Raw genomic sequence first — 111,943 nt, 5'->3', positions numbered from 1 at the left:
TGTGCAGCGTGATGGGCACCGACCAGTACCCGGCCCTCGCCGAGAAATACCAGGTGCCGATCGTCGTCACCGGGTTCGAGCCGCTGGACATCCTGGAGGGCATCCGGCAGACCGTCGTGCTGCTGGAGGCGGGGCGGGCCGAGGTGGGCAACGCCTACCCGCGGGCGGTCCCTGACTCCGGAAACCTGCCGGCGCGGGCGATGCTGGAGGACGTCTTCGAGGTCGCCGACCGCACGTGGCGCGGGATCGGGACGATCCCGGCCAGCGGATGGCGGCTGTCGTCGCGTTACCGGGAGTTCGACGCCGAGGAGCGGTTCGCCGTCGGTGATCTCCGCACCGACGAGTCGCCGCTGTGTCGGGCCGGTGAGGTGCTGCAGGGGCACATCAAGCCGCACGAGTGCGCGGCGTTCGGCAAGGAGTGCACGCCGCGCAACCCGCTCGGCGCGACGATGGTCTCGTCCGAGGGCGCGTGTGCCGCCTACTACGCGTACCGGCGGCTGGAGCTGGTGTCCCTATGACCACTGTGGACTTCGCGGCGTGGTCGTGCCCGGTGCCGCTGCGGGACACGCCGGCCGTGGTGATGGGGCACGGCGGCGGCGGTGCCATGTCGGCCGAGCTCGTCGAGCAGCTGTTCCTGCCGGCCTTCGGCGCCTCGCCCGACGACCTGGGCGACTCCGCCGTGGTCACCGCGGGCGGTGCGCGGCTGGCGTTCTCGACCGACTCGTACGTAGTCAAGCCGATGTTCTTCCCCGGTGGCTCGATCGGTGACCTGGCGGTCAACGGCACCGTCAACGACCTGGCCATGTCGGGCGCGACGCCGCTGTTCCTGTCGACGGCGTTCATCCTCCAGGAGGGCACCGACCTCGCGGTGGTGGGCCGGATCGCGCAGGCGATGGGCCTGGCCGCCGCGGCCGCCGGGGTGCGGCTCGTCACCGGTGACACGAAGGTGGTCGACAGCGCGAGCGGCGACGGGGTGTTCGTCACCACGGCGGGCATCGGGCTCGTGGGGCCGGGCGTCGAGATCGGCCCCCGCCGCGCCCGCCCGGGCGACGTCGTGCTCGTCAGCGGCGACATCGGGGTGCACGGCGTCGCGGTGCTGAGCTGCCGGGAGGGCCTGTCGTTCGGCACCTCGGTGCTCAGCGACACCGCGCCGCTCGCCGGGCTGGTCGCGGCGATGCTGGGCAGCGGCGGTGACGTGCGGGTGCTGCGGGATCCGACCCGGGGCGGGGTGGCCGCGTCGCTCAACGAGATCGCGCGGGCATCCGGGGTCGGTGTCTCGCTGTCGGAGCGGGACCTGCCGGTGCCGGCCGCGGTGCGGGACGCGTGCAGCCTGCTCGGGCTCGACCCGCTGCAGGTGGCCAACGAGGGCAAGCTGGTGGCGATCGTGGCACCGGGCGCGGCCGAGCAGGTGCTGGCCGCGATGCGGGCACATCCGCTGGGCGCCGGTGCGCGGGCGATCGGGACGTGCGTGGCCGAGCACCCCGGGATGGTGGTCGCCCGCACCGCGCTCGGCGGCACGCGGGTGATCAGCCTGCCGATCGGCGAGCAGCTACCACGGATCTGCTGAGGTGTCGGCCGAGGGCGCGCTGATGTTCGCGCGGTACGCGTACCCGCCGAACGCCCTGGGCTACTGCGGCCCGGCGGGCGCGGAGGCGATGCTGCGCGGCGACGCCACGGCGGACATCGCGCGGCGGGCCCGCCGGTTCGAGGGCGCGTGGTCCTATCTGGAGTTCCTCGCGTCCTCGGCCGGGATCGCCGACCCCCTCGACGAACGGGTGGTGGAGGCCTACTGGGTCGGCGGCGACCTGCTGGCCGGCGTGTCGTCCGCGGCGCTGGTGTCGTTCCTGACGACGCGCTTCGTCGGCCAGTCCGGGGGAAGCTGGCGGACCGCGGCCGACCGGGCGCTGCCGCACCACACGTTCCAGGTGTTCGAGGTCTACCCGTGGGCGGAGCTGTTGGCCCGCACCGGCCACCCACAGGCGCTCTCGGTGCTCGACCAGTGCCGCATCCGCACGGGCGTGGTGACCGCGGTGTCGGGGGAGACCGCGACCGTGGAGTCCCGGCCGCTGACGATGGGACCGGACGGCGGCCTGGTGCCGGGCGAGACCAGGCGGGAGTCGGTGCGGTGGTCGGTGGAGGGCTGGTCACTGCTGCCGGGGCTGGCGGCCGGCGACCGGGTGGCGCTGCACTGGAACTGGGTCTGCGACACGCTCACCACCGACCAGGCCGCGCGGATCGAGGTCATGGAGGCCCGCTACAGGACCTAAGGTGATCCTTATGGACCCGGAGGTGTACGCGCGCGAGCTGGCCAGCAGGTCCATTGCCGAGGGCGACCCGACGGGCTGGTTCGAGCGGCTCTACGCGGCGGCCGCGAACGGTGCGGCTGCCGTGCCATGGGATCGCGGCGCTCCGCACAGCCTGCTCGCCGAGTGGGCCGCCCGGTCCGGGGTGACCGGCGGTGGTCGGCGGGCCCTGGTGGTCGGGGCCGGGCTCGGCCGCGACGCCGAGTTCCTGGCCTCCTTGGGCTTCGACGTGGTCGCGTTCGACATCTCGGCCACGGCGATCGCCTCCGCCAAGGAGCGGCACCCGGACTCGCCCGTGCACTACGTCGTGGCCGACCTGTTCGACCCGCCGGGGGAGTGGCGCGGGGCGTTCGACCTGGTCGTGGAAAGCATGACCGTGCAGTCGCTGCCCGAGCCGCCCCGGCGTGCGGCGATCGGGCAGGTCGGTCCGCTCGTGGCGCCCGGCGGATTGCTGCTGGTGATCGCGGCCGGCCGCGACCCGGAGACGGACTTCGCCGGGCCGCCGTGGCCGCTGACCCGCGACGAGATCGACGCGTTCGCGGTCGACGGGCTGAGGGTCGACCGGGTGGACGAGCTCCGCGAGCCCGACGACCCCATCTTCCGGTGGCGGGTCGAGCTGCACCGCTGAGGACCCGGACACTCGGACACGAACCTCCGCGCGGCGTGCGGGAACCTGCCACCATTTGTGGTGTGGGGGTCATGGACAGGTGGCGCGGCTGGTTCCACCGGCACAGCACCCGGTTCTACGGGCCGAGCAAGCGCAACTCCTGGCTGAGCTGGATCGGCGACGAGCGCATCGCGGTCGGCAGCGTGCCCACCGGCAAGACGCTGCCGCTGCTGCGCGAAGAGGGCATCACCCACGTGATCAACTGCCGGTCGACCACGCAGACCTGGCTCTCGCAGGACCTGGCCGCCGAGCGCGCGCTGTTCGGGCCGACCCGCGTGGTGCACGCGCCGATGTGGGACTTCGGGCAGCCGCAGCATCCGCGGCTGTGGTCGGCGGCGGCGCAGTACGTGTCGCTGGTGCTCGCCGACGAGCCCGACGCCCGCGTGCTCATCCACTGCCAGCAGGGGCGCCGGCGCTCGATCCTGCTGACGTACGCGGTGCTGCGGCTGCGGGGGCACGACGCGGACGAGGCGGCGGAGCTGATCGCCACCCACCGCACGGAAGCGGTGCTGGTGAAGGCCTACGCCCACAGCGTCGAACGCTGGCTCGCCGCCGGCGCGGTCCCGATCGGGCGGCTGCGGGTGCACTGACACGGCAGGGGCCGGGGTGCGACCCCGGCCCCGTGCTGCCGTGCCGAATCAGCGGGTTGCCAGGCGGCCTCCGCCGCGGCTCATGCCGCCGCGGTTCATCATGGTCATCCTGGAACCGCCCCTGCTGGGCCGGCGCACCATCTGGGCGGCCGCGCCGAGCAGGCCGAAGGCGATGATGAAGCCTCCGACGATGATGTCGCTCCAGCCGGGCCGGCCGAAGGTGCCGAAGTGCGGGTAACCGAACGCCCACGGCGACGCCATCATCCAGCCGCCGGCGACCACCGTGACCGCGTTGATCATCGGGTTCGAGCGGTACGCGGACATCCGCACCAGCGCCAGGATCGCCACCGCGATGCCGATGACGACGCCGTTGAGCACGCCGCCGGCGGTCGCGCCGGCCAGCGGGTAGTCGAACACGAAGCGCGAAATGATCAGCCAGACGCCGGCGATCAGGAGCAGCGCGTTCGGCAGGGAGATCGCGGTCTGCTGGACGCGGTCCGCCATCGCCATCGCCTCGGGTGGTGCGGCCGCGTAGCCGCCGTCGGCCATGCGCGGGCTCGACCCACCGTCGTCGTAGGCCCCGCCGCGGGACTCCATCCGGGTCTGGCCGCCCTGGGTCGCCATCGGCTCCGCGGTATGCCGGCCGGTCATCCCGTTGCCGCCGGACATGCTGTTGCCGGACATCCCGTTACCGGACATGCCGTTGCCGGAGGTGCCGTTGCGGTCCGTGACCCCGTCACGGACCGGGTCGTCCGGCCGTGCTCTGCGTGGGTAGGACATTGTTCCTCCAGGTGCGCGTAGTTACTTCTCGCAACTGGCTGGCTACCCCTAGCAACTGCCCGCAAACCCCGTAAGCCAGGCAGAAAACGGACTAAGTGCGGTATATCACTGTGAGGGCTGGTCGGCCCACCGCATGACCGCCCCGATGCCGTGCTCCAGGGGCACCTCGTCAGGCCCCACCAGCACCAATGCGGCGTCCGTGCCCGTGATCGCCCGCAGCAGCGCCTGGTCCGCGCGTACCCGCAGCGGGTCCTCGACCCCCACGGCCCGCAGCGTGTCCGCGTCGACGGCGACCAGCGACGGGTCGTCCAGCCCGATGAACAGCGTGTCGGTCGAGGACATGTCATTGACCAGCAGCACGGTCTCGACCTGGCGGCGCTGCAGCGCGGACACCACGTCGGGCAGCCCGCTCGCGGCCACGTGCTCGCCGTTCTGAGTGCCGAAGCGGTCGATCGCGCCCTGGGTGTGCCGGTCGGCCACGTCGGCGATCGCCTGGATGGTCACGTCGTCCAGGGCTTCCTCGTCAGCGCCCTTCGCCCGCGATCCGGCGTCGGTGCGCACGACCCGTTCCTGCCAGCGCTTGGGCAGCTTGTTGACGAACATCGGCACGGTACGCACGTCGCCGCCGACCACCACGACCTCGGCACCGACGGCCTCGGCGAGCTCGGCCGTCGCCGCGGCGACGTCACCGGCGTTGCGCTTCCAGATCTCGTCGACGGTGAACCGGTCGCCTTCCCGGGACTCGCCGCCGGAGTGCGCCTTGTGCAGCGGGTACTGCTCGCGGCCCCGCACCTCGCGGTCCACCTCGCGCAGGCGCGGCGTGGTCGCCACCGCCATGCCCTCCAGGTCCGCGCCCGCCCGGTCGGCGACGACCCGGACATACGGGATGTCCTCCCCACGGTAGGCGACGAGGGGCATCGCGTGCGGAAGCTCCGTGTACGTGGCCTCCTCGACCGGCGGCGGGGCGTTCATCGGCTCGACCAGCGCGACCCGGCCGGCCCGGGCGAACGCGGCCAGCCCGTACCGGCCCTGCTGGGTGGGGTAATTGGTCAGCGTGTCACCGATGACGTCGATCGTCGGCTGGTCGGCACCCTGGGCGGCCAACCGGTCCGCGAGCGCCTGCCAGCGCAGCGCCACCTCGTGCTCGGCGTTCTCGTCACTGCGCGAGGCATCGAGGTAGACCGACGCCCAGGGCCCGGGTTGCGCGTAGATCGGCCGCAGGTAGGAGAGATCCATGCTTCGCGTCTACCCGCGATGCTCGGATTCTCACTGCCCGAGAGCGTGTTGGGGACGATGGCTATATGTGGGCTTGGCGGTGCAGGCCGACCGCGCCGGCGGTGACGAGGGTGGCGGTTCCGATCAGCAGTGTCCAGAGCCAGGTGGGCTGGTCCAAGCCGTTGAGTGACAGTGCGAGCAGGATCAGCAGCGCCGCGAACGCCAGCAACCACGTCGCCGGCTCCTCGGCCGCCATGTCCCGGGTCAGCTCGAACGGCGGGAAGACCACGTCGTGGGTGGCGCTGTCGTAGCTGATGGCGAACCGCAGCACGGCCAGGGTGAAGGTGAGTGCGCCGAGGGCTGCCAGCAGACCCCACACATATCGTCCGGCGGCGACCGCGACCACAGCGCAGCCAACGATCACGGTAACCAGCGGCTGGACGAGCTCGTACGGGTAGCGCAGAGCTCCGTCGGCGATGATGCGAGGGATGATATGGCCGCTGTCGACCAGGGGGCCGGCCGTCGCGTAGGCCAGCATGAGGAGCGCCGCGAGTCGCAGCGCTCCGCGCAGGCCCCGGTCCGCTGCCGGTGCGTCGTGCGTCCCGGCGCGGGTCTGCAGTCCACGGACGGCGAGGGTTGCCGCCTCGCGCACCGTCGGCCGTCGCTGGTCGGTGTGGGCGGTGTCCAGCAACGTGCCGACGATCTCCGCGCGGCGGTCGCGCCGGTATTGCTTCGGATATGCCCACAGCAGCTGCCGATACCGCGCCTCGAGCGCCTTCTCGCGGTTCATGCCGGCTTCACCGCCCGCACCCGCGGGGCACGCCGCTCGGTCACCACGCGCGCCGCCTGGAGCATCTGATCGGCTTCCGCGCGCAGCGCCGCCACCCCCTCGTCGGTGAGGTCGTAGTAGCGCCGGGCCCGACCGTTGACCACCTTCCCTTCGACCCGGAGGAGCTGTTCGGCGTTCAGCCGATCGAGGGCCGCGTAGAGGGTGCCGGCGGCCATGCGCACCCGCCCGCCGGACAACTCCTCGGCCCGTTTGATGATGGCGTAGCCGTGGAGTGGCCGAGGGCGGGCCCTGGACAAGAGCCCGCCCTCGGGTCGGCGCGGTGGTCAGTCGTCCACAGTGGTCGGTTCCGGGACCGCGGGTGGCTTGGTGCCACCCGAGCCGATCGCGGCGTACACCTCGGGTTGGCTGGACTTCAGGCGCAGGCCGTAGGCGGCGCCGGCCAGGCCGATCACCACGAACGCCAGCGGGATCGCCCAGGCCAGGGCGCTGTCCGGGGCCACGCCGAGCAGTGCGTCGAAGTTGGCCACCGCGAGCACCACCACGACGGCCAGGGCCACCAGGGCGACGCCCGGCGCGATCAGGCGGGACCACGCCGACTCGCCGTGGGCGTCGCGGCGGAAGAACAGCAGCACCGCGAGCGCGGTCAGGGTGATCAGGAACAGCACGCCCAGGCCGCCGGACGTGCCGGCCCAGAAGAACAGGTGGACGGTCGGCTCCCAGCCGCCGATCGCGTACACGACGATGACGACCAGGCCGATCACCGACTGCACGATCGACGCGTTGCGCGGCGCCTGGGTGCTCGGGCTGGTGCGGCCGAGCGCGGCCGGCAGCACCCGCTCGCGGCCCAGGGCGAACATGTAGCGCGCGATGGTGTTGTGGAACGAGATCATCGCGGCGGCGACCGACGTGGCGAACAGCACCTCGCCGATGGTCACCCAGGCGTCGCCGAGGTTGGCGCCGGCCAGGCCGAAGATGAGGCCGACGCTCTCCTGCTGCGACCGCTCGACGATGGTGTCCGGCCCGGTCGCGACCGTCATCGCCCACGACGCGAACGTGTAGAGCACCGCGGTGGCGGCGACCGCGACGTACGTGGCCGTGCGTACCGTCCGCTTGGGGTCCTTGGCCTCCTCGGAGAACACCACCGAGGCCTCGAAGCCGACGAAGCCGAGCAGCGCCAGCACCAGGATCGCGCCGACCCCGTCGCCGAACAGGTTGCCCGGGTCGAGGGTGGCGGTGCTGATCGCGCCGCCGGCCGGGCTGCCCAGGTCCGCGAACGAGTAGACCAGGATGATCAGCACCTCGGCGCACAGCAGCACGGCGAGCACGATGCCGTTGACGTCGATGCGCAGCACGCCGAGCACGGCGACGAGCGCCCAGCAGACCAGCGCGATCACCCACCAGTCGGGGTTGACGCCGAACCACTCGTCGAGCAGCGGGCCCGCCGCCGATCCGATCGCGCCGTAGAGGCCGACCTGGAGCGCGTTGTAGGCGACCAGGGCGACCCACGAGGCACCGACGCCGGCCGGGCGGCCCACGCCGCGGGCCACGAAGGTGTAGAAGGCGCCGGCGTTGGCGATGTTCCGCGCCATCGCGACGTAGCCGACCGAGAACACCGCCAGCACGAGTCCGATGACCACGAACGCGACCGGGATGCCGGTCAGGCCGGTCGTGGCGAAGCCGGTGGTCACCACGCCGGCGACCACGGTCAGCGGGGTCGCCGCCGACATCACGAAGAAGAGCACCGCGGGTACGCCGAGCCGGCCGGAGGCCAGCGTTCCGGTCGATTGAGGGGGAGCGGACATGGCAACGGCCTTCCAGAGTGGACAGCGATCGAGTGGATATTGATCGCCTTCTCCGACGGCGTCAAGGACAATGATGGGCGTGCTGTCCACCGAGGTCACGGCCATGGTCACGGCCCGTTACGGCCTCGGCGAGGTGCTCGGGCCACCGGTGTACGCGGCGCGGGGCGAGCTGGGCCGGATCTGGCGGCTCGACACGACGCGTGGCGCCTGGGCGGTCAAGGAAGCGCTGGTCCCGGTGGCCGAGGCCGACGCGGCAGCCGACGTCGCCTTCCAGCTCGCCGCCGCCGCGGCCGGTGTGCCCCTCCCATCACCCGTGCACACCACCGACGGCCGCGTGACGGTGCGTGGTCCCGGCGCGGTGTTGCGGGTTTACGAATGGGTCGACCTCGAAGCCGGCGCGCCCACCGCACAGGAGCTCGGCGCGCTGCTGGCCCGCCTGCACCGGGTCGCACACCCGGCGCGCGGCCCGGTCGCGCCGTGGTTCGCCGACCCGCTGGGTGTGTCGGCCTGGCACGAGCTGGCCGCGTCCGCCGTCGGCGCGCCCTGGGGAGCCGCCCTGGCCACGCACCTCCCCGAGCTGATCACCCTCGACGCGCTGGTGCGCCCGCCCGACCCGGCCCGCGTGACCACCTGCCACCGCGACTTCCACGGCGAGAACGTGCGGCGCACCGCGAGCGGCCCGCTCGTCGTGCTCGACTGGGAGAACAGCGGCCCGGCCCAGCCCGAGCGGGAGCTGGCGGGGCTGCTCTGGGACCTGGGAGCGGGCGCGGCGGAGGCGGCAGCGGCCTATGGGGACATCACGCTGCGGCCCGAGGACTTCTCGATGGCGATCGTGGTGCAGGCGCACCTGCTCCAGTTCTACGGCCGGCGGGCGCTCGACGAAGCCGAGTCCGAAGAGAACCGGTCGCGTGCGGAGGCACGTCTGGCCACCATGCTCGCGCGGCCGTTGACCCCGGCCGCCGTGGACGCCCTCCTGGAATGAGCCGCGGCCGCCCGGGACCCCGATGTCCCGAGCGGCCGCGACTGGCTTTCCGGCGGATCAGCCGCCGATCGACAGCCGCAGGTCGACGTCCGCCCGGTCGACGAACGCCACCCGCTGCCCGAACTGGATCTCGACGTACGTCTTGTCGCCCTGGATCACCGTCCAGTCACCGGGTGAGGTGGCCGCGAACGTCGTCGCCCGGTAGTACTGGCCCGGCAGCACCGCTCCGACCGCATAGCGCTGCCCGGCCGAGAACGTGTACTGCAGCGGCGAGATCGCCTGCACCGGCACGCCGGCCGGGTACGCCTCCGGTTCCGGGTAGGCCCGCCCGTACACCGGGATCGTGGCCTTGCCCTTCTTCGGCACCGCGACCAGGCCGAGCTGCCAGTTGGCGGTCGGGGCCGAGCGCGGGTTCAGGAACCAGCCTTTCTGCCCGAGATACCAGACCGCCGTCCAGTCACCCTCCCGGCCGGCCAGCGCGAAGGTCTGGCCCGCCGAGGCCCGCGCACCGTGGTCGGAGATGTGCATCGTGGACGGTGACCCGTCCGGGTGCAGGCCGAGGTCGGTGAGCAGCGGGGCGTCGGCGCTCGGCGCGGTCCGCAGCACGACCGCGGACGAACCGTGCGGAGTGCACGGCACGCCGGCCGTGACGCAGCCGGTAAACGGCGGCTGGTTGCTGGCGTAGTCCGGGTCGATCTGGACGAGGCCGGTCAGCGACGTGCCGGTCGACCACAACGGCGCGCCGAGCAGGTCGAAGTAGTGCGACCAGTCCCAGTACGGGCCCGGGTCCCAGTGCATGCCGCGGACCGTGGCCGCCGTGGTGCCGGGCACCGTGTCGTGGCCGAGGATGTGCTGCCGGTTCAGCGGCACGTCGAAGCGCCTGGCCAGGTAGCGGACCAGCTTGGCGGAGGAGCGGTAGAGCGCCTCGGTGTACCAGCTTCCGTCGGCCGCGAAGCCCTCGTGCTCGAGGCCGACCGAGCGGGCGTTGACGTCCCAGTTGCCGGCGTGCCAGGCGACGTCCTTGGTCTTGACGTGCTGGGCGATCTGGCCGTCGACCGAGCGCAGCGTGTAGTGCCAGCTCACGTACGTCGGGTCCTGCACCAGGTTGAGCGTCGTCGCGTACGAGGCCTCGGTGTCGTGGATGACGATGTACTCGATCTTCTGCCGCGTCGGCCGCTCGGACAGGTCGTGGTTGCCGTAGGCGCCGGGTGTCGAGCCGTACTGCTCGTAGGGTGCCGGGATCCACTCGCAGGCCACGGTCACCGGACACTCCAGCCCGTCCGGCCGCGGCGTTCCGCGCAGGCCGAGCCGGTCGGCCTGGTCCCGCTGGGGCGCCACCGACCGCCCCGCGAGCTTCACCGCCTGGCCGTCGTCCGTGGTGCGCGCGGCACCGTCCCGGATGGTCGCGTAGACCTCGTCGGCGAACGCCGTCGCCGCCTCCGTCGTCTCGGCGCCCGAGTAGCGGGCCACGGCGCCGTACCAGGCGGCCGGGTCGCTGTCGGCACCGGCCGGCGCGCCGAGCGCCCGCTGGTAGTCGGCCAGCAGCGCGGCGCCGCCCCGGATGTTGGCCGCCGGGTCTGTCCGCAGGGTCTCCTTGTCGGCACCGGTCAGCGCGGCCGCCGCGTCGAGGGTCTGGAGCGCCGCGGCCGCCGGTGCCGGGTCGTCGTCCGTGGCGGTGGTCTCCGGCAGCGGCCGGCTGTCGTCGCCGCGCGGGTCACCGGAGGCACCCTCGTGCTCGTGGGGCAACGCCCTGACGGCGGCCGCGTCCGTGAGGTGCATCGGGCCGAAGCCGCCGCTGGTGCTGGGCCGCCCGGCGTTGTCGTTCCAGAGTGACTCCAGATAGGACACCCCGAGCACGACGCTCTCGGGTACGCCGAACTCGTCCGCCGCGGCGGCGTACACCTGCTGGCGGTCGGCCGGTGCGGCGCTGGCCGGCGCCGGACCGGTGAGGGTGAGTCCCGCGACCGTGAGGGTCGCCGCGGACAGATAACTGAGGGTTCGTCGCATCCTGCGCCTCCCGGGATTGCCTCGAGCCACCTTCCTCCATCGACGAAGACCACGTCAATAGCTGCCAGGCCGTACGCGCGTTTCGTAAGTAAGTTTCATCGGTAGGCTGCGTCGGTGCACCCATTGCCCCCGGAGCCCCTGGTCGTCGCCGCCGGCCAGGCCCCCTGCGTGTCCCTCGACGTAGCTGCCAACGTGGCTACGGCCGCCGCGCTCGTCCGGCAGGCCGCCGGCGCCGCGGTGCTGGTCCTCCCGGAGCTCTTCCTGACCGGGTACGAGCTGGCCGCGCTGCGCTCGCACGCGGTGGAGCCCGACGACGACCGCCTCTCACCACTGGCCAAAGCCTGTTCCGAGACCGGCACCGCGGTCGTGGTGGGTGCGCCGGTGGTGGCCGGCGGCCGCGCGTACATCTCGGGCCTGGTGTTCGACCGGTCGGGCAGTGTGGTGGGCCGCTACGACAAGCAGCGGCCGACCGCCACCGAGCGGGTCGCGGGCGCGACCGCCGGCGCGCACGGCTGCACCCTGGAGGTCGACGGCTGGCGCCTCGGCCTGGGCATCTGCGCCGACACGGGTTTCCCGGAGCACGCCCGGGCCGCCGCCCTCGACGGCTGCCACGCGTACCTGGTCGGCGCGATGTTCAGCCCGGGTCGCAGCGCGCACCGCCGCGCCACCCAGTTGCCGGCGCGGGCGCAGGACAACACGGTCTACACCGTGCTGGCCAACCACAGCGGCCGCAGCGGCCCGCTGGTCGGCTGCGGCGGCAGCGCGATCTGGAACCCCGACGGCACCCCGCTCACCGACGCGGGAGCGGCCGAGCCGGCGCTGGCGATCGGCCGCCTCGACCCGGAGGTGCTGGCCCTGGCCCGGGCGGACCATCCGGTGCTGACGGAGCACGGCATCGGGCTTCCGGAACGCGAACGGCGCACCCTGCTCGTCAGCTAGGGAGCCGGTTGACGAGCGTGAGCACCGCTTCGATGACGCGTTCGGGGTTGTAGCAGGTGCCGGCGTGGAGGGTGTCCCCGTCCCGGCGGGCGAAGGCCCCGCTGCCGTAGCGGCTGCCGACGAACAGGACGGTGCGCTCAGTCAGCAGGGGGTCGTCGTCGGTCAGGGCGATCCCGCGGATCCGGTTGCCGAGGTTCCGCGCCGTGCCCGTCCCGAGCACGAAGACGTCGATGCCCCGGCTGGTCAGGTACGTGTGCCGGATGCGGGACTCGTCGTCGTAGTCACCGTCGCCGACGTTGACCACGAGGATCGCCGGGCTCGTGGTCTGGGTGGCCTGGTTCTCGATGTGCCCGACCATCGACGCGAACATCTCCTCCGAGGTCGGGTAGATGTCGGCGGTCGGGGCGAGCAGGTCGAACGGGGTCTGGTGGGCGACGTTCCGCGACGTGACGCGCGCCAACTCCCGCTCCGAGCGCTGGACCTGGTCCGGCAGCGGCCCGGGGCGGCCGAACAGATACCCCTGGCCCAGCGTCGCCCCCATCGACCGCGCGACGGCCAGGTGCTCCGGGCGCTCGATCCCTTCGGCGAGGATCTGCGCGTCGCGGCGGTGCGCCTCGTCCAGGACCGCGTTGACGACCTGGGAGACGGCCCACGAGTTCGTCCGGGCCTGGATGATCGACCGGTCGAGCTTGATGATGTCCGGGTTGACCAACGGCATCGCGGCCAGGCTCCCGGGCTCGACGCCGATGTCGTCCAGCGCGATCCGGGCCTTGCGCCGCCGGGCGTCGAGGACGGCCTCCATCAACCGGGCCGGCTCACGCATCACCGACTGCTCGGTGATCTCGAGTACGACGTCCCGCTCCTGCGTGAGCTCGTCGTACGCCTCGACGAGCTCGGCCGGTGGGTCCGAGGCCAGGGTGTCCGGGTTGAGGTTCACGAACAACGCCATCTCCGGCAGGTCGGCCTCCCGGTACGCCTGGCCGGCCGCCGACGCGCACAACCAGTCCAGTTCGGCGGACAGGCCGGCCCGGGCGGCGGCCGCGAACAGCGCCGGTGCCTGGTGGAAGGGGCCCTCCGGACCCCGCGCGAGCGCCTCGAAGCCGACGGGCCGCTCGTCGGCCAGCGACACGACCGGCTGGAAGACCGGCTTGACCAGCCGGCGCGCGAGGATCCCCTCGATACCGACGTCAGCGGCAAACCGCAGGTCATCGCCCATGATCAGCCCGTATTTCCATTCCGCGCGCGTGCAAACCGCCTGGGGCGTTCGAGACGGCTGTGGCGTGAGCCGGGTTACAAACCAGCAAAAAACCGAACCTTCACGGCGCGCGCCGCATCCTGTGGTCATGATTGCTGACCAGACCCTGGACGCCGCCGCGAACGCCTTCCGCGCGGGCGCCGAGTTGATCGCCGACGCGGCGGCCCCGAACGGGCGTTTCGAGAGCGCACCGCACGGAACGGCCCTCCTGTTCACCGGCACACCGATCCCGCTGCTGAACGCCGTGCTCGGGCTGAGCCGTTCACCCGACGCGGGGGAGATAGCCGCCCTCGCGGAGCGGACCGCCGCGTACGCCGCCCAGCAGGTGCCCTGGACCATCCGGCTGCGAGGCTCGGCCGATTCCGAGGTCATCGCGGTCGCCGCCGGCCACGGCCTGACCGTGCGGACCGGGTCGGTGATGATGCTGCGGTCGCTGTCCGAGGACCCGGGGCCGGCGCCGGAGCGGGTGCGCAAGCTGCCCGGTGCGGAGTACGAGACCTTCGCCAACGTGCTCGGTGCCGCCTTCGGCGCCCCGCCGCAGATCATCTCGGGCCTCTACAACGCCGCGACGCTGGACCGGCCGGAGCTCGATGCGTACGTCCTGGAGGAGGGCGGCGCGCCCCGGACCGTCGGGTTGGCGGTGCGCACCGGCGACCACCTCTACCTGGCCAACATCGCGACCCACCCGGACCACCGACGGCGCGGCCACGCGCTGGCGCTGACCACCGCGATGCTCCGCGACGGTCAGGCGGCCGGCGCGCGCACGGCGTTCCTGCACTCCGCGAACGACACGGTGCCACTGTTCGAGCGCGCCGGCTTCGAGACGGGCGAAACCTGGACCACCTTCGCTGCGGGCTGACGGTCAGTCGTCGACGGTGTAAACGCCGTTGTCTTCGATGTTCACCACGTCCGGGTCGGCGCGCAGGGCGTACACCTGGGCGTCGGTCATCGCGGCACCGAAGGTGTTGATGAAGCCGAAGACGTGGCGGGGTGACACGCCGGCCCGGGTGGCAACGGTGAGTGGATCACCGCTTGGCCGAACGCCGACCAGGTACTCACCCTCGACCCGATGCTCCGGCGGCACCCGGAAATGCGGCGCGAGCCGGTCGTCGTCGCGCTCCACCGTCTCGACGTCGGGATCCTTGGGCAGTGGTCGCACCTGCTGCCCGGTCAACGTGGCCGCGAACCCCCAGGAGCCGATGCGGTAGACCTCGTCCGGGCCGATGCGTTGCCGGCTCAGGATCTGGTACGGATCCGCGCTTCCGGGCTTGCGGAACACGAGGTAGTCGTGGGAGGTGGCACGTTCGTCGAAACGGGCCGCCAACGAGCCCGGCTCGTCGTCCGCGGTGTTCGCCACGCCGGTGAGGTCGTAGCCGAACTCGGGCGCCTTGGCGACCAGGTGTGCCGGCGGGCGACCCAACTTCCGCACGATGGCGGCGAGCGACTGGCTCGAGTCGTGCACGTCGCGAAGATCGGTGACCAGGAACGGATGCCACGGCTCGTACGCGTGCGGATAGTCGGCGCGCAGCAGGTCGTAGTCGTGCGGCAGATCCCGCACCGTGATCCGGATCGAGCGCACCTCGCGGGTCGGATGGTGCTCGAACCGGCCGGCCGGATCACGGACGAAGACGAAATCAGGTGTCAACGTCACGAAGTGCGCGGGGTGCGTCCGCTCCTCGCCGTCGGCAAGCTCGATCACCGCCAGGTACGGCACGTACACGGTGGAATCCGACCAATCCATCGCCCATCGCCTCCCCGTGCGCCGACCCCGTGCCTCATCGTGACATCGCCTGGCCAGGCCCCTACAGTCTTGCCATGATCGATAGCCTGGGCTGGCTGCCGTACGTCGTCGTGGGCTTCGTCGTGGGTGTTCCCGGCCTGGCCGGTGCCGGGCTGATCGTCGCGGCCGCGTGGCGGTGGCTGAAACTGCGGTCACTCGGCGCTTCGGGCGAGCGGGCGACCGCGCAGGTCGTCGACAACCAGATGGAGTCGCGGTCGCGCGGCAGGATCACGTTCCGGCCGGTGGTGACGTTCCAGGCGGGCTCGGGTCCGGAGGTCACGGCCGTGCTCGCCGACCTGACCGGGTTCCGATCCCACGTGGCCGGCACCACGATCGACGTGCTGTACGACCCACGAAAGCCGACCGAAGCGAAGGCGGTGCGTGCCGGCGGCAAGCTACTGGCCATCCCGCTCGCCTTCGGCCTGCTCTTCCTGCTCTTCGCGTTCGGCGCGTACGAGATCGGCCAGCACGTCATCGCCGTCTTCAACGAGGTCGGCGCCGCCGAGCCCGGCGGTTTCCAGGACCCGGGCTTCGGTCAGGGCCCGCTGACCGGGCCCTGACCGACGCGTCTGGATCAGTTGCCGATGGCCTGGGCGGCCAGGTCGGTGACGTCGACGACCTTCGCGCCCTTCGGCGGTGCGAACGCCGCCGGGTCGACCTTGTCCGAATAGGACACCAGCTCGATGCGCGTCCGGTCGCCGCTGTGGGTCTCGCCGCTGAACGACGACAGCAGGCCCGTCTCGGTCACGCACACCGAGAACGACTTCATGTCGCCCGGCTGGGCGCCGGCCTCCGGGTCCTCGATGCCGTCGACGTCCGCGCACAGCGAGTCCTGGCCGGCGATCTCGCGCTCGCTCGTGCTGACGTCGGTGCCGGGCACGATCGCGGCCGCCGCGACGAGGCCGAGGGCGAGCTCCGGGGTCAGGAAGCCGGCACCGCCGACCGCCGAGACGAGGTTGGCGTCCGCGGGCCCGGCCACGGCCGCGGTGTTCGGCGCCTGCTGGCACTCGGACCGGTCACACATGATCATCGCGGTCGGGGTGGAGATCAGCCGGCTGTTCGCGCTCAGGACCGCCGAGTTCGGCGGCTGCTGTACGAAGGTGACCGTCGCGTCGTCGGTCTGGTACGTGGCGGTGTAGGTCAGTTCGGCCGACCTGCCGAGCCGGTCCGAGAACTCGCCGAGGGTGTTGGCGGTGTCGACGGCGTTCTGCACGAGACCGCAGCCGAGGGTGAAGCCACCGAGCACGACGGCGGCGGTGACAGTGGCGACCCGAACGGTGGTGCGGTGGGGGTTCGTCATGCGAACGAGAGTGGGGCCGGCGCGGCCGGAACGCCCGTGCGGCAAGCACCCACGGCACGAAGCCGGGACCCAACGGTCAGAGTCTGGTCATCTTCTGCATCGCGTCGTCGTAGCGGGCACCGGCGACACCCAACCGGGTCGCGGCGTCGTCGAGGGCGGCCGCATCGGCGGGTGACAGCTCCACTGAGGTCGCGCCGATGTTCTCGTCGAGGCGGGCCAGCCGCCGCGTGCCCGGTATCGGCACCAGCGACGGTCGGCGGCCGAGCAGCCAGGCGAGGGCGACCTGCGCCGGCGTCGCGCCAAGCGTCCCGGCCACCCGCCTGACCAGCTCGACCAGCGCCTCGTTGGCGGCCCGGTTCTCGGCGGTGAAGCGCGGGATCGTCGTCCGGATGTCGTCCGCCGCGAACTCCGTCGTCGTGCCGACCGCGCCCGTGAGGAAACCGCGGCCCAACGGGCTGAACGGCACCAGGCCGATGCCGAGCTCGTCGAGCGTCGGCAGGATCTCGGACTCGATGCCGCGGGTCCACAGCGAGTACTCGCTCTGCAACGCCGCGACCGGATGGACGGCGTGGGCGCGCCGGATCGTGCCGGCGCCCGCCTCGGACAGCCCGAAGTGGACGACCTTCCCCTCCGCCACGAGCGCCGCGACGGTGCCGGCGACGTCCTCGATGGGCACGGCGGGATCGACCCGGTGCTGGTAGAACAGGTCGATCCGGTCGGTACGCAGCCGCCCCAGCGCGGCCTCGGCGACCCGGCGGATCTGCTCGGGCCGGCTGTCGACCCCGACGGCCTGCCCGCCCTGGATGTCCCACCCGAACTTGGTGGCGATGACGACCTGGTCGCGCACGGGTTCGAGCGCCTCGCCCAGCAGCTCCTCGTTGACGTACGGCCCATAGACTTCGGCGGTGTCGAACAGGGTGACCCCGCGCTCGACCGCGCCGCGCAGCACGCCGATCATGTCGGCCCGGTCGCCAGGGTTCGGGCCGTAGCCCTCGCTCATGCCCATGCAACCGAGCCCCAGCGCGGAAACCTCCAGACCCTGCCCGAGCGTACGAGTGTGCATTGCTGGCCTCCCTCGGGCGGAACCAATCATCGCTACAGGCAGTGTTTCCGCCGCCGAGGACGTAGTCCAGGAGGTTTTCATCGCCCTCCTCGTGCGCGCCGACGTGCGTGAGCCGGGCCCCTGGCTGCACCGGGCACACGCCGCACTGAGGGAGCACCTCGATGATCGATGAGCACGCACGGGTACGCCGGGGGATGCGCGAGCTGGCCGACGCGGTGCCGGTGCCGGAGGTCGGGTCGGCCGCGCTGCGGGCGGCGGCGGGGCCTCGTCCGCGGAACCGCTGGCTGCCCGTGCTCGCCGCGGCCGCCACCGCGTTCGCGGTCGTCGCGGTCGGCCAGGTTCCGGGACTGTCGCGGGGCACCGAGGCCGCGCCGGCCACGAAACCGGACGTGGCCGTGCTGCCCGAGAAGCTCCTGGGCCACTCGATGATGACCGGCCACGTGTCCGCCGACCCACCGGGCCCGGTGGTCGCGCTGTACAGCAGCGGCTCCGAGCACCCGCCCCAGGTGGTCGGGGTCGACGGCCGCAGCTACCGCGACCTGGACGCGGTGCTGGACCTGGCCAGTGGCGCGCGAACCGCGATCCCCGGGCAGCTGGGCACGGTCGACGCCGCCTTCGCACCGGACGGCGCGCGGCTGGCGCTCCAGCGGGACGGGGAGCTGCGGATCGTCCGGCTGGACTTGCGGGGCCTCGGATTTCCGGACGGTCTGGCCATTGTGGACCTGGTCGGCGGCGACACGGTGACGGTCGACGCGCCCGCGGGGCTCCGCGGCCTGCTGGGTTGGCGGGGGAATGGGCTGTTGGTCGACAACTGGGACACGATCGTGCGGGTGCCGGTCGCCGGCGGGCCGTCCGAGGTGGTGTCCAGCCTGCGGATCGGCAACGACGACTTCGTGAACCTCCAACTCGCCACCGCCCTGCTGCCCTCCCTCCAGGTGCGCGCGATGGACGCGGACCGGGGTCGCTGGCCGCTCTCGATCCAGCTCCTGGCGGTCGTCGGTGCGCTGCTCGCCGGCTGGCTCGGGACGCTTCTGGTGCGAGGACTGCGCCGCTAGGGTTCCCGGGTGACCGCAGAGGTGCCCTTCCGCCCGCTCGCCCTCGACCAGACCGACGTCCGCTACGCCCACGGACCGGACTCCCACCGGCAGCCAGGCGTGCCAACCGGCGAGACGATCGAGTTCAGCTGGGACGACAGCGCCGTCTACCCGGGCACCACACGGAAGTTCTGGGTCCACGTGCCGGCCCAATACCAGCCATCGCAGCCCGCGTCCCTGGTCGTGTTCCTGGACGGGCAGTGGTACCTCGACCCCACGGGCGAGGTCCGGGGCGCGATCGTGCTCGACAATCTGGTCCACCGCGGCGACATCCCCGTCACCGTCGGTGTCTTCGTCGACCCGGGCGTCTTCGCGGACCGCGAGCAGCCGAAGAACCGCAACGTCGAGTACGACGCCTTCGACGACCGCCTGGTCACGTTCCTCCTGACGGAGATCGTTCCGCAGGTCACGCGGCGCTGGTCGATCACCGAGGACCCCGAGCGGTGGGCCGTCTGCGGTGGGAGCAGCGGCGGGAACGGCGTCTTCACCGCGGCCTGGCTGCGTCCCGACAGGTTCCGTCGGGTGATCTGCTTCCTGTCCAGCTTCGTCCAGATGCCGGACGGCAACCCGTACCCCGACCTGATCCCCGCCGTGCCCCGCAAGCCGTTGCGGGTCTTCATGCAGGCCGGTCACCGCGACCTGGGCTGGAACGGGCCCGAACACAACTGGCTCGCCAGCAACCTGCGCGTCGCGGCGGCCCTGGCCGAGGCCGGCTACGACTTCCGGCTCGTGCTCGGCGACGGAGGTCACAGCCCCAACCACGGTGGCGTCCTCCTGCCCGACGCACTGCGCTGGTCGTTCGCCCCGCCTACCGGCTGAGGTAACGTTAGCGGTCCGAGACGAGAGGCGCTGCAACGGGGCCCGCACCACGCCCCGCCACGCTCGTCCGGGGAACGCCCCAAGGTCGCCTCCGTTCATTCGGAGGTGGTGGGTATGGAGACGTTGCGGCGGCTGCTGAGCGAGCGGGTCCTGGTGCTCGACGGTGCCTGGGGCACGATGATCCAGGAGGCCGAGCTCGCGCCCGGCGACTACCGGGCCGGCGGCTTCGTGCCGGAAGACCACCCGCGGGACGTCACCGGTGATCCGGATCTGCTCAACCTGACCCGCCCCGACCTGATCCTCGACATCCACCGGCAGTATCTCGCGGCCGGCGCGGACATCACCACCACCAACACGTTCACCGCGACCAGCATCGGCCAGGCCGACTACGGCCTGGAGTCGCTGGTCCGCGAGATGAACGTCCAGGGCGCGCGGCTGGCCCGACAGGCCGCCGACGAGGCGGGCGGCAAGTTCGTCGCCGGCTCGGTCGGCCCGCTCAACGTCACCCTCTCGCTCTCGCCCAAGGTCGACGACCCGGCCTTCCGGGCGGTCACCTTCGACCAGGTCAAGGCGTCGTACGCGGAGCAGATCGCGGCCCTGGTCGAGGGCGGCGTCGACCTGCTGCTGATCGAGACGATCTTCGACACGCTGAACGCGAAGGCGGCCCTCGCCGCCGCGCGCGAGGTGGCGCCCGACGTGCCGCTCTGGATCTCGCTGTTCGTGGACATCTCCGGCCGCACCCTCTCCGGCCAGACCGTGGAGGCGTTCTGGCGGTCGATCGAGCAGGCCAAGCCGCTGGTCGTCGGCGCCAACTGCTCGCTCGGTGCGGCGGAGCTCCGGCCGCACGTGGCCGAGCTCGCCCGCCTCGCCGACACCTTCGTCGCCACCCACCCCAACGCGGGCCTGCCCAACGCGTTCGGCGGCTACGACCAGGTCCCGGACGAGACCGGCGAGCTGATCGGCGAGTTCGCCGCGGCCGGGCTGGTCAACATCGTGGGCGGCTGCTGCGGTACGACCCCCGCGCACATCGCGCGCATCGCGGAGGCCGTGCGGGACGCCCGGCCGCGGGCGATCGCCCCGCCGCGGCAGACCACCCGGTTCAGCGGCCTGGAGCCCTTCGCGATCGGCCCCGACACGGGCTTCGTGATGATCGGCGAGCGCACCAACGTCACCGGCTCGGCCCGGTTCCGGCGGCTGATCGAGGCCGACGACCACCAGGGCGCCGTCGACGTGGCCCTCGACCAGGTGCGCGGCGGCGCCAACCTGCTCGACGTCAACATGGACGCGGACCTGCTCGACAGCGAGCGCGCGATGACCACGTTCCTCAACCTGATCGCCACCGAGCCCGAGGTCGCCCGCATCCCGGTGATGGTCGACAGCTCCAAGTGGAGCGTGCTCGAGGCCGGCCTCAAGTGCGTGCAGGGCAAGGGCGTGGTCAACTCGATCAGCTTGAAGGAGGGCGAGGAGGCCTTCTTACGGCAGGCGAAAAAGATCCTCGGCTTCGGCGCCGGCGTGGTCGTGATGGCGTTCGACGAGCAGGGCCAGGCCGACACCCGCGACCGCAAGGTCGAGATCTGCGGCCGGGCGTACGACCTGCTGGTCCACGAGGCGGGCTTCGCTCCCGACGACATCATCTTCGACCCGAACGTGCTGGCCGTGGCCACCGGCATCGCCGAGCACAACGGGTACGCCAAGGCGTTCATCGAGGCCCTTCCGCTGATCAAGGAGCGGTGCCCGGGCGCGCGTACCAGTGGCGGGATCTCGAACCTGTCCTTCTCGTTCCGCGGCAACGACGTCGTCCGCGAGGCGATGCACTCGGCGTTCCTGTTCCACGCCGTCAAGGCCGGGCTCGACATGGGCATCGTCAACGCCGGCCAGCTCGCGGTCTACCAGGACATCCCGGCCGACCTGCTGGAGCTCGTCGAGGACGTGCTGTTCGACCGGCGGCCGGACGCGACCGACCGGCTCGTCGAGTTCGCCGCCACCGTCAAGGGCGAGGGCACGCGGCGCACGGTCGACCTGTCGTGGCGCGCGGCGCCGGTGGCAGAAAGGCTGTCGCACGCGTTGGTGCACGGCATCGTCGACTTCATCGAGGACGACACCGAGGAGGCCCGGCAACTGCTGCCCCGGCCGCTCGACGTCATCGAGGGGCCGCTGATGGACGGCATGAAGGTCGTCGGCGACCTGTTCGGCGCCGGCAAGATGTTCCTGCCCCAGGTGGTCAAGAGCGCGCGGGTGATGAAGCGGTCGGTGGCCTACCTCGAGCCGTTCATGGAGGAGGAGAAGGAGCAGGCCCGGCTGGCGGGCCGCACCGAGGAAGTCCGCGGCCAGGGCAAGGTCGTGCTGGCCACGGTCAAGGGCGACGTGCACGACATCGGCAAGAACATCGTCGGCGTGGTGCTCGGCTGCAACAACTACGAGGTGATCGACCTCGGCGTGATGGTGCCCGCCGCCACGATCCTGGAGACCGCGATCGCCGAGAAGGCCGACGTGATCGGCCTGTCCGGCCTGATCACCCCCTCGCTGGACGAGATGGTCACGGTCGGCGCCGAGATGCAGCGCCGCGGGTTCACGGTGCCGCTGCTGATCGGCGGCGCGACCACGTCGAGGCAGCACACCGCGGTGCGGATCGCTCCCGCGTACGACGGTTCGACGGTGCACGTACTCGATGCCTCCCGGGTCGTGGGTGTGGTGTCGGACCTGCTCGACGCCGACCGGGCCGTCAAGCTCGACGAGGCCAACCGGGAAGAGCAGGAGCGGCTGCGCGAACAGCACGCCAACCGGCACGCCCAGCCGCTGCTGACCCTCGAAGCCGCGCGGGCCAACCGCGAGGAGGTCGACCTCGGCGACCTGCCCACGCCAGCTTTCACGGGTGTACGCGAGGTGCGGCCCTCGATCGCCGAACTGCGCGAGCTGGTCGACTGGCAGTTCCTGTTCCTGGCGTGGGAGCTGAAGGGCAAGTTCCCGGCGATCCTCGAGCAGCCGGTCGCCCGCGAGCTCTACGACGACGCCAACGCGCTGCTCGACACGATCATCGCGGACGGCTCGTTCGAGGCCCGCGGCCTCTACGGCTTCTGGGGCGCCCACAGCGTGGGCGACGACATCGTGCTCGACAACGGCGTGCGCTTCCCGATGCTGCGCCAGCAGACCCGCAAGCCGGCCGGCCGGGCCAACCGCTGCCTCGCCGACTACGTCGCGCCGGCCGGCGACCACCTGGGCGGCTTCGCCGTCGGCATCCACGGCGCCGACGTGCTGGCCCGGCGCTACGAGGCCGAGCACGACGACTACCGGGCGATCATGGTGAAGGCGCTGGCCGACCGGCTGGCCGAGGCGTTCGCCGAGCACGTGCACCTGCGGGCCCGCCGCGACTGGTTCGAGCCTGACGCAGCGCCCGCGCTGGAGGACCTGCACGCCGAGCGGTTCCGCGGCATCCGGCCCGCCCTCGGTTATCCGGCCAGCCCCGACCACAGCGAGAAGAAGGACCTGTTCGCGCTGCTCGGCACCGAGGCGATCGGGGTCGGGCTCACCGACTCGTACGCGATGACGCCCGCGGCCGCGGTCAGCGGCCTGATCTTCCAGCACCCCGATTCGCGCTATTTCACCGTCGGCCGGCTGGGTCGCGACCAGGTCACCGACTACGCGGCCCGGCGCGGGATGACGGTCGACGAGGTCGAGCGCTGGCTGCGCCCCAACCTGGCCTACGACGCCTGACGCCTGCTGTACAGACGCCGCACTTGGGGCAAAACCGCCCGGGATTGTTCGTATTGCCCCGATCTGCGGAGGGCGAGTCCTACCCTCGACACACGTGGGCCTGGGTGCCCCTGCCGATCTGCCGCACGAGCGCGGGACGTTCCAGGTGTCCGCGACGGGAGGTCGGCGCCTACCCGCCGATCTCGAAGGAGATCCATCGGCAGGTGGGGAGAGTCCTGTGGCTGTCAAGACCCAAGCGCGATCGCAGACCGCGGAAATCAGGCCGTTCGAGATCGGGTTCGCCGACGCGGACCTCGAGGATCTGCGCGCCCGCATCGGGGCCATGCGCTGGCCCGAGAAGGAGACCGTCGACGACGACTCGCAGGGCGTGCCGCTCGCGCTGATGCGGGACCTCGCCCGTTACTGGGAGGCCGACTACGACTGGCGGCAGTGCGAGGAGCGGCTGAACGCCCTGCCCAACTTCGTCACGGAGATCGACGGGCTGGACATCCACTTCATCCACGTCCGCTCGAAGCACGAGAACGCCCTCCCGATCGTCGTCTGCCACGGCTGGCCGGGATCGGTCATCGAACAGCTGAAGCTCATCGGCCCGCTGACGGACCCGACGGCGTACGGCGGTGACGCGTCGGACGCCTTCCACGTCGTGATCCCGTCGATGCCCGGGTACGGGTTCTCCGGCAAGCCGACCGAGGCCGGCTGGGACCCGGTGCGCATCGGCAAGGCGTACGTCGAGCTGATGGGTCGGCTCGGCTACACGCAGTTCGCCGCGCAGGGTGGCGACTGGGGCGCGATCGTGGTCGACGCGCTGGCGGGCGGCCGCGCCGACCCGATGGTCGCCGAACCGCCGCCGCAGGGACTGGTCGGCATCCACACCAACATGCCCGGCGCGGTGCCGCCAAAGCTGTTCGCCTCGTCCTTCGCCGGCTCGCCCGCGCCGGACGGTCTCTCGCCCGAGGAGCAGGACACGTACGACCAGCTGCTCGGCTTCTTCGGCACGCACGTGGCGTACGGGCTGATCGCGGGGACGCGTCCGCAGACGATGTACGGCCTCGCGGACTCGCCGCTGGACCTCGCCGCGTTCATGCTCGACCACGGCGACGGGACCGGCCAGCCCGGCCTGGTGCAGCAGGTCCTGGAGGACCGGCTGGAGCGGCCCAGCGACCTCACCCGCCAGGACATCGTGGACAACATCACGCTCTTCTGGCTGACCAACACCGGGGTCTCCTCGTTGCGGCTGTACTGGGAGAGCAAGCTCCCGTTCTTCGCCACCAAGGGCGTGCGGGTGCCGGTCGGGGTGAGCATCTTCCCCGACGAGATCTACCGTGTTCCGCGCAGCTGGGCGGAGCAGGCGTACCCGAACCTCGTCACCTACGTGCGACACGACCGGGGCGGCCACTTCGCCGCGTGGGAGCAGCCGCAACTGCTCTCCGAAGACGTCCGCGCGACCTTCCACTCGCTGCGCTAGCTCCGGGAGCCCGTGGCGCTACCCTCGACATGAGACGGTGGCGCGTTTGAGTGGGTGATGAGTGCGCGAGTTCGAGAGGCACCGCGAGGTTCGGTCGGCTTCGCCCGCGCCTTCGCGGGAGGTGCCGAAGGCTGAGCCGGCGCGGTCGGTCGACGACCTGCTGCGGTTCCTGGGTCGGAGGCGCCCCGCGGCGCCGGCGTCCGAGGGGGCGCCGCGGCCGCGGACCCCCGTGTCCGAGCTGCTGCGGGCCGAGGTCGCCGCGCTCAAGGAGGCGGGGGCTTCGGCCGAGCAGCGCGCCGTCCGCGCCCAGGAGCGCGCCGACGTCGCGACGCGGGCGCTGGAAGAGGCGCTGCGCCGGGCGGACCGGGCCGAGGCCGATCGGGGCGTCACCGACGGGGCGTTGCGGTCCTTCGAGTCGTTGATCGATGCCCAGCTGAGCCAGACCGCGAAGCTGGAAGCCGCGATCAAGGCCGCCGCCGAGTGGGACGCGCAGCTGGCGGTGCGCGAGCGGGCCGCGCTGATGAAGATCCAGGAGGCGGCCGACGACCTGGTGCGCGCGGCCGCCCGACTCCCGGAGTTCGTCGCGTCGGCCGACCTGCGCGACGAGCTGGCGGCGCTGCGCGGCGAGGATCCGCGCGAGGTCCTGCGGGCGCTCGACGTGCTCCTGAGCGAAGCCCTCGGCTCCGCGCCGCACGTCCGGGATCTGCGGGAGGCGACGCCCGCGCAGCTGCGGGAGGCGCTCGCGCACCTGGAAGGCGTGGTGGAGCGGCACCGGGCCGCGGTGGCGGTCGCGCCGGCGGCCGACGGCACGGTCGATGGCCGGTTCGGCAAGCGCCCGGTCGAGTCCGTCACCGTGCGGGACTCCGTCGGCGTGGTGCGGGGCGACGACAGCACGGTCACGGTGATCCACCAGTGCGAGGTCGCCGAGCCCGTCGTCGAGATGGCGGAGCTGTTGAAGATGGAGCCGGAGGGTCCGCTCTTCGGCTGGTCGGGCACCGCGCTGCGGCCCGGCACGGTGACCGGCACCAGCACGTCCGTCTCGTCCAACGCCCTGGCCATCGACTTCTGGACCAACATCTGGAGCAGCAGCGGCGTAGCGGTCGGCGACAACATCACGATGGAAGTCGCCCGCCGGCACACGATCGAGGGCTGCCGCGTCAACCTGGCGGCCCTGCTCGCCGACGCGGCGCTGCGCGACGACCTGGCGCTCAGCCGCGGCGACACGGCCGAGGCGCAGGCCGCGCGGGAGCGGCTGCCGCACACGGTCGAGCGGGTGCTGCGCGACCTCGACGTGGGCGACCTCGTCTCCACGGCCGACGTGGCGCGCCAGGCCTCGGTGGGCAACCGCCCCCAGGTGCGCCAGTCGGGAGCCCGCCTGACCGTCGTACACGGCGCCGGTGTCGGCATCGGCCGCAACCCGACCGCCTCCGCCCGCACCCGCATCCGCATCGCGGATCCGCGCGTGAGCTAAGCCTTCTTGGGGTGGTCGCCGATGTGCAGCGTCATGGTGCCGTGGTCGCCGATCATGACGCCGGTCGAATCGTTGATCTCGATCGATCCGATGCGCATGCGCGCGCCCTCGGCGGATGCGAGCACCTGCCGGGCCGCCTCGATGATCTCCGGATCGTCGGCGGCGCCGCTGCGCTCCAGCTCGTGCGCGAGCTCCGTGTCCACCGCGTCCAGGTCCGCTTCGGGCGCTTTGCGCCCCAGGAGCCGGCGCAGCGCCGTGTACGCGTCCCGGACCGCCGCGCCCGCGACGTCGCTGGCACCCGCCGTGGCTCCGGCGGCCAGGGCCGCGATGATCAGTTCCAGACCCTCCACAATGCCTCCTTCGCCACCTGATTGAACCGTGCCGGCGCAGCCACGTCGATGTCCGACGCCCGACGGATGAGTCGCTGGTCACCCGTGACGGCGGACACCGCACGCGCGGGCGGGCCGCGCTGGCAGGATGACCTACCGTGCCCGACGTTCGCCATGATCAGGTCGCCCTCGTCGAGGAGGAGCGACCCGGCGCCGACCGTGCCCGGTCGTGGTGGGCACGGTCACTGCGCGTGTTCGTCGTGGTCGCCGTGGTGGCTGGCCTGGCCGTGCTGGGCCTGCACGGACGCCTACCGACCTGGGCCGACACCAGTCACGCCCTCGCCACCGTCCACCCGGTCTGGATCGTCGTCGCCGCGGCGCTGCAGGCCGCCTCGCTCGGCGCGTTCTCGCTGCAACAGCACGGACTGCTGACCGCCCTGGGCGCGCGGCTGAGCCGCCGCCACACCGTCGCGATCGTGCTGGCCAGCACCGCGATGTCGATCAGCCTCCCCGCGGGGTCGGCGGTCTCGGCGGCGTTCTCGGTCCGCCGCTACCAGCGGGCCGGAGCGGCCCCCGAGGTGGCCGCCGCCGTGATGGTCATCTCCGGGCTGGCGTCGATCGGCGGGATCGTCGCCGTGTACGCCGGTGTGGCCGGCTGGGGCGGCGCCGGCTCGTCGTTCAGCTGGCGGCCGTTGATCGTCGTCGCGGCCCTGGTCGCGGTCCTGGCGGCGGCGATCGGAGTCGGACGCCGCCGCTGGGGCACCGCACCGGAGGAGGCGGTCGCACCGGACGGCGTCCGCCGCTATCTGGTCATCGTGCTGAACTGGCTCCGCTCGGCCTGGCGCGCGGCCGCCACGGTGACCGCGACCAACTGGGCGGTCGCGCTCGCGTGGTCCGCCGCGAAGTGGGTCACCGACCTGCTGTGCTTCCTCGCCGTCGCGCAGGCGTTCGCGCTGCCGGGCGGCCCGGCGACGCTGACGGCCGTCTACCTCAGCGTCCAGGTCGTACGCCAGGTGCCGTTGACCCCCGGCGGCATCGGGGTCGTCGAGCTCGCCCTGGCCGCGGGCCTGACCGCCGCCGGCGCCGGCGCGGGCAGCGCCGCCGCCGCGGTGCTGATCTACCGCGTGCTCTCGTGCTGGCTCATCGTCCCGGTCGGAGGCCTCGCCGGCTGGCTCCTCCTGCGCGCACCGCGCCGCACGTAGTCAGTGCGTCACCTCAGGTGATCCGGCGCCGAGCCGGCGCAGCAGACAGCGGGCCGCGGCGACCACGAGGCGGCGGTCGTGGGTCACGCCGAACTCGAACTCGTCGGTGCTGCCCGGCACGGCCCGCGCCAGCAGCGCCGACGCCGTGCCGGGGCTGAGGGTCAGCGTCGCCCAGTGGCCGTCGAGCGCGTGGTCGTGGTCGCGGGCCCCGCGTACGCCGGTCGCGGGCGGATCCGGCAGGCCCGGCCCGAGCACGCCGGTGACGACGCCTCGCTGGGCCAGCAGCGCCAGTTGGATGCGGTCCTCGCGGGTCAGCAGGCGCGGGTCCGGCAGCAACAGCAGCGAGAGCGACGGGGCGACCAGCTCCGCCGCCCGGTCGGTGAAGTGGTGGCTGAGCGCGGTCAGGTACGTCAGGTCGGCGCGGCTCGTGGTCCGGCCCTCGAGCGCGTCGAACGGCGTGGCGAGGTTGGCGATCTGCTCCGAGTTGACACTCAGGGGCACCGACGCCGCCCGAAAGGCGGTGGGCAGCGGCGCCGGCGGCCCCAGGTAGAGACCCTGCGCGAGGGTGGCGCCGGCGGACTCGGCGAACGCGGCGTGCGCCGGGGTCTCCACGCCCTCGGCGAGGATGGTCGCGCCCGTGCGCTCCGCTTCCTCGTACGCGATGTCCATGATCTGCATGACCGTCGACGTCGGTCCGGACTGGGTGACGGACTGGTCGAGCTTGATGACGTCAGCGGCCAGGACCGGCAGCATCGACAGCGTCGCGCCGTTGCCGCCGAGGTCGTCGATGGCGATGCCGGCGACGTTCGGTCGTTGGCGGTCGATCCCCTCCAGCAGGGATCGGGGGTCGCGGTCCAGCGACCGCTCCGTCACCTCGAGCACGACCTGGAACCGCTCGAACGCCGCCCTGATGTCGGGCCACAGGTCGGGCGGGCAGTCGGTGCCGAGCGCCAACGGCTCGATGTTGAGGAACAGGAGCTGGTCGCGGGTGAGCCGCGCGGCCATCGCCCCCCGGCACGCCGCGGCGCGGGCCGCCCAGTCGAACTCGACCACGAGACCGGTGCGGTACGCGTGGCGCAGCAACGTGTGGGCGTCGACGAGGGACGAGCCGGCCGGGCCGCGGACCAGGGCCTCGTAGCCGATGGTGGTTCGGCTGGCCAGATGCACGATCGGCTGGAACACGCTCTCGAGCCGCCGATCCCGAATGATCCGGACAAACTCGTCGTCACGCCGCTCATCGCCACCTGGTGACACATTTGCCACATCTCAACGATAGTTGCTGTCGCCCGGCGGTGCTGGCTGCCCGCACCTCAACCGCGAAGGTCCTCGGGGCGTTTGGCGGCGTGCTCGCCGTGCAGGAGCCCGGTGGACTGGCCGACCTCGATGAGATACCCGTCCGGATCACGCAGATAGCAGCGGAGCTCGGCGCCCCGGTCGATCGGCGGCGTCAGGAACTCGGCGCCCTTGGCCGACCAATCCTCGTAACAGGCCTGGATGTCCGCGACCCGCAGGTTCAGGAAGATCGAGGTGGTGTCGCCGGGCTCGTAGTTGGCCACGGTGATGCCCGGCTTGTCCGGCGTCGGCGGACCACCGGGATTCATGAGCAGCCACGTGTTCGACAGCTTGACGATGCACGGGTTCTCCTCTACGACAACGGTGCCACCGAGCACGCGCGAGTAGAAGTCACGGGACCGCGCCACGCTGCGAACGGTGATGAACAAGGTGGCCAGAATGCCTTCGGTCGGCGCCGGGAAGTCGGCGGACTCTGTCATGCACGCCGGGTATCCGATTCGGCCGCGCACAAACAGGGCCCCGCGCGCGACGGGTGGGACGGGAGACTTGCCCGATGACCGAGGTACGGAACATCGTCGACGGACTGCCGCGCCTGGAGCGGGTGACGGAGGTCTGGGAAATGTCGGAGCGCCGCCTGGCGGACGGCGACGCCGAGTTCCTCGCGGACCTGGGCATCGCGTTGACGCAGCGGTACGGCCAGGATCGGAAGACGGTGTGGCAGTACCGCGCTGTCTTCGACCACCTCGTCCGCCTGCTGACCACCACGCCGGGACCGGCCAATGTGGAGCAGGTGCTGCGCCTGGTCGACGGCGTGCGCGCGCCGTATCTGGCGTCGCTGCTGGCCGCGGGCCAGTCCCCGCGGGACCTGGCGGCCGCCCTCGCCAACGGCGGCCCGGGGGAGGAGCTTCGCGTGTGCCTCGTACACGAGTTGGTGCTTCGCGGTGTCCCCGAGTCTGAGTTCGCGGCCTGGGCCGTGCCGTCGGACCACCCGCTCGGCTGGCTGCCACTGTCGTTGACCGCGCTGGAGGGGCGGCCGTCGCTGCCGAACTACAACGTTCATGGATCCAGCGCAACGCTGCCGTACGGTCCGTTCGACGGACCGACGACGCGGCCGGACATCCGTCCGTGGCCATCGGCGACGGAGACGACGACCGGGGCCACCGCGTCAGCCATGGCCACGGCCGTCGCCGGTTGGGCCGACGAATCCAACGGCCGCATCGAGGCCAGGGTCTTCGAGGCCTCGTCCGCGATCGACGACGTCGCCAGCACATTGCCCGGTCTGGGTCTGGCCAGCCTGGGTGAAGACGACCACTTCACGTTCGCTCCCTGTACGCCCGGCGAGGCGTGGCGGGTGCTGTTCGCGGCGGCCTCGACCGGCGGCGCGTACAACGCGGGAGCGCATGGGGCGTACGGGCGGTTGGCCGCCTGGCGTTCCGTGGCCGCGCTGGCCGGCGCGCCCGTCGACGCGTCGGTCGCCGAGGTCGACCAGGTGGCGCACGCGGCCGCGTGGTACCAGTTCGGGGCGCGGAACGACTGGTTCGAACAGGTGGCCTGGGACGTGGGCCTGGTCGCCGTCACCGCGGACCGCCGACGGATCGCCGTGCTCGCGGCCACGGACACCGACTGACCGCGACGCGTCCGGAACCTCCCCGGAACTTTTGGCGCCGGCGCGGCCGAGGGCCGAGGTGACGCACGGGCGTGACCACCACGACCCTGGGAGGCGGGCGCGACAGGTTTCCGGAACGTTTCCGAAACTTATTGACAGTCATGGGTTTGGAATCCTAGCGTCGCCATCGACGGGGCTCAATGACCGTCGGATCGCCCTCCGGTCGTCGCATGGCCGACGACGGCCCGCCGGGTCGCGCCCGCTGCTGGTCTCCCGCCAGCGTCACGAGGAGGAAGCCAAAGACATGATGGACACCAAGCCCAGAAGACGCGGCCGGCTGCTGCTCGGCGCCGTGTGTGCCGCAGCGCTGGCCGTCGGCCTCGGCGTCGCGGTCGCGGCACCGAGTGCGTACGCCGAAGCCGACCGCACCGTCAGCTCGAACGCCACCGGCACGCACAACGGGTTCTTCTTCTCGTTCTGGAAGGACAGCGGCAACGCCAGCATGACGTTGCGCGCCGACGGCCGGTACTCCAGCAGCTGGGGCAGCGGCACCAACAACTGGGTCGGCGGCAAGGGCTGGGCGACCGGCAGCCGGCGGACGGTCACCTACTCGGGCAGCTACAGCCCGAACGGCAACAGCTATCTCGCCTTGTACGGATGGACGCGCAACCCGCTGATCGAGTACTACGTCGTCGAGAACTTCGGCACCTACAACCCGAGCAGCGGCGCCACCCGGATGGGGTCGGTCACCACCGACGGCGGCACGTACGACATCTACCGCAGCCAGCGGGTCAACCAGCCGTCGATCGACGGGACGGCCACGTTCTACCAGTTCTGGAGCGTCCGCCAGGGGAAGCGCACCGGCGGCACCATCACCACGGCGAACCACTTCGACGCCTGGGCCCGCTCCGGCCTGAACCTCGGCAGCAACCACAGCTACCAGATCATGGCGACCGAGGGCTACCAGAGCAGCGGAAGCTCCGACATCACGGTCCGCGAAGGCAGCGGCGGCGGTGGCGGCGGCAACCCGACCACGCCACCGCCCGGCGGCGGCGGAGGCAACTGCACCGCGACCCTGTCGGCCGGGCAGCAGTTCGGCGACCGGTTCAACCTGAACGTCGCGGTCAGCGGCACCAGCAACTGGGTCGTCAGCCTCGGGCTGGGCGGCGGCCAGAGCCTGCAGAACAGCTGGAACGCCTCGGTCAGCGGCACGAGCGGCACGATCACCGCGCGACCGAACGGCAACGGCAACACCTTCGGCGTGACCATCATGGCCAACGGCAACTGGACCTGGCCCACGGTCACCTGTCGCACTGGCTGACCCCGCACCCGGGCGCGGCGGCCCCAAGCCGCCGCGCCCCCGGGTTGCGCGCGTCGCCTAAGCTCCGCGACCATGATCGATGGCGTACGGGTGTTCCGCAGCCGGGTGCTGTTCGCTGCCGGCTGCGTGATGTGCGCCGTACTGGTGACGATGTGGACCCTGTCCCTGATCTACGGCGACGGCAGCTTCGGCGCGATGATGTGCCCCTTGGGCACGTCGTGGTTGCCGATCTTCGCCTGGTTCGGGACGTTCCGACCCAGGCTGATCGCGACCCCCACGGGCGTCACCGTCGTGGAGCCGTTGCGCACGACAACCGTGCCCTGGGACCAGATCCGGCGGTTCGACTCGCTCGACGTCCTCCACGTACACCGCAAGGACGGTCCTTCGTTGCGGGTGACGTCGCTGTCGACCAACAACATCAACCGCGCCGCGCGCCGGGAGGGGCACGCCGACCGGGTCGCCAGGGACCTCAACGTGCTGCTCGCGCGACACCGCGGCGGCCGCGCGCCCCGCATCACAACGGACACCGAGGCCGGCCGAACGCGCCTGCGCCTGAACGTGTGGCACGCCGCCTATCCCGTCGGGGCCTTACTGTTCTCTGCCGGCAGCACGTGGGGACAACTATGGCTCGCCTTGCTCGGGCCGTTGGTCATCATCGTCGCCACCGTCGTATTGCGCCGGCGGGCCTCCGCGCGTGGTTGACCGCAGGCGGCCGCGAGCTGGATCTCCGTACGCGGCCATGAACATGTCCAGGAGGCCGTCGACCGCCTCCTCGCCGACCGGCCTGGTCGAGAGCAGGTGTCGGTAGTAGAGGGTGCCGCACAGCACCTCGGCCGCGAACGCCAGATCGACGCCCGGGGTCAGCTCGCCGGCGTCCTGTGCCGCCGTGATCCGGCGGAGGGTGCTCTGCTCGACGGTGACCAGGAACCGCTCGTGGATTGCCGCCCGCAGCGCCGGATCGCCCTGCGCCTCGGCGATGAGCGCGCGGTAGGCCGGGCCGATCGGCGGGCTGGACAGGACGTGACTCGAGCGCAGGAACTGTTCGCGCAGGTCCGCGTGGACGTCTCCCGTGTCGTCGTAGTCCAGGTCGCTGGTCCACACGCTGCTGAGCGCGCCGCGGCGCCTCGGCGTGGCAGGCACGGTCAAGGGGAGACGATGACCACCAAGCACCAGGGGTTCGCGGCCGACGAGCTGGCCGCGATGAAGGACCACGCCAACGACCTCAAGCGGGCGGCCCGAGCCGGATCAGCGGCGGACAAGGCGGCGGAGGCGGTGCGGGACGTGCTCGCGAAGATCGCCGAGATGGGGGAGCCGGACCGGGTCATGGCCGAACGCGTGCACGCGGTCATCACCGCGACCGTCCCGGCGATCGCGCCGAAGCTCTGGTACGGAATGCCCGCCTACGCGCTGAACGGCAAGCTGGTCTGCCACTTCCAACCGGCCGAGAAGTTCAAGGCGCGGTACGCGACGCTGGGCTTCAGCGACCACGCGAACCTCGACGAGGGTCCGATGTGGGCGGCCGGGTTCGCCCTGTCCGAGGTGACCCCCGAGGTCGAAGAGCGGATCAGCGCGCTCGTGAGTCAGGCCGTCCGCTAGGTGCGGCGCAGGACCACGACACTCCACTTCGGAACGTTGACGTAGACCCGGCCGTCCGGCTGCGTCCACGGTTCGTGGAAGGCGTTGCCGGCGCCGTCCCAGCCGCCGAAGTCCGCGTCCTGGCTGCACAGCAGCTGGGTCCAGCGCCCGCCACGGCCGCCGGTGCCGACGCCGTACCCGTGGTCGCCGAAGGTCCGGTCGCCGAGGTTCACGACCACGAGGACGGCGTTGTCGCCCGACTCGCGTACGAAGCCGAGCACCTCGTTGTCGTGGTCCTCGTGGGTGACGTCGAGGGAGTCCGCGCGCAACGCGGGGTTCGCGAGCCGGACCCGGTTGGCGGCGCCCACGAGGCGGCGCATCTCCGTGCCGAGCGGGTCGCCGGCGATGGCCCAGTCGAAGCGGTGGTCGCCGCGGCCGTCGACCCCGTCGTGCCAGTAGCCCCAGGCCACCTCCGGCGCGGCCTGCAGGCACTCCGAGCCCATGAACAGCATGGGGGTGCCGGGCATGGCGACGTTCAACGCCCACGCCAGTCGGCATTTGGCCCGGGCGGTCCAGTCGGCGCGGCCGCCAAGCTGGTCGACCAGGTAGCGGTGCCGGCGGTCCCAGTCGGTCAGGCCGTCCTCGGCGTCGCCCTCCTGCTGGTCGCCGATGTCGTCGTGGGAACCGAGCAGGTACTTGACCAGGTTCCACGCATGGTCGTACCCGTCCCAGCCCAGAATGCCCTTGATCTTCGGCACGCTCTCCTGACGGGCCAGCGCCCGCTGGGCCTCGTGGTGGGCGTCGGCGCACCAGGTCGCGGCGAAGCGGCCTTCGCGGATGATCCACGGGTCGTCGGGCAGGTGCTCGGCGATGAGATAGCGGTCGGGGAACTCGGATCGCAGGCGCTCGACGACGCGGCGCAGGTGCTGGCCGTTGATCTGGGTGGTCGCGTCGAACCGCAGCCCGTCGGCCCGGTACTCCTCCAGGTACATCCGGGCGTTCTGGTAGAAGAAGTCCTGGACCTCTTCTTTCCACCAGGCCGGCCCCGGACCCCACGGCGTCTGCTGGCCGCCCTCGACGTAGATGCCGCCGTGGTCGCGGTAGCCGTCGTAATCCCACAGGACGTTGTCGCTGTGCCCGAAATGGTGGTAGACGACGTCGAAGACCACGGCGAGCCCGGCCCGGTGCGCCGCGTCGACGAATCGTCGCAGGTCGGCCGGGGAGCCGTAGGACGACTCGGGCGCGAAGAAGCTGGCGGGGTTGTAGCCCCACGAGCGGTCCATCGCGTACTCCTGGACCGGGAGCGGCTGCACGCAGGTGAACCCGAGGTCGCGCAGGTAGCCGAACGTGCGCGCCACGTCGGCGAAGGTCGCCCACCGGTCGTCTCCACGCCCGACGAACGTGCCGACGTGCAGCTGGTAGATCACGAAGTCCTCGAACCGGGGGTGGCTCGAAGCGTGCCCAGTCGAAGTCGTGCCCGGTCGAGACGATCGACGCGTTGTGGCTGTCCGGGTCGTCGCGGGTGAGCTCCGAGCTGAGCACGTCGCGGGCCGCCGGGTCGAGGCGGTCGAGCACCTCGCCGGCCGCCGTCGTGATGCGGAACCGATAGAGGTGGCCGGGCCGCACCCCGGGGACGGTCACACTCCAATAGTCACCGGTACGCGTCAGCGCGGCGGTCGTGCCCGGCTGGCCGCTGTGCCATCGGTCGCCGGTCTGCACCGTGACGGCCACGTGCGCGGCGTGCGGCGCCCAGACGCGGAAGAACGCGCCCGCCGGGACTAGCCAGCAGCCGATGCGCTCGGTGACGTCCATCCCCGACACGGTAGCCCCGATGGAACCCGCCGACCCCATCGCTACGTGTCTAACGTGACCGAGGTGGGAAGGAGCGGCCGATCAGATGGCGTTCGCGTGGCGAAGTGGCCGACCTGACATCGACGACGAGTTCGTCGCGTACTACACCGCGCGGGCCGGCAGCCTGCGCAACACCGCGTACCTGCTGTGCGGTGACTGGCACCTGGCGGAGGACCTGACCCAGACGGCGTTCACCAACCTCTACCGGGCCTGGCACCGCATCCAACGGCACGACGTGCTCGACCAGTACGCCCGCCGCGTGCTGCCTGCTCGACAACGCGCTGTCGCGGCTGTCACCCCGGCACCGCGCGGTGCTGGTGCTGCGGTTCTGGGACGACCTGTCGGTGGAGCAGGTGGCCGACATCCTGCGCTGCTCGACCGGCACGGTGAAGAGCCAGACGGCGCGAGGGTTGGCGGCCCTGCGGGCCGTCCTCGGCGCCGAACTACACGACCTTGAGCGACCCAGGCCTGGAGGGCGATCGTGAACGACGTACGGGAAATCTGCGAGCGCATGCTGGTCACGCCGCCGCCGCTGCGGGACAGCGCGGAGGTGCTCGCCGCGGCCCGCCGCTCGGTGGTTCGGCGCCGCCGGGCCGGGGTCGCCTCGGTGGGCGCGCTGACCGCCGCCGCGACCGGGGTGGTCCTCACGCTGCAGTTGACGCCCGCGGGCGGAACGGCCCTGCCGGCGCCTTTGGTGGTCGCGCCTTTGGCCACCTCGTCGGCCGCCCCCGCTCCCGCGCGCACGCCTCCTGCCAAGGCCGCCTTCACCCACTCGGCGCAGATGCGGCACCTGCTGCTGGGGCTCGCGCCCGCCGGTTATTCGGTGCGGGACTTCCCGGTCAGCTACGACAAGGACTTCGACCCGACGGCGGTCCTGCCGAACCGGGGCCTCCCCGCGCCCAGGAACGGACTGATGAGTGTTGCGTTCGCCGGGCTCCTGCTGGGCCGCGGTGGGGGAGAGGGGCTGCTGAGCGCCAACATCTGGTCCACCGGTGATCCGAAGCAGCTCGACGTGGACTGCTCGGCGCCCGCTCGGCCGGCGAAGGCCGTGTGCAAGATGGTGACCGTCGACGGCGTCGCCATCCAGGTGACGACGTGGAACGACGAGCGGGGCCGGCACGTCAGCGCGAGCCGAGCCCTCGCCGGCGGCGCCCTCATCCTCTCGGCCGACCAGGGACTGGGCACGGACGAGTCCCAGACCCCGCTGGACGGCCGGCGACCGGGCAACCGCGTCAAGCCGCGACTGGCCACGCTGCCGGTGACCGCCGACCAGCTCGCGAAGCTGGCGGCGAACCCGGACATGCTCCAGTTCCCCTGACCGACGCTCATCGGCCGGGCGCGTAGTGCGGGCGCCCGGCCGGGCGGAAGACCTGGGTCGTCACGCCCTTCGAGTCGACCCGCGACTCGACCAGGTCGAGGGCGAGATCCGGGCCGGCGTCCGGGAACAGCCGGGTGCCCTGGCCGAGCACCACCGGCACGACGGTCAGGATCAGCTCGTCGACCAGGTCACGCTCGAGCAGCCAGCGGATCAGCGTGCCGCTGCCGTGCACTTGCAGCTCACCGCCGGGCTTGGCCTTCAGGTCCGCGATCGCGGTCGCGAGGTCCGCGGGCAGCACGGTGGTGCCCGACCACGCCGGATTGGTGAGGGTGGTCGACGCGACGTACTTGGGACGGGCGTTCAACGCCCGCAGGACGGTCTCCCAGCCCGGGACGTCCCGCTCGGTCAGGGACCCCCAGGAGCTGGCGAACAGCTCGTAGGTCCGCCGCCCGAACAGGAACGCGTCGGCGCGGTCGTACACCTGGTTGATGAACGCGGTGGTCTCGTGGTCGCCCTTACCCAGGGCCCAACCGCCGCGCTCGAACCCGTTGCGGCGGTCCTCCTCCGACGCGCCGCCGTTCCCCTGCACTACGCCGTCGATGGTGATCTGGGTGATGGTCGTCAGCTTCACGGTGGTGGTTCCTCAGCCTCGGCGCCACCCCTCGTGGGTGGCCTCACCCGTACTACGAACGCGACGACCCCGATCGGACACCGGCAGCCGAAACACGCTCGACGGAGGATCCGCGAGACGACAGGGTGGCTGGGTGCGCAACTATCGGTTCAAACGCCAGACCAACGGGTTCGGCATGTTCGCGGGTGTCACCGCGGAAGCGGTCCGGGCGGCCACTCCGCCGTCCGGCGCCGATCGGATCAGCGACCGCGTCTGGTTGGACACGTCCGAGGTCGTCGACGGGTTCCGGGGCACGCCGCTGACGGTGAGCCCGGACGAGGTCGAGTGGTTGCGGGTTGGGCGGCCGAGGAGCTCGGGTTCGCGCCCTATCGAGCCGACATCACGCGCGCGGTCCAGGCCGGCGGATACGTCGTCAGCTGGTCGAGATCGGACGGTTGACCGCCGTAACTCTGACTATATAGAGTTAGCGTATGTCGTGGTCCCGGCGCAGGTTGCAGGTCCTCACCGCCGCGGTCGTGGTGTTCGGGTGGGCGGTGGTCTACCTCGGCATCATCACCTTCAGCCCGCCGGCGTACGACCCGGTCGGCGAGACCGCCACGGAAGTCAACCTGGCTTTCGGGGTGCTGCTCGCCGTCCCGACGACGGTCTACGTGCTCGCCGCGCTGCTGTTGCTGCACTTCCGACTGACCGGGTCGCCCGCCCGGCCCAAGGGGTCCGACGCGCCGGGGCACGTCCTGGCGGTCGTGGTCGCGACGCTCCCGGAGCATCGGCGCGAGTGGGGTGCCGCGATGACGGCCGAGCTCGCCGAGGTGCGCGGCCGGCCGGCGCGGTGGCGGTTCGCGCTCAGCTGTGCCGGCGCGGCCCTGCGCCTGCCGCCGCTCGGTGGCGCACCGACACTGGTGCTCGTCGCCGCGCTGGCGGTCGCGGCACCGATCGTCGCGGCGCGCGTGGCCGCGCCCGGCCTGGGGGTGTTCGCCGTGACCCTCGGCGCGCTGCTCGGCGCCCTGGCGGTGCTGGCGGTCGGGCGCGCCCGCCGGGTGCGGCTCGCGGTTCCGGTTCCGACGGTCCTCGTCGCCGGCGGAGTGGTCGCGGCGGTTACCGCGACCGTGGTCCTGCTCGTCCGCGAGCCGTCCGTGGCAGACCAGCTGTCGCCGACGCGGGCGGTGGCCCTCGCCGTGCTCCTGGCCGCCTGCCTGTGGGCCGCCGTGGCGACTACGGGCCCGAACCGGCTCGCACCCCACCTCGGCGCCGTCACCGCACTGGGCTACGTCGTCGCCACGCTGCTCGCCGTCCGCGTCGCCACCGATCCGATCGTCGGCGAGAGCGGGCAGGAGGCGGTCACGGCCCTGATCGCGATGTCCATCTTCCTCGGGCCGGCCGCGCTCTTCTTCCTGCCCGCCGTCCTGGCCGCGGCGGCCGACGGATCGTTCCGCACGGGCCTGCGGGCCGGCCTCTGGACCGCGATCGCCTACCTCCCACTGGCGTACGCCGTGTCGGTCACCGAGGGGCTGCGGATCTACGCCAACGGCGGTGGCGTGGGCTTCGACCACCTGGCCGGCCCGGTCGGCGTCATCCTCGACGACGCCGTGTTCTGGCAGCTGACCTACGGCCCGGTGGTCGGCGTCCCGTGCGCGGTCTTCGGGGCCGCGTTGGGCGCGACGCTGCGCCGCCGCTAGGTCGCCGCGTCGAGGAGGATCCGGGCCAGCTCGCGCGGCTGCGAGAACATCGGCCAGTGGCCGGTGTCCATCGTGACCAGTCGCCAGGTGTCGCCGAGCCGCGCGCCCGCGACGAGAACGAAGGCGGCCATCACCGACCGGCCAGGGCGTGATAGCGCGCATACCAGTCGCGGTTGAGCTCGTCGGCCTGCCGCCGGTGACGCGGGACGAAGGCGTGACCGGCCGCCGGCGAAAGCTCGAGGAAGTCGAGGATGCCGCGGGTGACACCGGCGATGTCGGTGGTGAGGTCCTCGTAGCGCACGGAGTGGGCCTGGACGCCGAACTTCGCGAACCAGGCGCGCCAGGCCGCGTTGTGCGCGCCGATCGTCCGCACGAGGTCGTCGATCAGCGCGAAGTCGAAGCGGGGCGAGCGGTCGGGCAGCGGGACGTCGTCGTGCTGCCAGAACTGCGTCTGCTCGGCGCGCGCCCACGACACGGCCTGGGCGACGGTGTCCTCGCGCCAGCAATGGACAAAGCGCAACTGGCCGAACGCCGCGGTCAGCAGGTCGAGGTCGGACCCCGAAGAGCCGAGCTTGGCCACCAGCTCGTCCAGCGTGCCCCACATCACCCGGGCGGCGAAGACCCCGTTGGGGGTGCTGCCCTCCGCGACCGCCGCCCGCACGTAGTCACGGTAGTCAAAAGAACCGAGCGGCAACCCCCAGCGCTCCGCCCAGAGCTCCTCGCCCGGCACCCGGAAATAGGACTCCGGCCGACCGGCGACCCCGGTGTCGCGCAGCAGCGAACACAACAGCGTGCTGCCGGTGCGCGGCGTGCCGCAGAGCAGATACCCGTCCACGGCACACACTCAACCAGCCAGGCGAGCGAAACCGCACCGCGTTTTCACATGCCCAGCACCCGCTCGCGTACGTCCGCGCTCGATCGCAGCTCGGACGTCGTGCCCGACGCCACGATCCGGCCCTCGATGAGCAGATAGCCGCGACTGGCGGCCGACAGCGCGCGTTCCACGTCCTGTTCGACCAGCAGCACGCTCACCCCGGTCGCGTTGACGGCGGCGATCGCGTCGAACACCTCGTCGACGATCACCGGGGCCAGGCCCAGCGACGGCTCGTCGAGCAGCAGCAGGCGAGGCAGGGCCATCAGCGCGCGCCCGAGGGCCAGCATCTGCTGCTCGCCACCGGACAGGCTGCCGGCCTGCTGGCCAGAACGTTCCTTGAGCCGCGGGAACAGCTCGTAGACCCGGGCCTCCGTCTCGCGGTGCACGGCCCGGGCCGGCCGGCGGTACGCGCCGAGAAGCAGGTTGTCGCGCACGCTCATGTGGCCGAACACCCGCCGCCCCTCGGGGACCGTCGCGACGCCGTGGTCGCAGACCCGGTGCCCCGGCAGCGTGGCGACGTCGACGCCCGCGACGGTGATGGTGCCGGCGGCGGCCCGGTGCAGGCCCGCGATGGTCTGCACCAGCGTGGTCTTGCCGGCGCCGTTCGGGCCGACGATGCAGACGGTCTCGGCCGCGCCGACGTCCAGGGCGACGTCCCACAGGGCCTGCGCGTCGCCGTAGCGGGCGTCGACTCCACGGACCTCAAGCACGCTGCCTCCCCAGGTAGGCCCGGACGACCGCGGGGTCGTTGAGCACGGTGGCCGGCTCGCCGTCGGCGATGAGCACACCCCGGTCGAGGACGACGATGCGGGTGGCGAGCTGGTTGAGCACGCGCAGCAGGTGCTCGACGATGATGATCGAGATGCCGCCTTCGTGGATGCGCCGGATCACCGCCACCGCGTCGTCGATCTCGGCCGGGTTCAGGCCGGCGAGCGCCTCGTCGAGCAGCAGCACGACCGGTTCCGCGGCGATCGCCCGGGCCATCTCCAGGAGCTGGCGCTGGTGCAGGTTGAGGGCCGCCGGCAGCTGGCCGGCCAGGTGCTCCAGCCGGACGGTGGCGAGGTGGTCCGCCGCCGCCCGCCGGGCCGCCGGGAGCGAGGCGCCGGTGCGGCCGAACATGACGGCCATGGCCACGTTGTCCAGCACGGTCATCGAGGCGAAGGGCTTGGGGATCTGGTACGTGCGGGCGACGCCGGTGTGCGCCACCTTGTGCGGCGCCAGCCCGACCGTGGCGCGCCCGTCGATCGCGATCGTGCCCGCACTCGGTGGCAGCGCACCGGAGAGCAGGTTGACCAACGTGGTCTTGCCGGACCCGTTGGGCCCGACCAGGCCCACGATCTCACCCTGCCCCACCGACAACGAGACGTCGTCGAGGGCGCGCACGCCGCCGAAGTCACGGATTAGACCGGCGACCGCGACCAGGTCGCGACCGGAATCCGGCTGGGGAGCCGACAACGGCGGCGGCGCGGTCCGGACGGCCGGCGGGGTGCCGGCCGCAGTGGTGCGGGACGGAACGGGGTGGGACGCGGCGACCGGCCGCAAGCGGTCGACCACCACGGCAACGACGATAGCGGCCACCATGGCATAAAGCAGCGCGTCCAGCTCGGTGTACTGCCCACTGAGGACCAGTCCGGCCAAAACTGGCACGAATACGCCGACCGTCAGCCACGGCCGGGCCCGCAGGCGACCGAACAACCCGTCCGGCGCGGCGACCACGAAGACCACCAGCACGCCGCCGAGGATGATGTTGCCCCACTGGTCGAGCTTCTGCGCGGCCAGCTCGTCCTGGAGCACGGTGACGAACGCCGCCCCGACCACCGGGCCCGCCCAGTGCCGGCGGCCGCCGAGCACCGCCATCACGATGACGAACAGCGGCACGGTCAGGGTGAACACGAGCTCGGGCTGCACGGCGCCGTTGCGTACGGCGAGCAGCGCGCCGCCGAGCCCGCCGAGCGCGCCGCTGAGCACGATGGCGATCATCTTGTAGCGGAACGTCGGCACGCCGAGCACCTCGGCGGCGTCCTCGTTGTCGTGGATCGCGCTCAGGCCGCGGCCGAGCCGGGAGCGCTGCACCGCGAGCGCCGTGCCGACGGCCAGCGTCGCCGCCGCGAGCATCAGCAGGAAGATCAGGTGCTGGAAGTCGCCGATCCAGTCCGGGAACGCCGGCAGCGGCAGCGTCGTGCCGAGCCCGCCGTCGATGTCGCGGTTGATCCGCACGAACGCGGCCAGGATGAACGGCACCGCCAGGGTCAGCAGTGCGAAGATCTCGCCGCGCAGCGAGCCGAGCCGGAACGCGATCGCCCCGGTGATCAGCGCGAGCAGCGCCCCGAGCAGGCCGCCGACGACGATCGACACCGGGTAGCTCACCCCGTGCCGGCCCGTCAGCACCGCCACCGCGTACGCGCCGATACCGACGTACGCGGCCTGCCCGAAGCTGAAGTAGCCGGCGTACCCGGACAGGATGTTCCAGCTCGTCGCCTGGATCACCCAGAACAGCACGGAGGTCGCGAGCACCAGCAGATAAGGTGCGACGCCGAGCGAGGTGTTGAAGTGGGCGAGGACCGCCAGCAGCAGGCTGACCCCGACCAGCGAGGTCAGTCCTTTCCGGACACTCATGCCGCCGCCCTCCGGGTGAACAGCCCCTGCGGCCGCAGGACCAGCGCGAGGATGATGGCCAGGAACAGCACGAAGGGCTCGTAGCTCGGGTCCCAGAGCACCGCCACGACGGCCGAGAACGCCCCGACGCCGAGGCCGGCGAACAGCGAGCCCAGCAGGTTGCCGATGCCGCCGAGGATGACCACGGCGAAGACCGTGCCGAACCACTCGTACGCGTGGGCCGGCGCGATGGTGTTGCCGAGCGCGAACACCATGCCCGCGACGGCGGCGCTGACCCCGGCGAGCCCGCCCACGACGAGGCCGAGGCGGCGGTGGTCGATGCCGAACGACGCGGCGACCGTGCGGTCCTGCGCGAAGGCGCGCAGCCCGCGGCCGGCGAACGTGCGCTCCAGCACCAGGTGGCCGCCGCCCATCAGCAGCAACGCGAAGCCGAGGGCGACCAGCCGCGACACCGGCAGCGCGATGGGGCCGAGGTGCAGGGCGCTGGTCCCGTACGGGTTGGCGCCGGCGTCGATGTGCCGGAAGTCGGCGGTCCATACCTGGGTCGACACCTCGATGATGATCATCAGGAGGCCGAAGCTGACCAGCAGCGAGTTGAACTCGACGATGTTGAACCGGTCGTAGGCCCACTGGAGCCCGGCGCCGACCACGAACAGGGCCGGCGCCGAGACCAGCAGGGTGAGCATGGGGTCGATGCCCCAGGCGGAGGTCAGTTGGTACGAGAGGTAGGCGCCGACCAGGATCAGCCCGAAATGCGCCAGGTTGATGACTCGCAGGGTGCCCCAGGTGACCGACAGGCCGGCCGCCATCAAGGCGTACAGCCCGCCGATCAGGGCCCCGCTGAGCGCCGCCTGGACGGCGGTCATGTACGTCTCCTTTGGTTAGTTACTTGATCGGTGCGGCGGCCCGGTCCTGCGGCCAGACCATTACCCATTCACCATTCTGGATCTGCTTGATGCCCAGCGTCGTCGGCCAGAAGTTGTTGTCCTTCTGCTCGAACGTCAGGTGCCCGCTGAACGCGGTGTCGGCGCCCTTGCTGTGCAGCGCGTCGCAGATCGCCTTGTTGTCCGTGGAGCCGGCGGCCTTGACGCCGGACGCGAGGATGTCCCACGCGTTCCAGCTCGCCGCGGCCTGAGTCTCGAAGACCGGGAACGCGACCTTCGCCGCCGTGGCCTTCGTCTTGAACTCGTCGACGATCGCCTGCGCGTCGCCGCCGGCCTTTTCGATCAGCGGGTCGTTCGGCTCGAAGATGGACACCGAGAGCGCACCGTCGCTGGCCGCGCCGAGACCCAGCAGCGGCCCGGGCGCGGGGAAGAGGCTGAACACCTTCGGCGGCGTGTAGCCGAGCTGCTTCATCGCGTTGAGCGCGTTGACGGTGTCGACGCCGAGGCTGTTGCTGATCAACAGGTCCGGCTTCGCGTCGCGTACCTCGGCGGCCATGCCCGCCCAGTCGGACGTGGTCGGCGGGTAGTGCCGGTCGAGGACCACGTCCAGCCCGCGCTCCTTGGCGATCGACAGCACACCGGTCTTGTCCTCGCCGAGGCCGTCGGTGACGAACGCCGCCGACCCGCTCTGGCTGGTCAGCACCGCGATCCGCTGCGGCGGCGTGGGCAGCGTCGCCACCGCGTCGAACAGCAGGTTGGGGATGAACTGGTTCGGCGTCGGGCCGATGGACCAGGCGGGGAACTGGCAGGGGTACGAGAGCTGGGGCGCCAGCACCGCCGTGTGCTGCGGCAGGACGTAGCCGTGCCGCTCGGCCACCGCCATCGCGGCGAGGATGTTCGGCGTGGCGTACGGACCCATGATCAGGTCGACCTTGTTCTGCGCGATCAGCTGCTCGTAGAGCGGCCCGACCTTGGCGGTGTCGGACTGGTCGTCGAGCACCGTCCACTCGACCTTGCGACCGAGCAGCCCGCCGGCCGCGTTGAGCCGCTCGACGTACTGCTCGCCGGCGACCTTGTGGATGAGCCCGGTGGCCGCGAAGGCACCGGTCAGCGACAGGGTCGAGCCGACCACGATGGGGCTCTGGTCGGCACCGCCACCGCCGGACTCCTGTTTGCTACTGCAGGCCGCGCCCGCGGCGACCAGAACGGTCGCCGCGAGCGCACCGAGCACGCGCCTCAGCACGGTAAGCCCTCCTTAACGTATGACACCGCTGTCGTGCACGACGACGCCGCCGAGCACGGTCAGCACGGAATTGATCTTCTTGAGGTCGGCGTCGCCAACGGCCCGCCGATCGAAGTAGTCGCGGTTGAGCACCGCGACGTCGCCCAGGCGACCCGGCGCGAGCACGCCGAGCCGGTCCTCGTCGACGCCGCCCAGGAACCACCCGTTGGCCCTGGTGTAGTGCTCGACCACCTCGCGCCGGGTGATCAGCTGGTTGCCGTTGATCGCCACCCCGAGCGCGTTGATGCCGGTCGTGGCGTAGTAGGCGTGCACCCAGGGGTTCATCGGCGCGATCTGCATGCCGTCGGAGCTCATCCCGAGCGGGATGCCGTTGTCGAGCAGCATGCGGTACGGCGGGCCGGCCGCGGTCGGCGTGCCCGTGAAGTAGCGGAACCCGGTGACGTTGATGCCGCCGCCGAGCGCCTTGAGCTTGTCGACGTAGTCCTCGGTGATCGAGGGCACGTGGCCGACCACCCACCGCAGGTCGGTGATCGGGAACTCCTGGTTGACCAGCGCGAAGCCGTCGATCTCGGCCTTGAAGTCGGTAGCCGACAGCGAGTGCACCTCGGCCCGCCAGCCGGCCTGCGCGACCTTGCGGGCGGCGTCGAGCCAGCGCTGGTTGCCGGCCGATCCGCTGGTGATCGGGTCGCTGGGCACCGGCGCGACGAACTCGCCGATGCCGCCGGTGCGGACCAGGTCATTGCCGAAGAAGGGGAACGCGTTGCGCAGCCGGTCGCCGAGCGCGACGCTGGCCGGGTCGGCGTCCATGTAGAGGAAGTTGATCCGCAGCCGGACGATGCCGTCACCGTCGCCGTAGACCGACAGGAACGGCAGGTGCATCCGGAAGTTGTCCTCGTGCGCCGACCCGTCGGAAGGCGCGTCGACGGCCTGGAACGCGCCCTGGTCGAGGTGCGTGGTGACGCCGAGGCCCACGGCGTACTTCATCGCGTCGCGCGTGCCGCGTTTGCGGTCCTCGAAGGTGAGCTGCCGGCGCAGGGCGAGGGTGGCCCGCCCGGTCTGCGTCAACGCCGCGATCGAGCCGTCCGCGCCGACCGTCACCGGGCCGTCCGGGCCCGGGACGCTCTCGAAGAACGCCTTGCCCAGGCTGTTGGTCACGCCCGGCCCGACGAACCCGATCGAGAGGTAGACCGGGTGGTTGGGCGCGGCCGCGTCGAGCTCCGCCAGCGTGGGGAGGCGTATCTCCTTGAACTGGTTGAAGTGGAACCCGCCGATGGTGGTGATGAACGCGCCGGCCGGCGCCGTGCGGGCCCGCGCGCGGATCGTCGCCTGGACGTCGGCGATCGAGTACGCGTTCTCCAACGGCGTGTGGTAGCCGGGCCGGTTGCCCATCAGCACGATGTGGTTGTGGCAGTCGATGATGCCGGGGATCGCCGTCTTCCCGCGCAGGTCGATGGTGCGCGGCTTTTCGACGAACTCCTTGCGGGCCGCGCTTTCCCGGTCGCCCGTGTAGACGACCTCGCCGTCGCGGATGGCGACGACCTCGACGACCGAGTCGTGCCGGTCCATGGTGTGGATCTCGCCGTTGGTGAGGATCAGGTCGCCCGCGGGCGAGGTGCCCTTGCCGTGCGCGTCGGCCGCGGTGGCGCCGACGAACGGCGCGGCGGCGGCGGCGAGCGCGCCGGTGCGCAACAGGTCGCGCCGGGTCTGGCCCCGCTGGTGTGTCTCGCTCATCGAACGAAACCGCCTTCCAGAAGCAGGTCAGTGGTGCTTGAGCTCGCCGGAGTCGTGCACGATCCGGCCGCCCACCGCGGTGAGGATGGGCCTGATGCGCTTGAGGTCCTCGTCGCTGACCGTGCGGTAGTCGCGGTCGAGCACGACCAGGTCGCCGAGCTTGCCGGTCTCGATCGTGCCGAGCTTGTCCTCCATGTTGAGGAACCAGGCGTTCTCGCGGGTCCACAGCCGGACGGCCTCGTCACGGGTGATCTGCTGACCGACGTTGATCTCGACGCCCAGCGCGTTGCGGCCGGTGACCGCGTAGTAGATGCCGAACCAGGGGTTCAGCGGGGCGATGTGGACGCCGTCGAGGTGGATGCCGGCCTTGATGCCGTGGTCGAGGATCGTGCGGAACGGCGCGCCCGCGGCCGTGCCGCTGCCGGACATGAAGGCGAAGGTGCCGCCGTTGACCGCGCCGCCCAGGGCCTGGAGCCGGTCGAGCAGCGCCGGCGTCACGACCGGGACGTGGTCGATGCGCCACCGCAGCCTGGTGATGTCGTACTGCGCGTTGACCGCCTCGTAGCCGGCGATCTGCGCCTCCAGCGCGGCCAGGCTCAGCGCCCGGTTGTTGTTGCGCCACCCGGCGGCCGCGATGAGCTGCTGCGCCCGGGTCCACACCGGACCGTTGCCGTCTCCGGGGGCGCCCCACTCGCCGATCCCGCCGGTCATCAGCAGGTCGTCGCCGAAGAGCTGGTACTGGTTGGCCAGGCGCTGGGTCAGCTCGGGCAGGGTGAGGTCGTTCTGGTTGTGCAGGAAGTTGGTCTGCAGCCGGATGAACGTCTTCCCTTCGGCGTGCAGGGCCCGCCAGGAGTCGTACATCCGGTAATGGTCGAAGTTGGACAGTGCGTGGTTCGGCTGTGGTGGGCCGATGACCGGGAAGCCGACCTCGTCGAGCACGGCGGTGATGCCGACGCTGGCCGAGTAGGCCATCGCGTCGAGCGTGCTGCGCTTGCGGTCCTCGAACGTCTGGGTCAGCCGCACGTTGTAGAGCGCGGCCTCCGCGTTGGCGACGCCGGTGATCGAGCCGTCCGCGCCGACCACCGACGGCACCGGCGCCGCCTCGAAGTAGGCCTTGCCCAGCGAGTTGGTCCAGGCCGGGCCGGTGAAGCCCTGGAACAGCAGGACCGGGCGGTCGGGTACGGCGGCGTCGAGCTCGGCCAGGGTCGGCAGGCGGCGCTCGGCGAACAGGTTCGGGTGGAAACCGCCCATCGCGGTGATGAACTGGCCTGGCGGCACGTCGCGGCGGCGCGCGGCCAGGAGACGCTGGATCCCGGCGATGTCGCCGGCGTTCTCGATGACGACGTGGTAGCCGGGGCGGATGGCGAGGCTGACGAAGTGCACGTGCGGCTCGATCATGCCCGGCACGACCGTGCGGCCGCGCAGGTCGACGACGGTCGGCTTGCCCGGCACGAGCTTCTTGAGCTGGCCGAGGCTGGAACCGACGCCGACGATGCGGCCCTCGGAGATCGCGACACCGGCGACCGTACGGCCGTGGCCGTCGAAGGTGCGGATCTTTCCGTTGTGGAGCACCAGGTCGCCGCGCGGTGTGGTGCGGTCGACGACGGAGACGGGAGCGGAACCGGAGGCGGCCGGGCTGGAGAGGCCGAGCGCGGTTCCGGCGGCCATGGCAGCGCCGGCGCCGAGCACGCCGCGCCGGGAGAAGGAGAGGGGATCGTTCATTTCTGGGCTACACCGCCCTTCGCGGTTAAAGCGCCAGGAGGCGTTATGAACCACTACTGAGGCAGGAGCGTACGGCTCGGGTGGACAGTGTGCAATACCACTGTGCACTGCCGTTCATGAAGATGAAACAGGCGGGCCCGTCAGCTGAAGCGCTCGGCCACGAACCAGATGCCGACGGCGGGCTCGACGCCGTGGTTGGCGTACGAGTGCGGTGTGGAGCAGTCGAACGACACCGAGTCGCCGGGGTCGAGCACGTGCGTGTCGAAGCCCAGCGTCAGCGTGAGCTGCCCGGACAGCACGTGGCCCCACTCGGTGCCCGAGTGGCGCATCAGGACACCCGCGCCGGAGGACGAGCCGCCCGGTGCGTAGGTGATGCGCAGGAAGTCCACATGGGTGTCGGGAAGCTGGCCGAGCAGCTCCCAGGTGACGCCGGAGTCGAGGTGCAGCACCTCGCGCTCGCCGGCGGGCACCACCGGGCCCACGCGCCGGCGCTGGGCGAGCATCCGCAGCCCTTGCGCGGTAGCGGAGTTGCCCGTCAGGTCGCCGTTCGTGACGACCGGCGCTGGGGCCGGGCGCGGGGCGCCGGCTTCGGGCTCGTTGAAGATGTCCTCGACGGAGATGCCGAGCGCCGCGGTGATGGCGTACAGCGTGCTGACCGAGGGGTTGCTCTTGCCGGTCTCGATCTGGGAGATCAGGCTGGCCGAGGTGTCGACGACGCGGGCCAGGCCACGCACCGTCATGCCGCGGTCCAGTCGGGCTTGACGCAGCCGCTCACCGATCGGGGGCATCCCCGCCTGTCCACTCACGCCCGGTGCCACCCTTCAGTTTTCCTGGCTCCACACTCTATCGCGCGTCCCGAGCACTGTGGTGTGATGCTTGACGCCCGTGTTGCCAACTGGCTAGCTTCGTCAAGCGTTACTTAACACGCCCGGAATATAGCAGAGGGGTGCTGTGGTGGCGATCGGCACGTACGGCTCGAATGCCGTCGACTGGGAACAGCGCATCGACCTCGACCGGCTGCGCCGGGAACGGCTCGCCCGGCTCAACGCCGAGCTCGAACGGTCCAGCCTCGGGGCGGTCCTCGCGTTCGACTTCGCGAACATCCGCTACATGACGGCCACCCACATCGGCACGTGGGCGATCGACAAGTTCATCCGGTTCGCGTTGCTGGTCCGCGGCGCCGAGCCGATCGTCTGGGACTTCGGCTCGGCGGCCCGCCACCACCAGCTCTACAACCCCTGGCTCGACGGGGAGAAGCGGGCCCGGGCCGGCATCTCCGTGCTGCGCGGTGCCTTCCACCCCGACGCCGGCATCGCCGACGAACTGGCCCGCAAGATCGCCGTCGAGCTCGAGGAGCGCGGCCTGGCCGACGCCCCGGTCGGCATCGACATCGCCGAGATGCCGGTGCTGCTCGCCCTCCAGCGCGCCGGCATCGAGGTGGTCGACGGGCAGCAGCTGTTCCTGGAGGCCCGGCGGGTCAAGACCGTCGACGAGATCTCCCTGCTGACCCAGGCGGCGTCCATGGTGGACGCCGCCTACGAGGAGCTCTACGAGTTCCTGCGCCCCGGCGTGCGGGAGAACGAGTGCGTCGGGCTGGTCAGCAAGGTCCTCTACGACCTGGGCAGCGAGTTCGTCGAGGGCGTCAACGCCATCTCCGGCGAGCGCTGCGCGCCGCACCCGCACGTCTACAGCGACCGGCTGATCCGCCCCGGCGACCCGGCGTTCTTCGACATCCTGCACAGCCACGTCGGCTACCGCACCTGCTACTACCGGTGCTTCGCGGTCGGCAGCGCCTCGGCGGGGATGCGTGACGCGTACGTGCGGTGCCGGGAGTACATGGACCGCGCGATCGCCGCCGTGCGGCCCGGCGCGACGACGGCCGACATCGTGTCGCTGTGGCCGCGGGCCGAGGAGTTCGGCTTCGCCAACGAGGAGGCGGCGTTCGCGCTGCAGTACGGGCACGGCGTCGGCCTGTCCATCTGGGAGAAGCCCATCTTCAGCCGGCTCGTCTCGCTCGACCACCCCGAGGTGATCGAGGAGGGGATGGTGTTCGCGCTGGAGACGTACTGGCCCGCCAAGGACGGCTGGGGCGCCGCCCGGATCGAGGAGGAGGTCGTCGTGACCGCCGACGGATGCGAGGTCATCACCAAGTTCCCGGCCGAGGACCTGCTCGTCGCGGGCCGCCGCTACTGGACGGTCGACGGCCCGCTGAACACGCGGCGGGAGGCCCAGTCGCACCTCAACACCAAGGCAGGCCGCGGTGAGTGAGACAACCGAGCTGCTCGACCTGTACGAGCGGATGGCGGTCATCCGGCGCACGGAGAAGGCCGCGTACGACATGTTCCTGGCCGGCCTCGTCAAGGGCACGACGCACCTCGCGTCGGGGCACGAGGCCGTGGCCGTCGGTGCGAGCGCGGCGCTGCGTCCCGACGACTACGTCTTCGCCACCTATCGCGGCCACCACCACGCCCTCGCCCGCGGCGCGACGCCGGAGGCGTGCCTGGCCGAGCTGATGCAGAAGTCGACCGGGCTGTGCAAGGCCAAGGGCGGCTCGATGCACCTGACCCACGCCGAGGGCAACATGCTCGGCTCGTACGCCATCGTCGGTGCGCATCTCCCGATGGCCGTCGGCGCCGCCTGGTCGGCCCGGTTGCGCGGCACCGAGCAGGTGGCGCTGGCGTTCTTCGGCGACGGCGCCACCAACATCGGCGCGTTCCACGAGGCGCTCAACCTGGCCGCGGTGTGGAAGCTGCCGGTCGTCTTCGTCTGCGAGAACAACCTCTACATGGAGTACACGCCGATCGGCGCGGTCACCGCCGTCGACCGGCCGGCCGCCGATCGCGCTCCCGCGTACCGGATGCCGGCCCAGGTCGTCGACGGCAACGACGTCGTCCTCGTGCGCGAGGCGGTCGCCGCCGCGGTCGACCGGGCCCGGGCCGGCGACGGACCGACCGTGATCGAGGCGGAGACCTACCGGCACTACGGGCACAGCCGCACCGACCCGGCCACCTATCGCCCGGCCGAGGAGGTCGAGCGCTGGCTGAAGCACGACCCGATAGACGTCGCGCGCGCCCGCCTCGAAGCGCTCGGCGTCGCCCCCGACGAGATCTCGGTCGTCGACGAGCGCGCCACGTCGACGGTGGCCGCGGCGATCGCGGCCGCGAAGGCGGCACCGGACGCCGACGTCGCCGAGGCGTTCACCGACGTATGGGCCGATGGGGGTGCGCAATGGCGGATGTGATCACGTATCGAGCGGCGGTTTCCGAGGGGATCGCCCGCGAGATGCGCCGCGACCCGAGCGTGGTCTGCCTGGGCGAGGACATCGGCGCGGCGGGCGGCGTGTTCAAGACGACCGCCGGGCTGTTCGAGGAGTTCGGGCCGACCCGGATCTGGGACACCCCGATCTCCGAGCAGGCGATCGTCGGCGCCGCGATGGGCGCGGCGATGACCGGCATCCGGCCCGTCGCCGAGATCATGTTCTCGGACTTCCTGGCGTGCTGCTGGGACTACCTGGCCAACGAGATCCCCAAGGTGCGCTACATGACCGGCGGCCAGGTCACCGTGCCGCTGGTGATCCGCACCGCCAACGGCGGCGGCCTCGGCTTCGGCGCCCAGCACTCCCAGGCGGTCGAGAACTGGGCCCTGACCATTCCCGGCCTCAAGATCGTCGCGCCGTCGACGCCCGCCGACGTGATCGGGTTGATGGCCTCCGCGATCCGCAGCGACGACCCCGTGGTCTTCTTCGAGCACAAGGGACTGTTCGCCGGCAAGGGCCCGCTGCCGCCCGCCGACCACGTCGTCGAGCTCGGCCGTGCGTCCGTGGTGCGCCCAGGTGACGACGTGACGCTGGTGGCACTGGCCTCCACGGTGCACACCGCGCTGGCGGCGGCCGACGAGCTCGAGCGGGACGGCATCTCGGCGGAGGTGGTCGACCTGCGGTGCCTGATCCCGATGGACCTGACCACCGTGCTCGCCTCGGTCGGCAAGACCTCGCGCCTGGTCACCGTCGAGGAGAACCCGCACCAGGCCGGCTGGGGCGCCACGGTCGTCTCCGTCGTCGTCGACGAGGGCTTCGAGCTGCTGGACGCGCCCGTCCGCCGGGTCGCCTCGGCCAACGTGCCGCTGCCGTTCGCGGACGCGCTCGAGGACCAGGTCATCCCCACCACCGACAAGGTGGTGGCGGCCGTCCGCTCGGTCGTCAACTACTAGGGTCTGTGTCGAAGTGGAGACCGGGCTGCGGCGGACCCAGGCGCCGCCTGGAACCACGCCGGTCACGACCAGATACAACACCGGTATCCGGCCGCGCCCGGCGCGGCCCCAGCCGACGCCTGGGCCTCGCCTCGCTCCGGCCCCCACTTCGACACAGACCCTTGGAGGTTTGCCAGGATGAGCGACCGGCATGTGGTCGTGCGGGCCGCCGACGCGGTCTTCGAGCCGTCGCCCGACGGCCGGGGCGGCACCCGGTGGATGATCGCCGGGGAGGGCTCGCCGGGCGCCCTGCACACCGAGTTCTCCGTGTGCGCGTTGGAGCCGGGCGACCGGGTGGCCACCGCCGTGCAGTCCTATGAGGAGTGTTTCTACGTCCTCGACGGCAACCCGGTGCTCCAGACGCCCGAAGGGGCGACCCGGCTCGTCCCGGGTGACTACGGTCTCCTGCCCGTGGGCGTCGCGCACGCCTGGCGCAACGAGGGCGGGCCGGCCCGGTTCGCGCAGATGCGGGCGACCCAACCCCGGGCCGCGTACGGCCATGACGTCTTCACCGTCCCGGACCTGCCGGAGACCGAGCCGGTGCCGGTCGACGTGCGGGACCCGCGCACCCGGGCGTTCGGGCACATCGAGCCGATCAACATGGAGGTCGACAAGCAGCGCCAGGAGCTGCTCGCGCTGTCGGCCAGCATGCGCACGGCCCTGCTCGTCTACAGCGGCATCACGGTCAAGATGATGGTCGACAGCGACCTGGGCGCCGACCTGACCACCATGTTCATGGTGCAGTACGAGCCCGCCGGCGTCGCCGGTCCGCACGACCATCCCTTCGAGGAGACCTACCTGTTCCTCGAAGGGGAGGCCGAGGCGGTCTTCGACGGGCAGACCTACCTGCTGGGCCCCGGAGACGCGGCGTTCGCGGGCGTCGGTTGCGTGCACGGCTTCCGCAACGTCGGCGCCGGGCCCGTGCGGTGGCTGGAGACCCAGGCACCGCAGCCGCCGGGCCGGCACTCGTACCGGTTCGTACGGGACTGGGACTACCTCAACTCGGTGAAGGGATCCTGAGATGGCCGGCTCGGTGCTCATCGTCGGCGGCACCGCCGGCATCGGCAGGGAGATCGCCGCACACTACGCCGCGCGGGGCCGCGACGTCGTCATCACCGGCCGCGACGCCACCCGCTCGGCGAAGGTGGCCGCGGAGCTGGGCCCGTCGGTCGCGGGCGTCGCGCTGGACCTCACCGACCCCCGCGCGGTCGCCGGAAACCTCGACGCGGTCGGCCCGGTCAGCCACGTCGTGCTCGCCGCGATCGACCGGGACTCCAACACGGTCGGCGACTACGACATCGAGGCCGCCCTGCGCCTGGTCACCCTGAAGCTGGTCGGCTACACGGCGGTCGTGCAGGCGGTGCGCGGCCGCCTCACGGGGGCCGGCTCGATCCTGCTCTACGGCGGCATGGCGCGGCTGCGGCCGTACCCGGGCTCGACCACGGTCAGCGCCATCAACGCCGGCGTGCTCGGCATGGTCCGGACGCTGTCGTGCGAGCTGGCACCGACCCGGGTCAACTCGATCCACCCGGGCATCGTCGGCGACAGTCCCTTCTGGACGGGCAAGTCGCTCGACGCGGTCGTCGCCAACACGCTGACCGGGCGGCTGGCCACCATGACCGAAGTCGTCAACGCCTCGGTCTTCCTGCTGGAGAACGGCGGAGTCAACGGCGTCGACCTGGTCGTCGACGGAGGGTGGCGGTGACGGCCGCGCCGGTCGCGGTCATCGGCACCGGGCGGATGGGTGCCGCGATGGTCGGCCGCCTGGCCGGCGCCGGCCACCCGGTCACGGTCTGGAACCGCACGTCCGGGCGGGCCGCCGGCCTGCCGGCCGTCGTCGCACCCACCGCCCGCGAAGCGGTGGCCGGCGTGGCGTTCGTGGTCGTCTCGCTGGCCGACGACGACGCGGTCCGAGAGGTCTACGCGGACCTGGTGCGCGGCCTGGAGCCCGACGCCGTCGTCCTCGAGACGAGCACGATCCACCCGGACACGGTCCGCGAGCTGGCGTTATCGGTGGGGGAGGCGCACCTGCTGGACAGCCCGGTCTCCGGCAGCGTGGCGCTGGTGGCGCAGGGAGCGCTGACGGCGCTGGTCGGCGGCTCCGGTTCGGCACTGGAACGCGCCCGGCCTATCCTGTCCACCTTCGCCAGCCGCATCCTGCACCTCGGCCCGCAGGGCGCCGGCGCCACGATGAAGCTCGTCGTCAACTCGGTCATCCACGGCCTCAACCAGGCGGTGGCCGAGGCCCTCGTCCTCGCCGAACGGGCGGGGGTCGACCGGACGGCCGCGTACGACGTCCTGGCGGCCAGCGCCGTCGCGGCGCCGTTCGTGGCGTACAAGCGCGACGCCTACGTCAACCCCGACGCCGCGGGAGTGGCGTTCGCGCTCGACCTGGTGGCCAAGGACCTGCGCCTGATCGACGCCTTGGCCACCAGCGTCGGCGCCCGGATGCCGCAGCTGTCCGCCAACGCCGCGGTGGTCGCCGACGCGGTCTCCGGCGGGTACGGCGCGCGGGACATGAGCGCGCTGGCCGCGCTGCTGCGGGACTAGACCGGCCGCACCGGCTGCCGCAGGATCGTCTTGAGCTTCGCGGGCTCGGTGCGCCGGGGGTCGCTCAGGTAGATCTCGTGGTGGTGCCCGGCCATCCGGAGGTTGTTGGCGGCCAGGTACTCGTCGTGGAGCTTGGCCAGCACGGGACCCTCGTCGTCGTACGGGCCACGGTGCAGCACCTGCGCGCTGGTGCCCTCGTGCAGCACCTCTCGGCGTACGTCGACGATGCTCTTCTTTTTCTTCCGCGCGGCCTCCGTCGCCCGGTCGACGTGCTCGTCGGTGACCCAGTCGGGCTGGCTGATCAGCATCCGCCACTGCCAGGCGTCCTTGGCGCGGGTGGTGAACACCGCCGGGTCGTCGGACCACCAGAGCCCTTCGAGCGGCCCGACCACGAAGTCGCGGCCGTCGGCCTTGCCGCCAAACTTGATCGTGTACGCGACGGCGTAGAGCGACTCGACGGCCCGTACATAGTCGGGGCTCGTGTTGGGGTCGCCCTTGCCGTCGACGGCGAGAAACCCCTGCGCGGGCACGTCGACCAGGGCCCAGTCGGTGTTCGTCGGCGCGTAGCAGGCCTTGAGCGCGCGCTTGATGTCGTAGCCGGGCATGGTCGGGCTCCCTTGCGGCGTACAGGCAGAATCATTTTCGCTGTCGGTGTCTGCGCGGGGGTCGGTCTGTGGATTCGGGAGTTCTGAAAGCGGCGACCTTCGCGGTGGTCACCTTCGTGATGGGCGTCATCTTCACGGTGTGGGGCCTCGAAGGCTATCTGGCCCACCACGGCGGCATCGACGGACAGGTCCGGGTCAGCACGTGCGACGAGGTCGACCCCAACGAGTGGAGCTGCGAGGGCACCTTCGTCTCCGACGACGGCGCGGTCCGGATCGCCGGCATCGACATCATGCCGATCTACGTGGGCCCCCACCCGGGCGACAACACGTCACCGGCGGCGGTCAGCGGTCCGGAGGGAAGCACCGCGTGGCTGGCCTCCGAGGGGTTCCCCATGCTGCTCGTCGTCGGCATCGTCATGTTCGTGGGTTTCGTGGTCTCGGTGATCGTGCTGGTGCGCATCGCGTCGGCGTCGGCACCGGCACCGGTTGCCCCGGGCGTGCTGCTGCTCGCGACCCCCGTGGTCGCGACACCGGTCGTCCTCCCGCCGGGGTCGCCGCGCCCCAACCGCGTCATCTGGAAGGTGGTGGCCGTCGGCTGGCTGCTCCCGCTGGCGGCGCTGACCGTCGCGATCTCCGAGTACAACCGCTTCAACGCGGCGCAGGAGAGCCGGCTGGTCCAGACCGGCGACGGTGTCGTGACCGAGGTGGGCGATCGCGTCATAGGCGTCACGCTGACGGCCCCGGACGGAGACACCGCGACGGTACGGGTGACCCCCACCAACCCGACCGCGTACCCGGAAGGCACCCGGATCCCGTACCGCTTCGATCCGTCGGATCCAGGGTTCGCGCTGCCCCTCGACGAGAGCCCGTTCGAGGCCCTGTGGGTCGTCGAACGCGACTCCTGGAGCCAGTTCGTGTTCCTGCTCGGCATCGCGCTCGCCGTGGTGTGGACCTGGCGGCTGGGCCGCTGGGGGACCGGCATGCTGCGCCGCGGCCCCGAACCGGGCACGGCCCGCGCCCGGGTCGCCGCGCCGGCGGTCGGGCCGGGATCGCTGTGGCTGGAGATCGTGGACAGTGCGGGCACGCGCTGGCACCAACGGGTGCTGTGGGACCGCCGCCTGATCGAGACCCTGGCCGCCGGTCCGGCCGAGCCGGAGTTCGCGGTCGGACTATGCCGCTGCCTGGGCTTCCGGCGCATGTACCTGGTCGACGTCCCGGGCGTGGGCCGCCTCTGGCCGGGCAGCACCGCCCGGCGGCGGCCGCCGCTGATGTCCACGCTGCGCCCGTTCGAGCCGACCGCCGCCCGCCCCGGCGGCTCAGTCCTCCGCCTGGCTCTCGGCGTCGTGCTGCCGATCGCCCTGATCGCCGCCGCGATCTGGTACGTCGCCGACCCGACGATGGCCGCGCTGGCCGCGACGCTCCTGGTGGCCTTCCCCCTGTGGCGGGGAGCCGTTCCCGGCCGCGGCCTCTACCTGACCAGCCCAGAGGCGAGCTCGCCGCGTCGCTGACCAGCTTGTACGGCCTTGTACGGCCACTTCGCCGTCGCTTGCCCCGGCTGTGGCGCCTCCGCTGGACTCGACACAGGACGGCCGACCGGTCGCTCCAGTCGATGAAAGGACGTTCCATGCTGCTACGTCTCCGGCACGCGGTCGCGGCCGCTGCCGTCGCTCTACCCCTCTCCCTGGCAGCACCCACCGCGGCTCAGGCCGCACCCACGAACTGCGCCAAGGGACCGACCGGCGACCGAGGCTCGTGCGCCGTATGCGCCGGCGGCAACGGCTCGTACCGAGCCTTCATCCAATGCAGGGGGGATCCCCGGGCACCCGATCCGCGCTACGGGACGACGTCGAAGCGGTCGACCAGCAGGTACGTGCCCGATCGTTTGACGCCGCGCAGGGTGTGTGAGCCCAGCGGTAGCCCACGGACCGTGTAGACGACCTGCTGCGTCAGCCGCGTGGGGTTGCTGGTGTCCACCGTGGCCCGCAGCACGCCGTCCAGGTAGATGTCGACCAGGCCCTGGTCCGAGTAGCGCTCCGACAGGTAGTCGATGCCCGTGCCGGTGAAGGTGTACGTGAACGAGGCGCCGTTCGTGGTGGTGTAGTGCACGTCGTCGTTGTAGTCGCCCAGGCCACGGTTGCTGCTGACGGACCAGCCGGTGCTGTACGTCGCCACGTTGTCGTTCAACCGCTGGGTCGTGGCCGGGTAGAGCTGCGCTTGCGGCACGATCTGCGCCGGGGTGTTGGGGCTGCTCCAGATCAGCTTCAGGTACGCCTCGCCGCCCTGCTCGGTGTGCTCCAGGCGGATGTCGTGCCTGCCCGCCGTCAGGGTGACGCTGCCCTGGTCGACGGTCGGTCCGTGCGGCGTGGTGTTGTTGACGACGAGCTGGCCGTCGATCCACAGCCGGACCGTGTCGTCCGATACGGCGGTGAAGGTGTACGTCTCGGAGTAGCGCGGCTCGATCGAGCCGGTCCAGCGGCCGGCGAAGTTGTCGGTGCCGATCGCGGGCGCGGGGGAGCCGCTGAACCGCCAGGCGTAGTTGACGGTCGGGTCCGTGCGAGTGACGGCGGGCGTACCCGCGAAGGTGGTGTTGTTCCAGAACTCCGCCTTGAGGCCGGTCCCGGTGCCGACCGCCGCGGGCGCCGGGGTGGCGATGTCGGCCTCGATGACGGTGGCGATCGCGTTGGTGGCGCCCCCACTGGGCAGGAAGTCGTAGCCGTCGCCGGCCGCGCGCACGGTGACCGGCGACGCGCTGCCGAGCACCCGCGCGCCGGTGACCGTGAACGGCGAGCGTCGGCTGAGGTGCAGCGTCGACGCCCAACTGTTGACGATCAGATAGAGCTTGTTGCCCTTGCGGGTGACCTTGCCCCAGCTGGGCTGGCCGACCAACCCTGTATAGCCCGCGCCGGTGATGGCCGCGCCGTTGACCGCCATCCAGGTGCCCATGCCGGTCAAAGCGCCGGACTGTCCCGCCGAGACCGTGCCGGTGGGCGTAGGGCCGATGTTGAGCAGCAGGTTGGCGCCGTTGCTCGTCAGGGTGGCCAGGTCGCGTACGAGCTGGGTGGGTGACTTGAAGCTGGCGTCCCAGGCCGCGTACCCCCAGGTGTTGTTGATCGTCAGGCAGGTCTCCTGCAGCTGCGCCGACGGCGGAGAACCGGCGAGCGACTGTTCGGGGGTGCCGTAGTCGCCGTCGACGAGGCGGCGCTTGCCGATCCGGTTGTTGGTGATGACCTGAGGTGAGATTGTGCGGACGAACCGCTCCAGATCCTCGCCGTTCTGCTCCGACCACGGGTTGGTGGGGTTGGTCTCGGTCCACTCGCCGTCGAACCACAGCAACGCGGGGTCGTAGTTGGTCACGAGCTCCTGCAGCTGAGCCTTCATCTTGGTGACGTAAGCCGGGAAGTTGCCGACGAAGTCCGGGTCGTGCCAGTCCCAGATCGAGTAGTAGAACCCGAGCTTGATGCCGTTGGCGGTCGCGGCGTCCTTGAGCTCGCGCAGCAGGTCACGGGAGAAGCCCGCGTGGTCGCGCAGGTTCCACCGGTTGACCCGGGTGGGCCACATCGCGAACCCGTCGTGGTGCTTCGAGGTGATGACGATGTATTTCTGACCGGCCTGCTTGGCGAGCTGCACGATCGCGTTCGCGTCGAACGACGCGGGGTTGAAGCTGGCCGCCTTCGCCTCGTAGTCGCTCCACGAGATGTTGCACTGGCGCTTGATCCATTCGGCGTCGCGACAGGATCCGTACTGACCCTGATAGACCGCGTACGGTCCGAAGTGGATGAACATGCCGAAGCGGGCCTCGTCGAACCAGCGGGTGCGCGACCCAGTCAACGCGTCGTCGACGACGTAGTTGTCACCCGGTGCGGCAGCGACCGGCGCGGACGGCACGACGACCGCGGCCGCCAGAGCGAGCAGCAGCGACAGTCCGATCCGAAGCGTTGCGCGCATGGTGCCCTCCCTGGGGACGGTCGAGGGATCGAGGCTTCTCGATTATGTTCCCCAAACATCGGACGACCGTCAATGATTTGGCACCGAGGAGGAACAAACTCAGGGCATCCCCTCGAATTCATCGGACGAGTCCCGAGTAGGTGGAGAATGCACTCCGTGGCGAACACCGACGCGCGGCGACGCTGGCGGGAGCAGCAGCTCGCCGAGCGGCAGAGACAGCTCCACCCGGATGTCGCGCAGGGCGACCTGGAGGGATTCGCTCTGCTGCGGCCGGACGGATCCCTGACGGCCGAGGTCGTCCACGTGCAATGGATGGACAACCACCCGGCGGGTCCCGACACGCACGTGACGATCTCGTTCGCGGACGGGTCGAACGTGGAGCTCGCCTTCGACGTCGCGGTCGTGAAGGTCGCACCGTCCGCGCACCCGGGGCGCACCGCACGCGGCTAGCGGGTCGCGAGGCAAGCCGCGGTGGGCGTCGGGATCGCGGCCGGGCCGACCACCCGGTTCCCGGTGTTGAAACCCCCGGTGACCGTGTGCAGCGGCTGCCCGGCGGCGTCGTACGCGGTGATCGTCAGCCGTTCCGGACCCCGGTACTCGCGCGGCCCGCCGTTGGCATCGGGTGGCAGCGGCTTGGCGGCGCGGAGCACCCAGAACAGCGTCCACCCCTCTGCCTGAGCCACCGTCGCCTCAGCTGCGTGGCCCTCGGAGGCGACCGTGATCCGTTGGGCGGCGCCGCCGTACACCCCGACGTCCAGTACGTCGTTGGCGCCCAGGACGAGCTGGGTGCTCTGGAACCACCAGGTCTTCCCCTCGACGGTGAAGCCGCCCGAAGGGCTCCGGGGGAGACCGGTCAGCTCCCACGGCAGCACCTGGCCGGTCGACCAGTCCCGGAACGCGGTGGTGAACCCCGCATGGTCCGGCGTGCCGAGCAGACCCACGACGACGGCGTACGCTCGCCCGCCCGGCTCCTGGATGTTGACCTCGGTGTCGAACGGGGTGCCCAACCACGGCGGGCCGGGGCAGGCCGGCGCGGTGGCCGGCGGGTTCGCCGCCGGGTCTCCGCCACGCGGCGCACGGTCCAGGGCGGGGACCCCCGCGGCGGCGACGACGAGGGCGACCCCCGCCGCCACCGCCGCGTTCCGCACTGCTCGCCGGCGACGAGCCCGGCGGCGGATCCGGTCCATCGTAACGGTGGGCTGCAGGTCTTCGGTCGCGTCGTGCAGCGCCCGGCGCAGGTCGTCCAGGTCTGGCATCACACTCTCCCGGTGCGAGCGGTCAGCTCGGGCGAGACCCGCAGCTTCTTCAGGGCACGGGCGTTGGTGCTCTTCACGGTGCCGACGGACACGCCCAGCTCGGCGGCGGTGTCGCGTTCGGTGCGGTCCAGGAAGTAGCGCAGCACCACGACGGCCCGCTCCCGGTGGGTGAGGGTCCGCAGGGACCGCATGATGCTGTCGCGGGTCGCGAGGTCGCCGCCGTGGTCGGCAGCCGAGGCGCGTTCGGGCGGATGGCTGGTGACCAGCTCCCGCCGGCGCAGCCGGCGCCACCAGTCGGTGTGCAGGTTCACCAGCGTGCGGCGGGCGTAGCCGAACGCGTCGCCGGACCGCACCCGCGGCCAGGCCAGGTAGGTGCGGGCCAGCGCGTCGGCGACGAGGTCCTCGGCGCGATGAGTGTCGCCGCCCGTCAGCAGGCAGGCGACCCGGAACAGCTGCCGCGAGCAGCCCCGGACGAAATCCTCGAAGCTCTCCGGCTCCGCCATGCAACCCTCCCCGGTTCCACCCACATACGAAATCGGGCCGCGAAAGGTTGCGGGCGCACTAAAATAGGTCGGATGCGAGAAGCCGACGGGTGGCCCGCCCTCCCGGTGGCGGCCTGGCAGCCGACCCGCGACACGGTCCAGCTCTGGACCCAGATCGTGGGCAAGACGCGGCTCGCGCTCGCGCCGCCGGCCAACCACTGGTGGAACGTCACCCTCTATGTCAACAGCACCGGCCTCACCACCTCGCTGATGCCGTACGGCGATCGGGGTGTCGAGATCGCCTTCGACTTCGTCGACCACGTCCTCGACCTCCGCACGACGACGGGCGAGAGCCGCCAGTTGGCGCTCGAGCCGCGCAGCGTCGCCGACTTCTACGCGGAGTACCGGGCGCATCTCGCGGACCTCGACATCGACGTCACGATCAACCCGCTGCCGGTCGAGCTGCCCGACGTGATTCCGTTCGACCAGGACGAGACGCACGACTCCTACGACCCGGCCGCGATGCACGCGTTCTGGACCTCGCTGGTGTCGGCGGACCGGGTCCTCAACACGTTCCGCGCCGAATATCGCGCCAAGGTGTCGCCGGTGCACTTCTTCTGGGGCGCGTTCGACCTGGCCGTGACCCGCTTCTCGGGCCGGCCGGCGCCGCGGCACCCCGGCGGCGTGCCCAACTGCCCCGACCGGGTCATGTGGGAGGCGTACTGCGACGAGGTGTCCAGCGCCGGCTACTGGCCGGGCGGCCGGGACGAGGGACTGTTCTACTCGTACGCGTATCCCGAGCCGCCCGACTTCCGCGCCGCGCTCGCCGGCTACGACGAGGAGCTGGGGGAGTTCGTGCTGCCGTACACGGCGGTCCGCAGCGCCGCCGACCCCGACGCCGTGCTGCTGGACTTCCTGCGCGGCACCTATGCCGCGGCCACCACGTCGGGCACCTGGCCGGCCGGCTAGCCTGTTCCGGTGGCCGACGCCGACGACGTCCGTACCCTCGCGCTCGCGCTGCCGCACGTGGTCGAGATCGAGAGCGACGGCTTCGACTTCCGCGTGGGCAACAAGGGCTTCGTCTGGTCCTATCCGGAGCGTCAGCCCGGCCGCCCGCGCGTCATCCGCACCGACATCGCGGTCCTCTACGTCGGCGACGAGGCCGAGAAGCAGGCGCTGGTGCTGGGCGAACCCGGGATCTTCTTCACGACACCGGCGTACGACGGCCTCCCGCTCGTCATGCTCCGGCTGGCCAAAGTGGACGTCGCCCGGTTGCGCGAGCTGATCGGCGACGCCTGGCACATGCGGGCAGACCCGGAGTTGCGGGCGTCGGACACGCTGTAGTCATGGCTGTCAGACTCCCGCCGCGCTGGTTCGTCGTCGGAGCGTGGCACACCCACCGCGGCATCTACCGCCTCACCTTCGGCAAGCTGGGCCTCCGGCGTGCGCGCGGCTCGGGGTGGGGAATCATGCGGCTGACCACGACCGGCCGGCGCACCGGCCAGCAGCGCGCCGTGCTGCTCGGCTACCTCGAAGACGGCCCGAACCTCGTCACGCTGGCGATGAACGGGTGGGGCGACGGCGAGCCGGCGTGGTGGCTCAACCTCCAGGCCCACCCGGACGCCCGGATCGAGCTGCCCGGCGGGTCCCGGCAGATCCGCGGGTACGCGGCGACCGGCGCCGAGCGGGCCCGCCTGTGGGACCGCTGGCGCGCCGTCGACAAGGACCTGGACGGCTACGCGGCGCTGCGCTCGCGGGAGACGGCCGTCGTGGTCCTGGAGCCGGCGTGACGATCATCGAGGAGACCGACTGGGCCGGTCTGCACGACAGGAACGGGTCGGCGCACCCGGACACGCCCGCGCTGCTGCTGGGGTTGACGTCAGACGACCCGTACGCCGTCGAGGCGGGGCTCGCGCACCTGTCGCTCGAGTTGATCGAGTACCCGAACGTCTATTCGGCCGCCGTGCCCGCCGCCCGGTACGTCGCCGGACTCGTCGGCGACCCGCGCTGCCCGCGCCGGGCCGACCTGTTGGCGTGGCTGGGCAGGGTGGTCGACGCGGTCAGCGACGCCATGGTGCGTGAGTTCGTCGACCTGGCCGGGTACTCGCCGTTGGATTACCCCACCTCGACGTTTCAGCAGATCCGTGAGCTGCGGCCGCAGCTGGTCGCCAGCGTCGAAGCCTGCGTCGACGACCCGAATCCGGTGGTCAGCAGAGCGGCCCGTGCCGCGGTGGCAGGTATCCGGGCCTGAGCTCAGCCGGCGGTCGGCTTCCGCACCGACGGCAGCAGCGCCAGCGCCGGCACCAGCACCAGCGGCACGACGAGCAGGGCCCGCAGGATGCCGACGTGGTCGCCGAGGAAGCCGACGAAGGGCGGGCCGGCCAGGAACGCGGTGTAGCCCAGGACCGCCACGACGCTGACCCGCGCCGGGGCGCCGGCCTCGTCGTCGGCCGCCGCGCTCATACCGACCGGGAAGCCGAGCGACGCACCCAGGCCCCACAGGGCCACCCCGCCGAGGGCGACCGCCGCGCTGCCGGCGAACACCACGACCACGGTGCCGGCGGCCGCGACCAGCATCGCGGCGAACAGCACCGGGACCCGGCCCCACGCGTCGAGCGCGGTCGTGCCGACCGTGCGTCCCACGGTCATCGCGACGACGAACACGCCGAACGCCGCCGCACCCGCCGCCTCGCTGACGCCGTGCCCGTCGACGAAGGCGAGCGCCAGCCAGTCGTTGGCGGCGCCCTCGGTGAATCCCATCACCAGCACGAACAGGCCGATGAGCAGGACGCGCGGGTCGCGCCAGGCGGCCAGCAACTGGGGACGGGCTTTCGCCGATTCGCCGTCCGATGTGGAGGCGAGGAACCAGCGGGCGGCGGCGACCGTGCCGGCGCCCATGGCGACGGCCGCTACGGCCAGGTGCACGCCGATCGGCACACCCAGCCGGGCGCACCCGGCGCCGACCAGCGCGCCGGTGACCGTACCGAGGCTCCACGCCGCATGGAACCGCGGCATGATCGTGCGGCCGAGCCGGCGCTCGACGGCGGCGCCCTGGACGTTCATGGCGACCTCGCACGTGCCGCTGCCGTAGCCGACGACGAACAGGCCGATGCCGACCAGCACCGGCGACCCGAACACGCCGGCGCCGATGCCGACCAGCGCCAGCCCGGCGGAGGCGACGGCGGTCACCGCGGCCACGGTCCGTGCCGTGCCGAGCCGGTGGGTCAGCACGCCGGCCACCGGCAGGGCCGCCACCGCACCGGCGGAGACGGTCAGCAGCAGCAGGCCGAGCTGGCCGGCGCTGAGCTCCAGGGCGTCCCGGGCGGCCGGCACGCGGGCGAGCCACGACGACAGCGCCAGGCCGTTGAGCCCGAAGACGACGGCGACGGCCGTCCGCGCTCGCAGGACTTCGCGCGGGATGGTGGCGTACATCCGGAGATCCGACCGTTGAGACCGCTCTCATGGCAAGGCCGAGTGGCGCCGGTCACGCCGAGCCTGGTTAGGGTGGCGGCGTGTCTGACGCTTCGGGGTATCGCGAGCTAGGAGAGGCCGCCTGGGCCTGGGTGCTGGGCCAGGTCCGGTACGACGACGGGCCGTGGCTGCCCGAGGTGGTCGGCGACGAGCCCGCTCGGGTGGCAGACGACCGTGACTCGTTCTACGCCGGCATCGGCGGGCTCGCTCCCGTGCTCGCCGAGATCCGCTGTCATCGCGAGCTGAGCGATGCCGAGGCGGCACTGGCGGCGGGCATCGTCGAGCGGCTGGCCGGGGCGTCGGACCGGAGCGACCCGGCGTTGTACGAGGGCCTGGCCGGTGACGTGACCGCCCTGCGGCTGCTGGCCCCCGGGCGGGAGCGCGCGGCGCTGGAACGGCTGGCGGCGCTGCGTACGCCGGCGGGCTGGGAACCCTCGCCGGCTGTCCGCGAGTTGTTCGGCGGCATGATGTCCGACGTCATCTCCGGCAGCGCCGGGGTCGTGATGGCCGCGGCCTGGGCCGGTGGCGAGGCCGCCGCCGAGATCATGACGACCGGGGGCGAGGCGCTCCTGCGGGCCGCCGAACCGACCGGGGCCGGCCTGGACTGGCGGATGCTGCCGGGATTCAAGTCCAGCAACCCCAACTTCTCGCACGGCACGGCCGGCGTGGCGGCGGCGCTGGCCGTGGCCGGACACGCCCTCGACCGGCCGGACTTCGTGGCCGCCGCGCGACAGGGGGCCGAGCACCTGGTGGACATCGCCGCGCTGGACGACGGCGGTTTCGTCGTGGAGCACACGATCCCGCGGTCGCAGCGCGAGGTGGAGCCGGTGACCTACAACTGGTGCCACGGCCCCGCCGGCACCTCGCAGGTGTTCGCGGCGCTGGCCCGGGCCGGGGCCGAGCGGGTCGGCGACTTCGAGGTCGGTGAGCTGCGCCGGCGCTGCTTCCACTCGATCCTGACGTCCGGCCTGCCGCAGCGGCTCCGCCCGGGCTTCTGGGACAACGACGGGCGCTGCTGCGGCACGGCCGGCGTCGCCGACATCCTGCTCGACGCGGCCCAGGACAGCCCGGATTCGCGGGACGCGGCGGAGCTCATGCGGGGCGTCGCGACGATGGCCGACGCGCTGGTGTCGCGGGCGATCCGGGACGAGGCGGGGGCGCGCTGGCGGTTCGTGGAGTACCGGCAGGACCCGCCGCTGCTGCCGCCGGGCACGGCGTGGATGCAGGGCGCGGCCGGGATCGCCGCGTTCCTGATGCGGTACGCCCGCGTCCTGGAATCCGGGCTGACCGCTGTAGTCGTCGACCGCCCGGACCAGTGGTGGGCCGTGCCCGAGCGACTGTGCGTGACCCGCGCCGCCTGACGGTTTGCCGTTCCGGCAAAGAGCTTTGGCAGTCGACCCCGACGCCGGGCAGGGTGGCGGCATGACCGACGCGAAGTTCTGGGACGACCTCTACAGCAGCCGCGACCAGCTGTTCAGCGGCCGCCCCAACGGTGTCCTGGTCGCCGAGGCCGGCGACCTGCCACCCGGGCGGGCCCTCGACGTCGGCTGCGGCGAGGGCGCCGACGCCCGCTGGCTGGCCGACCGCGGCTGGCAGGTGACGGCGGTCGACATCTCCCGGACGGCCCTGGACCGCGCCGCCGCCACCGACTCCGGCCGGGTCACCTGGATCGCGCTGGACCTGACAGAGGTGCCGCCGCCGGGGGAGTACGACCTGGTCACCGCCCAGTACTTCCCCCTGCCGAAGCAAGCGGGCGCCGCCGGACCGTGTGGCCTGGTCGCTGCGGTCGCACCGGGCGGCCTCCTACTCGTGGCCAGCCACGACCCGGCCGACCTCCCACCGGGCGAGGACCACGGCTTCGACCCGGCGGACTACTGGCACCCGACGGACATCGCTGCCCTGCTCGGCGAGGACTGGACGATCCTGGCCGACGAGTCGCGCCCGCGCACGACACCCCCGCCACCCGAAACCCACCACAAGAACGACACCGTCCTGCTGGCCCGCCGCCTTCGCTAGTCCTGGCTGAGGTCGATCACGTTCCCGTCGGTGGCGGGGTGCTGGTTCCGGTCCAGGCGAGGTAGGTGGCGTCGGCCCAGGCTAGGAGTCGCTTCTCGTAGCCGTCGGCAGGGAAACTGCCGTCCACCGCCACGTCGGTGATGGTGACGGCGAAACTCGTGGAGGAGGCGAACTCGGGCGCCGTCACGTCGAACAGTTCAGAACCCGCGTGGCGATGCGAGTTGCGCCGACGGGCCAGGTCGGTCACCGCGTGAAGGGCCGCCTGACCACCGGACCGGTATGCCAGCAGGCACGCCCATCCGAAGTCGTTCCTGCCCCGTGGCCCGAGTGGATGGCCGGGGTGCTGGAGGAAGAAGCACGCCACGGCGGCACCGTGCAGCGGACCCCACGGCGGTTGCCGCGAGTGGTCCAGCGCCAGCAGCCGTTCGAACAGCTCGTCGCAGCTGTACGGCACCTGCCCCGCCCCGCACTCCGCGCAAACCGCCACGCGAGGGATTGTGCCGGATCCAAGCGCGTGCGTACGCTGCCGTCCTTGATCATCTGGAGGGGGAGCAGCGTGGCCACGAAATCTGCCGGTGCGCCGCCGCGGCCGGTCGCGATCGCGTCCGTTCTGCTGGCCGGTGCGGCCGTCCTCGGTGTGCTCGACGTGATCGTGACCCGGCTCGCGATCGGCCATTTCGACGACGCCGCACCCGGCGCGTTGCGGGTCCTGGTGGAGCAGGCCGTCGACGACGCGGACGTGTGGGTCGACCAGATGCGGGGCGCGCTGAACGTCAACGTGGTGGTGGCGGCCTTCGTGATCGTGGTGTTCGGCGTGTTGGCGGTCGCGATCCGGCGACGCTCGCGGGCCGCGCGGGTCGCCGTGTGGGTGGCCGCCCTGGCGGCGGTCTGCCTGCTCGGCGTCGGCATCGCCAACAACCCGGAGTTCGCGCCGACCGACGGCACCGACCCGGTGGTCCAGGCGGCGTGGGACCGCCTGCTGCCCGGCTGGTACTCGGCCGTGCGCAGCTTCCTGACCGCCGGCGAGCTGCTCACCGTGCTCATCCCATCGCTGCTCCTGCTGCGCACGGCCGCCAGCGAGTACTACCGCCCCCAACTGATCGAACCGGGCCTCGGAGCGATCCTGGCCGCCCGCGAGGCCCGCCAGGCCCGCGAGGAGCAGCCCCCGCCGGCCGGGTAAGAAGCCTGGTCGGATTTTCGATAGTTGGCCGGCCCGGTGGTTGAGACCATCCTCGGATGGTGGCCGCTCAGGCCGGGGTCGGGCTGGTCGGGCGGGAGGCCGAACGGCGGGTGCTGGCCGCCCTCGCCGACGACGCGCGCGCCGGGTCGAGCCGGGCCCTCGTCCTCCGGGGCTCCGCGGGCATCGGGAAGACCGCGCTGCTCGACGACCTGGCCGCCAACGCGACCGGCTTCCAGGTCGTGCGGACCACGGGGGTCGAGTTCGAGTCGGATCTGCCGTTCGCCGCGTTGACGGCCCTGACCCGACCCTTGTCCGGACACCTCGACGAGCTGCCCGGCTCGCAGCGGACGGCGTTCCTGGCGGCGACGGCGCAGGCCGACGCGGTCGGGCCCGTCGACCGGTTCGCGGTGTACGCGGCGACCCTGTCCCTGCTGGCCGCCGCCGCGGAGGCCGGGCCACTGCTCTGCGTCGTCGACGACGCGCACTGGCTCGACCGGGCCTCCGCCGAGGCGATGCTCTTCGCGGCCCGCCGGCTGCTCGCCGAGGCCGTCCTGCTCGTCTTCGCCACCCGCGACATCCCCGCGTTCGCCGCGCCCGGCCTTCCCGAGCTCCACCTCGACGGGCTCGACGCCGCGTCCGCCGCCGTCCTGCTGCGCCGCGGTGGTGTCGAGTCGCCGCTGGTCACCCAGCAACTCACCGCGCTGGCCGGCGGCAACCCGCTCGCGCTCGGCGAGATCCCGCTGGCGATGACCGACGACCAGCGCTCCGGCCGCGCACCCGTCGGCGACACGATGCCGACCACCGAACGGCTCGAGCGGGCGTACGCTGCCCAGCTCTCGGCGCTGACCCCGCAGGAGCGGCTCGCCCTGCTGACCTGCGCGGTCGCCGGCACCGCGACGCTGGACCTGGTCCTCGGCGCGCTGCGGGAGCTCGACCTGCCGGCGGACGCGCTGGACGCGGCGACGGCGACCGGCCTGCTGCGCGTGACCGGCCAGACCGTCGAGTTCCGCCACCCGCTGGTCCGCTCCGCCGTGCACGCGGCGGGCGGGCCCGGCGGCCGGCGCGCGGCCCACGCGGCACTGGCCAGAGCCTGTTTCGGCCCGCTCGACGCCGACCGCCGGGCGTGGCACCTCGCGCAAGCGGCGACGGGACCCGACGCCGTCGCGGCCGAAGCGCTCGCCGAGACCGCCGAGCGCGCCAGCCGGCGGGGCGGGGTCGCGGCCGAGGCGGCCGCCTGGGAGCGGGCCGCCGTGCTCACCCCGGACCGGGCGCTCAGCGCCGTCCGCCTGGTCGCCGCCTGCCCGTTGTGGATCGCGGCCGGCGCCGTCGACCACGCGGAACGGCTGATCCGCGAGACCTTCCTGCTGGTCGGCGAGGACCCGGAGACCAAGGCCCAGGCTCTCGCGAACCGGGCCTACCTGGCCGCGCTGCGCGGCGACATCGACGAGCTCTTCGACGAGCTGCTCGCCGCCGCGGAACAGCTCGCTCCGACCGCCCCGGCCCACGCCGGGCGGCTGATCAGCCTGCTGGTCAACGCCCCCAACCGGCGGTGGGACGTCGCGACCATGCTCCAGGTCTGCACCCGGGCCTACGAGCTCGCCGACACGATTCCCAAGGTCGCGGCGCGGCTCGCGAACACGCAGGCGCTCGCCGGGCTGCCCGAGGCGACACCGCTGCTGCTGGCCACCATGCCCGCCGCGATGGCCAGGCGCCCCGACGGGTCGTGCGCCGAGACTGGGATGGTGCTCACCTGGGTCGAGAGGTGGGACGAGGCACGGCGGATGTTCGACCGGGACGTCGCCGGCGCCCGCGAGGTCAACGACATCTCGCTGCTCGCCTACACGCTTCCGCTGCGGGCCGAGCTCGAGCTGCGGCTGGGTCGGCTTTCCGCCGCGTACGCGGACGCGCTCGAAGGGGTCGAGCTCGCCGAGGCGATGGGACAGCCGGTCAACACGGCCGAGGCGGTGGCGGCGCTGGCCCGGGTCGAAGCGGCCCGCGGCGCACCGGAATGCGCGACCCACGCGAGACAAGCCATCGCCCTCGCGCCCGGCCACCTCGGCGTCGAGGCCTATGCGCGCGGCGCGCTGGGTGCCGCTGCCCTCGCGGCCGGCCGCTACCCGGACGCGGTGGCGGAACTGACCATCGTGGACACGATGCTGCGCGCGGGCGGGGTGGTCGACAGCGGTGCGGTCGGCCACGCCGGCGACCTCGTCGAGGCGCTCGCCGCGACCGGGAACACGGCCGAAGCGCGGGCCGTCGCCGCCCGGCTCGACGCGTCAGGCGGTCGGGTGGCGGCGGCGGTCGCGGCCCGCGCGCGGGCCATCCTCGCCGACGACGCCACCGCCGAGGCGGCCTTCGAAAAAGGGGCGCGCGCCGCCGGCCGGGCCCCCGCGCCGCTGGAGCGGGCCAGGACCCTGCTGCGGTACGGCCAGTGGCTGCGCCGCGCGCGTCGCCGGCACCGGGCCCGCACGCAGTTGGAGGCGGCGTTGGACCTCTTCGAGACGGCGGGCGCGGCGGTGTGGGCAGACCGGACGCGGGCCGAGCTGTCCCCGTCGGCCGCCAAGACGCCGGCGGTCGAAGCGGCCGCGGCCGACCTGACCCCGCACGAGTGGCGGATCGCCCACGCCGCCGCGCAGGGACGGACGAGCCGGGAGATCGCCGAGCGGATGCTGCTCTCCGTGCGCACGGTCGACTACCACCTGGGCAACGTCTACCGAAAGCTCGGCATGCGCTCCCGCCGGGACCTCATCCGCCGACTCGGGAACTAGGGATGGTGATCAGCTCGCCGTCGGCCGTCGCCTCCGGGAACAGCTTGTCGATGAGCCGGCGCATCGGCGCGTTGCCGCGCAAGACGTACGCGTACACGTGGTCGTGCCCGAGGACGGCGGCCTCGGCGACGATCCGGCGCACGAGGTCCTCGCCGAATCCCTGCCGGTGCGCCGCGTCGACCACCTCGACCGCGATCTCGCCGACCCGGGTCGGCTGCGTGCGCACGGTGACGAGGCGGGACAGCCCCACCGGGCGCCAGCCGCGGTGGTCGAGCCGCTCGGCGACCAAAGCGACATGCCGCACGCCGTCCACATCGGTCAACGCGCGCCGGTAGGAGCCGGTGAGCCGGGGGAGCGCGGTGTGGTAGCGCAGGAACCGCGACCACGTCGACATGCCCTCGAAGACCTTGACGACCGTGTCGACCTCGCCCGGCCGCAACCGCCGCACCCGACGCCCACCCGCGACAACCATGCAGGGAGCATCGGGCGCGACGGTTGTCGCGCGGATCCGTAGAGCTACCGGTCAACTCGCGACGATGCGACCGTCCGGTTGGCGCACACAGGCGATGGTCCGGTTGGCCGTCGTCGCGGCGGCGGCCAGGCACTGGCCGAGGACCTGGTGGCCCGCGGCGTTCGGGTGCCAGGACTCCTGGCACGTCTGGAAGTACGTGGCGCAGGCGTTGGCGATGCGCTGGATCGCGATCTTGTCCTTGCCGGACAGGCTGGTCACCGGCACGCCGGTCGGCCCGTCCTGCAGCCGGATCGGGGTGGCCAACGCCCCGGTCGGGCTCGCGTCGGTCTCGCAGAGCCGGGCGCCGTCGAAGGCGCGCTGCACGTTGAGGTAGACGATGTCCTCACCGGGGAACTCCGAGCTCAAAACAGACTGTCCGGTGCGGACGATGGTGCCGAGGCCGCCGGAGAACCAGTGGCCGGCGGCGAGGCTGGCCCGGTGGATGGGGCAGCCGGCCGCGTACCGCTCGGCGCCGAGGTCCCGGAACTTGTCGCGGTCGTCGGCCCGCCCGTCCTCGGTCCAGAAGCGCTGGGCCAGGTCGAACGGCAGCGGGTTGGTGTAGTCCTGGAGCACGATCCGGTGCTGCCCGTCCGGGTCGATCTGCTGCAGGGTGGTGACGATCTGCCGCACGGCGGCCACGGTCTCCGCGGTGGCGGCCGTGAGCTGCGCGTCCGTGGCCAGGTCGCTGGTCGCGCAGGGCGCCTGCTCGACCGGGCCGTTGATGTAGGCCCAGAACTCCCACCAGCCGGTCCAGGCGTCGGCGATGAACCGGTTGGCACACTTCTCCGCGACGTTGCCGAACGTGAACTGGCTGTTGTTGGAGCCCAGGCCGATCATGACCAGGTCGATGTCGTGGGTCTGTGCGACGGCCCGCAACTGGTCGAGCTGGGAGGCCACGGTGCGGCCCTTGGCCCGGCTGGCAGACGCGGAGGCGATGTCGTAGGGCTGGCCCCCGGAGCAGGCCAGGTTGAACCGGGCGGAGATGCCCGGCAGTGCCGCCTGCTGGATCGAGGCGTTCGCCGAACGGTGGCAGAAGAAGGCGTTGTTGTTGGCCGCCGACCAGCCGGGGAAGCCCTGCGCGACCCCGTTGAGGTCGGTGACGGCCTGGTAGGCGCCGGCACCCTCACCGCTGACGAAGCTGTCGCCGAGCGCCACGGCGGCGGTCGGCAGGGCGGCGGAGGCGGGTGGACTGCCGCCGAGCACGGCGACGACTCCCGCGGTGAGCGCGGTGAGGGTGGCGGCCAGGAACGCGGGACGACGCATGCGACCTCCAGAAAACATGAAGAATGTTCTGAGATCGCGATCAGATCACCGTCGTACGACGTCCGTCAATATCCGTTGCCTACTGTCGAGCCAGGAGATCGTGGCGTTCGGCCGCGATCGCCTCCAACCGCTCGTGCGCCGCGGCGGTCCGCCGCTGCAGCCGGCCCCGCACGTCGTCCACCATCGCCGCGCACCGGGCGACGTTCTCCTGGGCGCGCTGGATCCGGCCGCGTACGGCCAGGTCGGTGAAGATGTTGTCGAACCACACGTCGACGAACCGCGTCAGCCCGTCGACGGCGAGGTGGGGCGCGGTGGCCTCGGCGGACGGCACGTCGGCCAGCTCGGTGCGCAGCACGGCGAGGCTGCGGTCGGCCCGGGCCGCCGCGGCCGCCGTCGCGTCGAGCCGCGAGTGCTTCATGGCGCTGGCGAGCGGACCGCCACCGAAGAACGTGTCGTACGTCGACCAGCCGGACGCACCCCGCAGCCCGTCCTGGACGAGCGCCAGATCGTCGGCGGCCACCTGAGCCGCTGCCACGGCCTCGGCGATCTCGTGCAGCTCGCCCTGGAGCCGGCCCCGCTCGTCGGCGAGCTCCAGCAGCCGCGTCCGGCGGGGGTCCGCGGAGGCCGCCAGGAGCCGTTCCTTCTCGTCGAGCACCGCGGCGTACGCGGCCGGGGCGTGCGCGAGATCGTCGAGCCGGGCCCGCGCCGCGGCCTGTTCCCGCTGTAGCGCCGCGAGCCGCGCCGAAGCGTCGGCCACCCGGTAGCGGGCCGTCTCGGCCTCGGCCCGTTCGCGGGCCAGCCGGTCGTCGCGCGAGCCGCGCAGCGAGGCCAGGACCCGCGTGAGCGAGAGACCCTCGAGCTTGTCGACGTCGAGCTGCTCGGCGGCCGCCCGGGTCCGCAGCGCGGCGAGCTCCCCGGTCAGCTCGTCCGCCCGCCGGCGCAGGTCCGCGCTGCGCCGGCCGACCACCTCGTGTTCCCGCAGTGCCTCGGCGGCCGAGGCCAACCGTCGCTCGATGTCGTCGCCCATGCGTCCATGGGACAACGACGACGCAACCGAACTAGCTGACCGCCTGCTTCATGAGCTCGGCGATCCGCTTCTCGTCGGCCGCCGTGAGCTTGGTGATCGCGAAAGCCGTGGGGAACATGGTGCCGTCGTCGAGGTGGGCGCCGTCGTTGAAGCCGAACGTCGCGTACCGCGTCTTGAACTTCTCGGCCGGCTGGTAGAAGCAGAGCACCTTGCCGTCCTTGGCCCACGCCGGCATCCCGTAGTAGGTCCGCGGCGTGAGCTCCGGCGCGTTCTCCTTGATGATCGCGTGCAGCCGCTCGGCGATGGCGCGGTCCGCCTTGCCCAGCTCCGCGATCTTCGCCAGCAGGTCGGCCTCGCCGTCCGCACCCTTGCGCGCCGGCTTCTTCAGCTCCGCCGCGCGGTCCTTCATCGCGGCGCGCTCCTCGTCGCTGAAGCCGTCGTAGCTGGCGGTGGTCTTCTTCTTGGCGGTCATCGCTGCCTCCGGTGCGGGTCTCGATCAGGTCGATTCTCATGCTAGGAACGGACCCGGACCGGGCGCTTCTCAGAAACTGACCGGTTCCTCCTCGGCGGTGCGGTGCTCCTGGACCGCCCGGCTGATGCGCCGGTCGGGGACGATCCACAGGACCGCCACGGAGGCGAAACAGGTGAGCGCGACGGCCACGCCGGCGCCGTCCAGCAGCAGGGCGCAGAGGGTTCCGGTGACGAACAGGGCGCCGGAGGCCTTGCCCTTGAGGTCGGTGCCGACCGCCGCCCGCAGCGGCGAGTGCGGCCCCTGCTGCCTGATGATCACGTTCTGCAGCACGACGTACGTGACCGAGGCGACGAGCAGGTTGAGCCCGTAGACGACGACCGGGGTCCGGGCGAAGTGCGACTCGTTGAGCCACGCCGTCGTGAACGGCAGCAGCGACAGCCAGAACAGCAGCGCCAGGTTGGCCCAGAGCACACCGCCGCCGACCTTGCGCACCAGGTGGAACATGTGGTGGTGGTTGTTCCAGTAAATTCCTAAGTAGACGAAGCTGAGCAGGTACGTCAGCAGCGGGATGCCGGTCGTGTGCAGCAGCGCGGAGACGCTGTGGCCGTCCGGCACCGTCAGCTCCAGCACCATGATGGTGATGAGGATGGCGAGCACGCCGTCGCTGAACGCTTCGAGGCGGTTCTTGGGCACCCGGGGTGTCCCTTTCTGTGCGGGGGATGCGGCCCCGGCGACGCTGCCGGGGCCACACCCGGTCCGGGTCAGGCGGCGAGCGCGTCCACGGCGTCGAGGATCGCGTCCGTCACGGCATCGGGCTGCGAGACGCTGAGCGCGTGGGACGCGCCGGCCACCTCGCGTACGCCCTTGGCGCCGGCCCGCTCCGCCATCCAGCGGTGCAGCTCCACCGGGATGTTCAGGTCCTGGTCGCTGAAGACGAACCACGACGGGAGCGACGCCCACGCCGGCGTGGCGGTCGGCAGCCCGGCGGACAGGGCGACCTCGGTGACCGGCCGCTGCGTCGCGCTCATCACGGCGGCCTGCTCGGCCGGCACGTCGGCGGCGAACTGGTGGTGGAACGCGTCGGGGCGGATCGCGAACTCGTTGCCGCCCGTCGCCACCGGGTAGCCGGTGAGCGCCTCGCCGAGGGTGCCGCCCGGGAACTTCGTCGACAGGGTCAGCGCCGACTCGCCCTGGTCCGGTGCGAACGCGCAGACGTAGACCAGGCCGGCCACCTTCTCGTTGCCGGCCGCGGCCTCGGTGATCACCATGCCGCCGTAGGAGTGGCCGACCAGCACCACCGGGCCGTCGACGGAGGCGAGCACGTCACGGACGTACGCGGCGTCGCCCGGGATGCTGCGCAGCGGGTTGGCGACGGCGACGACGTCGACGGACCGGGCGCGCAGCCGCTCGACCACGCCGGACCAGCTGGCGGACTCGGCGAAAGCCCCGTGCACGAGGACAACAGTGGGACGCGAGGTGCTCATGTTCTTCGTTCCTCTCTCGTGGGTGTCACGAGCTGAGACCAGGCACGCCGCCGATCCGTGACAGCGACGGGCGGTGTCACATCCAGCGGGCCTGTCCGGTCATAGCCGAGAGACGAGACAAGCGAGAGGAGCACATCGTGAAGATCGTGGTCATCGGGGGCACCGGGCTCGTCGGCTCGAAGGTCGTGTCCCGGCTCGGCCGGCTCGGGCACGAGGCGGTGGCGGCGGCGCCCGCCACCGGCGTCGACACGCTCACCGGCGCGGGGCTCGCCGACGCCCTCGACGGCGCGGCCGTCGTGGTCGACGCGTCCAACTCACCGTCGTTCGCGGACGACGCCGTGCTGGAGTTCTTCGAGACCTCCACCCGCAACCTGCTCGCGGCGGAGGCGGTGGCCGGTGTCGGGCACCACGTCGCGCTCTCCGTGGTGGGCACCGAGCGGCTGCAGGAGAGCGGCTACTTCCGGGCGAAGCAGGCCCAGGAGAAGCTGATCAAGACTGCGGCCATCCCGTGGTCGATCGTGCACGCCACCCAGTTCTACGAGTTCGTCGGCCGCATGGCCGCCGACGCCGAGGAGGTCGGCACCGTCCGCTTCGCGCCGGTGCTGTTCCAGCCCATGGCCAGCGACGACGTCGCGGATGCGGTCACCGGGGTCGCGATCGGCACGCCGCTGAACGCGACCGTCGAGATCGCCGGACCCGAGCCGTTCCAGATGGACGACTTCTTCCGCGAGGCGCTGTCGTTCCGCAACGACCCGCGCACGGTGATCAGCGACCCCGGCGTGCGCTACTTCGGCGCCGCCCTCGGCGACCGGACCCTGATGCCCGGACCGGACGCGACGCTCGGCGGCATCCGCTTCGGCACCTGGCCGGGCCGCGACGGCTCCCGCAACTAGCCCATCCACCCCACCCGCCACACCTACCTACCTATCGGAGGAACCAGATGAGCGAACTGGAACGCATCGTCGAGGCCGAGCTGCACGACGCCGAGACCAGCCAGCCCGTGGACGAGGCCGTCCGGATGCCGGTCGACGAGTGGATCTTCGACCCGGCGGACGCCGAAGGTGACGAGGTGCGGCTGCGGAGCCTGCTCGGCGCCGTCGAGACGATCGAAAACCCGCCCCGGGCGGGCGCCAACCATGCTACGGAGGAAGGATGACGTCCGCTCAGGCCAACCCGCACGGCAGCCGGGTCGCCGCGCGGGACCACTGCCTGGGCCCCGCCCGGTCCGTCGACGGGCCCACCGGGCCCGCCCGCTACGGCCGCATGTTCCGCGACCTGGCCCCGCTGGGCACCGACCCGCAGCTGCTGATGCGGGCCGGCAGCAACGGCGGCGTCTGCGACTCGGCCGCTGTCCTGGACGAGCTCAACGCCACGGGCGACGACGCCACCGAGGCGGCCGGGTGGCCCTTCTTCGGTCAGATCGTGGCGCACGACCTGACCGCCGACCGTTCGCCGATCGCCGGCGGCGTGGCCACCGAGGCGCTGCTCAACGCCCGCGCCCCGATGCTCAACCTGGAGATCCTCTACTCCGACGGCCCGATCGGCTCGGCGTTCCTGTTCGACCTCGACGATCCGGTGAAGTTCCTGCTCGGCCCGGACGGCGGCGACGTGCCGCGCAACCAGCAGGGCGTGGCGCTGATCGGCGATCCGCGCAACGACGTGCATCTGTTCACGCTGAGCCTGCACGTGGCCCTGCTGCGCGCCCACAACCACATCGTCGACCTGCTCCGCGCGCACGGCGTACCCGAGGCGCAGCTCTTCGACCATGCCCGCACGGCGCTGACCTGGCACTACCAGTGGATCGTGGTGCACGACTTCCTGCCCCGGCTCGTCGGCGCGCCGCTGGTCGAGCAGGTCCTCGCCGACGGCGGGCGCTGGTTCGCCCCGGAGCTGGGCAAGGCGTTCATCCCGCTCGAGTTCGCCGACGCCGCCTACCGCTACGGCCACGGCCAGATCCGGCACACGTACCAGCTGGTCGAGGGCGGCCCGGCGGTGCCGCTCTTCCCCGACCTGGTCGGCTTCGGTCCGCTGCCGGCCGACCGCCGCCTGGACCTCGCGCAGATCTTCGACCTGCCCGGCCGGCAGCGCGCCCAGCGGGCCAAGCGCCTCGACGGCCGGCTCGCGGCGAGCCTGATCGGCCTGCCGGAGCAGGTCACCGGCGCGGTCGACGCCGACGCCTACCGCTCGCTGGCCGTGCGCGACCTGCTGCGCGGCGACAGCACCGGGCTGCCCAGCGGGGAGCGGATCGCGGCGCTGGTCGGCGCCGACCCGCTGACCGCGGACGAGCTCGGCCACGACTGGCCGCACGGCACTCCGCTGTGGTTCTACATCCTCAAGGAGGCCGAGCACCGCGGCGCCAACGGCGACCGTCTGGGCCCGGTCGGTGGCCTGATCGTGGCGGAGGTCCTGATCGGACTGCTCCGGGCCGACGCGGCGAGCTACCTGAGCGTGGCACCGGACTGGGAGCCGAACCTGCCGGCCGTCGGGCCGGGCTACGGCCTGGCGGACCTGCTCACCCTGGGCGTGCCGGCCGACCGTCCGGTGTAGACGAACCTAGGCGAATCCCTCGGCCCGGAGCTGCTCGCCGATCCGGCGCAACCCGTTGCGCAGCCGCCACTTCGCCGTGCCCTCCGGGATGTTCAACGTGCGGGCCACCTCCCGGTACGTCAGCCCCCGGTAGTAGGCCAGCAGGATCGCCTGCCGGTGCGGTGCGGGCAGGTCGGCGATCGCCCGGCGGACCTGCTTGCGCGCGGTCGAGGCGAGCACGTCGTCCTCGACCAGCGCCGGCGGCGGGTCGGTCAGCGCCGCCTGCCGGACGCGCTCCTGCGTGCCCCGGCGCCGGATCCAGTCGATGCCCCGCCGGCGCGCGATCAGCATGAGCCAACCGCGCAGCGGCGCCCGGTGCGGGTCGAAGCGCTCCGGCCGCCGCCACAGGTCGACGAAGACCTCCTGCGTGATGTCCTCCGCGGCGCCCCGGTCGCCGGTGACCTGCAACGCCATCCCGTAGACGACCGGGCCGTACGTGTCGTAGACCTCGGCCAGCGTCGGCTCGTCACCCGCGATGAGCCCGGCCCGCAGGCGCACGTCCTGTTCGTCGGGGATGGCGAGCACGTCAGTCACAACCCATCGTCGCGGCCACGGTGAGGAAGTCGGTGGCGACGTCGCGGTCGCCGCCGACGTCGGCGCTGTGCAGGGGACTGGTGAGGCGCCCGGCCAGCAGGCGGCAGAACCGCTCGGCCGGCATCGAGACCTCGGCGGCGACCGCGCTGCCCGGCGCCGGGGACAGCCGGACCAGTTGGGTGCCGCCGCCGTCGCCGGTCAGCACCAGCCGGACCGCCGACCCCGGGTGCTCCCGGCCGGCGGCGACCATCGCGGCGGGCAGCAGCCGCACCGCGAACGCGACGATGTCGGCCAGCTGCGCCGCGCTCGGCGGCCGGGGTGGCGCCGCCAGCACCGCGCGGACGTCCTCGGCGTGGATCCAGGTCTCGAAACCCCGCTGCACCAACGCTTCCCGCAGCGGCCGCTGGACGGCCGTGCGACCGGCCAGCGGCACCCGCTCGGCCAGGACGGCGGAGTCGGCGTCGCCCAGCGCCGAGACGATCGCGCCGGCCTGGCGCTGCCAGCCGAGGTGAGCATCCGAAGTGGACTCCAGGCGGGCGATGCCGGTCGCGGCCGCGACGGGCGCGTCGCTGCCGCGCAGGTGCACCACGAGGTCGCGGACCGACCGGTGCGGCCCCGAGGGGAGCAGCCACTCTGCCGGGGAGAGCCGGCCGAGCAGCCGGTCGAGCTCGGCGACCTGCGCCGCGTAGATCCCGGTGAGCCGGCCCGCCTCCGCGTCCGGGCGGGGCCGGCCGGCGGGTCGGGCGGCGAGCGCGGCGGACAGGACGCGCGCCCGGAGGTCGGCGGCCGGGGCCTGGGCGCTGGACGCGCCGATCCAGCCGGCGACCCGGCCCAGGTCGGTGGCCTCGGCCGCGCAGGTCGGGCAGTGGCTCAGGTGCTCGGCGACGGAGCGCTCCTCGTCGGGCGGGCACGCCTCCAACGCGTACGCGCCGGCCAGGTCTCCGGTGTGGCGGGGTTGAGTCATCTCGATCCTCGGTTCATGCATCGATGCGGCTGAGCCTAACGAGATTTGGTAGGAAAGCTGCCGGATCAGGGACAGGACAGACGTCGTACGCACGAGTGGTCGATGTGGACGGCTGACTGTGACGCGGGTCACTCGACCCGGGTCGGCAGTGCCCCACTCGTGCGCACCGGATCCAGCACGAACAGCGTCGTGTAGCGCCGCACGTTGGGCGCCTCGTCGAACAGCCGCTTCGCGACCTCGGTGTGGTGGGCCATGCCGCTGCACGCCACCATGACGACGTAGTCCCACTCGCCCGAGACGTCGTAGGCCTGCTGCACCTCGCTCGCGGCGAGCAGCCGCTCGCGGAACTCCTGATGGCGCCGGCCGGACTCGCGCTCGAGGGTCACGAGACACACCGCCAGCAGCACGGCCGGCACCCGGGCCGGGTCGAGCAGGGTCACCTGACGGGCGATCAACCCGTGCCTGCGGTAGCGGTCGATGCGCCGCTGCACCGCGCTCGGCGACAGCGAGACGAGGTCGCCGAGCTCGCGGAGGGTCCGCCCGGAGTCGCGCTGCAGGAGGCCGAGCAGCTCGTGGTCGACGTCGTCGAGCGCGAGGGGCTTCGGCACGCGATAATTTCGCGCCGCGGCGGCAATCTTTACAATCGGTTACACCGCTGGTGCCGCTAGCGTCGGCCGCATGTCCACATCGGTGCTCTACATGTCGATGTCCCTCGACGGCTACATCGCCGGTCCGAACGACGGGCCGGACAACCCCGGCGGTGACGGCGGGGCGGTCGAGCGGCTGCACGCCTGGGGCTACACACCGGCCGGGGAGCTGCGGCGGTCCGGGCCGGCGGGGGAGATGGCCGCCGCGATGGAGGCGACCGGCGCGGTGGTGGCCGGCCGACGCACGGTGGAGCAGGTCGACCACTGGGGTGGCCAGCACCACGGCATGCCGATCTTCGTGCCCAGCCACCGCCCGCCAGGCCCGTCCGTAGCGAACTACCCGTCGGTGACCTACGTGCCGGACGGCATCGCGAGCGCGATGGCACTGGCGAAGGCCGCCGCCGGGGACCGGGACGTCATGGTGCACGGCGCGTACACGGCGCAACGGGCGATCGAGGCCGGTGTGCTGGACGAGCTCCAGATCCACCAGATCCCGGTGCTGCTCGGCGCCGGCCGCCGGCTGTTCGACGTGCTACCCGGGCGCGTGGAGCTGGACGTCGTCCGGGTCGTCGACACCCCAGACGCCACCCACCTCCGCTACCGCGTCCGCCGTCACTGACGCGGCTCCCGAACGTCGACCCGACCGGTCCACGTCGACAACCGGGGTGTTTCGCATGACTGTCCTCAGCTCCGGGGGACGGTGGTGGCGACGATGACGCTGTTGACGATCGTCGCGGTGACGGTGCGGGTGACCGCTTCCGCGGCGGCGCCGGCACCCCAGTCGCCCTGCTCGAGCTCCTTCGCGCGACTGATCACGGGAGACGTCCACGGAATCTCGCGGTGGAACTGGGGGAGCGTCCCGCTGCCCGACAGCAGCGCGGCCAGCGCGGCCACGCGGGGTCGCGGCTCGGCACCATCGACCAGCACCGCCCGGACGTCGCCGATCAGGTTCGCGCGGCGGCCGTTGCCGTCCTCGAGCACCGTCGTGTTGAACAGGCCGAGCGTCTTGCGCCGCGCACGGCGGAGGTCGCCGCGTGCGACGAGCCGGTCGAGCAGCGGGCCGCGCAGCCTCGGCCCGACGGCCGCGAGCACCGTCTGGACCCCGCGAGGCTTGTCCGCGACGTAGTCCCACGCGGAGCGCAGGAGCTCGTCGGCCGGCGGCCGGTCCGCGACGGCCGCCACCCGCGTCGTCCCGGCCCGACCGGGCACCGTGCGTACGTGCCCGCCGAGCCCGAGGTCCGCGAGCACCGCTCCGGCCAAGGGGTAGAAGAGGATGTTCTCGCCGGCGATGGTGCGGGAGGTCGGCTGGAACAGCAGGAGCAGGAGGTCCTCCGGCAGGGTCGGAGGCTGCGTGGTCATCGGGGTCCTTCCTCTCGGTCGTCGAAGGGCCCAAGTGAAGACCGTGTTCCCGGAACAGGGTCAAGTCACGTGGCCCCGGTCACCCGTACTCCGCAGGTGCTCGATCCGCGTGGCGAGGTCGGCGTCGAGCTGGCGCAGGGCTTCCGGGGAGCTGTCCCCGCGGGCGACCTCGCCGATCTGCGCCAGAGGCATGCCGAGGTCGGTGAGGCGCCGGATGCGCAGGAGACACACGAGATCACGTACGCCGTACTGTTTGTACCCGTTATAGCGGCGAGAAGGCTCGTCGAGCAGCCCGAGCCGGTGGTAGTGCCGGATCGTGTTCACGGTGGTGCCAGCGAGTTCCGCGAGCTCGCGCGTGCTCCAGGCCATGCCTCCGCGTACCCCCGATCGCTGTGGCGACTCGACCCGCGCGCCGCGTTCACCGCGGCGGACGCCCGCTCGGGCAGGATGCAGCCCATGGAGGGACTGCTGATCGTCGTGGTGCTCGGCGCCACCGTGCTGGTGGGCACCACGATCGGCCGGCGTTACAGCGTCGCGCCGCCCGTGCTGCTCATCGTGTTCGGCGGGCTGCTCGGCCTGATCCCCGAGTTCTCGGAGGTGCGACTGCCCTCCGACGTCGTGCTGCTGCTGTTCCTGCCGGCGATCCTCTACTGGGAGAGCCTCAACACCAGCCTGCGGGAGATCCGCTCCAACCTGCGCGTCATCATCCTGTCGGCGGTCGTGCTGGTCATCGTCACGATGGTCGGCGTCTCGTACACGCTGCAGGGCATCGGCGTGGCCGCGTCGGCGGCCTGGATCCTCGGCGCGGTGCTGGCCCCCACGGACGCTGCCGCGGTCGCGGGTCTCGCGAAGCGGATGCCGCGCCGCGCGCTGACGACGCTGCGGGCCGAGAGCCTCGTCAACGACGGCACCGCGCTGGTGCTGTTCGCGGTCGCCGTCGGCGCGCTCGTGGACGGGCACGTGCCGGGACCGGCCCTGCTGGTCGGCGAGCTCGTCTGGTCGTCGGTCGGCGCGGTGCTGGTCGGGGTCGTCGTCGGGTACGCGGTGGTGCTGGTCCGCCGGTACGTCGACGACCCGCAGCGGGAGGGCGGGCTGAGCATCCTCACCCCGTTCCTCGCCTTCCTGGTGGCCGAGGTCGTGCACACCAGCGGGGTGGTCGCCGTGGTGGTCGCCGGCCTCGTGCTGTCGTGGGCCGGCCCGCGGGTCATCCGCGCCCGCTCGCGCCTGGAGACGTACTCCTTCTGGGACCTCGGCACCTTCATGCTCAACGGCAGCCTCTTCGTGCTGGTCGGCGTGCAGTTCCCGGCGGCCGTGCGCGGCATCGTGAGCCACTCGGTCGGCCACGCCGTCTGGATCGCGCTGGTGACCGCCGTGGCCGTCATCGGAATCCGGCTGGCCTGGTCACACGTGGCGGCGATGGTGATCCGGCTCGTCGACCGGCGCGCCGTGCAACGCACCCGCCGGGTCAACTGGAAGGTCCGCACCGCCAGCGGCTGGGCCGGTTTCCGCGGCGCGGTCTCGCTCGCGGCCGCGCTGGCCGTGCCGGCGACGCTCGACGACGGCAGCACGTACGCGGACCGCGACCTGATCGTGTTCGTCACCTCGGTGGTCATCGTGGTCACCGTGCTGGTGCAGGGCCTGACCCTGCCGATGGTCGTCCGGTGGGCCGGCCTCACCAGCGACGAGGCGCGCGAGGTGGAGACCCGGAACGCCCGCATCCGCGCGACGGAGGTGGCCCTGGCGGCGCTGCCGGACATCGCGATCCGGTTCGGCGCGCCGGGCGAGGTCCTCGACCGGATCCGCGCGGACTACCAGGGGCATCTGGACCAGCTTCGCGCGGAGGGCACGGAACACGCGGTGCAGGCGTGGCAGGACCAGGTCGACCGCCGTGTACGCCTGGAGGTGCTGGACCGCAAGCGCCGGGCGGTCACCGCGATGCGCGACGACCGCGAGATCGACGACATCGTCCTGCGCGACCTGCAGGCCTCCATGGACATCGAAGAGGTACGCCTGCTGGGCCCCGCACCGACGGACTAGCTCCCGGGCTTCAGGGCGACGAATCCCGCGACGGCGGCCGCCATCGCCAGCGCCGTCCTGGAGTTGACCTTTCGCTTGCGCATGGCCGAGTTCACGTGCGCGTCGACCGTTCTGGTGGACAACCCCAGGGCGGTGGCGATCTCCCGGTTGGTCTGACCCGTGGCCAGCAGGCGGACCACCTCCAGCTCCCGTGGCGAGAGGTCGTCGCCGTAGCCCTGCGGACCCCGGCGCGGCCTCCTCCGTTGACCGCCGCGCTCCGACAGCACGCGTTGGATCCGCTCGGCGTCGCCGTGCGCGCCCAGGTCGGCCAGGTCCTGCCTGACCTGGGTCAGCAGGTGCACGCCGTCGTCCGGGTGCCCGGTGCTGAGCAGACAGTCGGCCTGGCGTTTGCGGGCCAGCAGCGCGTCGTACGGCCTGGGCAGCGCCTGCCAGGTGTCGGCGGCCTGACCGTACAGCTCGGCTGCCCGCGTCGGCTCGCCGCGACCTTCGGTGAGGATGGCCCGGCACAGCAGAAGGGCGGCCTGCCCGGCCGGTGCCTGCCGGTCGCCGAGGTTCCGGGCGTACGCGGTCACCAGCGCGGTCGCCTCGTTCGTCCGGCCGGCCAGCACGAGTGCCTGCACGCGGACCGGCGCGACGTCCGTGGCGTACACCCAGATGTTCTTCTCGGTGACCAGCCGCAGGGGCTTCTCGGTCCACTCGAGAGCGTCGTCGACCCGGCCGGCCATCAGGTGCAGGCGGGCCAACCCGGCAGCCGGCGTCAGCGACGGATCGATGAGGACGCCACCGCCACGGCCGAGCTCGACCGCCGACCGCAACGTCTGCTCGGCGTCCGTCCAGTCGCCGGCGGCGGTCTGCAGCTGACTGGTGATCAGCAGCGATTCCACCTGGATCGTCGGTTCTTCGTCGAGCCCGGCCAGTGCGGTGGCCCGGTCGGCCAGGCCGTCCCAGGCGCCGGTGAACCAGTCGAGCCGCAGGTTGATCGACCGGCACTGGTCCTGCAGCCGCTGGTATCCGTGCGTCCGCGCCAGCCGGCTGGCCAGCGTGACGCGCTGGCGGGCCTCGTCGTAGCGGCCCCACTGCATCGCCGCCTCGCCCAGGTTGGCATTGCCGCGGACGATCTGGGACAGCTCGTCCGGGGTGCCCCCCTCGGTCGGGAACATCGCGGCGGAGGCCCAGCCGGCGTCGTCGCCCAGCACCAGCAGGATGGTGGCCCGGTCGGCGTGCACCGCCAGGCGGTTGGGCGCCGGCGTCGCGGGATCGGCCACGATGGCGGCCGCCCGGTCGAGCCAGCGCCGGTAGTCGCCGGCCTCACCGTGGGTGGTGCTGAGCCAGCTGAGCATGATCGTCGCGTGCAGGTCGTCCAACGGTCGCTCGGCCAGGTCCGGGATGGCCCGCTCCAGCGCGCGACAGGCCGCGGCGTAATCGCCGGTGTGCAGCAGCATCCGTCCGAGCTGCCAGCCGACCAGGCCGCGCTCGGTGGAGCTGAGGGCCGGGTCGTCCCGCACCCGGCGCAGCACCTCGACCAGGTCGTGCAGCAGCCCCTGGTCGACCCAGACCATCAGGAGCGGCATCTTGCCCATCAACCGGACCACCGTGGCGGCCGGCAGGTCGACGCGGGTCAACACCTCGTGGAGCATGCCCGCGACGGTCCGCGGGTCACCGGAGGACATGGCCAGATCGGCGGACTGCTCGACGTAGCGGCACCACTCGTCGACCGCGCCGGCCTCCCGGAAGTGCCGCTGCAACTGGAGGATCGGCGGCCGCGCCAGACCCTCCAGCACGTGCGCGGCGCGCAGGTGCTCGCCGCGGCGTTGCCGGATCGGGATCGACTCGTACACCGCCCGGCACGCCAGGGCGTGCCGGAAGGACAGCCGCCCGAGCGCGTCCTCGTGCAGCAGCCGGCTGCCCAGCGCCTCGGCGACCGCCTGCGGGCGCTGGCTTTCCGGCACGTCGCACGCCGCCAGCAGGACGGCCTCCTCGATCGGATCGCCGAGCACCGCGGCCGCCCGCAGCACGTCCCGCGCCGGCGCGCTCATCCGGTCCACGCGTTCCAGCACCGCGTCCCGCAGACTGGGCGGCACCGCGATGTCCTCCAGCGCGCGCCGCAGCCACTCGCCGTCCTGGGTCACCAGGTCCGCCCGGTCACACAGCAACCGCACCGACTCCTCGATCGCGAGCGGCAACCCGTCGGAATGCTCCCGCAGGAACGTGGCGAACTCCGCGGAGACCGGCTCGTCGTCCAACATGGACGACACCAGGCGTCCGGTCTCCGCCACGTCCAACGGGGCCAGCTGCACCCGCAGCCGGGCCATTCCCTCGGGCAACCGGCTGGCCAACCACCGCAGTGACGAGTCGGCGGGCACGTCCTCCGGCCGGTACGTCAGCAGCAGACTCGGTCGCGGCGCGGGGCGCGCCGTGAGGAACAGGAGGAACTCCAGCGTCGCTTCGTCCGCCCAGTGCACGTCCTCCAGCACGAGGACCTGCGGACCCAGCCGGTCCAGCACCTCGGCGACCGCCCGGAACAACCGGTGTCGCGCCGCTGTCGGTTCCGCCAACGGCTCCGGAGCCGGCGGCAGGCCGGCCGTCCACTCGGGGAACAACGGCCGCAACGCGCCGCCCAGCGGGCTCAGCCCCAGCTCCTCGACCCGGTCGACCGTGCTGGTCAGCGCATCCACGACTGGCCCGAGGGTGAACGGCCGCCGGAACGGTGGGCATGTCCCCACCAGGATCCGCCCCGACCCGGGCGGCGACGTGGCGGCGAGCAGCTCCCGCACCAGCCGGCTCTTGCCCATCCCCGCTTCGCCTTCGACCAGGACCGCCGCCGGCTCCGCGGCGAGTGCCTGTGCGATGGCGACGACCTCGCGGTCACGACCCGTGAAACGTGGCGCCCGAACCGCCGCCTGTCGCCGGCTGCCCACGCCGCGACTGGATCTTGTGTTCATTTCATAAATCTGAATATATATCTCGCCCGGGTCAAGGCTCTCGGTGTTAGCAGCTGATATCCGCAGGCTACATATCTACATACGTCGTAAAAATGGGGCGAACATCGACCCGGCGTGGGCCATCGACGAAAACCAGTAGGTAGTTCTTCGAATATGCACCGCCATCCATCGACTTAGATACTTCCCTCGGCGCATCTGTCGCAAGGGGGCATCGCGGATGACCGAACCTTCATCGCCCGAGCCAGTGTCCACTCCCGACTCCGAGGCGAAGCCGGCTACACCCGGTGCGGATCCTTCCACGGATCAACCGGTCGGCGGCAGCGACCAGGCGTCCACCGACGACGACTACGCGGGCTACCAGCGACTGTGAGCTGGCCGCTCAATCCACATTAGGCAGGTTAGGGAGCACCGGATCTCCGGGCTGCCCTGTGTCGCGATTTCGAGAAAGGACCCTGCATGTCCAGGTACGAGGGGCCACCCAGAGTGGCTCGAGGAAAGATGCGGTCGGCGCTCACCATCGCGACGACCACACTCGCCATGCTGGTCGCCGCTGCCGGGCCGGCCACCGCACAGACGACGATCGGCGCGGCGCCGGACGGAGGCGGCGCCGCGACCGGGCCGCAGGCGTCGGCGAAGATCACCGCCGAAGCCACGAAGCAGCTCAAAGCGAACAAGAGCGCGGACTTCTGGATCAAGTTCGCCGCGAAGGCGGACCTCGCGCCGGCCTACAAGATCGCTGACAGCGACCAGCGCGGGAAGTACGTGTACGACGCGCTGCGCGCCACCGCGAAGCAGTCGCAGGCCGACGTGATCTCCCGGCTCACCGCCGCTGGCGCCGACTACGAGAGCTTCTGGATCAACAACTCGATCTACGTCGAGGACGGCACGCTCGACCTGGCGCAGAACGTCGCGGCGTTCAGCACCGTCGCCGGCGTGCACCAGCAGTTCAACATGGCGGAGACCAAGCCGGTGTCCTCCAAGCCGGCCGGTGCCAAGGTGACGGCCGCCGTGGAGTGGGGGGTCGCCGCGATCAACGCCCCGGAGGTCTGGGACACCGGGGTCACGGGCGAGGGCATCACCGTCGCGAGCTTCGACACCGGCGTCGACGTGACGCACCCGGCGCTGCGGTCGAAGTACCGCGGCACGAACCCGGACGGCACGCTCAGCAACGACTACAACTGGTTCGACATCCCCGACACCTGTGGCGGGAACCCGTGCCCCAGCTCCGGCGAGCACGGCACGCACACCACGGGCACGATGGTGGGCCAGGACGGGGCCAACCAGATCGGCGTCGCGCCGGGCGCGAAGTGGATCGCCGCGAACTGCATCGACAACGAGGGATGCTCGTTCGACGACTACCTCGCCGACGCGCAGTGGTTTCTCGCACCGACCCGCATGGACGGTACCGACGCGGACCCGGCGATGCGCCCCGACATCATCAACAACTCCTGGGGCATCCCGCCGGGCGTCGACCTGCCCCAGGACTGGATGAGCGCCGAGACCCAGGCATGGAACGCCTCGGGCATCTTCGGCGCCTGGGCGGCCGGCAACGAGGGCCCGGGCTGCTCGACCGCGCGCTTCCCCGGGGAGTTCACCCACACGTACGCGACCGGCGCGTACGACATCAACGGCAACATCGCGAGCTTCTCGTCCCGTGGTCCGGGGCGGGACAACGAGCTCAAGCCGAACATCGCGGCCCCGGGCGTGAACGTGCGCTCGTCGGTCCCCGGCGGCTACGGCAACCTCTCGGGCACGTCGATGGCCACGCCGCACCTGGCGGGCGCCGTCGCGCTGCTGTGGAGTGCCTCGCCGGCGATGCACCGCGACATCGACGGCACCGCGGCGTTGCTCGACCGGACCGCGGTGGACACCTCGGACACGAGCTGCGGTGGCACCGCGACCGACAACAACGTCTGGGGCGAGGGCAAGCTCGACGCCGCGGCGCTGGTGGAAGCCGCGCCGACCACCGGCGTCGGCACTCTCGCGGGCACCGTGACGGACACCGCGGGTGCTCCGATCGCGGGTGTCCGGGTCGTGGCCGACGGCGACGACTCGGACCGCACCGTCGTCACGGGCGCGGACGGCACCTACTCCGCCAGTCTGCCCGTGGGCGACTACGCCGTCTCGGCCTCCGCGTTCGGCTACCTGACCGAGTCGGCGACCGCGACCATCACGCAGGACACGACCACCACGGTCAACCTGACGCTCGACGCCGCGCCGGCGCACCGGGTGTCGGGCACCGTCACGGCCGGCGGCGCGCCGGTCGGTGGCGCGACCGTCACGATCGCACCGCAGATCGAGCCCGTCACGACGGGTGCCGACGGCACGTTCGCGTTCCCGTCGGTCCCGGAAGGCACGTACCAGCTCACGGCCACGGCGGGAAGCTGCAACGCCCCGTTCTCCCGTGAGGTCGTCGTCGACGGTGACGAGACTGTGCCGGTCGCGCTCGCGCCCAAGGTGGACGCGTTCGGCTACACCTGCGCGGTCTCCGAGGGCACGTACCTGAAGGGAACCACCAAGGCACCGCTGTCCGGTGACGACGAGAGCGTGACGGTGAACCTGCCGTTCAACTTCCAGCACTACTACGGGAAGTACGACAAGGCGTACGTGTCGAGCAACGGGTTCCTGAACTTCCTTGCCGCGAACACGCTCTACAACAACACCGCCCTGCCCACCACGGCCGCGCCCAACGCGGCGGTCTACCCCTTCTGGGACGACCTCGTGATGGACTCGCAGTCGGGCCTGTACACCGGTGCGACCACGGTGGGCGGCAAGGACGCGTTCACGATCGAGTGGCGTGACGTGTTCCCGCTCAACTCGAGCGGCACCCGCCTCTCGTTCTCGGCGACGCTCGTGTCCAACGGCACCATCATCACGGGCTACGGCCCGGGGGCCACGGACGACCGCACCAAGGGCAACTCGGCCACGATCGGCATCGAGAACGAGGCCGGCACGGTCGCGCTGCAGTACTCGGCCAACACCGTCGCGACCCACCCGGGTCTGACGATCACCTACGACCCGCCGGCCCTCGGCACCGTCAGCGGAGTGATCCGCGACTTCAACACCAAGGAGCCGATCCAGGGCGCCACGGTCACCGCCACCAACCGGGCGGACGGTGCCGTGCGCGTCGCGACCACGGGCGCCGACGGCGCGTACTCGCTGAGCTTGCTTCTCGGTACCTACGACCTCCTGATCGAGGCCGACGACTACGAGAGCGCGACGCGGGTGGCGAACCTGACGGTGGAGGGTCAGGCAATCACGCGCAGCCTGCAGCTCAACGCCGGCCGGCTCGTGGTCAACAAGGAGTCGATCACGGCGACGCTCGGAATGGGCGAGTCGGTCACCCGGACCTTCCAGGTGTCGAACACGGGCTCGGCCCCGGTCGAGGTCAACGTCGGCGCCAGCGGCGGGTCGTTCGTGCCACTGGGCTCGACGGCTGCCGGCACCGCGGTCATCAAGGGCGTCGAGGGCCAGGCGACCGTCGCCCGGTCCGCGAAGCCCACGGGTAGCTCGCTCGGCACGTCCAAGGCGAAGCTGTCGAGGTCGGGCGCCAAGCTGGGTGCGTCGATCACTCCGAAGGCGGCAGCTCTCCCGCTCGCGGACCAGACCATCACCCACTCGGCGTCGCAGACGATCATGACCGGCAACTCGGCGTCCTGCAACAACGGTCTCCAGACGCAGGACAACAAGTACCTGCGGACGTTCAAGCTGAGCGACTTCGGCATCACCGGGTCGTTCGACGTCTCGCAGGTGCAGTTCGGTGTCGAGACGAACACCTCGGCCCAGCCGCTCTCGGTCAACCTGTACTCGCTCGAGGGTGACCTCCGCTACGCGAACATGACGCGGATCGGCACCACGGCCTTCACGGCCGCCGCGGACTCGGACGGCACCATCGTCACGGTCCCGGTCGAGGGATCCGTCCCGGCGGGCGGCACCCTCGTGGTCGAGGTCGACGTGCCGGCCGGCGGCTGGTTCTTCATCGGCTCCAACGACGAAGGCCAGACGGCGCCCAGCTACATCGCGTCGACCGCGTGCAGCCTCAGCGAGCCGACGGACACGGCGGACATCAACTTCGCCGGCATGCACCTGGTGATGAACGTCTCCGGTGCGTCCACCGGCGGCGGTGGTGTCGGGTGGCTCGACGTGCAGCCGCCGACGCTGACCCTCCAGCCGGGCGCCAGCGTCCAGGTGAAGTCCTTGATCACGGCGAACGTCGACCAGCCCGGCACCTACGGTGCCACGATCAACCTCCGCGCCGACACGCCGTACGCCGAGCCCACCGTCGCGGCCACGCTGAACGTCAAGCGTCCGGCCGGCTGGGGCAAGATCACGGGCACGGTCACGGGTGCGGGGGCGCCGCTGCAGGGAGCCGTCGTGCACCTCGACGGCCTCGCCTACGACGCGACGCTGATCACGGACGCGGACGGCAAGTACGCGTATTGGATGGCCGCTTCGAACGCTCCGGTCCAACTGACCGTGGCCGCCAACGGCTACGTGCCCCAGACCAGAAAGGCGCAGATCATCAACGGCCAGACGACCGTGTACGACTTCGCCTTGACCCGACTGCCATAACCTGATCGACAGCTCCGAGACGAAGGGCCCGGCCTCCGAAGGGAGGTCGGGCCCTTCCCATTCCTCGCGGGGAATTGTCTGCTTTCCGCACCGCTCGCAGGATGGGTCTCATGGTTTACGTCAACCCGCAGGACCTGGCCGACCGTTATATCGCGCAGTGGACGGAGCCCGACGCCGCGCGGCGGCGGGCCGCTATCGAGGGGCTCTGGGCGCCGGACGGCAGGCACGTCCTGCAGCCGCCGGTCGAGATCCGCGCTGCCGCCGCGGCGGTCGGCTTCGATCACAGCACCTTGGAGGCACGGGGGTACGACGCCATCGAGGTTCGGGTGGCGCGTAGCTACGAGCGGTTCGTGGCGAAGGAGGGGTTCACGTTCCGGTCGCGCGCTGACGCCGTACGCCTGAACGAGGTGGTGAAGTTCGGTTGGGAGACGGTTTCCGTCGAGACCGGCGAGGTGGCCGGTGGCGGCCTGGAGGTGCTGGTGCTCGACGACGACGACCGGATCACGGCCGACTACATGTTCCCGGGGGCCTGACCGGCCTCGGCGGCCGCCTGGAGGATCGCGGCGGTCGCCGGGTCGACCGGCAGGAACGCCTCCAGCTTCAGCTCGGCGAGCGTCACGTCGACGGCCGTGGCGAAGGTCGTCACGGTCGTCATCAGGTGCAGCTCGCCGCGCGCGGACAGCAGGTCGAGCGGCACCGCGAAACCGAGCTGGCCGGCCGACGGCTCGAGGTCGGGGACATAGCCGGCGAGCTCGTCGCGCAGCTCCGGCAGGTGGCCGAGGCGGGCCAGGATGTGCCGCGCCCACTCGGCGAGGTTGCGGATCCGGGGCGCCATGCCCGCCGGGTGCAGCGCGAGCCGGTAGACGTTCCGGCCGGGCCCGACCAGCTCGGCGGCGGCACCCTCCGTGATCAACCCGAGCGCTTCGTTCGCGGCGATCAGGTCGCCGCGCCCGTCGACCACTAACGCCGGATAGGGCTGATAGCCGCGCAGGATGTGGTCGATCGCGGTGCGCACCGGCGCCAGGACCGGGCCGTCGAGCGGGCTTTCCGCGTACGCGGGCGCGAATCCGGCGGAAACCAGCAACTCGTTGCGGTCCCGCAGCGGCAGTTCGAGCGACTCGGCCAGGCGGATGACCATGTTCCGGCCGGGGACGGAGCGGCCCGACTCGACGAAGCTGAGGTGCCGCTGGGTCGTGCCGGCCCTGGTTGCCAGCTCGAGCTGGCTCAGCCGCGATCGGGTGCGGCGTTCGCGCAGCGCACGAGGGAAGTCCACGTTTCCGTTGTAACGCGGCTCCGGGCCCTCGGCCATTCCCTTCGGGGAATTGTTCTCAGCCGTTGGAGCGCCGGATGCGTTCCAGCTGACCGGCGACCCGCGCGTCGGACCCGGCGGCCGGTTGGTGGACCGGGTGATAGGTGACGGCCGGCAGGTCGGTGACCGGTCGGCCGACGAACCCGGGCGGGGGTGGCACGCGGCCGTTGACGACCGCCAGCCCCACGCCGAGGGCCACGAAATGTGTGGTCAGTGGCCAGCCTTCGGCCTCGACGGCTACCGACCAGGTCACGTCGGCGGCCCGCAGGGCCTGTTCCAGCAGCGCCCGGTGCGGCCGGTGCCGGGGCGGGACCACCGGGCTCGCTCCGGCCAGGTCGGACAGCGCCAACGATCGGCGCCGGGCGAGTCGGTGGTCGTCCGGCACGAGCAGCACCTGCGGGAAGGTCGCCAGCTCGAGCGTGGTCAGGTCGTCGGGCAGCACGTCGAGCACCCCCACACCGAGATGGGCCCTTCCGGTGCGGATGGCGGCGAGCATCTGCCGGTGGTCGCAGGTGACCAGCCGTACCCGGGTCGGTTCCTCGGCCAGCACGGACCGGATCGCGTCGCCGAAGGTAGAGGTAGGCGCCCTGGCCCGCGGCGAGGACCACGGGTCGGCGCTCCGCCGCGCCGGCGAAGTCGGCCAGGAACTCGGCGAGCCGTTCGTCGTGCGCCCGCGCGAACCGGGCGACCGTCTCGCCCATCGGCGCACCGGCCGTGATCTCGATCGGCATGCCCATGTCGCCGTTCACGGCCACGACCGACGCCGACGGTTGGGTCACCTCCATCACCGTCGAGCTGACCGAGCGCGACGGCAAGAAGCTGAAGATGGCCACGTCCCTGACCAAGCACGGAAAACCGCTGAGCGTCAAGAAACCGCCACGGTACGACGAGGCCGCCGAGTTCTACTACAAGTGGCGATCACGCACCTGGCGGCGCCCGGGTAGCGTGGGCCGATGCGATCGGCGGCAGACATTCGGCAGCGCTGGCTGGACCGCCTGCCGCTGATGATCACCAGGCCCGGGATGTGGGCCAGCACCGGGCAGGCGTTCGACTGGATGGCCCGGGGGCTTCTCGGGGATCTGTGTTTCCTTGACGAGCGCGAGGCCGACCAGGCCGCCGTCGAGAGGGTGCTTCGTTCGTACGGGAAGCTCGGCGTGGCCGGACCTTTCATCGCGATGTTCGGCGAGGAACGGAACTGTGTGGACGAGGTCGCCTCGGTCTTCGCGGAACAGTTCCACCGCCTGGGTTACCTTCAGGTGGAACGGGTGCTCGACGCGGACGAGTGGCACGACCTCAATGCCGGCCTCCAGCGGCGATTCGACGGCCGGGAGGTGCGCCGCGGCGAGGTCGAGGCCTGTTACGGGTCGCCCAGCCTCGTCATCGGGAGACGGGTGCTCTGCTATGCCGGTTCTTCGAACGGGCCCGGCTGGCTGTTCTTCGACTGCTTCGAAGACCACGGACCCGGCGAGTACGTGGCCGGCGCGGGCCGCTACGAGTGGCGACGGAACGAGGATCCGTTGGTGCGAGCGGTGCGCCGTCCCGCACCGGACTTCGAAGCCGGCCTCGTCCTGACGCTCTACGGCAAGGTCATGCGCTGGGGACCCGGCTGGTGGCTCGACCAGCCGGATGGCCTGTCGGACGAACAACAGGCCATCGCCGCCCAGCTAAGCGCCGTCGAAGCCAGCGACCCGTCCCAGTCGCTGGGGCAACAGAGTCGTTGACGATCTGTTTGGATCGGCAGTCATGCAGATGATCGAGCGGCCGTGGGGGATCAGCGCGCTCGGCGCGGCAAGCGTCAAGGCTGTGCCGGATCTGGTGCGGGTCCGGTTCAAGATCGTGCGCGTGGAGCAGGCTCCGGCCGCCGCGTTCGAGGCGGCCCGCGCGGCCGTACGAGCCGTGCGCGGTGCGTTGCGGCAACACGGGGTCGGTGACGCGGCGGTCGAGGGTTCCCGCCTGGACCTCCGGACCGCGACCGAGTACGCGAACGGTGGACGCAGGTTCGTCGGCTATCAGTGCGAGGCCGCGTTCGCGGTCGAGTCGGGTGCGCTGGACGACGTCGAGGCGCTGCTGGTCGACGTGGTGGCGGCCGGCGCCAACGAGATCGAGGGCGTCCACTTCGACGTCATCGCCAAACCCGAGCTGCGCGCCGAGGCCCGCCGCAAGGCGGTGGCCGCCGCCCGCGCCAAGGCCGACCTGTACGCGGAGGCGGCCGGCGTGCGTGTCGGCGCGGTCGTGCATGTGGAGGACGTCGACCCGGAACAGCAGGGGGCGTCCCGCTTCGGCGGCCACGCCGAGGCAGCGGCCACCAGCGCCCAGGATCTCGCGCCGGGCCACATCGTCGTGTCCGCGGCCGTGATCGTCGGCTACGCGGTGGCCCGCGACTGACCTCGTTCTCCTGCGACGGTGGCCCGAGAAGTTCGACAGCGTGCGTTTCACCATCAAGAAGGTGGCCAAGGTCCGGAGAGGCTGATGCTCGTGACGCTGTTCTTCGGCGTCGGTGGGGCGTAGCGTTCGACTGTGGACGCCGCGGCACCACTCGGGACGGCAGGCACCGTGGAAGCGCCGGTGTGGGGGACGTTCTCGGTCCGCGATCACGTCAAGCCCGAGGCGTTTCTTCGCGAACTGCTCGTGTTCGACCGGCTCGTCATTCCGTACCCGGATCCGCACACGCCGGGGGAGTGGCTGCGGTGGCGGCGTCCCGATCCCAGCCACCCCAGGGTGTCCTGGAATCCCGGGCGGCTCGATCAGATCCTCGGCGTTCTGGGCACCGAAGAGGAGAGCGGCTACAACGGCGCGCGGCTGGCTCAGCGTTCGATGTGGAACCCGTACACGTGGCAACTGATCAAATCCAACGCTGACATCGCCGCGCAGGCGAGCGGCGATCCGTACCACGCGACCGCGCTCGGTATTCGTGCGGGGACGGCGAAACCAGGCGAGCTGCCCGACGTCGTCGAGGCGGTCGCGGCCTACCGGACCGAGAAAGCCTGGCGACAGGAGACCAAGCCGACCGCGGAGCGCGTCCCGGCCATGGAGGCGTTGATCCAGGTTCCGCGACCGCTGATGTTGCCGCCGAAGGACGGCAACAGGATGGACAAGCTGCGGGCCGCCGTCGACCTCTCGCTCTCCGAAGACTTCCGCGCGGCGCGACGCGCGTACTTCACCTGGTTCCGCGATTTCATCACACCGTTGCGCAGCGACGATCCGGACCGGGTTCGGGCCGCCCTCGACGCGGCGTCCATCGCCGTGGCGCGGCAGCGGCTGCGGGAACTGTGGGCGCACGAGATCGCCATCGCCAAGCAGGTGGACAAGAGCAGATGGGGATCGCGGTTCGAGTTCGGCTGCATGAGCGCCGGCGCGCTCGGCGGGATCGGTCTCGCGGTGGTCGGCGCCCTGCCAGGCATCGGCGTGTCGGTCGCGGTCCTGAGCTTCGGCGGTTGGGCCGCCAAACGGTTCACCACCCCGAAACCGGCCCGCAGCCTGAGCGGCGCGAGCATGTTCGTCGCCGCGCAACGCCGGCTGGGCTGGCTGGAGCCTGGGGCCTAGCTAGGCCGGTCTCGGTCGGCGGACCAGTTGGTAGGCCTTGCAGCCCAAACACAGCCCGGTGGCCGCGTTGAGGGCTGTCACGGCGAAGGCGAGAGCGGTGAGGCTGTAGCCGGCGACATCGATGCCGAACGCGAAGGCGACGAACGCCAGGGTGGTCACCACGAAGCCGATGAGTTGGGCGAATCTCGGTGGCCGAGCATCCTCCAACTCGGCCGGTGCGCCGATCCGGGGCCAGACGACACGGGCGAAGATCTGCGCCCACAGCGACCACTGAAAGCTCACGAACGCGGTGAAGGCGAACACGGCGACCTGGGAGGCGAGCAGGAAGAGACCCAATGGCCGAAGGGCATCGACAACGAGGAGTACGACGGCGAGCACGCTCGCGGTGGCGCCGGCGCTGAACCGCAGCAGGCGCGGATCGAGATGGGAGCGGAGTGGGCACGCGCTGATCCTGGTCTTGCGCATATGGTTCTCCCGAGGGTGAGCTGCCAGCGCTAGTCCGATCGAGGTCAGAGTAACCGGCCCGTCCGACAAAATTCGCTACGCCGTGGCCGGAACGCCGTGATACACAACCGGCGTGCGAAGAGTCTTGGAGTTCCCCGAGGTCCTGCGGCTGATCGAAGACCGCTCGGCGGCGTTCCGCGCGGTGGTCGCGTCCGCCCCCGACCTCGACGCGCCGGTCCCGAGCTGTCCGGAGTGGACGTTGCGCGAGTTGGCACAGCATCTCGGCGACGGCCGCCGCCGGCAGGCCGCCATCGTCGCGGCAGGCCCGGGCGCACAGCCGCCGCCGAAAACGGACCCGAAGGGCGCCCCGACCGCGCCCCGCGACCGTGCGGCTCTGGACGCCTGGCTGGCCGAGTCGACCGAGCTCATGCTCGACGCGATGCGCGCGGCCGGCCCGGCCCGCGGCTGCTGGACCTGGTGGGGCGACTCGCAGGCGCCACAGACCAGCGGAGCCGTGGCCCGGCACCAGATCCAGGAGCTCGCCGTCCACACGTACGACGCCCAGCTCACCGAAGGAGCGGCGCAGCCGCTGCCGGCGGACGTCGCGGTAGAGGGCGTCGACGAGTTCCTGACGACGGTGTCGGCGACGACGGTCCCGTGGCCGTTCAAGCCGGCGACCATCGACCTGCACGCGACCGAGGGCGGCTCCTGGCGCCTGACCCTCGACGCGGACGGCGTCCGCTGCGCGGACCTCGCCGCCGACGCGGAGCCAGGCAACCTGGCGATACGAGGCGCGGCGAGCGACCTGGTCCTCTACTTCTACGCGCGCGTTCCGCTGGACGTCCTGGAGACCACCGGCGACACGGAGCCGATGGAGCGACTCGCCGACTGGGACCCGTACGCCTAGGCTTCGCGACTCAGGTACCGGACCGGCTTGCCGAGCGACTCCGCGTACGCGATCTCCCGCCGGGTCGACTCACCCACGTAGCCGCCCGGATCCACGATGAACACCTCGTCGGCCATGCGAATCTTCTGGAAATGCACGCGACCGAGCCGCCCCTTCAGGTCCGCGGGGTCGACCGTCCAGTCGTAGTCGGGCAACTCGGGAAGGCCGAACATCCCCAAGCTGATCACGACGCAACCTTCCAGCGTGAGCCGCTGATTGACCTCGGCAAACTCGGCCGCGAACCTGGTCGAGCCGCAGAGCGTGATCACCTTCGCCGCACCCTCGTCCGACCGTGCCGCCTGCTGGTCCTCCACGAGGTCCATGATCGATGAACGGCCGGTGCCGGGTGTCGGTGGGGTCGATTCCGATAGCGGGGCGGACATCGCGCTGTGGTCGGGGCGGCTGCGCCGATGTGCCGATGGTGACGCCGGGCGGGCGCGGTGCAGGCCCGCGCCGGACGCAAAGCTGATGTCGAGGGCGTGGTGGGGGCTGCGGTCGGAGCCGTGGCTGGCGTTGGGGTTGGCACCAATGCCGAGGTGATGCCGGGGCGGAGGCCGCGCCAGACGCGTGGCTGATGTCGGGGGTGTGGTTGGGCTGCGGTCGGAGCCGGGCTGGCCGGCGTGGCGGTGGCTTGGCGTGGCGCGGGTGTGGGGCTGCGCCGGGATCGAGGCCGATGTGGGCGGTGGTCGCGGCGGCGGTCGGAGCCGAGGGTGACGCCGGGGCGGGCGTTGGTGCGGGCCTGCGCCGGACGCGTGGCTGACGTCGGGGTGTGGTTGGGCTGGGTCGGAGCCGGGGCTGGCCGGGGTGGCGGTGCCTGGCGTGGCCCGGGTGTGGGGCAGATGTGGGCGGCGGTCGGAGCCGAGGGTGACGCCGGGGCGGGCGTTGGTGCGGGCCTGCGCCGGACGCGTGGCTGATGTCGGGGTGTGGTTGGGCGGTGGTCGGAGCCGTGGCTGGTGTCGGGTGGCGTTGGGGTGGGCACCGACGCCGAGGTGATGCCAGGCGGGGGCTGCGCCGGACGCGAGCCTGATGTCGGGGTGTGGTTGGGCTGGGGTCGGAGCCAGGGCTGGCCGGGGTGGCGGTGCTTGGCGCGGCGCGGGTGCGGGGCCGCGTCGGGACCGAGGCCGATGTGGGCCGTAGTCGGGGCTGCGGTCAGAGCCGAGGCTGGTGCCGGGGGCGTTTGGAGTCGGCACCAACGCCGAGGTGATGTCGGGGCGGAGGCCGCGCCGGGCGTGAGGCTGATGTCGGGGCGTGGTCGGGCTGCGGTCGGGGCTGGCGCTCGCGGTGGGTCGGCACCGATGCCGAGGTGATGCCGGCGCTGGCGCGGGTGCGGGCGCGGGGGCTGCGCCGGGCGCGAGGCTGATGTCGGAGCGTGGTTTGGACTGCGGTCGGAGCCGAGCCTGGTGCCGGGACGGCGTTGGGGTCGGCACCGACGCCGAGGTGATGCCGCGGTGCGGGCGCGGGCGCGGGGCCGCGCCGGACTTGAGGCTGGTGTCGGGGCGTGGTTGGGGCTGCGGTCGGGGGAGCGGCGGCGGTGGGTCGATGCGGATGCCGGGCCGGGAGCGGTGCGGGCGCGGGGACTGAGGCGAAACCGAGGCTGATGCCTGCGCCGTTAACCAGGCTGATGCCGCGGATGCGGGGGAGACCTGGTTTTGCGGAGGATTAGCGCGTGCCGGAGCGCCTTGGTGGCCATTAGCCGACCGGCGCCGCCGTTCCGCGTGACGCCGAATCAGGCCCCAGGAACGGCGGCGCTCATGTTCGCGGCGGAATTCGTCAGCTGCGGGCGAATAACTGCGGGAAGCGGTGCGATCGCGCATGACGGCCAGCTCCGCCGTAGTGAAGAACTGAAGCTGCCGCATGCATTAATTGTGCGGCAATCGTCAGCAGAAATCCTGATTCGATCATGCCAAATAAGCGCGAAGGGTGGGAAACTTCGCGCGGGCTTGGCGCGGGCAATCATGTTGCGTTTCAGGCGATCCCACGCGGGATCGAAGCGGCGGAGCTGCTGGTGGCCGACACCGAGGCGAGCCAGCCGGGCGTATTCCCAGTGCCTGATTCGGGCGAGCAGCAGCGTTGCGTCATCCCATTTCCGATAGCATTAAAGAATTGTCGCGGCAGGACGAGTTCAACGCGTTCTGAGGCCGTCCAAAGCCAGCGCCAGCACCTTGCGGCGTTGTGCGCTATCCACGTATGTCGTCGAGGTCAGGCCCGACACCATCCGCAGCAGGTCGTCGAAGGTCACGTCGGGGCGGACCTCTTCGGCCTTCTGTGCGGCGGCCAGCAACGGCTCTCCCGCCTCGTGCATGGAGATGCGGCAGGCCCGGAACATCTCCGATTCCTGGCTCAACGCCTCCAGGACCGCCCGCTTCGGCACGATGTAGTCCACGAAGCGGTCCAGCCAGGTCACCAGCGCCTCCCACGGGGGTAGGCCCACCGTGGTCACGGCGATCTCCCGTAGCTGGTTGACCTCCTCCGTGTAGACCGCCTGGAACAAGGCCTCGCGCGTCGGGAAGTTGCGGTAGAGCGTGCCCGGGCCGACGCCCGCTCGTTTCGCGATGTCGTCCAGGGACGCCCCGGTGCCCTTCTCGCCGAAGGCCTCGGCGGCCGCGGCCAGCAGGGCGTCGTAGTTGCGCCGGGCGTCGGCGCGGAGGGGGCGCCGGGCGGCATCGCGGACCTCGGCCATGGAGATCCTCCTCACTCACTCTCGGGCTTGCAGACCGGAGACTTGTCTCCACTAATGTGGAGGCGTGTCTCGACTTTATCAGGCTTCGCCGAGGGTCATCTTCAGCGTGCTCGCGGCGGCGGTGGTGGTCTTCGCGCTGACGCAGTCGTTGGTGACCCCGGTGCTGCCCACCATCGCGCACGACCTGCACACGACCTCGACCACGGTGACCTGGGTGCTCACGGCCTGGCTCCTCGCCTCCTCGGTGTCCACCCCCATCCTGGGTCGCATCGGCGACGCGATAGGCAAGGACCGCACGGTGCTGGTGGCCCTCGCGGCGATCGCCGTGGGCTGTCTTCTGGCGGCTATCGCCCCGAATATCGGGATTCTCATCGTGGGTCGCGTCCTGCAAGGCGTCGGCGCTGCCGTGTTCCCGGTCTCCTTCGGCATCCTCCGCGACGAGTACCCGCAGGAGAAGCTGCACTCCGCCGTCGGCATCATGGCCGCGGTCATCGCGGCCGCGAGCGGCACGGGCATCGTGCTGGCCGGCCCGATCGTCAGCGCACTGAACTGGCGCTTCCTGTTCTGGTTCCCGATGATCGCCACGGTCGTCATCGGGATCCTGGCCTGGCGGCTCGTGCCGGCCTCGAAGACGCGGCACCCCGGAAAGATCAACTGGCTGGCCGCGATCCTGCTCTCCGGCTGGCTGGTCGCCCTGCTGCTGCCGCTGACCGACGGCAGCGAGTGGGGCTGGAGTTCGGGGAGGACCCTGGGCCTGTTCGCCCTCGCGGTGGTGCTGTTCGTCGCGTGGGTGGTCAGCGAGGTCCGCTCGTCCAGCCCCCTGATCGACATGCGGATGATGCGGCTGCCCGCGGTCTGGACCACGAACGCGGTCGCCCTGATCTTCGGTGCCGGGATGTTCGGGATCTTCGCCTTCCTGCCGCAGCTCATGCAGGTGCCGACCTCGTCCGGGTACGGCTTCGGCGCCAGCGTGACCAGGGCCGGCCTGCTGATGCTGCCGATGATGGGCATGATGGCGATCGTCGGCTCGCTGAGCGGACCGCTCACCCGCTGGGTCCCCGCGAAGGCACAGTTGATCACGGGTGCCGGCCTGACCACGCTGATGAGCCTGGCGATCGCGTTCCAGCACGACGCCGAGTGGAAGATCGCCGTGTTCGGAGGCATCTTCGGCGTCGGCCTGGGCCTGATCTACTCGCCGATGATCAACCTGATCGTGCAGAACGTGCCGAAGAGCCAGACCAGCGTCGCGAGCGGCATGAACACCAACATCCGCACGATCGGAGCCTCCATCGGTACGGCGGTCGTCAGCTCCGTGGTCGCGGCACACACCCTGCCCAGCGGGCTGCCGGCGGATCGCGGTTTCACGCTGTCGTTCACGATCACCGCCGTCGCCGAAGCGGCCGCCTTCTTCCTGGCCATGGCGGTGCCGGCCGCGAAGAAGCTCGCGAAGGCTCCGGAGCCCGAGGTCCTGCCCGAGCTCAGCCCGGTGGAGCTCTGAAAATGCGGAATGATCATGGCGTACGCTTCGGCGTCTTCGTCGCCCCCGACGCCGGTGCGATCGATCGGGTACGCGCGAACGTGGCGGCCGCCGACGCGACCGGCTTCGACTACGTGACGATTCAGGACCATCCGTACGTGGCCCAGTTCCTCGACACCTTCTCGTTGGCGGCGTCCCTGTTGAGCGAGAACCGGCGCATCCGGGTGATGACGGACGTCGCCAACCTGGCACTGCGCCCGCCGGCGATGCTGGCGAAGACGGCGGCGAGCCTCGACCTGCTCTCGGGCGGCAGGTTCGAGCTCGGCCTCGGTGGCGGCCGCAACTGGCCACAGATCGCCGGACTCGGCGGCCCGACCTGGTCTCCCGGCCAGACGGTGACGGCGGTCGAGGAGGCGATCCTCATTCTCCGTGCGATGTGGACAGACCAGCGGACGGCGCACCTGGACGGCAAGGTCTTCCACCTCGACGCGCAGACCGGACCCGCGCCGGCGCACAACGTCGGCATCTGGCTCGGCGCGGTCGGCCCGCGGATGCTCGACCTGGTCGGCCGGCGGGCCGACGGCTGGATCGCGCCGCTGGGCACGCCGTTCGAGTCCAAACCGGTGGCCCAGGAGCGCATCGACCGCGCCGCCGTGGCGGCCGGCCGCGAACCCACCGACGTGAGCCGCGTCATTCAACTCGTGGGATCGGTGACGGCCCGGCGAAGCACGACCGATCGACCCCGGACCGGCCCAGGCGCACAGCCGATCCTGACCACGCCCGAGATCTGGGGGCGGATCATCGCCGAGTTCGTCACCGAGGAGCGGTTCGACACCGTCAACTTCGTGCCGCACCCCGAGAACGTGGAGCAGATCTCGCTGTTCGGCACCGAGGTCATCCCCGCCGCCCGGGCCGCCATCAGGAAAGCGAGGTCGTGATGCTTCGCCTGCCCGACCATCTCGAGCGGTTTCTGATCGAGCCCGACGATCCCGCGTACGCGCGGGTGAGCAGCACCTACACCACCAAGGCACGGCCGGCCGGTGTCCTGTTCCCGCGCGGCGACCAGGACATCGCCGACGCGCTGGCGGCCGTGGCCGACACCTCGCTGCCGCTCTCGATCCGCAGTGGCGGGCACGGTCTGTCGGGGCGATCCACCAACGACGGTGGCCTGGTGATCGACCTGTCCCAGCTCGACCAGATCGAGGTCGTCGACCGGGACCGGCACCTCGTCCGGATCGGCCCCGGAGCCCGCTGGGGCACGGTCGCCGAGCGGCTGGCCACCGAAGGCCTCGTCATCAGCTCCGGCGACCACGGCAACGTCGGCGTCGGCGGGTCCGCCACCGGTGGGGGCGTCGGCTGGCTCGCCCGCGGCTACGGCCTGACCATCGACCACGTCCGCGCCGCCGAGCTGATCACTGTCGACGGCCGGCGGCTGCGCGTCACCGACACGACGGAGGGCGACCTCTTCTGGGCCCTGCGCGGGGCCGGGGCCGGGATCGGCGTCATCACCGCGTACGAGATCGAGGCGATGCCGCTCACAGGGGTGGGAGTCGCTGGCCTCACGTACCTGGTAGAGCCCCACGGCCAGACCCTGGCGGCGTGGGCGGCGGCCCTGTCCCGGTCGCCGCGCGAGCTGTCGGCCATGGCGAACCTGATGATGCAGGGCGACAACCTCGTCCTCAGTGTCACCGCCGTCGTCGCCTCGTCCCACGAGGACGTGATCCGGGACGCCCTGGCCCCGCTCCTGGCCGCCGGACCGGTGCACGCGCAGACGCAGGTCGTCCCGTACGACGCCCTGGTCTCGCCCGCACACCAGCACGCGAACGTCGGTCAGCAGGCCGCGACGGCGACCAGCGCGGCGCTGCGCGAGCTCGACGAGGACGCGGCCCGGGCGTTGGCGCGGGCCGCGCGAAGCCGGCATCGGCCCCTGATCCAGTTCCGGTCACTGGACGGCGCGGTGCGGGACGTCGATCCGGATGCCACGGCCTTCCACCACCGGTCCCACCAGTTCCTGGTCGCGGGCGTGGTGTTCGGCAGCCACCGGGACGCGGCTCTGGCCGACGCCTGGGGACCGGTCGCGGCACTCGCGGACGGCGCCTACCCCGGATTCGAGTCCCGGGGCGACGCGGACAGCTTCCGCCGCGCGTACCCCGGGCAAACGGGTCAGCGAGTGAGCGCGACCTGGCAGCGCATGGATCCCCGGGGCCTGATCCGACCGATCACGTGTGCGCCGGCAGCGGTTCGCGGTCGCGGCTCGGCAGGGCGGCCAGCGCGAGGCTGAGCAGCGCCGCGCCGCAACCCAGCAGGAAGAACAGCGAGAAGACCGGCTGGCCGAGCCACTCCCACATCGGGTGCCAGGACGGGTGCGGCTCGTCGATCGTGTGCCACGCCATCGTCGGGAGAGCGAGCAGCGCCGGCGCCCACCAGAGGAACAGGGCGATGCCCAGCAGCGTCTTCACCACCGCCCGGGCCGGGTGGCGTCCCTGCGTGCGGCGGCTGGCCCAGCCGAACAGGAGGAATGCGACCACCGCGCCCGCGAGGCCACCGGCGACCGCCAACGGGTAGACGGCGGCGGGCGTCGCCCGTTGGAAACCGCCCGAGATCCGTCCCGGGTTGTACGAGTCGGTGGGGGTGACCTCCAGCGTGAAGGTCGTGTCTCCGCGCCCCGCCACGATGGTGGTGCTCCGGGGGATCGTGGTCGGGTCGCAGGGTGGGCCGGCGCAGCCGTACACCTCGTGGAAGATGGGCCGGTAGACGGTCCAGCCGTGCGCGCGCAGGTTCTGCCGGGCCTGGTCGACGATCACCGCCGGATCCGTCATCGGCGGAAGTGGGGCCGAGCCCGCGACGCCCGCCTGCGCGTACTCGCCGCCGTCGCCGAGCAGCAGGTCACGGGTCGAGCGCAGGCTCAGCGGGGAGCCGTAGATGATGAACAGCGCGGGCGCGTCCTCGAGGTCGGCGAACTCCTGCTCGGGCAGGATCTCCGCGAGCATGGCCCGCGCCTCGGCGGCACGGGGAAGGGGACGGGCGGTCTGCCATCCGGCGCGCGCGGCGAACGCGGCGGCGAACAGGCCGCTGATGACCGCCGCGAGCACGGCCCACGTGACGACGGTGCGGCTGGCCGGCCGGCCCAGGCGGGCCCGCAGGCCGTGCCGGACCAGGTTGGCGGCCTCGCGGGCGCTCGGCCGGCGAAGGCCGGGAGCGGCCGCGTCGAGCAGCGCCCCGACGAGCTCGTCGCCCCGGGCCCGGCGGTACGCGCGGGGGTAGGCGAACAGCAGCCGGCGGTAGCGGCGGGCGAGCGGGCCGGTCATCACGCGGTCTCCGGGCGGACGGCACGGAGCCGGGTCTCGGCGGCCGTGGCGAGCTGGCGCAGCCGGGCGGTCTCGGCGGTCAGGGCGGCGAGGCCCGCGCTCCTGAGCCGGTAGTAGCGCCGCGTCCGCCCGTCGACCTCCTCCTCGCGGTCGGGCTCGATCAGCCCTTCCGCGGTGAGCCGGTCGAGTGCCGTGTAGAGGGTGCCGGTCAGCAGGCTGGTCCGCCCGCCGGAGAGCACCCGGACCTCCTGCACGATGCCGTAGCCGTGCCGGGGTCCGTCGGCCAGTGCCGTCAGGATGAGGAAGGTCGGTTCGCGCATCGCCGCCACGGCGTACACGATAGATAAATGATCAATCTATAGTCAACGGATTGGCGACCTTCAGTTGCCCGTGGTCGACGAGCCAGCGCACCGACTCCAGGATCGCGTCCTCCGGCTCGTAGCGCGGCGTATAGCCCAGCAGCGTGCGGGCCTTCTCGATGCTGAAGTAGTGGTCGCGGACGAGATGCTCCCAACTGAGCTGGGCGGCCTCCTCGCCCGCTCTGGCGCGGAACTGCTCCCACGTCACCGGCCGCAGGTCGGCGGTCAAGCCGAACCACGACGCCGCGATCTGGGCGTAGCCGCGCACGTTCAACGCCGAGGGCGCCACGACGCTGAAGTCCTCGCCCGCAGCGGCGTCACGATGCGCGAGGGCGGCCTCGAAGGCCTGCGCCACGTCGTCGGCGTGGACGTGGTGCATGAGCTCCGCGCCGATCCCCGGAATCTCCAGCGGCTGCCCGGCCGAGAGGCGGTGCCACACGGTCGGGTCGAGGTTGCCGAGCGGACCGATCGGGTGCCAGCCGGGGCCGACGATGTGACCCGGATGCAGCGACGTCGTGACCAGACCACCGGAGCGCGTCTCCTCCTTCAGCATCCGTGCGATGGCGTCCTTCGCGATGCCGTACGCGCCGATCGGTGGTGTCCCGGTGTCCTCGGTGACCGGCACCTTCGCGCTCGGGCCGCTGCGCCAGATGGATCCACAGTGGAGCAGGTGCCCGACGACGCCCCGCAGGCGGGAAACGAGGGCGGTCGCGGATTCCAGGTCGAAGCAGACGAGGTCGACGACGGCGTCGGGTGCGAGGTCGGCCACCTCGGCGGGGAAGGTGGCCGAAGCGCGGTCCGCGGTCACCTGACGCACCTGCCGCCAGGCGTCGTCCCGCACATAGCCGGCGTGCTGTCCGCGGCTGACGCTCACCACGTCGTGACCGGCGCGGACCAGCCGGGGAACCAGGAACGTGCCGATGTGCCCGCTGCCACCGATGACGACGACTCTCATGGCGTCAGACTATGCGGCGCCGCGGCGATCGCAGTGCTGGCCGACAACAACGTGAGCGCTGGTGGCGGCGTTCGCGTCACGCCCGGATCGGGGTTCCCGCACCAGCCGCGGAAACCGACCTCGGTGGGTCGTCCGAGCTTCGGTCGCTGGGCGTCTGTCCGGTTACGTTGCGGTTCATGCGACACGTCTGGACCTTGATCGCGGCCGCGGTCATCAGCCCGCTTTCCTGGCTCCTGCTCGCCTACGGCCAGGACAGATCCGTGCAGGCGTTCGCCGGCCAAGAAGGCGCAGGCCGGTTGGCCAAGGGCGATTTCGTCGGGCCGACCGTCGGTCTGGCCGCGGCCGGGCTCCTGCTTGGGCTCATCGCCACGTTGCGGTTCTCGCCGCTCGGCGCCACGCTCGCCGGGACCGCGTACGCCGGCAGCTACCTGGCCCTGCTCGTCGATCCCGACAAGGTGTGGGACGTGTTGCCGAAGAGCTTCTCCATGGCCGGCCACAGCCTCGACCTCACCACCCCACCGCGCACCGGCACGACGCTGGTGCTCGGTGCACTGCTGCTCGTCGCCGTCGTCAGCCGCGACCGCTGGCGGCGGTGGCCCGCGCCTGACGCCGCGGTCCCAGAGCAGGACGAAGCCCCGCCGATCCTGCTCGACGACCGCCCGGTCGGCATCGACGGCCTCGAGCTCACCCGGACCCGGTCCGGCGGACCGGAGCCGACGCCCGAACCGGTCTGGGCGAACCGACACGGCAACCCGCCACCGTCGGACTGGCCACCCAGCCGTTGACCCGGGCCGCGGCGCCGAACAGCGCGGCGGCCCGGGTGCGGACGCGCCCTACGGGGCCCGGTAGGCGGACCAGGCGTCGACCATCCGGGCGGCCTGGCCCGGCGTGAACGCGTACATGCAGGAGTCCTGGGTGTAGTCCATGAAGTTGGTGATCGGGTCGAGCCCGGCGGCGGAGCAGGTGTCGCGGCCGGTCGGGCAGTTGAACGCCGGCTCGGCCTCGGCCGGGGTGTCGGCGACCTGGTCGCCCGACTTGCTGCAGCCACCCTGGAAGGTGTGGTAGAGGTTCAGCCAGTGGCCGACCTCGTGGGTGGCGGTGTCGCCCAGGGCGTAGATGCCGGCCGTGCCACCCGGCAGCGACTCGCCGAGCACGACGACGCCGTCGGAGCTCTGCAGTTTGCGCTGCGGGAACGTGGCCCAGCCGAGCAGGTCGTCGCTGAGCTCGCCGGTGTAGATGTTGAGCGTGTCCTTGCCACCGACCCGCAGCGCCGCCTTCATCTCCCGCTCGGCGCGGGAGCCGTACACGATCGGATACCAGTCCGGTCGTACGGTCCGGGTGGTCGACTGGAGCTGGAACGCGAACGGGGTCGCCGCGCCACCGACGGCGCCGCCGTCGTACGAGTCGTTCAGGACGGCGATCTGCTGCTGGATCATCGAGTCCGGCAGGTAGCCGCCGGCCCGGGTGGTGTCCCGCGCGACGACGTGCACGACCACCGGGATGGTGACGGCGGCCAACGCCGTCGCGCCGGGTGGCCGGCGCCGGTCGGCGAGCACCGCGGCCAGGTCGCCCTCGCGCTGGCGCACCTGGGTGTCGGTGAGCGCGTTTGGGTCCTGATGGCCGGGCCGGCCGGGCCGGGCCTTGGCGTCGGCGTGCGTGGCCTCCGCCACGCAACCGGCGGGCGCTTGCGCGACCACGCCGGCGGCGGGCGCGGCGGCGAACCCCGCGCCCACGAGCAGGAGCAGGCCCGTCGCGGCCCGGGTCGCTCTTCGTGTGATGTTGACGTGCATGCGTCACCTCGGCAGCTTCGTCCGGGGTGGGCGGCTGGCCCACCTTTCCGGGTTAAGCGCCGTATGGACGCGCGTCGTTACGTGAGATCGTGGCGATGACGTCGCCCTGGGCGGCCTCTGCGCCTTCCTCGACCAGCAGCGTCACCACGCCGGCGGTCGGGGCCGGCACCTCGACGGTGACCTTGTCGACCTGCACCTCGGCCAGCACCTGTTCGGCCTCGACCCGCTCGCCGTCGCGGACGAACCAGGTCGCCACCACGCCCCGCGCTGTCGGGTCCTTCCGCGACAGCGCGGGGAACGGCACCTGGGTCATGCGCCCACCACGGCCCGGATCGCCGCCTCGATCCGCTCTGGCCGAGGCAGCACCGCGTACTCCAGCGCGTGCGCGTACGGGATCGGCACGTCCGGCACGGCGACGCGGGCGACCTTGGCGCGCAGCAACCCCGGGTCGACGTCGGTGACGGTGGCGACGACCTCGCCCGACAGGCCGTACGACAGGTAGTCCTCGTCGACGACCACGAGCCGGCCCGTCTTCGCCACCGAGGTGAGGATCGCCTCGCGGTCCAGCGGCACCAGGCTGCGCAGGTCGAGCACCTCGACGTCGACGCCCTCGGTGGCCAGGCGGTCGGCCACGTCGAGCGCGTGGTGCACCGACAGCGACACCGTCACCACCGTGACGTCGGAGCCTGCCCGGGCCACGCGGGCCTTGCCGATCGGCACGGTGAACGGCTCGTCGGGCACCTCGTCGACCGAGCGCGGGTTCTTCGCCATCCACGGCAGCCCCAGCACTCCCTTGTGGAACATGTAGACGACCGGGCTGTCGTCACGGATGGCGGAAATCATCAGACCCTTGGCGTCGTACGGGTTGCTGGGCACCACGACCTTCATGCCCGGCAGGTGCGCGAACGTGCCCCACAGGCACTGCGAGTGCTGCGCGCCGTCGCTGTAGCCGCCGCCGACCGCGGTGGTCAGCACCATCGGCACCTTGACGTTGCCGCCGGACTCGTACGAGATCTTCGCCATGTGGTTGTAGATCTGGTCCATGCAGACGCCGAAGAAGTCGACGAACATCAGCTCGACGATCGGCCGCAGCCCCTCGACCGCGGCGCCGATGCCCAGGCCGATGAACGCCGTCTCGGAGATCGGGGTGTCGATGACGCGGGTGGCGCCGAACCGGTCGAGCAGGCCGGTCGAGGAGCTGAAGATGCCGCCGTACGCGCCGACGTCCTCGCCCAGCACGATCACCGACTCGTCGCGTTCCATCTCGGCCGCGATGCCGTCGACCATCGCCTTGGCGGTGGTGAGGCGGTGCCTGCTTGCCGTGGCGGTCATGCCGGGCCTCCGTCCGCGAACACGTACCTGCCCGCCTCTGCGGGGTCTGGTGCGGGGCTCTCCTTGGCGAACCGCACGGCGTCCTCGACCTTCTCGACGGCCTCGGCCTTGACCGCGGCCGCGCCCGCCTCGTCCAGCAGCCCCGCCTCCCTTAGCGTCCGCTCGTAGGTGGGCAGCGGGTCGCGGCCCGGCACGTCCTCGATGTCCTTGCGGTACGCCTGCGCGTCCCCCTCGAAGTGGCCCCACAGCCGCAGCGTGTGCACCTCGATCAGGCTCGGCCCGTCGCCGGCCCGGGCCCGGGCGACCGCTCTGCCCGCCGCCGCGTACACGGCCTCGACCGCGTTGTCCTCGATCCGCTCACCGGGCATGTCGTAGCCGGCCGCCCTTACCGCGTTGGACGGCACACAGGTCGACGATGCGCGGGGCACCGAGATGCCCCAGTCGTTGTCCTCCACCACGAACACGACCGGCAGCCGCCACAGCGCGGCCAGGTTCAGCGACTCGTGGAACGCTCCCTGGTTCGCGGCGCCCTCACCGGTCACCGCGACCGCGACCCGGTCGGTGCCCTTGCGCTGGAACGCGAACGCCTGCCCCAGCGCCGGCGGGTAGCCCTCGGCGATGATCCCGGAACAGGAGAAGTGCGTGGCCGGGTCGAACAGGTGCATGTGGCCGCCGCGCCCCCGTCCGAGGCCGGTCTCCCGACCGAAGATCTCGGCGGCCATCCGGCGCAGGTCGATGCCGTGCGCGATCGCGAAGTGGTGCGGCCGGTGCGTGGCCGTGACCGCGTCGTCGGTGGTCAGGTGCGCGCACACCCCGGCGGCGACGGGCTCCTGCCCGGCGGCCAGGTGCATCTCACCGGGTACGAGGCCCTTGCCGATGTCGAACCCGGGGCCCTTGTCCGCGTGGTACTCGCGCAGCATCGCCTCCTCGAAGGTGCGCGCCAGCACCATCGTGCGGTACAGCTCGACGCGGGTCCCGTCGTCCGGTGGTGCGGTCATGCTGACCCTCCTTCGTCGGCTTGCCTTTCAGGCAGCCTCGGACGGAGCGGGTTCGCGGGCCAACCGCTGGATTTCAGATGGTGGTACGCCGGTCAGCCGGTGATCGCGAGGGAGGCCAGCCGGGCGGTGCGGGCGAGGGCGTCGCCGCGGCCGATGACCTGAGCGAGCCGGTGTGCCGGCACCGACACGGCCACCGCGCCGACCACCTCCGGCGCGGCGAACGCGGCCGCGACGCACGCCGTACCCACCGAATATTCCTGCCGGTCGACGGCGAGCGGGCCGCCCGCGCCGATCTCGCGCAGCAGGCTGGCGCGGTCCGTGATCGTGTGCCGGGTGAGGTCCGGCAGGTCGTGCCGAGACAGGTAGTCGGCGCGCTCGTCCTCGCCGAGGCCGCCGAGCACGGCCTTGCCGAGCGCGCAGGCGTGCCCGGCGTCGTGGAACCCGACCCACAGGTCGACCCGGGGCGTGTCCGGCCCGTCGGCGATGTCGACGACCCGGATCTCGCCGTCGACGTAGAGCGACAGGTAGGCCGCGGCCCGCAGCTCGTCGCGCAGGGCCTGGAGCAACGGGCGGACCTTGGCGATCGCGAGGTTGCGGCTCGTGGGCTGGCCGAGCGCCATGATCCGGTCGCCGAGCACGTAGCCGTCGCCCTCGCGGCGCAGGTAGCGCTCGTGCACGAGGGTCCGCAGCAGGTGGTAGGTCGTGGACAGGTGCTGGTCGGTGATCCGCGCGAGGACCTTGGCCGGGACGGGTCGATCACTGGCACCGACCGCGTCGACCAGGTTGAGCGCCCGCCGCACGGAGTTGATCAGGGTCGGTTGGGCCATCTCCGCACCGCCTTCCGCGTGGCACAAGACCATCACGGATCCGGCGGTACGGGCGATGTCCGTTCTCGCGGATCGCGTGCTTAGACCCCGATGGCCGCGTGGGCTTCCTCGATGGACCGCAGGTGCCGTGGGCCTCGCTGGCCTCGGCGATGGCGCGGGCCTCGTCGATGATCGCGCGGGCGTCGTCGTGCCGCCCCTGCCCGGCGGCGATGTAGGCCAGCCCCACCAGGTTCGCGGCCACGCCCGGCAGGTGGCCGAGCTCCTTGCGCAGCTCGACGGACGCCTCGAGGTGCTCGCGCGCGGTGTCCAGCCGGCCGGCGGCGTGCTCGGCGACGCCCAGGTGCCGCAGCGCGTACGACATGGTCCGCCGGTCTTCGATCTGCTTGGCGAGCGCGTGCGCCCGCTCGAACGCGGGCACCGCGGCGACGTCGTTGCCCTCGACCACCTGGTGGTAGATGCCGATCCAGAAGTGCGACTCGGCCTCGCCGCGGACGTCACCGATCGCCTGGAACAGCACCAGCGCCTGCTCGAAGAGGGCGAGCTCGCGCAGGTCCACCTCGCCGTTCTCGAGGAAACGGCCGTGCACGATCCGGCCGCGGGCCAGCGCGAGATCGGCCCGCACGGCGTCGAGCTGCTGCTCGGCCACACCGAGCGCGCCGGCGTCGCCGCCGAACACGAAGCTGTCGTAGAGGTTCCGGGTCTGCTCGATCCGGTCTTCCATGCCACTGCCCCCGTCAGGTCAGGAAAGAGAAAGACGAACCTTAACGTCTTGGTCGCCAGGGCTCACCCCCGGGCACTAGTAGGGCTTTGTCACCCTTCGAGTGGCTGATGGTGACGGGTTCGGGTTGATGTTGGTGTCGTCGAGGAATGGACACTGCGCAGGTACGACGGCTCGGCGATGATCTGGCGGAGTATGTCGGGGATGTGTTCGCGTCGCTGAGATACGCGGGTTGGCAGGACCGGGCCGGGCATTATCTGCGTGGCCTGATGCTCGATGGTCGGCGTAAGTCGATCCAGCCGATGGCGGCCCGGTTGCGCGGGCCACACGAGCAGGCGTTGAACCATTTCGTCACGAACAGCCCGTGGGACGTGACGCCGGTGCGCCGCAGGATCGCCGAACGCATGAACGAGGCGTTGGATGATGCGGCCTG

General features: G+C 71.8%; 113 protein-coding genes and 2 pseudogenes (1 of these 115 cut by a window edge). 57 read left to right on the top strand and 58 right to left on the bottom strand.

The features are described from left to right. The 5 genes from hypD to CHC05_RS30525 form a co-directional block, all read left to right on the top strand. Positions 1-518, top strand: the final stretch of a protein-coding gene (gene hypD / locus CHC05_RS30545; RefSeq protein ID WP_089254075.1) for a hydrogenase formation protein HypD. The gene continues 583 nt to the left of window position 1, outside the view; 518 of the gene's 1,101 nt are visible here — the last part of the coding sequence; its start codon lies beyond the left edge, outside the window; its stop codon occupies positions 516-518. Beyond that, positions 515-1,567 (top strand): hydrogenase expression/formation protein HypE, encoded by a 1,053-nt coding sequence (gene hypE / locus CHC05_RS30540; RefSeq protein WP_089254074.1) that lies wholly within the window; start codon positions 515-517, stop codon positions 1,565-1,567. The genes hypD and hypE overlap by 4 nt, the downstream gene beginning before the upstream one ends. 1 nt (position 1,568) lies before the next feature. Further along, positions 1,569-2,267, top strand: a complete 699-nt coding sequence (locus tag CHC05_RS30535; protein WP_218824726.1) for a DUF6390 family protein — start codon at positions 1,569-1,571, stop codon at positions 2,265-2,267. Positions 2,268-2,277: 10 nt separating this feature from the next. Continuing rightward, positions 2,278-2,931: a class I SAM-dependent methyltransferase gene (locus tag CHC05_RS30530; protein ID WP_089254073.1), complete on the top strand. Its 654-nt coding sequence runs from the start codon at positions 2,278-2,280 to the stop codon at positions 2,929-2,931. A gap of 71 nt (positions 2,932-3,002) precedes the next feature. After that, a complete protein-coding gene (locus tag CHC05_RS30525; protein WP_089254072.1) occupies positions 3,003-3,560 on the top strand; it encodes a protein-tyrosine phosphatase family protein in 558 nt (185 codons plus the stop codon). A 48-nt stretch (positions 3,561-3,608) separates the two neighbouring features. Here the strand turns inward: CHC05_RS30525 and CHC05_RS30520 are convergent, their stop codons facing one another. From CHC05_RS30520 to CHC05_RS30500, 5 genes are all read right to left on the bottom strand, one after another. Next, a complete protein-coding gene (locus CHC05_RS30520; RefSeq protein WP_089254071.1) occupies positions 3,609-4,340 on the bottom strand; it encodes an SPW repeat protein in 732 nt (243 codons plus the stop codon). 105 nt (positions 4,341-4,445) lie between these two features. Beyond that, entirely contained in the window at positions 4,446-5,576 is a 1,131-nt protein-coding gene (locus tag CHC05_RS30515; RefSeq protein ID WP_089254070.1) for a baeRF2 domain-containing protein, read from the bottom strand. Positions 5,577-5,637: 61 nt separating this feature from the next. Further along, positions 5,638-6,345, bottom strand: a complete 708-nt coding sequence (locus CHC05_RS30510) for a hypothetical protein (protein WP_089254069.1) — start codon at positions 6,343-6,345, stop codon at positions 5,638-5,640. Further along, positions 6,342-6,641, bottom strand: coding sequence for a PadR family transcriptional regulator (locus tag CHC05_RS30505; protein WP_089254068.1), 300 nt, complete (start codon positions 6,639-6,641; stop codon positions 6,342-6,344). Before CHC05_RS30505 ends, CHC05_RS30510 begins: the two co-directional genes overlap by 4 nt. Before the next feature lie 27 nt (positions 6,642-6,668). Then, a complete protein-coding gene (locus tag CHC05_RS30500) occupies positions 6,669-8,147 on the bottom strand; it encodes an APC family permease (protein ID WP_089254067.1) in 1,479 nt (492 codons plus the stop codon). 79 nt (positions 8,148-8,226) lie between these two features. Here CHC05_RS30500 and CHC05_RS30495 point away from each other — a divergent pair, with 79 nt between their 5' ends. Next, positions 8,227-9,129, top strand: coding sequence for a phosphotransferase (locus tag CHC05_RS30495; protein ID WP_179266448.1), 903 nt, complete (start codon positions 8,227-8,229; stop codon positions 9,127-9,129). A gap of 57 nt (positions 9,130-9,186) precedes the next feature. Here the strand turns inward: CHC05_RS30495 and CHC05_RS30490 are convergent, their stop codons facing one another. Next, the gene (locus tag CHC05_RS30490) at positions 9,187-11,136 is read right to left on the bottom strand and encodes an N-acetylmuramoyl-L-alanine amidase (RefSeq protein WP_089254065.1); all 1,950 of its coding nucleotides are present in this window, start codon (positions 11,134-11,136) and stop codon (positions 9,187-9,189) included. 114 nt (positions 11,137-11,250) lie between these two features. Here CHC05_RS30490 and CHC05_RS30485 point away from each other — a divergent pair, with 114 nt between their 5' ends. Continuing rightward, a complete protein-coding gene (locus CHC05_RS30485) occupies positions 11,251-12,075 on the top strand; it encodes a carbon-nitrogen hydrolase family protein (protein WP_089254064.1) in 825 nt (274 codons plus the stop codon). On the opposite strand, the gene CHC05_RS30480 is transcribed toward CHC05_RS30485, so the two are convergent. Beyond that, the gene (locus CHC05_RS30480; RefSeq protein WP_179266447.1) at positions 12,068-13,291 is read right to left on the bottom strand and encodes an EAL domain-containing protein; all 1,224 of its coding nucleotides are present in this window, start codon (positions 13,289-13,291) and stop codon (positions 12,068-12,070) included. The two genes, CHC05_RS30485 and CHC05_RS30480, sit on opposite strands and share 8 nt — an antisense overlap. A 127-nt stretch (positions 13,292-13,418) precedes the next feature. On the opposite strand from CHC05_RS30480, the gene CHC05_RS30475 reads away from it, so the two are divergent. Then, positions 13,419-14,189 (top strand): GNAT family N-acetyltransferase, encoded by a 771-nt coding sequence (locus CHC05_RS30475; protein WP_179266446.1) that lies wholly within the window; start codon positions 13,419-13,421, stop codon positions 14,187-14,189. A gap of 3 nt (positions 14,190-14,192) precedes the next feature. On the opposite strand, the gene CHC05_RS30470 is transcribed toward CHC05_RS30475, so the two are convergent. Then, entirely contained in the window at positions 14,193-15,071 is an 879-nt protein-coding gene (locus tag CHC05_RS30470) for a protease inhibitor I9 family protein (protein WP_144022841.1), read from the bottom strand. A 74-nt stretch (positions 15,072-15,145) separates the two neighbouring features. Here CHC05_RS30470 and CHC05_RS30465 point away from each other — a divergent pair, with 74 nt between their 5' ends. Next, positions 15,146-15,670, top strand: a complete 525-nt coding sequence (locus tag CHC05_RS30465; RefSeq protein WP_089254060.1) for a DUF3592 domain-containing protein — start codon at positions 15,146-15,148, stop codon at positions 15,668-15,670. Positions 15,671-15,684: 14 nt separating this feature from the next. On the opposite strand, the gene CHC05_RS30460 is transcribed toward CHC05_RS30465, so the two are convergent. Further along, positions 15,685-16,410: a Rossmann-fold NAD(P)-binding domain-containing protein gene (locus CHC05_RS30460; protein WP_089254059.1), complete on the bottom strand. Its 726-nt coding sequence runs from the start codon at positions 16,408-16,410 to the stop codon at positions 15,685-15,687. 76 nt (positions 16,411-16,486) lie between these two features. Beyond that, positions 16,487-17,473, bottom strand: a complete 987-nt coding sequence (locus tag CHC05_RS30455; RefSeq protein ID WP_089254058.1) for an aldo/keto reductase — start codon at positions 17,471-17,473, stop codon at positions 16,487-16,489. Positions 17,474-17,634: 161 nt separating this feature from the next. Here CHC05_RS30455 and CHC05_RS30450 point away from each other — a divergent pair, with 161 nt between their 5' ends. The 5 genes from CHC05_RS30450 to CHC05_RS30430 all read left to right on the top strand — a co-directional run bounded on the left by CHC05_RS30450 (position 17,635) and on the right by CHC05_RS30430 (position 26,033). Continuing rightward, positions 17,635-18,528 (top strand): hypothetical protein, encoded by an 894-nt coding sequence (locus CHC05_RS30450; RefSeq protein ID WP_144022840.1) that lies wholly within the window; start codon positions 17,635-17,637, stop codon positions 18,526-18,528. Between the two features lie 9 nt (positions 18,529-18,537). Continuing rightward, on the top strand, positions 18,538-19,386 hold the full coding sequence (locus CHC05_RS30445) for an alpha/beta hydrolase (RefSeq protein WP_089254056.1): 849 nt from the start codon (positions 18,538-18,540) through the stop codon (positions 19,384-19,386). Between the two features lie 114 nt (positions 19,387-19,500). Then, positions 19,501-23,097: a methionine synthase gene (metH, locus tag CHC05_RS30440; protein ID WP_089254055.1), complete on the top strand. Its 3,597-nt coding sequence runs from the start codon at positions 19,501-19,503 to the stop codon at positions 23,095-23,097. A gap of 217 nt (positions 23,098-23,314) precedes the next feature. After that, positions 23,315-24,562 carry an epoxide hydrolase family protein gene (locus CHC05_RS30435; protein WP_218824725.1) on the top strand — a complete coding sequence of 416 codons (1,248 nt, stop codon included), beginning with the start codon at positions 23,315-23,317 and terminating at the stop codon, positions 24,560-24,562. Between the two features lie 229 nt (positions 24,563-24,791). Then, entirely contained in the window at positions 24,792-26,033 is a 1,242-nt protein-coding gene (locus tag CHC05_RS30430; RefSeq protein WP_144022839.1) for a hypothetical protein, read from the top strand. On the opposite strand, the gene CHC05_RS30425 is transcribed toward CHC05_RS30430, so the two are convergent. Then, positions 26,030-26,383 (bottom strand): hypothetical protein, encoded by a 354-nt coding sequence (locus tag CHC05_RS30425; RefSeq protein WP_089254053.1) that lies wholly within the window; start codon positions 26,381-26,383, stop codon positions 26,030-26,032. The two genes, CHC05_RS30430 and CHC05_RS30425, sit on opposite strands and share 4 nt — an antisense overlap. Before the next feature lie 137 nt (positions 26,384-26,520). Between CHC05_RS30425 and CHC05_RS30420 the strand changes: the two genes are divergently transcribed. After that, on the top strand, positions 26,521-27,564 hold the full coding sequence (locus CHC05_RS30420; protein ID WP_245871292.1) for a lysylphosphatidylglycerol synthase transmembrane domain-containing protein: 1,044 nt from the start codon (positions 26,521-26,523) through the stop codon (positions 27,562-27,564). Here CHC05_RS30420 and CHC05_RS30415 read toward each other — a convergent pair whose 3' ends face one another. Continuing rightward, positions 27,565-28,827: an EAL domain-containing protein gene (locus CHC05_RS30415; RefSeq protein WP_089254052.1), complete on the bottom strand. Its 1,263-nt coding sequence runs from the start codon at positions 28,825-28,827 to the stop codon at positions 27,565-27,567. A 47-nt stretch (positions 28,828-28,874) separates the two neighbouring features. Further along, a complete protein-coding gene (locus CHC05_RS30410; protein WP_089254051.1) occupies positions 28,875-29,336 on the bottom strand; it encodes a VOC family protein in 462 nt (153 codons plus the stop codon). 74 nt (positions 29,337-29,410) lie between these two features. On the opposite strand from CHC05_RS30410, the gene CHC05_RS30405 reads away from it, so the two are divergent. From CHC05_RS30405 to CHC05_RS30395, 3 genes are all read left to right on the top strand, one after another. Next, the gene (locus CHC05_RS30405) at positions 29,411-30,484 is read left to right on the top strand and encodes a DUF6183 family protein (protein ID WP_089254050.1); all 1,074 of its coding nucleotides are present in this window, start codon (positions 29,411-29,413) and stop codon (positions 30,482-30,484) included. A 283-nt stretch (positions 30,485-30,767) separates the two neighbouring features. Next, on the top strand, positions 30,768-31,784 hold the full coding sequence (locus CHC05_RS30400) for a glycoside hydrolase family 11 protein (RefSeq protein ID WP_089254049.1): 1,017 nt from the start codon (positions 30,768-30,770) through the stop codon (positions 31,782-31,784). Positions 31,785-31,856: 72 nt separating this feature from the next. Then, positions 31,857-32,486 carry a PH domain-containing protein gene (locus CHC05_RS30395; RefSeq protein WP_089254048.1) on the top strand — a complete coding sequence of 210 codons (630 nt, stop codon included), beginning with the start codon at positions 31,857-31,859 and terminating at the stop codon, positions 32,484-32,486. Here the strand turns inward: CHC05_RS30395 and CHC05_RS30390 are convergent. After that, a complete protein-coding gene (locus tag CHC05_RS30390) occupies positions 32,406-32,924 on the bottom strand; it encodes a TetR-like C-terminal domain-containing protein (protein WP_245871299.1) in 519 nt (172 codons plus the stop codon). The two genes, CHC05_RS30395 and CHC05_RS30390, sit on opposite strands and share 81 nt — an antisense overlap. A gap of 15 nt (positions 32,925-32,939) precedes the next feature. On the opposite strand from CHC05_RS30390, the gene CHC05_RS30385 reads away from it, so the two are divergent. After that, entirely contained in the window at positions 32,940-33,380 is a 441-nt protein-coding gene (locus tag CHC05_RS30385; RefSeq protein ID WP_089254046.1) for an iron chaperone, read from the top strand. On the opposite strand, the gene CHC05_RS30380 is transcribed toward CHC05_RS30385, so the two are convergent. Both CHC05_RS30380 and CHC05_RS43515 read right to left on the bottom strand, forming a co-directional pair. Next, a complete protein-coding gene (locus CHC05_RS30380) occupies positions 33,377-34,786 on the bottom strand; it encodes an alpha-amylase family glycosyl hydrolase (RefSeq protein WP_089254045.1) in 1,410 nt (469 codons plus the stop codon). The genes CHC05_RS30385 and CHC05_RS30380 overlap by 4 nt on opposite strands. Positions 34,787-34,919: 133 nt before the next feature. Next, positions 34,920-35,171 (bottom strand): annotated as a pseudogene (locus tag CHC05_RS43515) (early set domain-containing protein); the annotation flags it as partial. An 85-nt stretch (positions 35,172-35,256) separates the two neighbouring features. On the opposite strand from CHC05_RS43515, the pseudogene CHC05_RS43510 reads away from it, so the two are divergent. From CHC05_RS43510 to CHC05_RS30365, 3 genes and pseudogenes are all read left to right on the top strand, one after another. Further along, positions 35,257-35,412 (top strand): annotated as a pseudogene (locus CHC05_RS43510) (SigE family RNA polymerase sigma factor); the annotation flags it as partial. A 109-nt stretch (positions 35,413-35,521) separates the two neighbouring features. Further along, positions 35,522-35,695 carry a sigma factor-like helix-turn-helix DNA-binding protein gene (locus CHC05_RS43505; RefSeq protein WP_425426866.1) on the top strand — a complete coding sequence of 58 codons (174 nt, stop codon included), beginning with the start codon at positions 35,522-35,524 and terminating at the stop codon, positions 35,693-35,695. Further along, complete coding sequence (locus tag CHC05_RS30365) at positions 35,692-36,528, top strand: hypothetical protein (RefSeq protein ID WP_144022838.1); 837 nt, start codon at positions 35,692-35,694, stop codon at positions 36,526-36,528. Before CHC05_RS43505 ends, CHC05_RS30365 begins: the two co-directional genes overlap by 4 nt. A 7-nt stretch (positions 36,529-36,535) precedes the next feature. Here CHC05_RS30365 and CHC05_RS30360 read toward each other — a convergent pair whose 3' ends face one another. Then, positions 36,536-37,159 carry a dihydrofolate reductase family protein gene (locus CHC05_RS30360; protein ID WP_089254043.1) on the bottom strand — a complete coding sequence of 208 codons (624 nt, stop codon included), beginning with the start codon at positions 37,157-37,159 and terminating at the stop codon, positions 36,536-36,538. Positions 37,160-37,629: 470 nt separating this feature from the next. Between CHC05_RS30360 and CHC05_RS30355 the strand changes: the two genes are divergently transcribed. Continuing rightward, entirely contained in the window at positions 37,630-38,835 is a 1,206-nt protein-coding gene (locus CHC05_RS30355; protein WP_144022837.1) for a hypothetical protein, read from the top strand. Here CHC05_RS30355 and CHC05_RS43170 read toward each other — a convergent pair. The 9 genes from CHC05_RS43170 to CHC05_RS30315 form a co-directional block, all read right to left on the bottom strand. Beyond that, positions 38,832-38,966: a hypothetical protein gene (locus CHC05_RS43170; protein WP_281257746.1), complete on the bottom strand. Its 135-nt coding sequence runs from the start codon at positions 38,964-38,966 to the stop codon at positions 38,832-38,834. The genes CHC05_RS30355 and CHC05_RS43170 overlap by 4 nt on opposite strands. Continuing rightward, entirely contained in the window at positions 38,966-39,670 is a 705-nt protein-coding gene (locus CHC05_RS30350) for a Stf0 family sulfotransferase (protein WP_179266445.1), read from the bottom strand. The genes CHC05_RS43170 and CHC05_RS30350 overlap by 1 nt, the downstream gene beginning before the upstream one ends. Positions 39,671-39,714: 44 nt before the next feature. Continuing rightward, on the bottom strand, positions 39,715-40,419 hold the full coding sequence (locus CHC05_RS30345; RefSeq protein WP_089254040.1) for an ABC transporter ATP-binding protein: 705 nt from the start codon (positions 40,417-40,419) through the stop codon (positions 39,715-39,717). Next, positions 40,412-42,325: a branched-chain amino acid ABC transporter ATP-binding protein/permease gene (locus tag CHC05_RS30340; RefSeq protein WP_089254039.1), complete on the bottom strand. Its 1,914-nt coding sequence runs from the start codon at positions 42,323-42,325 to the stop codon at positions 40,412-40,414. The genes CHC05_RS30345 and CHC05_RS30340 overlap by 8 nt, the downstream gene beginning before the upstream one ends. Further along, positions 42,322-43,191: a branched-chain amino acid ABC transporter permease gene (locus CHC05_RS30335; RefSeq protein ID WP_089254038.1), complete on the bottom strand. Its 870-nt coding sequence runs from the start codon at positions 43,189-43,191 to the stop codon at positions 42,322-42,324. The genes CHC05_RS30340 and CHC05_RS30335 overlap by 4 nt, the downstream gene beginning before the upstream one ends. A 19-nt stretch (positions 43,192-43,210) precedes the next feature. Next, positions 43,211-44,452 (bottom strand): amino acid ABC transporter substrate-binding protein, encoded by a 1,242-nt coding sequence (locus CHC05_RS30330; protein ID WP_089254037.1) that lies wholly within the window; start codon positions 44,450-44,452, stop codon positions 43,211-43,213. Positions 44,453-44,464: 12 nt separating this feature from the next. Then, positions 44,465-46,183 (bottom strand): amidohydrolase family protein, encoded by a 1,719-nt coding sequence (locus tag CHC05_RS30325; protein WP_089254036.1) that lies wholly within the window; start codon positions 46,181-46,183, stop codon positions 44,465-44,467. Between the two features lie 27 nt (positions 46,184-46,210). After that, positions 46,211-47,905 carry an amidohydrolase gene (locus CHC05_RS30320; RefSeq protein ID WP_089254035.1) on the bottom strand — a complete coding sequence of 565 codons (1,695 nt, stop codon included), beginning with the start codon at positions 47,903-47,905 and terminating at the stop codon, positions 46,211-46,213. A 140-nt stretch (positions 47,906-48,045) separates the two neighbouring features. Continuing rightward, the gene (locus tag CHC05_RS30315) at positions 48,046-48,711 is read right to left on the bottom strand and encodes a helix-turn-helix domain-containing protein (RefSeq protein ID WP_218824724.1); all 666 of its coding nucleotides are present in this window, start codon (positions 48,709-48,711) and stop codon (positions 48,046-48,048) included. Between the two features lie 148 nt (positions 48,712-48,859). Between CHC05_RS30315 and CHC05_RS30310 the strand changes: the two genes are divergently transcribed. The 6 genes from CHC05_RS30310 (at position 48,860) to CHC05_RS30285 (ending at position 54,703) form a co-directional block, all read left to right on the top strand. Further along, positions 48,860-50,173, top strand: coding sequence for a M24 family metallopeptidase (locus CHC05_RS30310; protein WP_089254187.1), 1,314 nt, complete (start codon positions 48,860-48,862; stop codon positions 50,171-50,173). Beyond that, positions 50,166-51,146, top strand: coding sequence for a thiamine pyrophosphate-dependent dehydrogenase E1 component subunit alpha (locus CHC05_RS30305; protein WP_218824722.1), 981 nt, complete (start codon positions 50,166-50,168; stop codon positions 51,144-51,146). The genes CHC05_RS30310 and CHC05_RS30305 overlap by 8 nt, the downstream gene beginning before the upstream one ends. Then, positions 51,143-52,114, top strand: coding sequence for an alpha-ketoacid dehydrogenase subunit beta (locus CHC05_RS30300; RefSeq protein ID WP_425426865.1), 972 nt, complete (start codon positions 51,143-51,145; stop codon positions 52,112-52,114). Before CHC05_RS30305 ends, CHC05_RS30300 begins: the two co-directional genes overlap by 4 nt. A 177-nt stretch (positions 52,115-52,291) precedes the next feature. Continuing rightward, the gene (locus CHC05_RS30295; protein WP_089254032.1) at positions 52,292-53,173 is read left to right on the top strand and encodes a cupin domain-containing protein; all 882 of its coding nucleotides are present in this window, start codon (positions 52,292-52,294) and stop codon (positions 53,171-53,173) included. Position 53,174: 1 nt separating this feature from the next. Then, entirely contained in the window at positions 53,175-53,858 is a 684-nt protein-coding gene (locus tag CHC05_RS30290; protein ID WP_089254031.1) for an SDR family NAD(P)-dependent oxidoreductase, read from the top strand. Then, complete coding sequence (locus tag CHC05_RS30285; protein ID WP_218824721.1) at positions 53,855-54,703, top strand: NAD(P)-dependent oxidoreductase; 849 nt, start codon at positions 53,855-53,857, stop codon at positions 54,701-54,703. The genes CHC05_RS30290 and CHC05_RS30285 overlap by 4 nt, the downstream gene beginning before the upstream one ends. Here CHC05_RS30285 and CHC05_RS30280 read toward each other — a convergent pair. After that, a complete protein-coding gene (locus CHC05_RS30280; protein ID WP_089254030.1) occupies positions 54,700-55,308 on the bottom strand; it encodes a GyrI-like domain-containing protein in 609 nt (202 codons plus the stop codon). The two genes, CHC05_RS30285 and CHC05_RS30280, sit on opposite strands and share 4 nt — an antisense overlap. A 68-nt stretch (positions 55,309-55,376) precedes the next feature. Here CHC05_RS30280 and CHC05_RS30275 point away from each other — a divergent pair, with 68 nt between their 5' ends. Beyond that, positions 55,377-56,816, top strand: a complete 1,440-nt coding sequence (locus CHC05_RS30275) for a hypothetical protein (protein ID WP_144022836.1) — start codon at positions 55,377-55,379, stop codon at positions 56,814-56,816. Between the two features lie 325 nt (positions 56,817-57,141). On the opposite strand, the gene CHC05_RS30270 is transcribed toward CHC05_RS30275, so the two are convergent. Then, the gene (locus CHC05_RS30270) at positions 57,142-59,253 is read right to left on the bottom strand and encodes an alpha-L-fucosidase (RefSeq protein WP_089254028.1); all 2,112 of its coding nucleotides are present in this window, start codon (positions 59,251-59,253) and stop codon (positions 57,142-57,144) included. A 156-nt stretch (positions 59,254-59,409) separates the two neighbouring features. On the opposite strand from CHC05_RS30270, the gene CHC05_RS30265 reads away from it, so the two are divergent. Further along, positions 59,410-59,703 (top strand): hypothetical protein, encoded by a 294-nt coding sequence (locus CHC05_RS30265; protein ID WP_144022835.1) that lies wholly within the window; start codon positions 59,410-59,412, stop codon positions 59,701-59,703. Here CHC05_RS30265 and CHC05_RS30260 read toward each other — a convergent pair. Then, on the bottom strand, positions 59,700-60,509 hold the full coding sequence (locus CHC05_RS30260) for a hypothetical protein (RefSeq protein ID WP_089254026.1): 810 nt from the start codon (positions 60,507-60,509) through the stop codon (positions 59,700-59,702). The two genes, CHC05_RS30265 and CHC05_RS30260, sit on opposite strands and share 4 nt — an antisense overlap. Next, positions 60,509-61,012: a SigE family RNA polymerase sigma factor gene (locus CHC05_RS30255; RefSeq protein ID WP_089254025.1), complete on the bottom strand. Its 504-nt coding sequence runs from the start codon at positions 61,010-61,012 to the stop codon at positions 60,509-60,511. Before CHC05_RS30255 ends, CHC05_RS30260 begins: the two co-directional genes overlap by 1 nt. A gap of 72 nt (positions 61,013-61,084) precedes the next feature. Here CHC05_RS30255 and CHC05_RS30250 point away from each other — a divergent pair, with 72 nt between their 5' ends. From CHC05_RS30250 to CHC05_RS30235, 4 genes are read left to right on the top strand one after another with little or no spacing between them, the layout of a single operon-like run. Then, positions 61,085-61,960, top strand: a complete 876-nt coding sequence (locus tag CHC05_RS30250) for a DUF5996 family protein (protein WP_089254024.1) — start codon at positions 61,085-61,087, stop codon at positions 61,958-61,960. A gap of 9 nt (positions 61,961-61,969) precedes the next feature. Beyond that, positions 61,970-62,335, top strand: coding sequence for an MmcQ/YjbR family DNA-binding protein (locus CHC05_RS30245; protein WP_089254023.1), 366 nt, complete (start codon positions 61,970-61,972; stop codon positions 62,333-62,335). 2 nt (positions 62,336-62,337) lie between these two features. Further along, positions 62,338-62,781: a nitroreductase/quinone reductase family protein gene (locus CHC05_RS30240; RefSeq protein ID WP_089254022.1), complete on the top strand. Its 444-nt coding sequence runs from the start codon at positions 62,338-62,340 to the stop codon at positions 62,779-62,781. Continuing rightward, positions 62,778-63,242: a hypothetical protein gene (locus tag CHC05_RS30235; RefSeq protein ID WP_089254021.1), complete on the top strand. Its 465-nt coding sequence runs from the start codon at positions 62,778-62,780 to the stop codon at positions 63,240-63,242. Before CHC05_RS30240 ends, CHC05_RS30235 begins: the two co-directional genes overlap by 4 nt. 2 nt (positions 63,243-63,244) lie before the next feature. On the opposite strand, the gene CHC05_RS30230 is transcribed toward CHC05_RS30235, so the two are convergent. Next, positions 63,245-64,423 (bottom strand): MFS transporter, encoded by a 1,179-nt coding sequence (locus tag CHC05_RS30230; RefSeq protein ID WP_089254020.1) that lies wholly within the window; start codon positions 64,421-64,423, stop codon positions 63,245-63,247. A gap of 80 nt (positions 64,424-64,503) precedes the next feature. Between CHC05_RS30230 and CHC05_RS30225 the strand changes: the two genes are divergently transcribed. Next, entirely contained in the window at positions 64,504-65,823 is a 1,320-nt protein-coding gene (locus CHC05_RS30225; RefSeq protein ID WP_089254019.1) for a lanthionine synthetase LanC family protein, read from the top strand. A gap of 61 nt (positions 65,824-65,884) precedes the next feature. Further along, positions 65,885-66,478, top strand: a complete 594-nt coding sequence (locus CHC05_RS30220) for a class I SAM-dependent methyltransferase (RefSeq protein ID WP_089254018.1) — start codon at positions 65,885-65,887, stop codon at positions 66,476-66,478. Between the two features lie 16 nt (positions 66,479-66,494). Here CHC05_RS30220 and CHC05_RS30215 read toward each other — a convergent pair whose 3' ends face one another. Further along, a complete protein-coding gene (locus CHC05_RS30215) occupies positions 66,495-66,965 on the bottom strand; it encodes a DUF5946 family protein (RefSeq protein WP_089254017.1) in 471 nt (156 codons plus the stop codon). Between the two features lie 69 nt (positions 66,966-67,034). Here CHC05_RS30215 and CHC05_RS30210 point away from each other — a divergent pair, with 69 nt between their 5' ends. Next, positions 67,035-67,658 (top strand): hypothetical protein, encoded by a 624-nt coding sequence (locus CHC05_RS30210; protein WP_089254016.1) that lies wholly within the window; start codon positions 67,035-67,037, stop codon positions 67,656-67,658. Between the two features lie 56 nt (positions 67,659-67,714). Beyond that, positions 67,715-70,426, top strand: a complete 2,712-nt coding sequence (locus CHC05_RS30205) for an AAA family ATPase (RefSeq protein ID WP_089254015.1) — start codon at positions 67,715-67,717, stop codon at positions 70,424-70,426. On the opposite strand, the gene CHC05_RS30200 is transcribed toward CHC05_RS30205, so the two are convergent. The 6 genes from CHC05_RS30200 to CHC05_RS30175 form a co-directional block, all read right to left on the bottom strand. Further along, a complete protein-coding gene (locus CHC05_RS30200) occupies positions 70,404-70,898 on the bottom strand; it encodes a GNAT family N-acetyltransferase (protein WP_144022834.1) in 495 nt (164 codons plus the stop codon). The two genes, CHC05_RS30205 and CHC05_RS30200, sit on opposite strands and share 23 nt — an antisense overlap. Positions 70,899-70,949: 51 nt before the next feature. Then, positions 70,950-72,200 (bottom strand): SGNH/GDSL hydrolase family protein, encoded by a 1,251-nt coding sequence (locus CHC05_RS30195; protein ID WP_089254013.1) that lies wholly within the window; start codon positions 72,198-72,200, stop codon positions 70,950-70,952. 79 nt (positions 72,201-72,279) lie between these two features. Beyond that, positions 72,280-73,227, bottom strand: a complete 948-nt coding sequence (locus CHC05_RS30190) for a hypothetical protein (RefSeq protein WP_089254012.1) — start codon at positions 73,225-73,227, stop codon at positions 72,280-72,282. A gap of 31 nt (positions 73,228-73,258) precedes the next feature. Next, entirely contained in the window at positions 73,259-73,699 is a 441-nt protein-coding gene (locus CHC05_RS30185; RefSeq protein ID WP_089254011.1) for an iron chaperone, read from the bottom strand. A 69-nt stretch (positions 73,700-73,768) separates the two neighbouring features. Next, complete coding sequence (locus tag CHC05_RS30180; protein ID WP_089254010.1) at positions 73,769-74,392, bottom strand: TMEM175 family protein; 624 nt, start codon at positions 74,390-74,392, stop codon at positions 73,769-73,771. A 68-nt stretch (positions 74,393-74,460) separates the two neighbouring features. Next, the gene (locus tag CHC05_RS30175) at positions 74,461-75,183 is read right to left on the bottom strand and encodes an alpha/beta fold hydrolase (RefSeq protein ID WP_089254009.1); all 723 of its coding nucleotides are present in this window, start codon (positions 75,181-75,183) and stop codon (positions 74,461-74,463) included. Between the two features lie 137 nt (positions 75,184-75,320). On the opposite strand from CHC05_RS30175, the gene CHC05_RS30170 reads away from it, so the two are divergent. The 3 genes from CHC05_RS30170 to CHC05_RS30160 are packed head-to-tail and all read left to right on the top strand — an operon-like array spanning position 75,321 to position 77,730. Beyond that, the gene (locus CHC05_RS30170) at positions 75,321-76,076 is read left to right on the top strand and encodes an SDR family oxidoreductase (protein ID WP_089254008.1); all 756 of its coding nucleotides are present in this window, start codon (positions 75,321-75,323) and stop codon (positions 76,074-76,076) included. Positions 76,077-76,123: 47 nt separating this feature from the next. Beyond that, complete coding sequence (locus CHC05_RS30165; RefSeq protein ID WP_089254007.1) at positions 76,124-76,339, top strand: hypothetical protein; 216 nt, start codon at positions 76,124-76,126, stop codon at positions 76,337-76,339. Beyond that, positions 76,336-77,730 carry a peroxidase family protein gene (locus tag CHC05_RS30160; RefSeq protein ID WP_089254006.1) on the top strand — a complete coding sequence of 465 codons (1,395 nt, stop codon included), beginning with the start codon at positions 76,336-76,338 and terminating at the stop codon, positions 77,728-77,730. The genes CHC05_RS30165 and CHC05_RS30160 overlap by 4 nt, the downstream gene beginning before the upstream one ends. A gap of 6 nt (positions 77,731-77,736) precedes the next feature. Here the strand turns inward: CHC05_RS30160 and CHC05_RS30155 are convergent, their stop codons facing one another. From CHC05_RS30155 to CHC05_RS30145, 3 genes are all read right to left on the bottom strand, one after another. Next, the gene (locus CHC05_RS30155) at positions 77,737-78,303 is read right to left on the bottom strand and encodes a sigma-70 family RNA polymerase sigma factor (protein WP_144022833.1); all 567 of its coding nucleotides are present in this window, start codon (positions 78,301-78,303) and stop codon (positions 77,737-77,739) included. Next, positions 78,296-79,267, bottom strand: a complete 972-nt coding sequence (locus CHC05_RS30150) for a maleylpyruvate isomerase family mycothiol-dependent enzyme (protein ID WP_089254004.1) — start codon at positions 79,265-79,267, stop codon at positions 78,296-78,298. Before CHC05_RS30150 ends, CHC05_RS30155 begins: the two co-directional genes overlap by 8 nt. 128 nt (positions 79,268-79,395) lie before the next feature. Continuing rightward, a complete protein-coding gene (locus tag CHC05_RS30145; RefSeq protein ID WP_089254003.1) occupies positions 79,396-79,875 on the bottom strand; it encodes an Lrp/AsnC family transcriptional regulator in 480 nt (159 codons plus the stop codon). A gap of 70 nt (positions 79,876-79,945) precedes the next feature. Here CHC05_RS30145 and CHC05_RS30140 point away from each other — a divergent pair, with 70 nt between their 5' ends. Further along, a complete protein-coding gene (locus CHC05_RS30140; protein ID WP_089254002.1) occupies positions 79,946-80,533 on the top strand; it encodes a dihydrofolate reductase family protein in 588 nt (195 codons plus the stop codon). Positions 80,534-80,598: 65 nt separating this feature from the next. Here the strand turns inward: CHC05_RS30140 and CHC05_RS30135 are convergent, their stop codons facing one another. Beyond that, positions 80,599-81,273, bottom strand: coding sequence for a GOLPH3/VPS74 family protein (locus CHC05_RS30135; protein WP_179266444.1), 675 nt, complete (start codon positions 81,271-81,273; stop codon positions 80,599-80,601). A gap of 60 nt (positions 81,274-81,333) precedes the next feature. Continuing rightward, on the bottom strand, positions 81,334-81,642 hold the full coding sequence (locus tag CHC05_RS30130) for a MerR family transcriptional regulator (RefSeq protein WP_089254001.1): 309 nt from the start codon (positions 81,640-81,642) through the stop codon (positions 81,334-81,336). Positions 81,643-81,729: 87 nt separating this feature from the next. Between CHC05_RS30130 and CHC05_RS30125 the strand changes: the two genes are divergently transcribed. Further along, the gene (locus CHC05_RS30125; RefSeq protein ID WP_089254000.1) at positions 81,730-83,310 is read left to right on the top strand and encodes a Na+/H+ antiporter; all 1,581 of its coding nucleotides are present in this window, start codon (positions 81,730-81,732) and stop codon (positions 83,308-83,310) included. On the opposite strand, the gene CHC05_RS30120 is transcribed toward CHC05_RS30125, so the two are convergent. Further along, positions 83,307-86,228: a LuxR family transcriptional regulator gene (locus CHC05_RS30120; RefSeq protein WP_179266443.1), complete on the bottom strand. Its 2,922-nt coding sequence runs from the start codon at positions 86,226-86,228 to the stop codon at positions 83,307-83,309. The two genes, CHC05_RS30125 and CHC05_RS30120, sit on opposite strands and share 4 nt — an antisense overlap. A 241-nt stretch (positions 86,229-86,469) precedes the next feature. Between CHC05_RS30120 and CHC05_RS41745 the strand changes: the two genes are divergently transcribed. From CHC05_RS41745 to CHC05_RS30110, 3 genes are all read left to right on the top strand, one after another. Further along, entirely contained in the window at positions 86,470-86,622 is a 153-nt protein-coding gene (locus tag CHC05_RS41745) for a hypothetical protein (RefSeq protein WP_179266442.1), read from the top strand. A gap of 86 nt (positions 86,623-86,708) precedes the next feature. Next, the gene (locus CHC05_RS30115; RefSeq protein ID WP_089253998.1) at positions 86,709-90,824 is read left to right on the top strand and encodes a carboxypeptidase regulatory-like domain-containing protein; all 4,116 of its coding nucleotides are present in this window, start codon (positions 86,709-86,711) and stop codon (positions 90,822-90,824) included. A gap of 110 nt (positions 90,825-90,934) precedes the next feature. Continuing rightward, complete coding sequence (locus CHC05_RS30110; protein ID WP_089253997.1) at positions 90,935-91,357, top strand: hypothetical protein; 423 nt, start codon at positions 90,935-90,937, stop codon at positions 91,355-91,357. Here the strand turns inward: CHC05_RS30110 and CHC05_RS30105 are convergent. Together CHC05_RS30105 and CHC05_RS30100 are read right to left on the bottom strand one after the other, a co-directional pair. Then, the gene (locus CHC05_RS30105; protein WP_089254183.1) at positions 91,336-92,097 is read right to left on the bottom strand and encodes a helix-turn-helix domain-containing protein; all 762 of its coding nucleotides are present in this window, start codon (positions 92,095-92,097) and stop codon (positions 91,336-91,338) included. The genes CHC05_RS30110 and CHC05_RS30105 overlap by 22 nt on opposite strands. 55 nt (positions 92,098-92,152) lie before the next feature. Continuing rightward, on the bottom strand, positions 92,153-92,683 hold the full coding sequence (locus tag CHC05_RS30100; protein WP_218824718.1) for a LysR family transcriptional regulator substrate-binding protein: 531 nt from the start codon (positions 92,681-92,683) through the stop codon (positions 92,153-92,155). A gap of 185 nt (positions 92,684-92,868) precedes the next feature. Between CHC05_RS30100 and CHC05_RS41740 the strand changes: the two genes are divergently transcribed. The 4 genes from CHC05_RS41740 (at position 92,869) to CHC05_RS30085 (ending at position 95,676) form a co-directional block, all read left to right on the top strand. Next, the gene (locus CHC05_RS41740; protein ID WP_218824717.1) at positions 92,869-93,138 is read left to right on the top strand and encodes a hypothetical protein; all 270 of its coding nucleotides are present in this window, start codon (positions 92,869-92,871) and stop codon (positions 93,136-93,138) included. Continuing rightward, positions 93,087-93,854, top strand: a complete 768-nt coding sequence (locus tag CHC05_RS30095) for a hypothetical protein (RefSeq protein ID WP_089253996.1) — start codon at positions 93,087-93,089, stop codon at positions 93,852-93,854. Before CHC05_RS41740 ends, CHC05_RS30095 begins: the two co-directional genes overlap by 52 nt. Before the next feature lie 22 nt (positions 93,855-93,876). Continuing rightward, complete coding sequence (locus CHC05_RS30090) at positions 93,877-94,518, top strand: SIMPL domain-containing protein (RefSeq protein WP_089253995.1); 642 nt, start codon at positions 93,877-93,879, stop codon at positions 94,516-94,518. Positions 94,519-94,650: 132 nt separating this feature from the next. Further along, positions 94,651-95,676, top strand: coding sequence for a hypothetical protein (locus CHC05_RS30085; RefSeq protein ID WP_089253994.1), 1,026 nt, complete (start codon positions 94,651-94,653; stop codon positions 95,674-95,676). On the opposite strand, the gene CHC05_RS30080 is transcribed toward CHC05_RS30085, so the two are convergent. Continuing rightward, on the bottom strand, positions 95,677-96,141 hold the full coding sequence (locus CHC05_RS30080; protein ID WP_089253993.1) for a DUF4395 domain-containing protein: 465 nt from the start codon (positions 96,139-96,141) through the stop codon (positions 95,677-95,679). A 112-nt stretch (positions 96,142-96,253) separates the two neighbouring features. On the opposite strand from CHC05_RS30080, the gene CHC05_RS30075 reads away from it, so the two are divergent. Then, positions 96,254-97,027, top strand: coding sequence for a maleylpyruvate isomerase N-terminal domain-containing protein (locus tag CHC05_RS30075; protein ID WP_089253992.1), 774 nt, complete (start codon positions 96,254-96,256; stop codon positions 97,025-97,027). Here the strand turns inward: CHC05_RS30075 and CHC05_RS30070 are convergent. Beyond that, positions 97,024-97,380, bottom strand: a complete 357-nt coding sequence (locus tag CHC05_RS30070; protein WP_218824716.1) for a hypothetical protein — start codon at positions 97,378-97,380, stop codon at positions 97,024-97,026. The genes CHC05_RS30075 and CHC05_RS30070 overlap by 4 nt on opposite strands. Before the next feature lie 1,808 nt (positions 97,381-99,188). Next, positions 99,189-99,746, bottom strand: a complete 558-nt coding sequence (locus CHC05_RS30065) for a TetR/AcrR family transcriptional regulator (protein ID WP_089253990.1) — start codon at positions 99,744-99,746, stop codon at positions 99,189-99,191. Between the two features lie 64 nt (positions 99,747-99,810). Between CHC05_RS30065 and CHC05_RS30060 the strand changes: the two genes are divergently transcribed. From CHC05_RS30060 to CHC05_RS30050, 3 genes are read left to right on the top strand one after another with little or no spacing between them, the layout of a single operon-like run. Then, positions 99,811-101,244, top strand: a complete 1,434-nt coding sequence (locus CHC05_RS30060; protein ID WP_089253989.1) for an MFS transporter — start codon at positions 99,811-99,813, stop codon at positions 101,242-101,244. Between the two features lie 2 nt (positions 101,245-101,246). Continuing rightward, entirely contained in the window at positions 101,247-102,161 is a 915-nt protein-coding gene (locus CHC05_RS30055) for an LLM class flavin-dependent oxidoreductase (RefSeq protein ID WP_089253988.1), read from the top strand. Next, on the top strand, positions 102,161-103,504 hold the full coding sequence (locus tag CHC05_RS30050; protein WP_089253987.1) for an FAD-binding oxidoreductase: 1,344 nt from the start codon (positions 102,161-102,163) through the stop codon (positions 103,502-103,504). Before CHC05_RS30055 ends, CHC05_RS30050 begins: the two co-directional genes overlap by 1 nt. Here the strand turns inward: CHC05_RS30050 and CHC05_RS30045 are convergent. From CHC05_RS30045 to CHC05_RS30035, 3 genes are read right to left on the bottom strand one after another with little or no spacing between them, the layout of a single operon-like run. Next, on the bottom strand, positions 103,443-104,531 hold the full coding sequence (locus CHC05_RS30045; protein ID WP_089253986.1) for a hypothetical protein: 1,089 nt from the start codon (positions 104,529-104,531) through the stop codon (positions 103,443-103,445). The genes CHC05_RS30050 and CHC05_RS30045 overlap by 62 nt on opposite strands. Next, positions 104,531-104,851: a PadR family transcriptional regulator gene (locus CHC05_RS30040; protein WP_089254182.1), complete on the bottom strand. Its 321-nt coding sequence runs from the start codon at positions 104,849-104,851 to the stop codon at positions 104,531-104,533. Before CHC05_RS30040 ends, CHC05_RS30045 begins: the two co-directional genes overlap by 1 nt. A 31-nt stretch (positions 104,852-104,882) precedes the next feature. Further along, the gene (locus CHC05_RS30035; RefSeq protein ID WP_089253985.1) at positions 104,883-105,845 is read right to left on the bottom strand and encodes an NAD-dependent epimerase/dehydratase family protein; all 963 of its coding nucleotides are present in this window, start codon (positions 105,843-105,845) and stop codon (positions 104,883-104,885) included. Between the two features lie 176 nt (positions 105,846-106,021). On the opposite strand from CHC05_RS30035, the gene CHC05_RS30030 reads away from it, so the two are divergent. Beyond that, a complete protein-coding gene (locus CHC05_RS30030; protein WP_089253984.1) occupies positions 106,022-106,630 on the top strand; it encodes a hypothetical protein in 609 nt (202 codons plus the stop codon). Between the two features lie 48 nt (positions 106,631-106,678). Here CHC05_RS30030 and CHC05_RS30025 read toward each other — a convergent pair whose 3' ends face one another. From CHC05_RS30025 to CHC05_RS30000, 6 genes are all read right to left on the bottom strand, one after another. Further along, entirely contained in the window at positions 106,679-107,635 is a 957-nt protein-coding gene (locus CHC05_RS30025; protein WP_089253983.1) for a zinc metalloprotease, read from the bottom strand. A 52-nt stretch (positions 107,636-107,687) separates the two neighbouring features. Beyond that, positions 107,688-107,948, bottom strand: coding sequence for a biotin/lipoyl-containing protein (locus tag CHC05_RS30020; protein ID WP_089253982.1), 261 nt, complete (start codon positions 107,946-107,948; stop codon positions 107,688-107,690). Beyond that, positions 107,945-108,967, bottom strand: coding sequence for an alpha-ketoacid dehydrogenase subunit beta (locus CHC05_RS30015; RefSeq protein ID WP_089253981.1), 1,023 nt, complete (start codon positions 108,965-108,967; stop codon positions 107,945-107,947). The genes CHC05_RS30020 and CHC05_RS30015 overlap by 4 nt, the downstream gene beginning before the upstream one ends. Next, entirely contained in the window at positions 108,964-109,965 is a 1,002-nt protein-coding gene (locus tag CHC05_RS30010) for a thiamine pyrophosphate-dependent dehydrogenase E1 component subunit alpha (RefSeq protein ID WP_089253980.1), read from the bottom strand. Before CHC05_RS30010 ends, CHC05_RS30015 begins: the two co-directional genes overlap by 4 nt. 92 nt (positions 109,966-110,057) lie before the next feature. Beyond that, positions 110,058-110,792, bottom strand: coding sequence for an IclR family transcriptional regulator (locus tag CHC05_RS30005; RefSeq protein ID WP_089253979.1), 735 nt, complete (start codon positions 110,790-110,792; stop codon positions 110,058-110,060). Next, on the bottom strand, positions 110,722-111,513 hold the full coding sequence (locus CHC05_RS30000; RefSeq protein WP_245871291.1) for a tetratricopeptide repeat protein: 792 nt from the start codon (positions 111,511-111,513) through the stop codon (positions 110,722-110,724). Before CHC05_RS30000 ends, CHC05_RS30005 begins: the two co-directional genes overlap by 71 nt. A gap of 146 nt (positions 111,514-111,659) precedes the next feature. Between CHC05_RS30000 and CHC05_RS29995 the strand changes: the two genes are divergently transcribed. Continuing rightward, a partial coding sequence (locus CHC05_RS29995) for a transposase (protein ID WP_144022469.1) occupies positions 111,660-111,943 on the top strand: 284 nt, incomplete at its 3' end.

Origin of the sequence: Asanoa hainanensis (assembly GCF_900188485.1) — a bacterium.
In the GTDB taxonomy this organism is placed as follows: domain Bacteria; phylum Actinomycetota; class Actinomycetes; order Mycobacteriales; family Micromonosporaceae; genus Asanoa; species Asanoa hainanensis.
This window is presented reverse-complemented; position numbering and strand designations above follow the sequence as displayed.

Coding starts and splice junctions, on each gene's coding strand:
- hypE (WP_089254074.1), top strand. CDS start 515: ATGACCACTGTGGACTTCGCGGCGTGGTCGTGCCCGGTGCCGCTGCGG.
- CHC05_RS30530 (WP_089254073.1), top strand. CDS start 2,278: ATGGACCCGGAGGTGTACGCGCGCGAGCTGGCCAGCAGGTCCATTGCC.
- CHC05_RS30525 (WP_089254072.1), top strand. CDS start 3,003: ATGGACAGGTGGCGCGGCTGGTTCCACCGGCACAGCACCCGGTTCTAC.
- CHC05_RS30520 (WP_089254071.1), bottom strand. CDS start 4,340: ATGTCCTACCCACGCAGAGCACGGCCGGACGACCCGGTCCGTGACGGG.
- CHC05_RS30515 (WP_089254070.1), bottom strand. CDS start 5,576: ATGGATCTCTCCTACCTGCGGCCGATCTACGCGCAACCCGGGCCCTGG.
- CHC05_RS30510 (WP_089254069.1), bottom strand. CDS start 6,345: ATGAACCGCGAGAAGGCGCTCGAGGCGCGGTATCGGCAGCTGCTGTGG.
- CHC05_RS30500 (WP_089254067.1), bottom strand. CDS start 8,147: ATGTCCGCTCCCCCTCAATCGACCGGAACGCTGGCCTCCGGCCGGCTC.
- CHC05_RS30490 (WP_089254065.1), bottom strand. CDS start 11,136: ATGCGACGAACCCTCAGTTATCTGTCCGCGGCGACCCTCACGGTCGCG.
- CHC05_RS30480 (WP_179266447.1), bottom strand. CDS start 13,291: ATGGGCGATGACCTGCGGTTTGCCGCTGACGTCGGTATCGAGGGGATC.
- CHC05_RS30475 (WP_179266446.1), top strand. CDS start 13,419: ATGATTGCTGACCAGACCCTGGACGCCGCCGCGAACGCCTTCCGCGCG.
- CHC05_RS30470 (WP_144022841.1), bottom strand. CDS start 15,071: ATGGATTGGTCGGATTCCACCGTGTACGTGCCGTACCTGGCGGTGATC.
- CHC05_RS30465 (WP_089254060.1), top strand. CDS start 15,146: ATGATCGATAGCCTGGGCTGGCTGCCGTACGTCGTCGTGGGCTTCGTC.
- CHC05_RS30460 (WP_089254059.1), bottom strand. CDS start 16,410: ATGACGAACCCCCACCGCACCACCGTTCGGGTCGCCACTGTCACCGCC.
- CHC05_RS30455 (WP_089254058.1), bottom strand. CDS start 17,473: ATGCACACTCGTACGCTCGGGCAGGGTCTGGAGGTTTCCGCGCTGGGG.
- CHC05_RS30450 (WP_144022840.1), top strand. CDS start 17,635: ATGATCGATGAGCACGCACGGGTACGCCGGGGGATGCGCGAGCTGGCC.
- metH (WP_089254055.1), top strand. CDS start 19,501: ATGGAGACGTTGCGGCGGCTGCTGAGCGAGCGGGTCCTGGTGCTCGAC.
- CHC05_RS30410 (WP_089254051.1), bottom strand. CDS start 29,336: ATGACAGAGTCCGCCGACTTCCCGGCGCCGACCGAAGGCATTCTGGCC.
- CHC05_RS30405 (WP_089254050.1), top strand. CDS start 29,411: ATGACCGAGGTACGGAACATCGTCGACGGACTGCCGCGCCTGGAGCGG.
- CHC05_RS30400 (WP_089254049.1), top strand. CDS start 30,768: ATGATGGACACCAAGCCCAGAAGACGCGGCCGGCTGCTGCTCGGCGCC.
- CHC05_RS30395 (WP_089254048.1), top strand. CDS start 31,857: ATGATCGATGGCGTACGGGTGTTCCGCAGCCGGGTGCTGTTCGCTGCC.
- CHC05_RS30385 (WP_089254046.1), top strand. CDS start 32,940: ATGACCACCAAGCACCAGGGGTTCGCGGCCGACGAGCTGGCCGCGATG.
- CHC05_RS30355 (WP_144022837.1), top strand. CDS start 37,630: ATGTCGTGGTCCCGGCGCAGGTTGCAGGTCCTCACCGCCGCGGTCGTG.
- CHC05_RS43170 (WP_281257746.1), bottom strand. CDS start 38,966: ATGGCCGCCTTCGTTCTCGTCGCGGGCGCGCGGCTCGGCGACACCTGG.
- CHC05_RS30340 (WP_089254039.1), bottom strand. CDS start 42,325: ATGAGTGTCCGGAAAGGACTGACCTCGCTGGTCGGGGTCAGCCTGCTG.
- CHC05_RS30335 (WP_089254038.1), bottom strand. CDS start 43,191: ATGACCGCCGTCCAGGCGGCGCTCAGCGGGGCCCTGATCGGCGGGCTG.
- CHC05_RS30325 (WP_089254036.1), bottom strand. CDS start 46,183: ATGAGCGAGACACACCAGCGGGGCCAGACCCGGCGCGACCTGTTGCGC.
- CHC05_RS30320 (WP_089254035.1), bottom strand. CDS start 47,905: ATGAACGATCCCCTCTCCTTCTCCCGGCGCGGCGTGCTCGGCGCCGGC.
- CHC05_RS30295 (WP_089254032.1), top strand. CDS start 52,292: ATGAGCGACCGGCATGTGGTCGTGCGGGCCGCCGACGCGGTCTTCGAG.
- CHC05_RS30290 (WP_089254031.1), top strand. CDS start 53,175: ATGGCCGGCTCGGTGCTCATCGTCGGCGGCACCGCCGGCATCGGCAGG.
- CHC05_RS30280 (WP_089254030.1), bottom strand. CDS start 55,308: ATGCCCGGCTACGACATCAAGCGCGCGCTCAAGGCCTGCTACGCGCCG.
- CHC05_RS30270 (WP_089254028.1), bottom strand. CDS start 59,253: ATGCGCGCAACGCTTCGGATCGGACTGTCGCTGCTGCTCGCTCTGGCG.
- CHC05_RS30260 (WP_089254026.1), bottom strand. CDS start 60,509: ATGCCAGACCTGGACGACCTGCGCCGGGCGCTGCACGACGCGACCGAA.
- CHC05_RS30255 (WP_089254025.1), bottom strand. CDS start 61,012: ATGGCGGAGCCGGAGAGCTTCGAGGATTTCGTCCGGGGCTGCTCGCGG.
- CHC05_RS30250 (WP_089254024.1), top strand. CDS start 61,085: ATGCGAGAAGCCGACGGGTGGCCCGCCCTCCCGGTGGCGGCCTGGCAG.
- CHC05_RS30240 (WP_089254022.1), top strand. CDS start 62,338: ATGGCTGTCAGACTCCCGCCGCGCTGGTTCGTCGTCGGAGCGTGGCAC.
- CHC05_RS30230 (WP_089254020.1), bottom strand. CDS start 64,423: ATGTACGCCACCATCCCGCGCGAAGTCCTGCGAGCGCGGACGGCCGTC.
- CHC05_RS30220 (WP_089254018.1), top strand. CDS start 65,885: ATGACCGACGCGAAGTTCTGGGACGACCTCTACAGCAGCCGCGACCAG.
- CHC05_RS30205 (WP_089254015.1), top strand. CDS start 67,715: ATGGTGGCCGCTCAGGCCGGGGTCGGGCTGGTCGGGCGGGAGGCCGAA.
- CHC05_RS30200 (WP_144022834.1), bottom strand. CDS start 70,898: ATGGTTGTCGCGGGTGGGCGTCGGGTGCGGCGGTTGCGGCCGGGCGAG.
- CHC05_RS30195 (WP_089254013.1), bottom strand. CDS start 72,200: ATGCGTCGTCCCGCGTTCCTGGCCGCCACCCTCACCGCGCTCACCGCG.
- CHC05_RS30190 (WP_089254012.1), bottom strand. CDS start 73,227: ATGGGCGACGACATCGAGCGACGGTTGGCCTCGGCCGCCGAGGCACTG.
- CHC05_RS30185 (WP_089254011.1), bottom strand. CDS start 73,699: ATGACCGCCAAGAAGAAGACCACCGCCAGCTACGACGGCTTCAGCGAC.
- CHC05_RS30175 (WP_089254009.1), bottom strand. CDS start 75,183: ATGAGCACCTCGCGTCCCACTGTTGTCCTCGTGCACGGGGCTTTCGCC.
- CHC05_RS30165 (WP_089254007.1), top strand. CDS start 76,124: ATGAGCGAACTGGAACGCATCGTCGAGGCCGAGCTGCACGACGCCGAG.
- CHC05_RS30160 (WP_089254006.1), top strand. CDS start 76,336: ATGACGTCCGCTCAGGCCAACCCGCACGGCAGCCGGGTCGCCGCGCGG.
- CHC05_RS30150 (WP_089254004.1), bottom strand. CDS start 79,267: ATGACTCAACCCCGCCACACCGGAGACCTGGCCGGCGCGTACGCGTTG.
- CHC05_RS30140 (WP_089254002.1), top strand. CDS start 79,946: ATGTCCACATCGGTGCTCTACATGTCGATGTCCCTCGACGGCTACATC.
- CHC05_RS30135 (WP_179266444.1), bottom strand. CDS start 81,273: ATGACCACGCAGCCTCCGACCCTGCCGGAGGACCTCCTGCTCCTGCTG.
- CHC05_RS30130 (WP_089254001.1), bottom strand. CDS start 81,642: ATGGCCTGGAGCACGCGCGAGCTCGCGGAACTCGCTGGCACCACCGTG.
- CHC05_RS30125 (WP_089254000.1), top strand. CDS start 81,730: ATGGAGGGACTGCTGATCGTCGTGGTGCTCGGCGCCACCGTGCTGGTG.
- CHC05_RS41745 (WP_179266442.1), top strand. CDS start 86,470: ATGACCGAACCTTCATCGCCCGAGCCAGTGTCCACTCCCGACTCCGAG.
- CHC05_RS30115 (WP_089253998.1), top strand. CDS start 86,709: ATGTCCAGGTACGAGGGGCCACCCAGAGTGGCTCGAGGAAAGATGCGG.
- CHC05_RS30110 (WP_089253997.1), top strand. CDS start 90,935: ATGGTTTACGTCAACCCGCAGGACCTGGCCGACCGTTATATCGCGCAG.
- CHC05_RS41740 (WP_218824717.1), top strand. CDS start 92,869: ATGTCGCCGTTCACGGCCACGACCGACGCCGACGGTTGGGTCACCTCC.
- CHC05_RS30095 (WP_089253996.1), top strand. CDS start 93,087: ATGCGATCGGCGGCAGACATTCGGCAGCGCTGGCTGGACCGCCTGCCG.
- CHC05_RS30090 (WP_089253995.1), top strand. CDS start 93,877: ATGCAGATGATCGAGCGGCCGTGGGGGATCAGCGCGCTCGGCGCGGCA.
- CHC05_RS30080 (WP_089253993.1), bottom strand. CDS start 96,141: ATGCGCAAGACCAGGATCAGCGCGTGCCCACTCCGCTCCCATCTCGAT.
- CHC05_RS30065 (WP_089253990.1), bottom strand. CDS start 99,746: ATGGCCGAGGTCCGCGATGCCGCCCGGCGCCCCCTCCGCGCCGACGCC.
- CHC05_RS30055 (WP_089253988.1), top strand. CDS start 101,247: ATGCGGAATGATCATGGCGTACGCTTCGGCGTCTTCGTCGCCCCCGAC.
- CHC05_RS30050 (WP_089253987.1), top strand. CDS start 102,161: ATGCTTCGCCTGCCCGACCATCTCGAGCGGTTTCTGATCGAGCCCGAC.
- CHC05_RS30045 (WP_089253986.1), bottom strand. CDS start 104,531: ATGACCGGCCCGCTCGCCCGCCGCTACCGCCGGCTGCTGTTCGCCTAC.
- CHC05_RS30040 (WP_089254182.1), bottom strand. CDS start 104,851: ATGCGCGAACCGACCTTCCTCATCCTGACGGCACTGGCCGACGGACCC.
- CHC05_RS30035 (WP_089253985.1), bottom strand. CDS start 105,845: ATGAGAGTCGTCGTCATCGGTGGCAGCGGGCACATCGGCACGTTCCTG.
- CHC05_RS30030 (WP_089253984.1), top strand. CDS start 106,022: ATGCGACACGTCTGGACCTTGATCGCGGCCGCGGTCATCAGCCCGCTT.
- CHC05_RS30025 (WP_089253983.1), bottom strand. CDS start 107,635: ATGCACGTCAACATCACACGAAGAGCGACCCGGGCCGCGACGGGCCTG.
- CHC05_RS30020 (WP_089253982.1), bottom strand. CDS start 107,948: ATGACCCAGGTGCCGTTCCCCGCGCTGTCGCGGAAGGACCCGACAGCG.
- CHC05_RS30015 (WP_089253981.1), bottom strand. CDS start 108,967: ATGACCGCCACGGCAAGCAGGCACCGCCTCACCACCGCCAAGGCGATG.
- CHC05_RS30010 (WP_089253980.1), bottom strand. CDS start 109,965: ATGACCGCACCACCGGACGACGGGACCCGCGTCGAGCTGTACCGCACG.
- CHC05_RS30005 (WP_089253979.1), bottom strand. CDS start 110,792: ATGGCCCAACCGACCCTGATCAACTCCGTGCGGCGGGCGCTCAACCTG.
- CHC05_RS30000 (WP_245871291.1), bottom strand. CDS start 111,513: ATGGAAGACCGGATCGAGCAGACCCGGAACCTCTACGACAGCTTCGTG.